Consider the following 115,343-nt stretch of genomic DNA (forward strand, 5'->3'; position numbering starts at 1 on the left):
CAGAACACTTGAATTCGTCAAAGTCGTACCAAGTGATCAATTCGAAGACGTTGACGTCTTGATCTCTACTTTGGATATCCTCCCACGAGATTATGAACTAGAAATGTACCCTAAGGAACTCAAGGTCATCCCTTGGAATATCACTAATACCCGTGCTGACTACATCTGGCTGTTAGTAAGGTTGAATCAAGTATATGTCGATAAACTAAAAGAACGTGAAGATCAAAATAAAAAAATAAAGCTGAAATCAGCTTTATTTTTTTTGGACTAAATTTATTTTAATGATTTTACTTACGACTACGAGTCTTCCGACTATGAGAACCAGATCTCTTGTTTCTCTGTGAATAATACAAGTACATCCACAAGGCCACCAGTATCAGTGCAACGATGCCGACAATGATGATGATCCATTGGTTAGTTCTACGACCTTCGTTTTCGTGTTCTTCACGATAGATCGCCTTGACTGCACTCTTCTTAACGCTGAATGTTCGTTCAAATTCCTTCTGATAGCCAGCTTTGCTCTTAATAGTGATCTTAGCCTTATATGTTCCAGCAGTCAGATTTTTAATCGGTATGAAATAATCAAACTGAGAATTAGGAGCAATCTGCAAGTTCTCCGCCTTATAATTCTTATTCTTACCACTGTGCGTGATAGTTGATTCAAGTGTTACTTCATTGATATTGATCGGTGCTGTATTGTCCAATGTGAAGGCAATCCCAGAATTACCAGAGACTGACTTGGGAAATGCGTTAGTCAGATGCATATCGGGCATCACCCCGTCATCTTTTGAGCGCAGAACCACGCCCTTAACGTATCTAACTTGATTCTTGATATTGATATTCTTGGACTTAGTCGGGCTAACATTGGCAGTAGTAGTAACACCACCCAAAATAATCCCAGTGAACTCAGTGCTAGGTGACTTCACTTTGAAACTAACATTCTTAGCCTGACCGACCTTCAAGTTAACTGTCGACTTACGCTTCCCATCGACCAATGACGTTAATGAGGGATTTTGATTCTTATAAGGGTTCTTATTGTATTTGTCATAACTAATAACACCTGAATTAGCCGTGTAAGCATTATTGACCGTGGTAGTCACCTTGATAGGCTTACTACCAGTATTGATAATCATGACTTTTAAGGTCTGTTCCTTATTAGGTTCTACTTGTAGATCAAAGAATGACGCATTCTTATCTATCTGATTATCAGGTAATACTGCCTGAACAGAATATGACTTATCAGCTGCTTTAACTTCCGTAGAAACGGTAAAACCAACTATCAGAGCAATCATAGTGGATAAAAACATTATTATTTTTTTCATTTTTAACTCCTATTTTGGTGCCATAGTCCCCAGAAGATCAATACCATTACTGATACTAATACTAATACAATTAAAACATAAGTGATCGTCTTATCGTAGACTAAGTTCTTACAACGCTTATTGATGTCATTAGCTTGTTCTTGGGTTATGGTATAGGTTTTTTTGAAGTTCCAGACTGCTTTGCCACTTCTAGCCGCACCCGTGACCTTGTACTTCCCCGCCGTGATCGGTGTCTGATTTTGGCTGAAGTCGATCGGTATCTTGGAATTAGGTGCTACCGTAGGGTAGGTTAAATCTGCGATCATAGGCTTTGGACCTAGGTCGAACTTATCTAGCCAGCTTTGACGCTTAACTTTCATATGGACGATGACTTTTTTCATTGTCCCCGGTTGATTATTCTCCAGATTGACATAGACGTGTGGTTGTTTCTTTTCAACTGCCAAGGATAGACTGTGCATTTTCAGGATACCGCCGATCGCCTTGTTGTCTTCAGTGATCCAGACTGGGACTGAGGCGGTACCGGTTCCTGGACGTTGGCTATCGTAGATCTTGAATCCACCCATCATCAGCCCTTTGATTTTTTCCTTAGGCATTTTGATCGTGAACGTTACATCTTTAGTCTGTTTAGTTTTTAATTCCACGTATTTCTTCTTGGTCATATCTCCAAAGGCGTATTTAAGTCCATACTGACCCTTTTTTACGACGTCAGTATACGAAATAACCCCGTCAGATGATGTCGTCGCATTAGTGGGAACAACAGCAAGACGCATATTTTTAGGGCCAAAGTTACTGATAGATATTTTGATCTTCCTAGTACCGCCACTCTCGCCGATAATCTGGAATCTGTCGGTGACATCAGAATCACCCACTAGAGGCGTAACTGTAACTCCATAAATATCTGCGTAAACTGGCTTACTCGATGTAAAAAAACTAATAAATAATACACCGACAAAAATAGTCCAATAAATAAATTTATTCTTCATAAAGATACCCCATAAAATATTATCTATACCTATGATAATACTAAAAAAGCCGTTCCAAGTCTTGGAACAGCTTAATTTATTTTTTTATTAAATAATATTAACGGCGACGGCGTCTTGTTGGTTTGTTAGAACCGCCATTGTTGTTATTATTATTTCTTTTACCTAGATAAATACCTAATCCAAGGATTATTGCTAAGGCAAGGACACCTAATAAGATGTATAGCCATAGGTAATTTGGCTTGATACCTGCAAGTTTATTATACTTTGCGGCATCTGAGTTAGTGATCGTGAAGTCCTTGTTGACTACCCAACTCTTGATACCACCTTGCTTGTATGTCAGTTTAAGATGATAATTACCTGATTGGAGTGCTTTCTTACCCCATGAAATAGAATAGTCATAGTTAGATGTTGGCGCAATATTCTGATCGGACTTTGTTGTGGTGATCTTGAATTTGTCGTCACCCTTTTTAGTAACCACCGCTTTGGATTCCAAGGAACCAACGTATGAGTTCGTAGAATTGTGGATATTAGCTTTCACACCATTTTGATCAGTTGAAACTATCGCTGGCTTAACTGAAATTGCAGAAAACTTAGATTCTTCACGAGTATAGTTAGTATTCTTTAATTCGATCGGAATAGAATAACTAAACTTGTTCTTGATCAATGTACCGTTAGAAGATACCGTTCCTTTGGCCTTTTCTTTGTAAGGCGAAACATTGAATCCACCCATCAAGATACCCTTGAATGCCTTATCAGGCATCGTAACGGTTGCCGTGACAGTAGCTGTAGCCTTACCAGGAATAGTGATCGTCCCTTTATTAGGGTCGATAAAACTACCAGTTTTCAATGTGAGGGCAGGGTCAGTAACTTTGACCTTATCAAATCCCAAGGCACCACCGTCAGTAGTATAGGCTGTATTAGCCCGATACAAGAAAGTTCTCTTATTGCTCTCCTGATTGACGATCTTCAACTTCATTTCGATTTTTTGACCAGGATCACCAGTTACCACATATGATCCACTACTAATATCAACATTGTCATTAGATTCTTCCGTCTGCAAAGCATAGCCACCAGAAGTAGCAGCTCCTACCTCTAAACTGGAAATACTCAAGAAACCGACAATACCAAAAAGAGTAGCAATCAAGACTACAAATTTATGCATAATTTTTTTCATAAAAATTCCTCCATAAAAACACCCTTAGTATCAAGTATTATTATAAAGTAAAAACCACTACTATAGTAGTGGTTTTTAATCTATATTTTAACTACTTTTAACTACCCTTATCCAGCAGTTGGAGCTTTTGTTTGTAGTGTCCATGTAATTGCTGCCTTGTAAGCTTTTACACTATTTGTTGTCTTACCATCTGCATCTGTTCCAGCTGCTTCTGCAGGTGTTTTCAATGATGCACTAGTTGATGTATTGAATAGACCTGTGATTTTGCTACCTGCCGTATAATCAGTAGGTGCTGCACTGATAACAGTTTGTTGGGAACTAGCAGCACCCTTTAAAGCACTTTCTAATGTGGCACTCTCACTTTCGAATTTAGATACGTTAGTATTACCAGCACCACCTGATAGTTCAACTGGGTTCAATGTCAAATCAAAAGCTTTTGTTGGGACATTACCATCTGCATCTGAGAATTCTCCCAAAGCTGCACTTAATGTAAATCCACCAGCTTCGCTACGTGAATCAATAACTGATAATTCACCGTTTGCATTACCATCTTCTGCACCTGTAACTTTATCTTCTGCAGTATTGTCTTTTAAGTCAACTGTCTTACCAGCCATAACATTACCGAATCCGAAGTCTGGAACTGCATCAAGTACTAGAATACCTGATAGAACTTTAACGTTAACATTTGATTTAGCTGTTGCTTGACCATCTTCTGCACCCTCTGTTGAGTCCAAAGCGATAGCGATTGTTGATGATTCGTTAAGTGATCCTACTTCTGTTTTTGGATCCACATGGCTAACTGTACCTGTTGATTCATCATATGCACCTGATGTTGTAGCAGCGAATGCTGTTGTTGCTGGTGCAACTAATCCTAATACCATACCTGCTGAAGCTAAGCTACCTACTAAAACGTTTTTTGATAATTTCATGTTTATATCCTCCCTGATATAGAAAAATTATTTTTTTAAGTTCTTCTTGATTACAGCTACTATGTTATCAGATTTTACGTCCTGTACACTTCACATTTCGTAAAGTGATTTTTCAGAATCTGAACTTTTTTGTAAGCCCTAATCAGTAATAAAATGACGAATCTTCTTCATATAAAAAGCGAACAGACCAATCAGAATTGAAAAGCCGACTATAACTAATCCATACTCATGCGCATCTCCCGTTTGCGGATAAGATGATAAGTTATTAACATTGACCGACGGCGTGTAGTCAACATCTTTGGTAGTAGTTCCAGTGTTCTGACCCGTATTATCATCTGAGATAAGTACGTGTGCACGACTGTCACCACCGCCTTCTAAGCCATCGTTATCTGTATTAGCGACAACGGCTTCGGATCTAGCTACACCTCCGGAGCTATTGGTAGACTCCGCGATAACGTGGTTAACGCCAAAGCCACCAATAACTCCAAGTACAATTACGGCAATTGCAAAATAACCGACTATTCGCTTTTTTAATGAAAGACTTTTTCTAGTCCTTTGTTTTCTTTTCATATCAAAAACCTCTCATTAAAATAAGTCTATTATCTCCTTACCGATTACTAGTTTATCATCTATTTTTCTCCTACAAGTTCGGATTTGTTAAGAATTTCTTACGAGAAGTGAACTTATGGACGTAGTAGATAATACTCGATCGGATCCTCACTCTGACTGACGATGCTGAAATCTTGGTCAACCTCATAAATATATTTGAAATTTTGTTTGACAAGCAATTTTTGTGGGGCGATGTTGTTTTTTTCGGCTGCAGCCCACAGTTCTGTCAGCTTCAATTCCTCGAAACTATACTTGATCATTAGCGCAACTGCTTCACTGGCGATGTGTTCTCGACGATACTTTTCTTCTACTATAAAGCCCAATTCTCTAGTCAGTTCTAATCCTGAATTCATCCCTCGTTCATTCAGCTCAATTATCCCTACCATTAAGGAGCTATCTTTTAGCGCTATACAATAAGAAGTTTCTAGATCTAAGTATCTTTTGAAGATCTGTTTTGCATCATTGATATCCTCAGTATATTCAATCCCTGATAATGCATGGTTACGCTTATTCTTAACCAAACTATAAAAAGATGTGAAATCGCCTTCTTGAAAATTACGTATGATTATCTTGTCACCGATTAAATGCATTTGTATTATTCCTCAACTGATTGATTTTTGTTACCAACAGTATATCAAAAAAAATAAGTTAGCTGGATTCAGCTAACTTATTCTCTAATGTTCAAGATGTCACTCACATCAGCTCGGTCGGTCTTGATACAGTTCAACTTGCTGTCATCAGGGTAGCCCATGGCGATACCGATAACTAATTCTTGCTCATCAGGTATCAAGAGTTCCTTCTTCAGGATACTAGGATAGGCGACCAAACTATAGGCGGGGATAGTCCCGATGCCCCAGCTAGTAGCGGATAGCATCAAAGTCTGTCCGAATGCTCCCATATCGAAGAGCGTAAATTCGCTGGCCTTGGCACTCGTCGTCAGATAGGCGATCGTTGGTGAGTGATACAAGTCGATCCTGGCCTCTTGAAATTCTGGGTCACGTGGACCTTGTTCACCAACTGCTAATTTGACTGAGTCCCCCCAGTGAGCGATATTATCCAATGACAATTGCGGACGATCGGCTCGATGTGGTGTCGTCAGGTCTGGTTCGCTAGGTAAATTATTCAGCTGTGCGTTCTTATAAGCCGCCTTGATACGATTCAAGGTCTCACTCTTTGCAACATAAATATGCCACGGTTGTGAGTTCTGCCATGATGGCGCATGACTAGCGTCTTTGATTATTTCTTCTATTAAACTATCCGATACTTCTTCATCACTAAATGAACGAATCGATCTTCTTTTGTAAATTAAGTTTTTTCCCAAAACAATACCCTCAATCTTATTCTTAGGACTTCAATCTATTTTAAACTATAATAATCTTATTAACACGTAAACTATCAGAAAGGTGTGAATTTTTATGGACTTAGATTTCAAAGGCAATACAGTAACTACTATCGGTACCCCACTAGTTGTAGGTGACACATTCCCAGACTTCACAGCACTAGACAAGGACGGTAACAAGGTCACTCTGGATAGTCTACTCGACAAGCCACTATTGATCAGTGTTGTTCCTGATATTAACACTAGTGTTTGTAGCATTCAAACCAAGCACTTCAATACTGAAGTAGGCGGACATGGCGAGATCAACTTCGTAACCATCTCCAAGAACACGGTTGAAGAGCAATCGCACTGGTGTGCAGCTGAAGGAGTTGAGAACATGAAGATGCTCTCAGATGTTGACCAGGACTTCGGTAAGAAATCAAATCTATTAATTCCTGATTTAGGTATTTTAGCACGTTCTGTCTGGGTTGTGGATACTAATAAACAAATCATCTACTCAGAAATTCTCAAGGTTCAAACCAACGAGCCTAATTACGATAAGGTCTTGGACCAAGTAGATCAAATGCATTAATCAAAAAAATCGACTCCACAGTCGATTTTTTGTTTGCCTACCGTCTGCGATGCTTAACAAAAGTCGCAAAGTGTAAGATGGAACCTAATAATATGAAGAAAATAATCGTAAAGCTGATGTAGTCAGTCCAAAAATTAACTGGCATGAATTGTTTGAGCGGTAATTGGATCCCCATAGTAATCAGTGCCATGACGGCAATCATGAAGAATAGCTGAATATATCTTTTCACTGTTGAATCGTCCTTTCGTTTCCGTTGAGATATCTTGTGACCGTACTTGGCGCACAGAGCTAGCTTATTAGCTGGTATTTCCTTCATCCCAAATGTTCCCGGCAAGACTATCTCGCCAGTCTTTATCACTCCTGCGGCAGCCATCACCCGATCGATCGTCTTGAAAGTGTCATCAGTCACACCGGTGACGAAATTCTCTAGCGTGCTGACGTAACAAGATGTGATGCTCAAATAATGCTTGTCCTTGAATGGACCGGGTATCGTGTCACCGTTTTGCTTGAAATAAACCAATTTAGGTCGCATGCAATCGAAGAAGTCTTTCAGGATTCCTGACAATTCCCGCCAGTAAGTCGGGGCGGCAAAGACCCAGACATCACTCTCGGCGAGTTTTTCAGCGAAGAAATCTAGGACTTGATTTTTTTCGTGGTATTTATGTGGCGTGATATCATAATCTTCCAAAAAAATAGTCTCCGTCTCGACTCCGGGATCGACATTGTCTAGCACGGCATCTAACAGCTTGGCATTGATCCCGTGCTCTTGATGTGAGGCTAGAATTCCTAGTATTTTCAATTTGGTACCCCCTAAATGAAACCAATATCATAGATAAATTCGTATTATTAGCAAAATATAATTAATATTGGTATGGTTACAATAACGGTAACATATCAAAAGGAGGAATAATATAAATGAAAGTCCTAATAATTGGTGCTCACGGAAAAGTCGGACACCTTTTGATCGGTGAATTGCAATCAAACAATATTGATTTTGTCGCTGGTCTACGTAGTAAAGAACAAATCGAAGCATTCGAGGCTAACAACATCCCTACTCAGTTCATCGACTTAACAGCTTCACTTGAGGATATCCACAAGTCGATCAAAGATTCCGGTGCTGATGTCATCGTCTTCTCAGCTGGTGCTGGAAGTGCTGGCTATGACGTGACCTTACAGATCGACCTTGACGGTGCGATCAAGACGATGATGACAGCTGAGGCTCTAGGCATCAAGCGCTACATCATGGTCAGTTCCGTCTTCAGTGACAATCGCGATAAGTGGGGTGCGTCTGGCATCAAGCCATACATGATCGCCAAACACTACGCTGACGAGCACCTTCGTGGCACTGACCTCGACTATACGATCATTCATCCCGGTGCGCTGACTGATGATGAGACGACTGGTAAGGTCAAACTACTAGACGCTAACGAATCAGGCAGTGTTCCAAGGATCGATGTCGCTAAAGCCTTAACTACTATTATCAAGAATCCCAATACGATTGGCAAAGAATACAGCTTCGCTAGTGGTGATGACGACATTGAGGATGTCTTCAACTAAACTCTTGAATCAAAAAATCGAGACAAAATTGTCTCGATTTTTTTAATTGTCATTGAAATTGCCCATGATCGTATCAGTAGGTTGAACATTGATAAAGGCATTCTCATCGATATTCTTGATTATCCTTCTAGCGAAGAATAACTCGTACTTGGTCAGGACCATCGTTAAGGAACCAATCGGATTGCCTGAATAAGCACCGACCAAACTGTGATCCAAAGTGATACCACGATTGATCGACTTCAATAATTCTTGTGACATCTCATCGATCTTGTGCGAGTAGACTATTACTGTGATCTTTTGTTGTTGCAAGTACATCTTATCGACGATCATATTGCAGACGTAGATCGATAAGATACTGTACAGTGCTAACTCCCAGCCGAAGACGATCCCGGCGATCGTGATGATAACGGCATTGACGGCGAAGCTGACTTGTCCGACCGTCCGACCGGTACTCTTCTGAACGATCAGCGCAATAATATCAGTTCCACCCGTTGAGAATCCGGCTCTGAAGCAGACACCACTACCGACACCTGTCATGACCCCACCAAATACAGCCGACAACATTGGGTCATTAGTGATTGGGTGTAGTGGGATGAACAAGATGAATACTGAAGCTGAAATGATGGCGATCATTGATAAGACGGTGAACCTCTTGCCTAATTTAAACCACGACAATAAAACTAGTGGGATGTTCAACAGTGTATACCACAAATAAACTTGCGTGTTAACGTGAGAGAATTGATCGATGATATTAACGATCAATTGAGAAGCACCCATTACCCCCGCAGTATACAGTTTGGCTGGTTGTAGTAATAGCTGAACACCTATCGCGGCGGTGACCCCATAGAGTACCGCCGCGAAAATACTTTTGTAATACTTATTGATGAATTCCATGGAATCACCCCTATTTTCTTAATCTTCTTAAATTTGATTATATCTCACAAAATCATAAAAACCTACCTTTATTAATAAGCTATAATGAAACTATGACTTATCGTATAGGAGGTTCATTTATGAAAAGACTAGGCTTCATTGGAACAGGTGTTATGGGAACTGGCATCATTAACAACTTGTTAAAGGCAAATTATCAAATAAATGTTTACACTCGGACTGAATCAAAATCCGAACCATTACTAAAAAAAGGTGCTAAATGGTTCGCAAGTCCTCAAGCAGTCGCTGAAAATTCTGACATCATCTTCTCGATGGTGGGATTCCCACAGGACGTCCAGGACGTCTACTTCAAGGACGATGGTATCTTCTCTGGTCTGAGCGCTGACAAGATAGTCGTTGATATGACCACTAGCACTCCCACTCTGGCAAAAGAGATCGGTGCGGCAGCTGAAAAAATCAACGTCAAAGCACTGGATGCACCGGTGTCTGGTGGCGATGTCGGGGCTCGTGACGGCAAACTAACTATCATGGTCGGTGGCTCCAAAGAAGCCTTCGAAGAATTAGTTCCTATCTTTGAGATCATCGGACAGACTCATCATTACTTCGGATCATACGGTGCTGGTCAGCACGCTAAGATGGCCAACCAGATCATGATTGCTGGAACGATGACTGGGATGACAGAAATGTACGTCTACGCTAAAGCGGCTGGTCTAGATATGGATGCTATCACTGCAACCGTCGGTGGCGGCAGTGCCAACAACTGGAGCCTCGATAATTATGGACCTCGGATCCTCAAAGGTGACTTCCAGCCGGGGTTTTATTCCAAGCACTTCCTCAAGGATCTACGTATCGCCTTAGACGAAAGCGAAAAGATGAATCTAGACTTACCTGCGACTAAGCAAGCTAAAGCTCTGTACGAAAAATTAGTCGATGAAAAAGGTCTCGGTAATGATGGAACACAGGCCTTGATCAAATTGTGGTGGTAAATCATTAGTATATAAAAAAAAGCTGAGAAAATTTTTCTCAGTTTTTTTAATTGACAATAACTTTTGTTCCTAAAGAAATATTTTGATTGAACCACTCGGCGTCAGGAATCGACATCCTGATACAACCGTGTGAACTAGGCTTCTTACCTAGATAATCTTCTGTACCTTCCTTATAAGAACCGTCTTTTGCCGTCGGTACAGTGTGGAAGAGATACTCGCCGTGATTTTTGAAGGAAGTCCAGTAATTAGCGCCTTCTTTTAGTTCGTCATTGAAAAATGATGCGCCGCGCTCCGATTGAATCTCAAACTCGCCTTTTGGCGTAGTATTCTTGGCTCCAGTTGAGCAATAAAAAGTATAGAGCACTTCATCACTTTTGGCATTATTGTGCTTTAAATAGATTCGTTGTTTGGCAGTTGAGACCTGTACCTCAAGCTCACTAGCTTCATACTGAGATAAATCAGGATAGTCACCCTTTTGTGAAGACTTTTGCCATTGTCCCTTCGTCAGTGGACGAAGTTTAGGGTTCTCCTCTGCCTGTTTTTGAACTTTCTGAGCTTTTTTGGTCTCTTTGGCCTTCTTAGTTTTGGCTTTTTGTTGTGCCTCGACTTTGTTATCAGCACTGACTTGGTCCATGGATGCTACCCCGATGCCCACTCCTGCACTGAGCATGACTATTAAGCCGGCAATCATTAAAGCGATTTTTTTCATATTTTCCCCCTTGGATAAAACTACGTAAAAACTCCCCATTATTACTTTTCGATTAAGGATTAAATGCTCTTTTTAAATAGTAATTAACGCATATCTTCTATTCTTACAATTATTCGCCCAATTATCAAGGCAAAAAAATACTCTGTGATTATTAATGCTAACAATTACAGAGTACCTATTCTTAATCTTCTTCGACAAATTTAGCCCAGTCATTATCTTGATTTCGTTGTGGTAAGCAATTCAAGACTATCAAGATGATCTGACCGATAACTGGTAGGATGTAACTCAACATCCACCAGGCACGCAGGTTGCAGTCGTGCAGTCTCCTGATCGATGCGTTCCAAATCGAAATAATATAATAACCGAGTGTCATGACCATGGCGATCGCCCAGACGGCACTCCAGTAAAAATCATTGACGGGCATCTTAGTCACCAAAAAGCCAAATAGACTAACTAAGATGGCGGCGATAATCGTCATCCCTAAGAAGCCCCACCAGAAGTCGGCGCGACTCATACGCTTGGCACCGACAAACATGTCTTGGAAGTACAACTTGGTAGAATTGATGATGTTAGGCTTATTGCTCTCATTCCAAATATCTGTGTTTTTCATTGTTTACCTTCTTATAAATGAATCCCGATTATAAATCCTAATATACCAATAATATACGTTAAAGCAAAATATAAAAAGCATCTGAAAAATCTTCCTTGGAACCACAACTGGGTCAGCTCCATATTGAACGTACCATAAGTCGTGAATCCACCACAAAATCCTGTCCCCAAGAATAATAATAAATTACCGGCATTGACGTGGGCGGTGAATATTCCCAAAGCCATGGCGCCAAAAATATTTATCAACAAAGTTATAATTGGAAAATCTATCCTGATTTTTTGTGACAACAATGTCAATTCGTTCCTAAAAAAGGCTCCGATGCCAGCACCGAATCCGACTATAAAAACCGTCATTCCTTCCTTCTCCTTCCAGCATAATCCATAAAGGCACGGGACGCTGCCCAGTAATTACCCATCAGTGCACAGATGAACCCGCCAACGATCGTGAATGTTAAATAAGTTAGCAACAATACCCAGTTTCCAGTTTGGTACAAGCGATATGTATCAGCGGTAAATGTGGAAAAGGTTGTGTATGAACCTAATAAGCCGGTACTCAGAGCTAAGATGACTCGTGGTGATAGATCGTACCGGTCTTGGACATAGTGAATCAAAAATGGCAGGATGAAAGCTCCACTCAGATTAGCGATCAGTGTTCCATATGGAAAACCATTGCTAGAGTGGAACAGTAAACTCTCACCATAACGAAGATTACTACCGATGAATGCCCCGATAAAAATAATCAAAAAGATTTTTAGTTTTTGCATGATTCCACCTCAATTCTTATAGATTAGCACAAAAGTAAAAAAACGGTAGAAAAAAAACCAGAGCAAAACTAAAAAAAGACACACTCGAAAGAGTGTGCCAAGAGTTTAAAATATCTCACTAATACAAATCGACTTAGAACTGAAAGTTACGAAAACTGACGTTCACAACTATTAGGACATCTCTATATTCTAAGTGAATTCAACTTTGAGTTTCTTCCCCAGTGCAAAAGCAATCTTGCTCATGGTGTCAAAACTGGTATTATGGCCGTGCTCAATTCTTGCAATCGTTGATTGCGGCACACCTGCCCGCTCTGATAGTTCCCGTTGGGTCAGGCCAGCGCGTTCACGCGCATTCATCAATGCCACTGCGCTCTCAAGTTTGGCAGATTCGGCATCAAAACCTGCCTTGAATTCAGGATTTTTAAGTTGTTCAGCGAGATAATCGTCAAAAAGAATGTTCTTTGCCATGTTACTTACCTCCCAAATTATCGTAGTATTCTGTCCTGAGTTCTTTGGCATGATTAAGTTCAGACGCCGGCGTCTTCTGGGTCTTCTTCGTGAAGCCATGCGTAATCACATAATGCGGACCTTCAACGTGGAAGTATAATCCACGCTGGATATTCGATCCTGTTGTCCGAAGCTCAAAGATACCATTCGAAATCTTTCTGATCCACATTTGACGCGCCGCCACCTGCAAACCGAGCTTCTGTGTCTTGGCAATTATGGTGACCAGTTTCTGTTTTTCCACCGGTTTTAAGTTATCTAAGAATTCTTGAAATTCATTGTGCCCACTTGGACGCGTGTAAAACTCGAACTTAGGATTTTCCATGATTTCAGTATACACCCTAAGAAATCGAATATCAATATATGCTATCAAAGCTGAAAACTATTTTAGTCTAATTAGCTTAACTCATTCCATTCCGTTATCAGAATTAATTTGATAATAGCGTAAAAAAAGACACACTCTTTCGAGTGTGCCCAGAGTCTAAAATATCTCACCAATGCGATTCGACTTAGACCCATATTTATTTATTTTTTGTCCACATCGTGTCCACCGAATTCGTTTCGTAATGCGGCTACGACCTTACCAGACATCGTATCGTTCTCAAGTGAGCGATAGCGCATCATCAATGAAGCAGCGATAACTGGTGTAGGAACTTGGAGTTTCAAGGCCTCATCAAGTGTCCACTTACCTTCACCTGATGAATGCATTACACCCTTGATCTCGTCTAGCTCTGGATCTTTAGAGAAGGCTGTTTCGACTAACTCCATCAACCAACCTCTGATAACAGAACCGTGTGACCAAACCTTGGCAACTGCCTCATTGTCATAGTCGAATGGACTGTGTGACAAGACGTCGAATCCTTCGGCGATGGCTTGCATCTCTCCGTATTCGATACCGTTGTGGACCATCTTCAAGTAATGACCACTACCGGCCTTACCTGTGTATAAGTATCCGTCTTCTTCAGCGATGCCTTTGAAGATAGGCTCGATATACTTGAATGCTTCTTTGTCGTCGCCACCGATCATGAAGTTACCATCATGGTTAGCTCCACTCATACCACCTGATGTACCGACATCAAAGAATTTGATGTCTTTGTTTTCAAGGATCTCGTTATGTTTGAGTGAGTCTTCATAAAAGGAATTTCCACCATCGATCACGATGTCGTCTTTGTCCAGCAATTCACTTAAACTGTCGATCGTTGAGTTTGCAGGCTTACCTGCAGGTAACATGACCCATACGATCCGTGGAGTTTCTAAGTTCTTCACTGCATCTTCTAGGCTGTCTACTACGGTAGCACCAAGTTCTGATGCTTCCTTCTTAGCGTCTTCGTTCAAGTCAAATGCTACTACTTCATTATTATTTCTAATTAAATTCTCGGTCAAATTGATACCCATCTTACCGAGTCCGATCATTGCTAATTTCAAAGCAAGTCCTCCTAGCTGTTTTTACCACTAAATATTATACGGTAATGTTTCGACATTTAAAATACGTTTACATTGTAAAAGCGCATTCATTTTGTGAATGCGCTTTTTATTTAACAAATCTGTTCCACCAGTGATTTTTACCGCTGTCGTCATGGACTTGTTCATTTACTTTTTCTTTGATCAGGTTATCTTGATCTTGTTCACTTTCTTCTCTGAAACGGTCAAATTGACTTTGAAGACTGTCTTTTTCTTCTTTAGCATCGGCTAATTGTTGTTGCAATTCACTAATAGTTGTTGCTTGCTCTTTGGCTGAAGCTTTCAGTTCTTCGATCGTCTTCTCTAGTTCAGTAACTTTGGCTGTTTCGTCAGTTCCTTCTTCATCCTTTACAGCGACTGGAAAAATCTGCTTAGCAGCTGAATCTAATGTCATCTTAGGTCTGTGACCTAGTTCGACCATTTGCTTGAAATCTTCTAAGTTCTTATTTGTGTACAAGCGATTGTTTTGGCTGTTACGTTCGAAGTACTCTGCATTGCCTGTGGTATGTTCGACAATCAATGAATACTTACGCAGTGTAGCAACACTGATCCCCAAACCTTCTGCTGCCTTAGCAGGAGTTAAAAATTTACTGCTCTTTACTCTACTCAAGAATATTTCCCCCGATTTGTTTCTATTGTTCTAATTATAAAAATAAAGTTCCATACTTTCAACCACCAAATATTAGTTGGTGTACTGATATAGTTAGTAATTACTATATTTTGCATTATTTATTGTTATACTAAGGACAGAATACAACGTTTTAGGTGTATAATCTTTCTTACTAAAGAAAAGGGGAAATGATATATTGTCAAGTTCCACTATAACTACTAATTTAATAATAATTTTAGTAACATTCATCTTCGCCTTCTTCTTCGTTGCTGCCGAGTTTGCCTTAGTCCAAACCCGTCCGAGCCAACTGGAAGACGCAATCGCTAATGGGGACGGAAACAAGAAAAAACTACAACGTGCTTTGTCCATGGTCAACAACCTGAACGAATACTTGTCAACTACACAGGTAGGTACTAGTATCGCTGGTATCATCTTAGGTTGGATCGGTGAAAGTACGATCGAATATTTGTTAGTCGACTTCTTCGGAATCATTCACCTATCTAATGGTAATGGCGGATTGCATGCCGTCGGTTCTATCGTCGGTGTGTTACTCCTTACTTATTTAGAAGTTGTTTTGACAGAGATCGTACCTAAGAACGTCTCGATCGACATGCCATTACGGATGTTGATGCTGACGGTCACACCAATGCGTATCTTCCATATAGCCGTCTATCCATTCGTCTGGTTACTGAATATCTCGGCTTCTGGTATCGTCAGATTGATGGGGCTCAAGCCCGCTGACTCCGAGAATGAAGTCTTCTCTCAATCTGAGATTCTCCGTTTGTCGAAGTCATCTGTCAAGGGTGGTGACATGGAGCCCAACGACGTCGTCTTCATGCAGCGTGCCTTTGAACTAAACGACAAAGTCGCTAAGGACATCATGGTCGATCGTACTAGCTTGTATGTGGTCGACATTACTGACAAGGTCAAAGATGTCCTCAAAGATTACTTACAACAAGGCTTCTCAAGATTCCCAGTAGTAGCTGACAACGATAAAGATAAGGTCTTGGGATATGTCTATGCCTACGATATCGTGCGCCAAAATCAAGTTGACGGTGACATCAGTGTCAGTCGGATATTGAGATCTGTCAATACCGTTCCCGAAACCATGCCGATCCAAGATATCCTATCTAAGATGATCAATAAACAGACGCCGATCGTCGTAGTCGTCGATGAATACGGTGGTACTAGTGGTATCGTCACCGATAAAGATATTTACGAAGAATTATTCGGAACTGTCAAAGACGAGATCGATGATGTTTCGGATGAGTACATCCTAAAGAATGACGACGGTAGCTACAATGTTTCTGGTAAAACTACCCTGTACGATTTCGAACGTTACTTCAGAACTGATATTCCTGAATTTCAAAAGTCCGATATCATCACCGTGGGTGGTTACTTGATCGAGAAATATCCAAATATTGATAAGAACTTTGAATTTACGATGAACAACTTCAAGTTCAAGGTTGCTGAATTCGACCACGGATTCGTTAACTGGTTCAAGGTCTCAGTCGATAAGACTGCTGTTACTAAACAAGACAACTTAGCCTCATTGACTGATGTTGATGACTTAAAAGAATAACAAAAAAGAGCTGGCAAAAAATTGTCAGCTCTTTTAATTTCTAATTGTTAACAACCACCGGATATGCTAGGGGTTGTATTATTGACTGCATCCCAATCAACGATATTCACAGCACCGTCTACTAGTTCACGGGCATTCTTGAATACGATCATCCTAGTCTTAGGATTCAATTCTAGTTGCATGTCTTTTTGGATGTAATCATCAGCGATCTTCTTGAAGTAGATCGGTCCTAGATCACTATCCAGAGCAATCTCATAATCTGACTTGGGTGCATCGGCATCGATAGCGATGAATCTAAACTTCGTTACTAATGCACAGTTGCCCTCATCAGAATAAGGTCCTAATCCATTATCGAGATCTAGCAATAATACCTTGCCAGCGTCAACATATGGTTGTAATTTTGCTTTTACTTCATCAGTCATTTTTATTTTAGTCACAATAACACACCCTCACTTTAAGAATTAGCCTTAACGATATCGTAATCAATGATATTGACACCATTATCGATTATTTCCTTGGAGTTCTTCAAGATCAGTAATTGTGTCTTGGGATTGACCTCAAGCTTTAGTCCATCGTCAATGAAGTCTTCAGCACTTTGCTTGTAGTAAATCTTACCCAGATCACTATCGAGTGTAATTGTATAATCAGACATATCTTCATCGGCGCTTACGACAATGATTCTAAACTTAGTTATCAAAGCGCAGTCACCTTCACCGGAGAAGCGTCCTAGGCCGTCATCAAGATCTAAGATGATGTTCTTTCCCGCATCAACGTATGATTGTAATTTGTTCTTTGCTTCACTTGTAAGTTCAATTTTCATGTGCGCACCTCTACTACCTGTATTTGTATTTCATGGTACCGACCCAATCGATCACACTCAAAATAAATAACATGAAGACGATCGATATATAACTTAGGAATATACCATTGAGAATATTATACAAAACATTCCGAACATTGTATTCTATGTTGCTTGCGATCATGTCTTGTAGAGGATAATAGGTGACAGCCAACAATAACCCTAGTAGGATCGATGAGATGATCCCGACTGTTCCTATGTGATGGAAGAATAGCATGCTGGACTTAACTTTTGACCACAATCTCAACGCTAATAAAACAAAAACCAAGCCTGCGATGATTATGGTCATTTTAATGACTTTTTGTAGAGTCTGTAATTCCGTCAGCATCTGTTCGATCGGACCGATATCATCATTGATGATCTGATCCATGATGCCTTTGTTGCTCTTGACCGCAGTGTCGATCTCAGAATCAATACTCAGACCATTGGCCTTTGATTCCTTCTTGAGGTTGTCACCGATAGTCTCCAAAATAACATCGCCGATAGTTAATTTGGTATCATCATCATATACATCATCAACGGCTGTATTAATAACCTTTTTGATGTTTTTCTTGCTCATGTCAGTTGCCGATAAGTTGCCCACAGCTGAGTAACTATTGACTAAGCGACCGAGCTTTTGATTGGTATAACCTTGTATCAAAGAAACGTTAGTATCGCTACTAACGACTTTTTTGACATAATCTCGGTTGAATACCGTCGACATAGTTATACCCAAAAAAACAATTATCACCAAACAGATCGATAATAGTATTAAGATAAATCCATGACGATTATATGATAATGATTTGCTCATGATTGATTACTTCTCCATAGCTAGTTTTGCAATGTCTTGCGGTGTGTTCACGATCCATTCAGAATGAGCCTTGCTCAACTCATCTGCTGTCCCAAAGCCGTAAGTTACTCCGATCGCCTTGAGACTGTTCTTGTGCGCCCCCACTATATCACTGCTACGGTCCCCAACCATAACTAAGTTATCAGAATTCAAATCTACTGATGTTTTCTTGATACCATATGCTATCACGTCTTCTTTAAGAGTGCGAGTTTGTTCATCCTCACTAGCACCAAAAACGTGTCTAACGTATGGTTTCAAGTCTAACTGATCAATGATTTGTTTGGCAAATGATTCCGGTTTGGAAGTGGCGATGAATACTTCTTTATCGGCCTTTTTCAAGTCCTTCATCATGTCTACGATACCATCGTAAACTTCATATTGTTGCCAACCATCAACTGCATAGTAATCCTTGAAAGTCTGGAATAATTCTTGTGCTTTAGGGTCATCTAGTGCAAGATGATCATACTTCTCAAATGATGCTCCTAATGTTGGCCCAATGAATTTACGCAATGTAGCGTCATCGTGAGGTACATAGCCATAAACTGTCTTATACATGTGCTTCAAACTCTTCATAATTCCTTGTTCGGAATTAATAATAGTCCCGTCTAAATCGAAAAATAAATTGTTCAAATTAATTTCATCCTTTTGTGTTAATGTTAATTTAAGTACGTAGGAATAATTATAACATCTATCAAATATTGTCGCAGGTGTGTGAAATGGTAAAAGTAAAAAGACCCGAAACATTCACAAATATCAATACTGGATTAAGCGATGAACAAGTACAAGCAAAAGTCACCGCTGGCTTGACTAATGTCCAAATCAAAAAACTTTCCCGCCCAATCCCCAAGATCTTGGCAGACAATTTATTCACTCTGTTCAACTTCATCAACTTAGTTATCGGGATCTTGATTTTTTTGACGGGTTCATATCGGAATCTATTCTTCCTCGGACCAGTCATCGCCAATATCATCATCGGAAGCTATCAAGAGATCCGTTCCAAGCTGACGGTCGATAAGATCAGTCTGGTCAACGAACAGGACTTCCCCGCCATCCGCCAAGGTAAGCAGCTCGACATCGCTATCGATGACTTAGTTGAAGATGACATCGTACTAGTCAAACGTGGCAATACGATCCCTGCAGACGGTATCGTGCGCTTTTCAAACGGTCTCCAAACTAACGAATCAAGTATCACTGGTGAGGCGGATACGATCGTCAAGACTATCGATGATGAAGTATACTCCGGTAGTTTCGTTGTCGCTGGGCAAGCCAAGATCCAGCTGACCCAAGTCGGTATGAATAGTTTCATATCGAAGCTATCCAAAGCCGTTGGTAAGGAAAAACGCAAGGTCAGTGTCCTAATGAAGATCATCAACAATATCATTAAGATTCTAACATATACTATCATTCCAGTTGGACTAATGTTGTTCTTCCGCTCTTATCTCAAGACGGGCGATTACTCGGCCTCAGTCTTGCGTACTTCGGCTTCTGTCATCGGGATGATCCCAGAGGGACTGGTGGTACTGACCTCGATCGCCTTAGCCACTGGTGCCTACAATCTATCTAAGAAAAACATCCTCGTTCGTTCACTCAGTGCCATCGAGACTCTAGCGAGAGTCGATACTCTGTGCCTAGATAAGACAGGGACGATCACGACTGGTAAGCTGACTGTCAAAGATACGCTTGCCTATAACGGATACAGTTCGAATCAAGTGCAGGCGATAGCGACAAGGATCGTAGAGGCCACTCAAGAGACCAATGCCACAGCACAGGCCATCAATAAACTAAAATCTCCAGCTACTGATGATCCAGTAGCCGAAGTCATCCCTTTCTCATCAGAGACCAAGTATTCCGGCTTCGTCAACGCAAGTGGCGTCAGATACATCATGGGCGCTCCTGAATTCATTATCAAAGACGCTGATACAAAGATAAACGATATCGTAAATACGGCAGCAGAGCAAGGATTTAGAGTCATAGCAATCCTCAAAGAAGTCAATGAAACACAAACCCTGATCGGACTACTCAAAATATCCGACGAAGTGCGCAAACAGGCTCCTAGTACCTTTTCCTACCTCAAAAATCAAGGTATCAACTTGAAGATCATCTCTGGTGATAATCCTGTCACTGTCGCTAACGTAGCCGCACAGGCTGGTATCGACACTGATAACAGCTATGTCGATATGAGTCAGGTCGACGAGACAAGCGATTACACAAAATTAGTAATGAAGTATCGTGTCTTCGGTCGTGTCCGTCCTAACCAAAAGGCTGACCTGATCAAAGCGATACAAAATAACAATCTGACAGTCGGAATGACTGGTGACGGTGTCAATGACGTTTTGGCCATGCGCCAATCAGATTGTAGTATCGCCATTGCTGGTGAGAGTGATGCCGCTGAGGCTACTGCCGACTTCGTCTTATTGAATCGTAACTTTGATTCGATGATCTTCATGCTCAATGAAGGACGTCGAGTGATCAACAACGTTGAGCGTGTTGCCTCACTGTATCTTATCAAGACGATCTATTCGGTCGTCTTATCGATCATGTTCATCATCCTCGGTACCGGCTATCCATTCGAGCCATCACAACTGACACCTGTCAACGCTCTAACTGTTGGTATTCCTACTTTTATATTAGCATTGGAACCTAACTACACCCCACCAGCAGGACGCTTCATGCGCAATGTTATGGAGATTGCCTTGCCATCGGCTATCGTCAATATACTAATGATCAGCATAATTTACTTCTTAGGTAATCACACCAAGCTTGAGTATCACACCACATCGACCCTATCCGTCTTCGCCATCGGTATCATCGGATACTGTGCGTTGATATCCATCAGTAATCCACTGATAGTCCGCAAGAAGGTCATGATCGGTATCTCATTCGCCCTATTCCTTCTAGCATTCATGTTCACTGACAAGGCGTTCGGATTACAGAGCATCTTGATCTGGCGATACAGCTTCATGTATCTAGCCGTCTTCTTGACCTCCTGGCCCCTCTTCATGTTCATGCGTGAAGTCCTCGGTCGCCGCGTCTTCAGTAAGATAAATTGGAAATAATCATTACATAATAAAAGGAGCTTCTTAATAGCAAATGTTATTAAGGGGCTCCTTTTGAGTTGACGATAATATTTAACCAATAGTGCCTTCCATTTCGTAACCGATCAAACGGTTCAACTCCACAGCATATTCCATTGGTAATTCCTTTGTAAATGGTTCCACAAATCCCATGATGATCATCTCCGTCGCCTTTGCTTCACTCAAGCCACGAGACATCAAGTAATACAGTTGTTCCTCTGAAACCTTAGAAACTTTCGCCTCATGTTCCATCGAAACATTACCATTGAGGATCTCGTTATATGGCACTGTATCAGAACTAGATTCTTCATCCATGATGATAGTGTCACACTCAACGTGTGCCTTCGAGCCATCAGAATTACGCTCGAATCTGACTGTACCACGATAATCGACCGCACCACCGTCCTTCGAGATCGACTTGGAAACAATCGACGAAGAAGTATTCTTAGCGTTGTGAATCATCCGAGCACCGGCATCCTGATCGACACCCTTACCAGCAACGGCGATCGACAACATCGTACCCTTAGCACCCTCACCATCGAGGTAGACGCTAGGGTATTTCATCGTGATCTTGGAGCCCAAGTTACCATCGACCCATTCGACGGTCGCATTCTCCATCGCTTGAGCACGCTTAGTTTCCAGACTGTAAACATTGTTCGACCAGTTTTGGATCGTCGTGTAACGGACATAGGCATCTTTTTGGGAATAAACCTCAACTACTGCCGCATGCAAACTATCACTGGAATAGTTAGGAGCAGTACAGCCCTCGACGTATTGGATACTTGCGCCTTCGTCTACGATGATCAAAGTACGTTCGAACTGTCCACTGTTTTCAGAATTCAATCTAAAGTATGACTGAATCGGGATATCCAACTTAACACCCTTAGGCACATAGATGAACGAACCACCAGACCAAACGGCGCTGTTCAAAGCCGCAAACTTGTTGTCATTCGGGTGAACTAGCTTACCGAACCACTTCTTGAACAAGTCTGGATATTCACGCAGAGCGGTGTCGGTATCCGTAAAAATGATACCAAACTTGGCAAACTCGTCACGCATGTTGTGATAAACAACTTCTGACTCGTACTGAGCTGAAGATCCAGCTAAGTATTGACGTTCAGCCTGAGGAACACCGAGACGATCGAAGGTATTCTTCAATTCTTCGGGGACATCGTCCCAATCACGATACTTCTTATCAGTAGCCTTCTGGTAGTAGCGCATATTCTTCAAGTCCAGATCAGATAGGTCGGGACCGAAAGGTGGCATGGGCATTTTTTTATAGATTTCATAACTTTTAAGACGAAAATCAAGCATCCACTGTGGTTCGTTCTTTTCCTTGGAAATAGCACGAACAACGTCTTCTGTTAAGCCTCTACCAGTTGAGAAAACTGGTTCGACATCATCATGGAAGCCAAAATCATAGTCATCATTCAAACCAAGATCTTGAACCGATGAGATTGCCTCTTCATTATTCTTAGTATTTTCTGTTTCTGGCATATTTTTCACTTCCTAATGATTATTTATTCAAAGCCTTATGCAAGGCCTTCCATGCTAGAGTCGCACATTTGATACGAGCTGGAAATTTAGATACGCCTTGTAAGGTAGCGGCATCTTCCAAAATATCAGTATCGACGTCATCACCGATGATCATATCTGAGAACGTCTGTACCATTGTTTCTGCTTGATCGGTCGTCTTACCAATAACTGCATCAGTCATCATGCTGGCGGAGGCTTGACTGATAGTACAGCCATAACCACTGAAGGCAGCGTCTGTGATCTTGCCATCTTCGACCTTCAAGTCCAGCTTCAAAACATCCCCACAAGTAGGGTTTTTCAGTTCAATATCATTGGTCTTATCGGATAATTCTCCATGATGATGAGGATTATCTGAATGATCCAAAATAACTTGTCTGTATAAATTATCCATCCTAGATAGTGCCATCTTTAAAGAACTCCTTTGTTGCAATGATTGCATTAACTAACTTATCAGCGTCTTCTAATGAATTATAGAAATAAAAACTAGCTCGTGCGGTTGCGGAAAGTCCTAAGTAAGTCATCAATGGTTGTGCACAATGGTGACCAGCACGAACTGCGACACCTTCCATATCTAAGCCAGTTGCCAAATCATGCGGGTGCAATCCCTCAAGATTGAACGAAATAACTGCCGTATGCTTCTTAGGATCCAATGGTCCATATACTTCTAATTCATCGATTGCTAGTAGCTTTGGTAACACGTAGCTAACGATCTCTTGTTCATAATCGGCGATCTTTTGCATGCCGATACCGTTCAAATAATCGATCGCATAGCCTAGTGAGATGGCTCCGGCAATATTAGGTGTCCCTGCTTCAAATTTCCATGGTAAGTCATTCCAGGTCGTCTCATACTTTTTGACGAATTCGATCATCTCGCCACCGTATTCAACTGGTGTCATTGCGTTGAGTAATTCTTCCTTACCGTAGAGCACGCCAATACCTGTTTCCGCAAGCATCTTGTGTCCCGAAAAGGCGAAGAAGTCACAGTCCAAGTCTTGAACGTCGATTGGCATGTGTGGTGTTGACTGTGCGCCATCAACTACCATGACTGCACCGTGTTCGTGGGCTAGTTGTGCCAGTTTCTTGACCGGTGTGATAACACCTAAGACATTAGAGACGTGAGCGACTGAAACAATCTTGGTCTTATCCGTGATAAGTTCCTCAGCTTGTTTCATATCCAACTCGCCGTCTTCAGTTAAGTTAATATATTTTAATTTTGCATTTTTTTTGATTGCTAATTGTTGCCAAGGAATCAAGTTACTGTGGTGTTCAAGGATCGAGATGACGATCTCATCACCTTCATGAACATTCTCTCCGTAGCTTTGGGCGATCATGTTCAGAGAATCAGTCGTCCCCTTGGTATAAATAATTTCTTTCGTAGACTTAGCGTTGATGAATGCTCGAATCTTCTCACGAGCAGCCTCAAACATCTCTGTGGAACGTTCAGCCAATGTATGCACACCACGATGAACGTTGGCATTATCATTGTAGTAGAACTTTTCCATCTGTTCGATGACTTGTTTGGGTTTTTGGGTAGTCGCCGCATTATCTAGATAGATCAAATCTTCATCGTTAACTTTTTGGTGGAGGATAGGAAAATTATTGTTGTCCATTGACTAACTTCCTTTCGATCATTTGTGTCAAACGATCACGTACTTCTTCTTCAGGTATCTCAGTAATGACACTACTCAAGAAGCCTCTAATAACTAGTCTTTGCGCCGTCTTCTCATCAATTCCACGGCTCATCAAGTAATACATTTGTTCCGCATTGACACGACCAACACTAGCCGCGTGTCCAGCTGTAACATCATTCTCATCGATCAGAAGGATCGGATTGGCATCACCACGAGCGTGTCTCGATAACATCAACACACGGCTCTCTTGCTGAGCGTCAGAACCACGAGCTCCTTTGACGATGTGTCCTACTCCATTGAAGGTCAGTGTAGAAGATTCTAGGATGACCCCGTGTTGTAAGATATGTCCGATCGTGTGACGACCGTAGTTGGTGACCTTGGTATCGATACCTTGGACTTGCTCGCCAGTCGTGATCGCTACGACCTTAGCTTCAGTATGTGAGCCGTCGCCGATCAAGTCAGTTCCGAAGTCACCGATGATATTACCGTCATTCATGAAGCCGATCGCCCAGTCGATACGAGCATTATTAGCGGTAATTCCCCGTCTACTTAGGTAACTAGTCGTCTGTGAGCTAAGTTGATCTAGGGCTGAATAGTGCACGCGTGAATCATCCCCAGCGATGACTTCCACAACGATATTAGCTTTATTTTCTTCTGCGTCCCCTTGCGAGATGAAGTTCTCAAGATACGTCACTTCTGCATCCGCTTCCGCCACTAACAAAACGTGTTGGTTGAAGTCGCGTTTGACGTTGTTGTCTTGAATAAACGAAGCTTGGATGGCCTTAGTTACCTTGACACCCTTAGGGATATAAATAAAAATCCCACCGTTCATCATGGCCGCATGAATCGCTGTTAATTTGTTTTCGTCAGGTTTGACGACTTTGGTCATATAATACTTCTGAACTAATTCTGGATAGTCTCTGAGTGCGGTAAAAATATCCGTTAGGATCACACCTTGATCCACTAATTCTGGTTGTAGATGGACTGCCAGAGTCTCACTACCCGATTGAACGATGTAGTTGTCGATCTCAGTGCTGTCATATTCAGTAATGCTATTATTTACGTCGAAGTCACTCGGACGATCTAGGCGCCAGCTACGATAGTTGATCTTCTCATAGCGTGGTAATGACAAGTCCGCTGACTTCTCTAAACTGTCAGTTCTAATTTTCGTGAACCAATCTGGTTCGTTATTTTTTTGAGAGAATTGAACGACATCGTCAGTATATTGGTCTGTTAAACTTGGTCGCATGTTCATTCCCCCTATATTTCATCTGTTAATTTAACATCTAGATTTAAATCATCACGAATACCAGCGTAACCTTCGTCTTCTAGCTTCTTAGCTAAGTCAGGGCCGCCACTTTGAACGATACGTCCGTCCATCATGATGTGTACTTGATCGGGAACGATGTAATTCAATAGACGTTGATAGTGAGTAATGATCAATGAACCGAAGTTGTCACCGCGCATGGAGTTAACTCCGCGTGAAACAACTTTCAAGGCATCGATATCTAGTCCCGAATCAATTTCGTCCAATAGTGCAAATTTAGGTTCGATCATCAATAATTGTAAAATCTCATTACGTTTTTTTTCACCACCGGAGAAGCCTTCATTCAAATATCTACCTGACATTTCATCAGTCATATCCAAAATATCTTGTTTCTCATCTAGTTTTTTGATGAATTCTCTGACTGGAATCTGGTCATCTTCACCACGTCGTGCATTGATAGCAGCACGCATGAATTCAATATTTGTGACACCGGGAATCTCGGCTGGATATTGCATAGCTAGGAACAAACCAGCACGGGCACGCTCGTCAACTGGTAGCTCCAAAATACTCTTACCGTCTAATAGAACATCACCCTGTGTAACTTTATAGGCAGAATTACCCATAATGGCTTGTGATAATGTTGATTTACCAGTTCCATTGGGACCCATGATAGCATGGATCTCACCAGTACTCATTGATAGGTTGACACCCTTCAAAATCTCTTGGCCTTTACCGTTTTCTTCATCTGTTACTGAAACATGTAGATCTTTGACTTCTAGTGTGGACATAATCTAACCTCCATTGTGATATCCTTATTATAGTATTTTATAGTCAGTTATTTAATACCTTTTAGATATAAAACTAACTTTGGATAGTAATATTCCTGAATTCGCTTACTATGTTGGTATATAAGGATTTTTAGCTTATTTCTTTTTATCTTTTTTTGCCTGATTTATAAAGCCTTATAAATATAAGCATTATGTTAAGTGTATCACTAAAGATACAAAAAAAAGCTAGGAATTATCCTAGCTTTTGGAATATTTATATAAATAAATAATTCCCATTGTATATATATAATTAAATCAATGATACGTCAGATGCTTTTACCCACTTGTTTGTGGCTACACGATACATCTTTTGTCCATCGATACGAGCGGCCTTGTCGATCTTCCAAGCGCTGTATGCGGAAAGTGCCTGATCATCGATCAATGCGCCTCTAGAATCGTAAATCTTAGTTAGCTCGCTGTCTGTCTGTGCAATCTTTGAAACTGGGATATAGACATAGACGTCACTAGCTTTGACATACTTGTTAGTAGCTACACGATAGTATTTTTCACCGTTGACATATAGCTTCTTATCAGTGATCCAGTCTGAACCAGCTGATAAGACGGTGTCATCGATCAAAGTACCCTTGCTAGTGTACATGTCAGTATATCCTGAATCAGGATATGTACCGACAGTACCCATGAAGTCAGACTTATTAGGAGTTACTTCGATCGACTTATTAGGATTGTCCTTATTGATAGTCATCTGCATGTCATCAGCGTTGATGAAGCTGTAACCATCCGGAGCTGTCAAGGTCACATCTTGACCATCAGCACCCTCACCAGTTGTGATACCGATAGTTCTACCAGTATCTTGGTCGAGGAATGTAATGACATAGCCAACGTTTGCCTTAGTTACGTATACGTTACGTGTGTAATTGTTATCTTTCAAAGTAAATCCACGATCAACCGCATTGGCGAGTTCATATCCATCTGGTGCTGTCAATGGAACGTAGTCACCATATGTACCAGTTGAAGTTACCGTGCCGACGTTTTTGTTATTGTTGTCTTTGTCGAGGAAGTTGACTGTGTATGATAGCGTGCTTGGTACTACTTCAACGTTCTTTGAGATAGGATTGTTTACAAAATCAGTTACCTCCTTCAAATCGTAAGTTGCATCTGAACTATTCTTTAACGTATAGCCTTCAGGTGCTGTGATTTTGATTGTTTTAGTATCTGCATCGGTAGAATCGTAAGTTCCCGTTTGAGTACCTACGGCATTACCAGCGGCATTTTTGAATGTGATGGTATAAGGAATGGCATTTGCTACATCAATATCAGCAGGATTAACTACTGTGACAGTCATTTCCTTGCTTTCCCATGTCATAGCTTTGCCAGTAGAAGTATCTTTGATTTCATTTCCATTAGCATCAATAGCTGTTGCAGTGTAAGTAACTTTCTTTTCGCCTGTTGCAGTATCTGATTCTTCTGAATTAGGAGTTGATGGAGTTCCTTCACCGCCTACCTCTGGTTCTTCTGTCCCACCAGTCGATGGTGTTTCTGGTTCTTCTGGATCAGTATTGATGGTACCCTTAGTTACAGTCACCTTATACTTCTGACCTAATGAATTAGTCAAGATATAAGGAGACTCAGCAGTAGCAAACGTGTCACCTTGAGCAATCTCTCGACCGTCTAACTCAGTAAAATCAGGTTCTGCGAAGACGTTCACGGTTCTATTAACAGCAGCACCTGTCGCATAATTATCCTTAGGAGTATAGCCGATAGTGTATGAACCAGCCTTTGTCATGTCAGTTGTTGGAACATCTGATGATAAACTGGCAGTATTCTTAACACCCTTGGCGTCTGTACCATTAGTGGTCTTAGCCGAGACATCCTTATCATTGATAGCTGTGAAGAAGTCGGCTTCTTTAGGAGCGGTTGCAGTCGTGAAATTCATAACTTGTGAGCTATTCGCAAACGTTACTGTGGGTTTAGCATAATCATACTGAACGTTAACGATCTTAGTCGTACTGTCATTAGTGAATGACACTTTAGTAGCGAATCCGAACTTATTGCTCTCAAGAACTGTCATCGGAACTTGTGTACTGTCAGTGCTAGAAGTTACGATGTTCAACTCATTAGCCAAGTCCGTGTTGTAATCTGCACCGGTCTTGTTGAAGATCGGGTTGACCGACATAGTCGTCCCGCTCTTCAAGTCAGAGAAGTTCACAGCGGTACCCTTAGCTACCTTGGTTGATGTTGTTGCTTCTGTCAAAGCGGATTTTACGTTAATTGCAGTCGCATCTTTTGCTTGAACTATTGAAGGACTAGCAGCTAGTATCGTACTTGATAAGATGATACTAGTGAGTGCTAGTGTTTTTATTTTACCCATAAAATGTTTCCCCCTGTTTCATTGATAATTTCATTTAAATAACTACATCTACATAATATCAACTTTGAACAAAAAAAGCTCCGATTTACGCAAAAATCAAGCTTTTTTTTTGTTCTTTATAATTTTTTAAATATTTCTAATAATAATCATTATTCAACACTCGAAGTTAGGGTCCAAGCAATCTTTCCTGTATAGGTACCTTCAGTTGTACTTGGTTGAACTTTTAATAAAATACCACTGTTATTGCCCCATGTCTTGGCGATATCCTTAGTTCTGCGTTCCTTAGTGATTGTAGTGTCTTCATCGATAAAGGTTGGAGAACTCATATCTGAGACCTTGTCATTAGTGACGTAGATCAGATTACCGTTCAGCTCCTGACCTGCAGAATTGACCATTTCAGAAGCCGTGGCTGTCAATTTCCAAGCTGAGTTGATACTGTCAACTGACAAGCCCCAATCACCACTACGGCGAACGATACGGTTTTCTTCATTATCTCGATTGATAGTTTGGAACTTATAGTCTTTTTCATTATTCAATGTGGCAGAACTATTGATGATATTCAAATTATAAGTTAAGGTATTCGACTTACGAGTTCCGTCATCAGCGTAGACCGTGACTGTATGCTTGCCTTCCGTCAAAGTATTAGCAGGGATAGTGTGCAAGAAGTCCTTATCAGTCAACGCTGCTTCAGTTGCCTTTCCACCGTCAAGTGACCAGTAGAGAGTTGCTCCAGGTTTAGTGATGTCATCGTCCCTGGCAGTACCATTCATATTAGCGTACTTGGCAGTACCAGCCATCTTAGTATCATCACTCAAGAGACCAGTGATATCTAGATTTTCTGATGAGAGAACTATCTTCTTGTAGTCTTCAACTGTGATATTAAAAGTTACGACATTAGATTTTCTACTATTAGCATCTTTAGCATAGATTTTGACCGTATGCTCACCTAGACCAAGTTCCGAAGCCTTATATGCCCATTTATAATCCGCTGTTGATTTATTTGCAATAGTTGATGACGTTGTGCTCATTACATCCCCATCATCCACCTGTGTATAGAATGTCAGATCATTCCCATCAAAAGTGGATTTTTTTTCGTAGCTGGCGGTCAAATCCAGTGCACCAGATTCGTTTAATTTTATGTGTGGCTCAGTAGTACTTGTTGGCGAAAGCTCTAAAACTTCATTGCTGATACGGAATTTTGGACTCATAACATCCTCAACATAGTAATCACTAGTATATGACGTATGCTCTGGATCAACTTCTACAGTCACTAGAGTGCCACTGTCCTCTATATCAGCCTTTCCGAATAATTGAATTTTAATTTTGGCATTAGTTTTAGATACACTTTCCAATTCAACGGTTAAGTGATTGTCACTCGTTATATCACTAGCTGGGATCGGGATGATTCGTTGACCGTCCCCTTCGCCGTAAACAATCTGACCAACATTGCCGTCAGCGTTGCTCTTAAAATCTACATGACTTGGTAAATTCATTTCGGTTGTGATATCACCTGTGCCGATAGTTCCTGACTTATAGTTCAAATCGTAGTCAAATCTCAAACTGTCGCCGTCACTGACGGTTGAGTTGGCGGTTTCAAATTCATTCAAGTCAAGGATATTGCGACCTTGAGTTTCATCGTACAAGCTCGTTGGTGCTTCCACTTCAGCCATTCCTGGCATAGTTTGCATGACGATGGCGTTAGTTGCTGAAGGGGTTTTCTCTTCATTGCCTGTGGCACTAGTGAATCCCCACATTGCCTTACCAGTACCGTTAGGGTCAATTTTGCTTATGTCAATCTTCTGATTTCTTCTTTGATCCCACTGATTATACGCTTTAATGGTTCCATCATAATCCTTATCATTAAAAATATAATTAATTGACGCTATCGTGCTGCCTTCTTTTGGTGGAGTATATTGAAAAGTAAAATGATGCCATGCGTTTTCTGTATTACCATGCCCTTTCTCATAACCAGCCATGATTATATTCGAAATTATAGGGTTATCGGGTGCCAGGTCACTAAAACGATTATGCACAAGCTTATACACTCTTCGAGATGAGAAGAGGGGATAGGAAACAGGCTCAACTTGATATGAACTACTATCACCTGGATAATTCCATGAAATATGTTGCCCCGCTGTCTTTTGACCAGAAACATTCTCGCTTATAGAATCTAATCCATTACTGATATTCGAAAACTCTATTTGCTCATTTTTGTACGTATCAAATTCTATTGCAAAACTATTCTGAATCGCTGATGCGGCAAAACCAGCAGTGTCATTGGGTGATGATGTAGGATTAGATCCCCCCCAAACACCCAAACTTTGACCCACTGAAGCGGAAGTACTATTACTACCAAACATAGGTACATTAGTAGTAGTAGAAATAGCCTCATTTTTTCTTTGGTCATTTTGAAGCACAAAAGCCATCCCATCACTCACCATAGAACTTTCCGATTCTTCCTTATCTGAGAGTTCACTTGTATTGCCTCCAAAATACATCCAAGCGGACAACGTTTGTGATTTCGTAAGATCAAATTGATTATAAGCATTGCCTTGGTCATCTAGACGTTTCCCCCAGATCGATCCTACTTGATTTTGTTTACCACTAGTCATTTGAATTATTTGACTAGGGTAGCTTGTTAATATGCTTTGTGAATTACTCATGGGTGAGGTGAAAGTTTTGTTTGATGAATCCTTTGTATAGGTTGTCGGCGATTCCATAAGCTTACTCAAATTAGTTATACCCTTTGGTGCAGCATTATATACTTGCTGAGTTGTAGGTACAGCAGCCTTAACAAACGTTCCAGCACGAAAGACTGAAGCGAACATCAACAACAATGTAAAAATCACGAAATAGACATATTTATTTCTCTTCATTGTAAATACCCCTTAAACACAATATTTATCTCTATTAGTTTTTATTTAAAATATTTTTAATTAATAATATCTTAAAATACCAGTTATAATACATTACGTATATAATTTTACATTAAAAAAAGTATTTTAAACTTCAATAAAAATAATTTTTTTTGTTCTAAAATGGCAAAATGACGATTTGTCAACCTAAATTACATGAACTTTGTTAAATTTTTATCAAAAAAAACGTTACGACAATAGAACTGGTCGTAACGCTTTTATACTTTCATCAACTCAATTATTCATCAACACTAGCGGTCAAGGTCCAAGAGATCGTTCCGGTATATCCACCCTCGGTCGTACTTGGTTGAACTTTTAACAAGATACCGTCATCATTCCCCCAAGCGCCAGCTATATCTTTGACTTCCGGCGTCTCGCTGGCGGTATCATCTTCATCTACTAAGACTGGGTTCTGTAATGAGTTCATTGTGTCACCACTTACAAAGATCAAGTTACCGACTAATGGTAAGTTAGTAGTTTTGTTGATCAGCCCGTCTGACTTCGCTGTCAGGCTCCAAGTTGAATTGAGACTTTCAACGGCTAGTTTCCAAGTTCCCGCTCTGTGAACTATCCGATTCATCTCCGAATCTTGATTGATAGTCTGGAATTCATACTCAGAATCATTTTCCAAAGTAGCTGAGCCATTGATCACCTTCACATTATAGGTCAGGGTATTTGACTTACGAACACCATCATCAGCGTATACTGTAACGACATGGTCACCTTCAGCCAGTGTCCCAGCAGGGATAGTATGCGTGAAGTCCTTAGTTGACAGCTTTTCTTGTATTTCCTCATCACCGTCAATCGACCAATGAAGATCTGCACTAGAGATGTCACTAGCAACACCATCGTCATCGTAATAGCTTGCGATCCCAGCCATGTTAGTATCATCACTCAACAATGACGTAATGACGGTATTATCAGACGAAAGAACGATTTTTTTGTAATCTTCAACGGTGATATTGAAGGTCAAAGTATTAGATTTTTTACCGCTCGAATCCTCGGCATAGATTTCTATGATATGTTTTCCGAGTCCTAACGTTGATGCATTGTATTCCAAACCATAATCATATGATTTTTCTGTGGCGCTCGTAGGTGAAGTTGCACTCATAACATCCCCACCATCCACCTGCGTGTAGAACGTCAGATCATTACCATCAAATTTAGAGCCTCTCTTATAACTAGCGGTTAAGGCTATTTTTCCATCAGTCTCATTTAACTTCGGATAGAGATCATGATTACTAGTTGATGCTAGCTGTAAAACTTCATTATTGATTTTGAAAGCCGGGCTCATAACATCTCCAACATAGTAATCACTAGTATAGGACGTGTGAGCTTCATCTACGTCTTGTTCCACCAAAGTATCGCTAATAGCTATATCGGCTTTGCCAAATAATTGGACTTTTATCTTGTCATTATATTTAGAAATACTATCTATTGTTAAGCTTAATTTGTTATCACTAGTTATTTCGCTAGCAGGGATCGGGACGGTTTTTTGGTCATCTCCCTCCCCATAAATGATTTTACCAATATTACCATCTTTATTTTTCTTGAAGTCGACATATTCAGGTAAATTAATATTCGCTGTAACATCACCAGTATCAATAGTTCCCGATGTATAATTCAAATCATAATCAAACCTTAAACTATCACCATCACTGACCGTTGAATTTGCCTTGGGATTTAAGACTATATCCAGAATATTACGATCTTGTGTTTCATCATACAAACTTGTAGAGGCATCAACTGTAGCCATCCCTGGCACGGTTTGCAGGATGATAGCATTGGTTGCTGGTGGAGCATCAGATTCGTCACCTGTAGAACTAGTGAATCCCCAAATAGCCTTGCCAGTACCTTTAGGATCGATCTTACTGATATCTAACGGCTGATTGACCCTATCGTCTAAATGATTCTCTGGTCTCACTGACCCATCGTAGTCTTTATCATCAAAAACATAATTTATTGTTGCTTGAGTACTGCCTGCTACTGGCGGCGTATATTCCAGCGTGAAATGATGCCATGCATGAGCTACGTCTACCATTGATTCATCGTATCCCGACATCGTGAGATTATTTATTATAGGATTCTCAATTGGTTTAGTGGGATTATCGATCATATACTGTTGTTTTACATTATGATGAAGCTGATAGAGATTGGTTATATTATTGTGAAAAGTGGCATATGCACTACTCTCTCCAGGATAATTGTATGCTATGTGTTCGCCATAGACGCTGTCAAAAACTCCCATTAATGTATCTAATCCATCATTGAACGAAATCTGATCGTTCACATTATTATTATTTGTATCAAATTCCATCGCAAAACTATGTTGAATTGCAGTTTTAGCAAAAAGTTCTACAGTCCACGGAGGAACAAGTACCGACCACCCCTGTCCACCCCATACTCCTAGCGTTTGACCTACTGAGGCGGTATTATCGGGAGTACCACCGATAGATTCATTAGTTGTAGAAATAGCATTTTCTTTTCTATCGTCATTCTGCAATACGAACGCCATCCCGTCGCTAACCATCATCTGCGTTGCATCCGTATCATTGTTCCTTATAGTATTACTACCGCCGAAATACAACCATGCAGATATAGTCTGCGGCTTGGTCAAGTCAAAGATGTTATAGTCATTACCATTATCATCTTTATACTTTCCCCAGATAGACCCCACCTGTCTTTTTCCCCCACTAGTCATTTGGATGATTTGACTAGGATATTGAGTCAATATACTTTGGGAATTTTTTAATATTGTATCGAGTCTGACACCATTCGAATCCGTTGTGTATTCAGTAGGGCTCACCATGATCTTACTTAAGTTAGATATCCCTATAGGCGGATCTTGATAGACTTCCTCAGTCGTAGGAACGGTCTCAGCTTTAATAAGCGTACCGGTGCTAATCACAGAAACAAAAAATAATAGCATCATAAAAAAAATCAAATAAACATGTTTACTCTTTTTTTTCATGTGATCACCTCCCTGAAAATAACACTTTAAAATCACACCAAAAGAGTATATTTTTAATTTTATTCTACATCATTCATTACGTTGTTTTATTTCATAATAAGGTCTATTTTTTCTTAAAAACTGGAAAGTTGTTATTTTGTCAACTAAAAAGCAAAAAAATACTTTTGATTTTTATCAAATAAGTCGAAAAAGGCACTATGACATGAAAGTCATAGTGCCCTTTGTATTATACTTTTTTGTCTGCTCCGACACTGGCGGTCAGAGTCCAAGAGATGGTGCCGGTATATCCACCCTCACTCGTACTTGGCTGAACTTTTAATAAAATACCATTGTTCTCACCCCAAGTGCCAGCTATATCCTTGATTCTCGATTCCATACTGATGGTTTCATCTTCATCTACCAAGACTGGGTTTTGTAAGGAATTAGTCGTGCTACCAGCTACATAGATCAGTTCACCAATCAACGGAAGATGAGTGGAGTTGTTGATCAGTCCGTCTGACTTCGCTGTCAATCTCCATGCGGAATGGCGACTTTTGACTGCCAATTTCCAAGTCCCAGCTCTGTGAACGATGCGGTTGATTGCTGAGATTCGATTGATAGTTTGGAATCCATAGTCTGGGTCATTTTCCAACGTCACAGAGCCATTTGTTACTGTCACCCGATAGGTCAGCGGATTTGACTTGCGAATCCTATCATCGGCATACACGGTGACAGTATGTTGACCTTTATCAAGTATCCCCGCTCTGATCGTGTGAACAAACTGCATCTCATTCAGTGGCTCACTAGTTTCAGAGCCACCATCGATCGACCAGTGCAGTTTGATATCCGAAGTCGCAGTACTGCCGTCGCTATAACTAGCTACACCTGCCATCTTAGTATCCTCACTTAACAATGAAGTGATATCAGTATTGTCCGACGTGAGCGACAATTCTTTGTGGTCCTTTACTATGATATGAAATGTCAGCGGATTTGACTTCTCACTATTAGAATCCATAGCATATATCTTCACCGTGTGTTCTCCCAATCCCAAGACCGAAGCGTCATATAACCAATGATAAATTTTGTGCGTATCGCCACTAACAGTCGATGAAGTCACATGTGTGACTGGTTTATCGTCTATTTGAGTGTAAAATGTCAGTCCTTGGTTATCAAAAATCGAACCTTTCTTATAACTAGTAGTTAGGTTGATTTGACCGGATTTGTTTAAGTTTACAGTCTGATCAATTTTGTCGGTAGACGACAATAGTAACGAGTCATTGCTGAGATAAAAATCAGGAGTCATCACGTCAGACACATAGTGTGAACTAGTATATGAGGTATGTGCGGGCTTGACTAAGTAAGTTACTAATTTATCACTGGCATACTCGATTGTAGCCTTGCCGTACACCTGAATCTTCACCACACTGTCATAGGAGTTTAGACCATCTAGTGTCACATGGAGTTGATCGCCACGCAGATTACTGGTAGGAATGGCGACTGTCTTCTGATTAGCACCCTCGCCATAAATTATCCGCCCAGCATTACCATCATGACTACTAAAATCGACATTACTTGGTAGTTCGATCACACTATGAATCTTACCAGTACCGCCAATCCCTGAACGATAATTCAATGAATAATCATATCTCAAATCATCACCAACAATGGCATCAGAACGTTTTTGAGAATTAGTCCCTAAACTAAATATCGGACGACCTTGCGTCTCATTATATATACTGGTATGTGTTTCAACATCGGCTACTGATGAAGCCGATTCCAGGACGACAGCATTTACAGCAGACTTATTTTTATCATCCTTATCGGTACTACTGGTAAATCCCCAACGAGCTTTTTTATTATTGGGATAGTCGAGATTAGTCAAGTCGATCATGATATTCTTCTTCGACACCCTCCAATTATTCGGAGTTCCATCGTACTTTTTGTCGTCAAAGAAATAACTCATCTCGGCTGTATTGGCATTACCAACCGGTGGTGTGTACTGGAAAGTAAAGTGATGCCATGCGTGTGCTACGTTTTCTTCCCAACTATGGCGAAAACCTGCCATTACTTGATTATTAATGACGTCTCTGTGAACAATTTCATAGAAATAATAAGTCTCATTTACATCTCTAAAATAAGTTCCAACCTGTTTAGCAGGATCCGCAGCTACTAACTTATTACAGGCTGGATAGCCCCAAGCGATGTGCTGACCTGATGCAGAACTGAAGCCTTTATATTTAAAAGCATCAAAACTATCGTCAGCACTCACGGTAAACAGGCCCGGTTTATCAACATTAGCGACCGTGTCGAATTCCACCGCAAGGCTATTTTGAATTGCACCTTTCGCAAAATCTTCAACGTTATTTGGTGTATATCCTCCTGAAATACCCGCCCAGACGCCCAAACTCTGACCACCAACCGCCGCTGCAAATTTTTTTTGCATTATATTCTTTCTACGAGTATATGTAGAAATAGCCTGCGTGCCTCGAGGATCATTTTGCAATACGAATGCCATCCCTGAACCAACAGTATTAGCGTCTATATTTTTGCTGCCGGAACCAAAATAAAGCCATGCAGAAATCGTCTGTGGCTTCGTCAAATCAAAATAGTTATAGTCGTTTTTGGCAGTCTTCGGGTTCATCATCCTACCCCAAATAGAAGACACCTCATTAGCCCCCCCATCGGTCATCTGAATGATGTTGGTCTTACCATCGATTCCGCCATATTGATACGAGACACTGTTGGCTACTGATTCCGAAAAATAATTAGTATTATTGTAACTAATACTACGTTCAAAGTAATCGCCAAAATCCATCCCGTGTGGCGCACCAGTGTATACTTCACTCTTACTGGGAGCTGCAGCTCGAACACTCGTGACAGTCCCGACATGTAAAAAAGAAGCGATGACTAACAGAAACAAACTAAATACAAAGGACCTGTTATTTCCTATCCTCATGCTCTCCCCCATATTCATAAAAGTAAAATCTATTTCTATTTAATTATATAACATTATAATGATTTAAAATTGATTTTTAAGATAAAAATATAATAATATCAACTTAAAATTTATTAAATAATGACAATTAGTGCTTGATTGTGGCTGTGAATACTTGATGGAAATATACACATCCTATCAATACAAAAAAACCACTAACCAGTTCCATTTAAAACACGTCATTAATGCCCTGCAAAAACTGTGATCAACCATCTAAAAGGCAAAAAAAAGAAGCTATTGTATAAGCTTCTTTATGATTATTTTAATTATTGACTGACACTTGACGTAAGAGTCCAAGCAATCTTTCCTGTATAACTACCTGCGCTAGAACTTGGTTGTACTCGTAGTAGAATACCACTATCCGAGTTCCATTTACCCGCAATATCGGTAACTTTAGATTCCTTGCTTACCGTAGTATCCTTATCTATCAAAACCGAACTAGACATGGAGTTCATCTGACCGTCTGACACATAGACCAAATCTCCTATCAAAGGTAGGTTAGTCACACTATTGATCAAGCCGCTTGACTTAGCTGTCAAACTCCAAGCCGCATTAGTGCTATCGACAGCTAATTTCCAACTTCCCGATCGATGTACGATCCGATTGGTTTCTTCATCTTTGTTGATGTTTTGAAATTTATAATCAGTTCCGTTATCTAGTGTTGCTGAACTGTTTATTACCTTCACATGATAAGTCAACGTATTCGATTTACGAGTGCCATCATCAGCGTAAACCGTCACAGTATGATCACCTTCAGTAAGTTTGGCATCTTCAGCTTTTATGGAGTGGGTGAAGTTAACACTCGATACACTTTCACTAGTTTCAGCTCCGTCATCAATCACCCAGTGCATCGTTACACCAGAAACTGTCACAATGCTTTTATCATCATAACTTAGATTACCAGACATATTAGTATCTTCATTTAACAACGATGTAATAGAAGTGTTGGCAGATGAAAGAACTAATTTCTTGTAATCAATTACAGTGATCGTATATTTCAAAGGTTCAGATTTCCTACCCTTGGTATCTGTCGCGTAGATTTCTACTGTATGTTCACCCAAGCCTAACGCAGACCCGTCATATCCCCAACTGTAATCACTATTTGGTTTTCCAGAAACCGTAGGCGAGTTTGCTTCTTTCGTGTCACCGCCATCTACCTTCGTATAAAATGTCAGATCACTTCCATCAAAAGTAGATCCTTTTGCATAACTAGCAATCAAATTAAGCTGGCCTGTTTGATTCAAACTTACCGTTGAACGATCGGTGGTGGCATCAGCCAACTTTAGTTGCAATGATTCATTACTAATGTTGAATTCTGGACTCATAACGTCGGCTGTATAGTGAGAACTAGTGTAAGAAGTATGAGCCTGGTTCACTTTGACCGTGGAGAGTGTGTCAGAGTCGTCAATAGTAGCCGTACCGTATAATTGAATCTTAGCTGTATCATTATCGTCAGTTAGACTATTCAAGGTCAAATTAAGCTTATTATCACTAATGTCACTAGCGGGAATTGCGACCGTCGTCTCATTTGCTCCCTCACCATAAACGATCCTTCCAACATTGCCATCTGAATTTTTACTGAAATCAACATGATCTGGTAGATTGATGACAGTACTGATCTGACCGGTACCACTCAAACCTGATAAATAATTCAAGGAGTAGTCAAATCTCAAACTATCCTTATTGCTAACAGTAGAATTGGCATCCGGATTTGAATCCAAATCAAGAATCTGACGATTTTGAGTCTCATCGTACAGGCTAGTAGGTGCATCCACATCGGCTAGTGCTGGCATCGACTGCATGACGATGGCATTTACAGCTGAATTAGCTGCCGTACTACCAGTACTACTGGTGAATCCCCAACGAGCTTTTTTGGTAGATGGATAACCCAACTGGGTTAGGTCAATTGCAATGTCTTTTTTTGAGTCCCAAAGATGACTTGGTCTGACTGTTCCATCGTAGTCTTTATCATCAAAAATATAACTCATTTTAGCAGTATTACTGCCATCTGTTGGTGGAGTGTACTTAAATGTAAAATGATGCCATGAATGCGCTACATCAGTGGTTGATTTATCGTCATAACCAGCCATTACTAAGTTTTTTATAACATTCTTATGAGTCATCTGATAGTAGTAAAAAGTGCCATTTACAGCATAAAAATACGTCCCTATTGGGTTGGCAGAATTAGCCGTTGATGGAGTAGTATCTCCAGGGTAACCCCAAGCGATATGCTGCCCTAGCGCTACTGTAACATCATTGTATTCGTAACCATCGAACGAATCATTGACCGGATTATTTAATAAACTATTTCCCGGAACGCTAGTATTGGGAACAGTGTCAAATTCAACCGCAATACTTTTTTGAATAGCTCCAGCTGCAAGGTCTTTAACGTTACCCGGTGTGTATGCACCCGAGATACCAGCCCAAACACCTAAACTCTGTCCAGTTGCAGCACCAGAATCTTTGGATTGAAGTAATCCTGCTGGATGAGTGTAATACGAAATGGCTTGTGTTCCTCGAGGGTCATTTTGCAACACGAATGCCATACCTTCCCCAATGGTATTTTTTTCCGCGTTATCTGTACCCGGACCAAAATAAAGCCATGCAGAAATAGTCTGTGGCTTAGTTAAGTCAAAGTAGTTATAATCATCATCGCCTGTTGTAGGATCAGTTAGCCGACCCCAGACAGACGAAACTTCATTTGCTCTGCCATCAGTCATCTGTATGATAGGCGTCTTGCCATCTGTACCGCCGGACTGATATGAGACACTATTTTTTACCGAAGTAATAAAGTAACTTTTATTATTATAACTGGCGTCATTCTGAAAGTAATCACCGAGATCTATACCACGTGGTGCGCCAGTATAAACTTGACTCGTAGTAGGTGCAGCTGCGTGAACGTTTGCTGGAGATTCAGTAAACAAAGCAAATATTAGTGCAAAAATAAAAGCCCCAAGAATAAATATACTATAATAACTTCTCCTCATGATATTTCCCCTCACCAAAAACAAAAGAATAATTATTGATAATTATATACCTATATAATTATTAATTAATTCATTTTTTGAAAAGAGAATTAACAGAAACTAAGCGGGAGTAAATGCTAAGCACATCATAATTTCTTAAAAGACAAAAAAATCCATGAATCAGATTACTCCAATTCATGAATTTTTATTTTTATTATTTGATCAAAGTATATGAATCTCTCACATCAAACAGTGAGCTAGTGGATTCGTCCATCTCAGTCATTTTGATCGAGTCGCCTAACAAACCAGTAACAGAAACGATCTTCAACTTATCAAATCGACATTCTTCTGGAATAACAATTGAATCCGTAACTACGATTTCTTTTAGTTCAGAGTTTTGTAAGTCCTTTGCGGCTGTCTTAGAAAAGATCGGGTGTGTGGCAGCGGCGTAAACAGCAGTTGCTCCAGCTTCTTTCAAAGCTTCGGCACTATTTATCATTCTTGTACCAGTATCAATCAAGTCGTCTACAATGACACATTCTTTGCCTTCAACATCACCGATAATATCAGGGATGACTGCGTCTTCTTCAGTTGCTCTCTGGTCTACGATAGCGATTTGTGAGCCGAATTCTTCAGCTAAGGAACGAGCACGCTTAGTTGAATTGTGATCAGGTGCAACGAATACGACATTGTCGTGATCTTCCATCTTATCCATGAAGTATCTGGCGAAGATAGGCATTGCCCGCAAGTGATCTACGGGAATATCGAAGAAACCTTGAATTTGATCGGCATGCATATCGAGTGCAATAACACGATCTACCTTACCCATCTCTAACATATTCGCAAACAACTTAGCAGAAATAGGTTCACGAGCACGTGATTTTCTGTCTGAACGTGTATAAGCAAAGTAAGGTAGTACACAGATGATCTGCTTGGTACTTGCACGTCTTAGGGCATCAACCGCAATCATCAATTCCATAAAATTATCGTTAACTGGATCTGACACTGAATGGATGATATAAACATCTTTTCCACGAATACTTTCGTTGATTTGAATGTTTATTTCTCCATCCGCAAAGTGAGAAACAGCTGCGTCCAACAAGGGAACTCCCATGTATTCAGAAATCCTCTTGGCTAATGGCTTATTACCATTTAAAGAAAGTAATGCAATTTTATCTAATGATGTATTAGACATATCTGGTTTGTCCTCCAAAAAATTATATTAATACTGGTCGATCAATGGGTCTACTCTCGTCAGCGATCACAAGTCCCATGTCATTATCCGTCATAACACGTGACCTGTTGCGTACGGCTGATTGCGAAACGATCGTAAACTTATAGTTCAATTTTACACTTAATTGAAGATAATTATCCAGTATATACGAGTCAATTTTACCATTTAGATACAAACGATACTGCGGATATTTCTCCATGACGCTTTTGACAGTTTTTAAATTAGCCTCATTCTTAAGCTGAGCAATGGTTAGAGCGATTCCGACCCGCTCCGCAAAATTACCTAAAAACTTATTTTTTTCGTCTGGTTTTAATTGTGGCTTGCCAAATATATTTTTCTTAATGTAATCTTCGACATTAGTCATTGAATTCTACCTTTCGAGCTTATATTTATTCATTACTCCATATGATAACGGTATAATAGGAATAAAGAAAGGATGTGTTATCTATGGACGAAATGGTATTCTTCAATCCCGGTGATGCGATCGCCAACTCAAAGGACTTCGGCGAGGCAGTTCGTGGTGCTCAAATCTACAAATCAAAAGATCCTTATGAATCATCCTTGATAATTGCTGAAGATGTCTCTGACAAGAAGAGCTTTGCAGTATACTTTGCCAAAGATGAGAAGTCAGACTACAAGCATTCGGACAAGAGTATTATCCCCTATCACCTCAAGAAAAAAATCTAGACTTTCAATAACGTAATAAATAATAATGCTGCTATCGTTTGAACGCTTCCGACAGCCAGACCGTAGGCCAAGAACTTAGGACCTTCCTTCAGGAACTTCGCTAAGTCTAGACGTAATCCAATCGCTGCCAAAGCAATTGTTTCGAACCAAGTACTAATAAAATGAGCACTGTCACCGAAGACGACTGGAACTGAGACGGTGCTGTTAATAATACAAATAATCAAGAATGCCAATACGTACCACGGAATAGGCATTCTTTTTTTAGTACTTTGACCAAACTTTTTATTAGTAGCTGAATGGCTAACTTTTTTCTCAAAGAAAAATACCACGGCTACCAACATGATAATACGAGTTATCTTGAACAACATGGCATATTGAACCGTCTGTGGACTGATCAAGCTAGCACCAGCAACTACTTGTCCAACTGATTGCAAAGTTCCACCTAATAGCGCACTCTTACTCAATAAGTCATCCCCGAAGACGGCTAATCCCAAGAATGGCAGTGTCAGCATCATGACCGTTCCTAATAAATTAACTAAAGTAATGATCTGACCTTTTTCCTCATCGTCAGCACCGATAGCTGGAGCGATCGCACCGATGGCAGAAGAACCGCAGACGGCATTTCCCCCAGCCATCATCAATGACATTGTCTCGCTAAAACCTAGCTTGCGTCCGATAGTATAAGCTGAAATAATAACAGTAGTCATCATAAACACAATAAATATCAAACCTTGAATCCCCATTTCAGCGATCGTCTGAAAAGTAACGGTAAAACCTAACAGCACCACTGAATACTCCAATAACTTACTCTCAGAAAACTTCGTCCCAATAGCCAACTCTGGCTGCTTGAAAAAAGTATTTCCCAAAGCTATTCCTAACAAAATCGCGATCGTGGCTCCACCTAAACTTGGTAACCAAATCGCGCCGACCTTGGCGATGATCGCTACAATGATTGATAATCCCAAACCTGGCAAGGTTGCAATGATCTTTTGCATTCCTGTAGCCTTACTAGTTTCTAAATCCATGAATGAACCTCCTAAACATTATCTACATATTATATCTGGAGATTTACAATTAACTTATTCAATAATTCAATAGTTTCTATTAATAATTATAATAGGAGTTGATCACAATACTAAAATTACTGGAAACCTTCAAAACAGTTTATGAGACTAAGAGTTTTTCTAGGGCCTCTAAAATCCTATTCATCTCACAACCAACCGTCTCCTCCCAAATCATGCAGTTGGAGCGCGAGTTACATACGATCTTGTTCATCCGCAATGGGAGACAAAAAATAATCCCTACTCCACAAGCTGATCTACTATACAAAAAAGCTGGTGAATTACTCACCAGCTGGGAAGATATTCGTCAAGAATTACGACGTGATTCTGACAAAAAAATAAAATGTAATATTGGTGCTTCACACACCTTTGCGATTTACCTACTGCCGACTATCTTGCCAAAACTATATCGCAAGTTTCCCAATATCCACTTCTCGATCAGAATGATGAATTCCATGGAAGTCCTGAATAACTTAGAAACTAACAGTCTAGACTTTGGCTTCATCGAAAAACCATTAGCAGCCAGTAACATCAATCGGACGGCCCTGTGTGAAGATCAATTAGTGCTAGTCGATAATGGCGATCCTTGGTTGATTCGTGAACCTGCCTCTGGTGTCTACTACTACACCAAGCAATATCTCGAAGAGAACAATATCACCGAATCCAAACTAGAAGTACGTAACAATGAGATGATCGTTCGATTGTTGAATCAGGATTTCGGGAAGTCGATCATCTCACAACGTGCCGCTGAAAATCTGGATTACCAAATGTTAAACGGTAAGTACAAACGAAACTTTTATTTGATGCAACCGGACAACCATCACTTCGACGACATCGACAAGTGTATTGATTATACTATCAAGACTTGTAAAGTTCTCTTCGACTGATCAATTGATATTTTCTTGATCATCCCGATCTGATTGCGAATCTCTGATTGTTCGATATACGCGCCAGTTAGCGACGCCGACATCTCGAACATTCTCCATTGCAAATTTTTTAGTAATACTGTCTTTTCTAGAGACGTAGTGATACAGAGGCAAATTATCCAAGTAAAACTTCTGAGCAACCGTCGCATATTCAACATTGAAGACTTGGTCTTCCATCAGATCCAGATCAGTCTGGAACTTGAGATCGTTATCTTTGATCAATCGACGGCGATAGACTTTGTTCCACGTGTAACCCATGACCGTGCCGTTGATCTTGACTATCTGTCTGATAGCTTCGTCCCTATCCACAAATGAAAATTGACGCTTGTTACTCTTGGACTTACTCTTGCCATTTCCTGTATCATTAAAAAAACCACAAGTAGCTAAATCAACATCGTGGTTTTCAAAAACTTCTAAAAAGAAATTCACATATTCTGGTTCTAACCAATCATCGCCATCGATAAACGTGACGAGATTGCCAGAAATGTGACTTAGGCCAGTGTTTCTAGCTGCTGAAACACCTTGATTCTCATCGTGAGGATAGACTGTGATCCAGTCGTACTCATCAGCATAGCTTGTAATAATATCCATTGTATTATCGGTTGAATGATCATCAACGATCGTCAAATCAAAGTTGTCATTAGTCTGGTCGATCAATGAATCCAGAGCCGATACTACGTAGTCGGCAACATTATATGTTGTCATAATTATTGAAAGTTTATTTTCTACCATTAAATCACCTTAATAGTATTTTACTTCGAATGACCTCAAATACGCAATCAATCAGGGGAGGAAAAACATGAAACGAATTTTAAATCTTGACGGAGCCATAAACTTACGCGAATTGGGCGGATATAAAACCACTGATAATAAACAAATTAAATATAATAAACTCCTGCGTTCAGGGGATATAAGTAATTTAACTCCAGAAGCTTTAAATTACCTTAAAAAATATGGCTTAAAGTACGTCGTCGATTTTCGAGGCGACCATGAGCAACAAGTCTGGTCCGATCAAAGCACTGACTTTTATCAGATCTATTCAGATCCCGTTTACCCACTAAAAGGCAATGGTGACAAGCTCGCCAGTGCTCTTGGCAACACTCATTCATACTTAGGGACGATCTACCAGAGTGTTCTCCTAGACAGATACGGTCAACGCGCCTATGCCTTATTATTTGAATTGCTACTAGAAAATGATCAAGAGCATAAATCACTGCTCTTTCACTGTGCTGCCGGTAAGGATAGAACTGGTATGGCAGCGATCTTAGTACTCAAGGCTCTCGGTGTAGATAATGAAACTATCGCACGCGACTACCTGCTTACTAATTTGATGTATTCTGATTCAGCGACCATCGAAAAAACTCTGAACGACAAAGATGGAAATCAAAATATCAACAAGATGAATATGACTAAAGCTGACTTGGAGAGCATCACCTCAGTCTTTGATGCCATCGAGCATTATTATGGTAGCTTCCAAAACTACCTAACTCAAGCATTACAGTTTGATAAGGATAAACAAGCTAGATTGAAAGAGATCTACTTAGAAAATACATCGAATTAAAACACTTATGATCAATTAGAGTCTAGGACAATTCCTAGATTTTTTTGTATAATTAGGTTTCAACATGTGAAAGTTTCGTGAACTTTCATACCAACATCTTTATACGTGATTATTAATCTTGTATACTAAAGTTTGTTAACATAATGGAGGAATAAGTATGTTTTGTCCAAATTGCGGCTACAAAGTTGACCCATCGCAGAAATTCTGTGACAACTGTGGCTATGATTTAACTTCAATCAAAAATAAACGTAAAGAAGAAACTCAAAAAACAGCCGAAAAAAACGATGATACGATCAAATCATTGGCTGATATTGAAGCCGAACTAGATGATTCTGAGCCTAAAAAATCAGCACCCGCTTCAAAACCAAGTGCTCACTACGAGCAAGCACCAGCTCAACGACGAGAGTACAGCTCTGTCAAACCTGCCTCTGAGGTTGAACACAAGCCAGTTCAAAAAGCTACTCCACATTACGACTCTGTCAGGACCTTTGACAGCACTAAAAAAGTTCCTGATGAAGCTCTCGACGACCGGACGGTCGCTTACGACAAGGATGCCTTCCGCCAAGCTACTGCCAAGAAGACGACACCACTGTCATCGAACCCTAATCACGCATCTACTGCGCAGCAACAAGCTATGAATACTACTCAGGACTTCAAAAATCGTCTCTTCAAAAACGGCGAGGATCCCTTCAAACCTACTAAGAGTGAATTAAAGAAGATGAAGGAACAGAAAAAACGTGAACAAGCTGAGAATGATACGAATGATGGCCTGATCCACAATATGGGTAAGTTCGTTAAGAACAACGCCTATCTAGCCATCTTCGCCGTTATCATCGTTGCTATCTTATTAGTCGTTAAGCGTAATTATGGCTTCATCGCACTGGCAGCTGTCCTATTACTATGGTTCCTAGCTTCCCAACTCAGTCACGGTGACGAAATGAGTGCCAACAAAAAGTTCAAGCACGAGAATGATAACAAAAAACAACCTGACCAATATCAAGAGTCTTATCAAGAACCACGCAAGGCTCCAAAGCAAAAAGTCACTGACAATCGTCGTGGTAAGAATACCCGTCAAAAAGTTATTATCGGATCTTCTATCATTGGTTTTGCGGCCTCTATTGGTGGTCCCTTCATCAATGGCATCTCACTGTCGAGCACGATTGCTTCAGCTGCCAACTATTCTGCTAATATCGGCTATCAATACAGTACGTTGATCGTTAACTCTTCATCAGCTATTCGCTTGATCTGTTTCCTATCTCCTGTGATTGCTCTGATCGCCGCATGCTTCAGGAATCGAGGAAGTATCAGATTGGTCCGTATCTTTACGGTCCTACCTACTATCATTTACACATTAGTATTTGCCATCTTCTATTCTGGTGCTGTCAATTCAGCCGTTATCACCGGTCAAACAGCCGTAGGTGGTGCACAATTTGGTGCCAGTTTTTATATTTTGTTACTGACATCGATCGTATCGCTAGTTATGGCTTACTCACTACATCCCAGAGTTAGAGTCTAATAGACATTGTGTATAGACATTGAGTCGTCCGTATTTTGGACGACTTTTTTGTTTGCAATTAGTATTCACCCTGCTATAATTCGGGTCAAGAAGATCAAATATGTTTAAACACATTCGGTCTTCGAAAACTCTAATCTTTTTGAGAGATTGAGTTTGCACCCTCCAATTCTCCACCGGTTAAAAGTACCGAAGTTGCGGATGGTGTATTTGAGTACCACCAATGAATGGGATGAGACAAGAGGGGATTCCTCTCTTGTTTTTGAAATTTAAATGAACATATACGGGGATGAACAAGAATCAATACCATACAACTAGGGCTTTTTTCTTCTCAATTATCCGTAGAGCTGGCGGACTAGTTGAGAAGATAGACCTTCAAAAATTAGCTGTCCATAACAGTCAGCTTAGTCATTAATAAACCTCCCAAGATACACAATATAGTCAAAATATTCCTAAATAAGGTGACTTTTATGTTTTACGATGCCTCTTTGATAATTTTGAGTTCCTTCTTGATAATAATTACGCTTAGTTTGACCTATTTAGGAATTAAACATACACTTCGTAAGCATTGATATTTGCTTACAAGCATAAAACCCACTCGCTAAACTTGGTTTAGGAGCGGGTTTTTTTGATAACTTAAATACTATTCTCAAAAGTCCAGTTCAAGGTCGAACTATAATTTCCCGGAGAAATAACACTGTCAGAGATGTGCAGTAACAAGCCATTGTCCTTGTTCCAGCCGATAGATTGCAGTGGCTCATCTACATTGGTACTAGTGACTAAAACCTTACTGTCGCCGATCTCGGTATATTGGTCATTATCGTAAAGTCGCAACTGTCCTGGGAACAAGTCTCCGTTTTCGTTAGTAAACTGTGTACTTTGGCTAACGTAGACTTTTAGCGGTGCTTTGATACGTCTCTTATCTTCAACGTTGACGATATCGTGCGGTTGATTAGTATTGTTCGTCCGTGACAGAGTTTTTTCTTTAGAGTACGAAGCTACTGCCCCAAAGCTGATATCAAAAATATCTTTTTTGAGGATATTTTGAACGTAGTTCAAAGTTTTTTCTTCGCCGTCTTTGTGATAATCATGATCTTCTTCTTCAGAATAAATATACGGTTTAACCGACATGCTATTCTCTTCCGTCACCTTGTCGATGCGAGTTTTGACCTCGATCTTCTTGGTTTCCTCCGGACAACACTCTATCCCGTGAATATTCAGTGATGAGCTACCGGCGACGTCTTTGACGACATCATAACGGGTCTTATCTACTTCTTGATCATTGATCTTGACACTTTCAACGTGTGTACAATCATACATTGGCAAGACATAAGTGCCGTTTTTGAGGCTACCACTGTCACTGTGATTGATCACTTCGTCTCGATACGAAATAATGTCACCGTTAGCCACATCGTTCAAGACGGAATCAGTATTATCTCGATCAAAGGTTTCGTTGACGAGCTTATTATTCAGACTTAGTTCAGGCTTATCCGCCGGTGTGACTTTTAGCTTGGCCTTATTGGAAGTAAAAGTATGTTCGCCGTCTTCTAATTTGACTTTGATGACGACCCAATAGAGGTCGTTATTATTCTTCAAACGTGGCTGACTGACCTTGTAAGTCAATGACTTACCACTAGAGATTTGTTCTTGCTTGCCAGTTTTGGCAGACTGACGGTACCATTTTGCCGAATAATTATTTTGTACGCCATCCACAAGATTGTCTAGATCGGACACACGCCCTAAGAGTTCAAACTTAGTCGAGTCACCAGACTTCACCGTCCTATCATCCAGACCTCCACCGATTTGAATATCGACACTATCCTTGACGACTGACTTGTCAGCGTTGGTGATTGTCGCAGTTACTTTGACCTTACCTGATTTACCATCAACATTGGCGACCACTTCCCCAGTATCTTTGATCGTTGCTAAGTCGGTATTATCAATGCTCCAGACCACATCTTCGGTATAATCGATTGGCGTGACTTTTTCTCTCACCTTAGTCGCATTCAGTGCAACATCACTGTATGAATTATATAAATAGTAATCGTCAGCGTTTATTTTTATTTTTTCAGCATTTTTATCTTTTTCACTTACATGGATCGCAGATATATTCGACCAAATTTTGGCGACCACAAATCCATAACCACCTAGACCTCGCCAAGTGACGCTTTGTTGGTAGTGGGTAGTCCCTGGACCTTTGTTAACGAAGGTCATATCCTCTAAGTTACCGCCATTTTCCTTAGGCACATAGTACCAATTCTTCCCCCTGTCAGTAGACATGTACCATTGATAGGTCGGCGACGCTAAGGGATTAAGAGTTGTATTCCAAGTTGAACGACCAGAGTGGGTGTTCAATGTCATCTTATGTCCTTCGGTAGTATAGGTCTCACGGATCGGTTGCACTGTATAACCACTAGTCAACCAAATACCTAGGAATTTCAAAACATCATCGGTAGGTCTCCCAAGTGCTAGGATACTCTCACTAGTGTTATTCTTCGCAGCGTGGACCAGATGGACTCGCTCGTCTATTATGCCTCCAGTAAGGATGAATCCCACAAACATTACTGTTACGTATATCGCTCTCCTCATAAATTTTATATCCCTCATCATAATCTTTATTTATTCGATAAAAAAATAATTTTAAAATTTGTAGTAAACAAAAAGTAGCCCGCCGATAAACTCGACGTGCTACTTTTTTATTATTTTTTGTGTTTAATTATCTTCAACTAAAAACTGCATACGATCTGCAATGTTTGTAAATATACCATCAACTCCCCAAGAAAGCAACTCCTGAGCTCGATTGATGTCATCTACCGTCCAAACGTTGATCTGATAGCCATACGCTTTGATTTTTTCGACCTTAGCCTTCGTCAAACCACGACTATCAGGGTGAATATATTTTGCATGACATGCTTGCATGTATAGGTTCCAGTCATCTTCCATGCCATAAACATCGAATAAGACGGCATAATCCAAATTTGGACGTAATTCATGCATTTTTAGTAGCATGATCGGGTTGAAACTAGAGACGATCAGCTGGACATCAGGATCCAAACGATCGGTTGCTTCGGCGAATTGTTCCACTAAGCTGTTTGCCAAGTGATCGGCATTATCCCCAACAACGCCCTTTAATTCAACATTAGCGTTCAACTTGTGAATATTTAAGAAGTCAATTAGCTGATCCAAGTTAGGTATCTTCTCACCACGGAACTTTTCAGCAAACCAAGACCCAGCATCAGCTTTTTCAACATCTGAACTGTTTAGAGTCTCGATCGAGCCAGTTTCGTTAGTAGTCCGATCCAACTTATCATCATGGATCACAAAGACCTTTTCGTCTTTGGTGATACTCAAGTCAGTCTCGATCCATTCAATACCACAATCGATAACTGTGTTAAAGCCAGCCATAGTATTTTCGGGTGCTAAAGTTGGTATTCCTCTATGCGCAAATACTTTTTTTGACATATCCAATCCTCCAAGGGAAATAGTAATATCACTATATTATAACAATCAGCGAGAAAAGGAGCGAAACAAGTCGCACTTATTTCAGGTGCTTGTTTCTCTCCTTTTTGAGTTCTAATTAGAATTATGCTTGATAACGTGATTCACCGTCAAGATATGTCTCTACAAGGCTCATATCGTCGTTTAGAACGACAAAGTCTGCGTCACGTCCTGGTAAGATCGATCCACATTTGTCTTCGATATGGCAACTTCTAGCTGGTACATAACTACCCATTGTAACGGCATCTTCTTCAGTTGCGACATTCCAGTCAACAACGTTCTTAACGCCATCCTTGAGTAATAAGATACTACCAGCCAAGCTATGTGGTTCTTGTTGTAGTCTAACTTGTCCATCGCCAACTGTAACAGGGAATTCACCCAATACGTAGTCACCATCTGGCATTAAGCCAGCACTCATACAATCTGTGATCAAAGCAACGTGTTCTGGAGTCTTCTTGTCAACCAATGTTCTTGCAGCGTATGGGTTAACGTGATGACCGTCACAGATCAACTCATCGTCAACGTAATTCATAGCCATAGCAGCACCGACCATACCGGGTTCACGGTGGTTCAAACCACTCATTCCGTTATATGTGTGTGTAAAACTTGTGGCACCAGCTTCAACACAAGCCTTAGCTTGTTCGAATGAAGCATCACTGTGTCCTAAGGCAACAGTAACGCCAGTTGCAGCGACAGCTTTTGTGAATTCAACTGAGCCTTTACGTTCTGGAGCAAGGGAGATCTTCTTGATCATACCCTTTGCTGATTCTTGCCATTCTGTAAATTCTTCGATACTTGGATCTCTGAAGTACTTAGGATTTTGAGCACCTTTGTGTTTTTCAGTGTAGAAAGGTCCTTCAAAATGGATACCTTGAATTTTAGCACCTGTACCCTTGCCTTTGTTATCGCCGATAGTCTTACAAATATCGTTCAATTGTTCATGAGATGCTGTAAGGGTTGTTGGTAACCATGAAGTAACACCGGCCTTGAGCAATCCTTCTGACATTTCATTTAATTCTTTCCAGCTATTATTCATAACGTCATCGCCAACTAGTCCGTGGATATGTGTATCAACTAGTCCAGGTGCGATGTACTTATCAGAATAATCAACGATCTTACCTTCTGGTTTGTTGTCTTCTGAGAAGAAATCACCGAACTTACCATCAGTAACTTCTAGATAACCACCATCTTCAGTAGTGTTCTGTAAAAAGAATTTCTTAGCATGAATATAATATGTCATTTTCAATCCTCCAAAAGTATATCAAAACAAGTTCTATTGCATGGTTCATTATACCAGTTATTAGTGGTCTATACCACCACAAAATAACATTTCCTAACAAAAACATCTTCCCTCATTTAGAGAGAAGATGCAATGTGTAAATTATTCATAATCGTGAATAGTTACACCCTTTACAACACGGTTAACTGTACCGCTGGCTGAAGGTGTATCTGGTGTATTACCAACTTTGATCGAGTTCAACAAGGCGAATGTTTGTGCAAACATAACGTCAGGTAAAGCTTGATATAGTTCAGGTAAATCAGCTACTCCTGACTCGATCAAGAAATTATCACCAGAGAAGTCATTGTCTGTAGAAGTACCAACACCAACAACTTTCTTGCAAATCTCGTCTGCCTTGATTTCTTCAAGGATATCTACGTCATACTGGCGACCGTACTTGTCATTGCTCAAGAAGTCAAAGACAACAGTCTTATCATTAACGTATGACTTAGGTCCGTGGCGGAATCCCATTGAAGAATCAAAGATAGTCGTCAATTGACCAGCAGTCAATTCAAGCACTTTTAGCTGTGCCTCACGAGTCAAGCCAGACAGGGAACCAGATCCCAGATAAACAATGCGATCATAGTCTAGGTCTACGATAGCTTGAATCTCTGCTTCACGGCTCACTACTTCTTGTCCCATCTTGATGATGGCATCGATCCAAGGTGCTTTATCTTCTTGGCTTTGGTCAAAAATCAAAGCAGCTGTCAATGTCATGCAAGAGAAACTACCTGTCATGGCGAATCCCTTATCATTAGAACCGGCAGGTTGTAATAACAATAAGTTTTTGTCTTCGGTTTCAGCTTTTTGTGCCAAATGACCATCTGGTGCACAAGTGATGGTGATCTGATACAGATTCTTGATGATCTTCTCAGCTAATTCAACCGTTGCGACACTCTCTGGTGAATTACCACTTCTGGCGAATGAAACCAGAATAGTTGGATCGTCGCTTCTTAAATTATCTAGTGGTGCTGAAACAATGTCAGTTGTTGGAATACTTTCAAAAATAAAGTGAGAAGTATCGCCAACCTTATTTAGATATGGTCTTAATGTATCTCCCACATAAGCTGATGTACCTGCACCTGTGAAGATCACACGAATTTTATTGTCAGGGAAGTTTGAAATTATTTCGTCCAAAAAGTTATTAACTTTGTCTTGATTACCTACGAAATTATCGTAGGCCTCTTTCCACAAATCAGGTTGTTGTTGAATTTCACGGGTAGTGATTTGTGCACCCATCTCTTCTAGTTCTTTATCAGTTTTGCTAAACAATGGTATAGGTTCCCTTCTCTATCTATTTATTCCAAACATTCTACATGCACCACGGCTAATCCTGGAACTGGGAAATCAGCGTGATAAATTTCATTTTTCTTGATTACATCAACGATTTGGTTTTTGACCTCATCGTCATCACGATATGTGATCGATAACTTACTGATGTCTCGGTCTACTTTGAAGCTGATACCGTCAGTTTCGTCCATCGACCAATTACTAATAAGCATCTTGTTACCACTAAAAATCGCTTTGCAATTATACATATCGACTAGGTGTGACATCTCCACACAGCGCTTCAAGTCACGTTCGCGATAGTCGATATATTCCGCTTCCCAACCATACTTAGGATGTTCAGTCAGCGGCATGATATAGAAGTCATCACTGACAACTGTGGCTGGACCAAGTTTTTCGCCGTAGCGGTCATATGCATTCGACTCCACCTGCATGTCAGATAAATAATTAATCTTCACATAAGCTCCGATATGTGTTTGCAAGCTGATGCGTGATTTGGCAACTCCCGCCAAAACTACATCGTCGAATTGCTCATAAACTTGGTGACCAGTTCTTGGTTGAATGACTTCGATCGAATCAGCGTTGATCAGTTTGAGAAGGTGTCTGGAATCCAAGACGATAACTGCGTCCCCATCTAATAAGACGTAATTATTCTGGATGACATCTTCGATCTGCTCATCGCTCAAGGTATTCAAGAAGTTACCTGTCAGAGCAACTGTCAAACCTTTGAACTGCTGACCAGTATAGTTCACTGGCTTAGTCGCAAAGCCAAAGACTGACAATAACTCCAGCCATTGTGTCTGTGAGGCCATCAAACTATGCAAGGTCCCATCAGTCACTTTGTACTTGGCAACTTCCTGATTCATTGGTACGACGATTCCCTCTCTATCTTCCAATGAAATTCCATGTTCATATAAGTAATCAGCGAATTCCTTACTCTGATCGAGCATCTTGTCATATTGATAAGTATTATCGATACCGATACCCATCATACTGAACAGATTCATCAATAAGCCGTCAGCTCTGATTGAGCTTGTCGTCTCTAGTTGGAATTGTGAGAAGCGATTAGACTTGGCATATTGTGAATAGAGGAAGTTTTCTAATTCTGGATAGACCTTGTATTTATTCCCAATCAAGGCTCTAGTTGCTACCGTATATTTTTCGAAGTCACGAGCATACTTGAGTGAACTGGCCTCGTTATAGGCAGGTAAATGTGGTCTCGAAACAGCTGGGGTGTCGGTTCCACTCAAAGTATCTAGTAACACTCGCCAATCACGGTTTTCCATTGCATGGATCTCAGGCCACGAACTCATGAGACCAAGTGTCGTTTTAGGAGAGACTTGATGCACTTTGGTCTCGATCAGATGTGCAGCCTGCAAGATTTCATCCCGTGCCACCTCTAAATAGGCATCGCGATATTTATTCTTACCACCATTCAGTAATTGTCCAACGAATTCTTCACGTGATAAGTTGGTGCCCGCAATCGTATTGTATTTGTGCATGTGGTCATCACAGAAGCAACCTAGTTCAAACGGTGCATTCTTGTAATGTCTGAAGTCGTCTTCGATCCATAATTCATGCGGTTTGATACTAGCGTAAACCGCATAAACATCTGAAACATACTCCATCCAACCGTGGTAGCCCGGACAGGCCATTGAGGTACTCTTGACGCCTTGATAGCTGACCATCGGTCTAATATCAAGTTCAGGTCGAATACTCAAACCACGATCAGAATGATTCATAGTCGTCCAAGGATTCAGACTGATCGTCACGTCCATATCTCTCAATGGTTGTGCGATCTCGTCTATTTCAGCAATCAATTCTTTGGCTCTTCCAAGGGTAATATGTGAATCTGACAGTTCTTCTTGATTGATGAAAAAAGCTACATCGTCGATATGAGCATTTTTTACAAAATTGATCATGTCTCGCTTCTTGTCATCATCATAGATACTTTTGTCGATGGCTAATCTCAATGTGTAACGATAATTATTCTTCTTCATCATCATCGTCCGAGTCTTGATTTAAGAAAGCATTGACGTCAACGATTCCGTCTTTTCCTTCTTTCATCAAGGCATCAACATCAAGTTCTTTTGAGACAAACATCTGATTAGCGTAATTGATTACCATCGGTAGGTTCAAACCTGATACGACGTGCATGTCAGGATATTCTTGTGTTAGGTTGACTACAACATTTCCGGGAGTCCCACCTAGTAAATCAACGATTACATAGACAGGCTCCTGACCGTAATATTTTTTAATTTCCGTTTCTACTTTTGCTTTAAGAGTATCTGGACCATCGGACTTTTGAAGTCCAAAGGCTGCTGCATTAGGTAAGTCCCCAATAATCAATTCTGCCGACTTCTTTGTTTCAATTGCCATACTTCCATGACTAATCAAGATTAATGCCATAATATATTCTCCTTTTAAACTATTGAGCTGCTGATTGCTAACAATAAACTGCTAATTATCCAATCTTACCAAGAACACCGATAACTGATAGTAGAACTGAGAAGATGATAACAATGAAGATAACCTTCGTTGAAGTCATATTCTTACGTCCTAGTAACCAGTAAACAAGTGCAACAACTGAAGCAGGTACTAACTTAGGCATGATCATGTTCAAACTGTTTTGGAAGTTAACATCAACCTTTCCTAAGTGAGCAACGAATGGAACTTCGATATTGATCATACTTGCGATCAAAGCACCAACAACAAAGACACCAAGTAGTGTAGCTGCGTTAGTTAAAGCATTCAATTGACCTTGCATCTCAGTAACCAGTTTTGTACCAGCCTTATATGAGAAGCGAAGTTGTTTCCACCGGAAAACCATGATAGCGATGTTAACTGCCATCCAAATGAATAATCCCACTGCATTACCTTGAACAGCTAAGTTGGCTGCGATAGCACCCATGATAGCAGGGATCAAAGCTGCAAACAGTGCATCACCGATAGCGGCGAATGGTCCCATAAGTCCTGACTTGATACCAGCAACGGTGTCGAGTGATTCAACACCTTCTTCTTTTTCGATAGCTAGATCGATACCCATGATGATCGTGTCGAAGAAGTTAGATGTATTGAAGAATTGGTTATGAGTCTTCATTGCTTCTTTAAGTTCTGGAGTACCATCACCGTAGATCTTTCTCAATTGTGGCAAAATCGTGTATAAGTAACTTGAACCTTGCATTCTTTCGTAGTTCCAACCTAGTTGGAAGCCGAACAAGTTACGACGGTTAATCTGATTAAAATCTTTCTTTGTTAATTCGTAATTATTCTTCTTCATCACCATCAACCTCTCCTTCAATTTCGTCTCCATCGTCTTCTTCATCACCATTTGCTACACCAGTGGCTAATTTAGGAGCAGATTGTGATTCAATATCTCTCTTGTACTCAAGAAATGCTAGAGCACCACCGATCAAGGCGATAGCAAGCATTGGAAGTGCGTTGAATACAGTTGTGAATGTCTTGTCTAATCCGGCAACAGCGCCACCAAGTGCAACTTGTCCAGAGAACAATGTTGACATAAGTGCCGTGATAACGAATCCGAGAATTAGATAAGCGATATGCTTCTTAACTGGTAAGTAATGAAGCAAGATAGCAAAACCGACGGCTGGAAGTGTAGCACCGGCTGTTGTCAGTCCGGTACTCAACCATTCCAAGTTGGAATTCATATAATCAACCATTGTCTTGATTGCGCCTTGACCCAAAGCAAGAGCTAGGAATACTGGAATACCACGTGATAGAGCCCATGGGAAGATACCGTATAAGTAGTTTCTTTCGATACCTTTGTAATCGAACTTGTCGATCATCTTATCAACTCTGTGTTGGAAATAAGTATTAGCGAAACGACCTAGGATATCGAATGATGTTAGAAGCGCAGCAACTGGAACACCGATAGCGGCAACAGCAGTAGCAGGTTTCATTCCTGTAGCGATCGCAAATGCAGTAGCTAGAACAGTACCTGAGTTGGCATCGATCTTAGATGCACCACCGAAAGTACCGATACCTAGAACTGTAAGTTGTAAACTGGCACCAATAAACAAACCAGTTGTTACGTCACCCATGACTAGTCCAGAAATGAATCCGGCCCATACAGGTTGACTCAATGAAGTTTGAACTGTTAATTCATCAATGATATTCCACATTGAATATAGCGTTAAAAGAGTTATCTGTAGTATTGTAAAACTCATATTTACTTCCCCCTAATTATTAATTAAAGCTTGTAATCCTTCAAAATATCCTCAAAATTCTTGATGTTGTCACTTGGAACCATTTGTGCCGTAATTTTGACACCTTTGTCCAAAATTTTGTGGAATGAATCGTAGTCTTCTTTTGTAAGATTGATAGATTGTGTTAGATGTTGTGTATCGTCTTTTTGTGACATGTTACCAACATTGATCGTGTCAAGTTCCACACCGTTGTTCAACAATTCTTCTAAAATTTCAGGTCTCTTTACAACAATGAATACACGTTGTGAATCATATTTACCGGCTTTGATATTTGCTGAAGCCTTTGCTGTACCTAGGATACTCAAGTTAACACCTGATGGTTTGGCTAATTTCAAAGCCGTCTTTTGAATATCGTTCTTTATAATATCGTTATCAATTACCATGATTCTTGATGCTTGTAGACTTGTCGTCCATAGATTGGCTACTTGGCCATGAATTAATCTTTCATCTATTCTTACTGCAACAATTGACATAAATATTCCTCCAATTTTGGTGATAAAAATCACTCTTTAAGATTTGTTACTAATATCGTGACGAATGTGATAAGCAAACTGATCACTTCTCGCAACGCTCAGTGTATATTCGATTACCTGATTGTGTGGATTGTAAGTCGATCGCTTGAGATTCAAGCACGGCGTACCTTCTTTGATATCCAGGTAATAGCTATCACGTTTGCTGGTGATTCCCGCCAAAAAGTACTCATCGGCGTAATACACTTGCTCGTTGAACTCTGTCGCAAAGATTTCATACAAGGATCTATTCTCCAGCAGATCTTCAGTCAATAGATTGAAATGATCAGCTGGTAAGTATGTTCTCTCCAACATTACCGGAATCCCGTCGGCGAATCGTAATCGCTTGATCTTGATTACTTGATCGCCGACCGAAACGTCCAATTTACGTGAAAAATATGAATTGGCCTCCTTCCTTTCAAAGCTGAGAATTTTCGTCTGTGGTTTCTTGCCAATGGACATCATCTGCTTGTTAAAACTATAACTACTGTTGAGATCACTGTTCAGATCTACACGGTTCACGAAGGTACCTTTGCCGTGAACTCTGCGGATAAGGCCAGTGACTTCCAATTCGTTTAGAGCGGCGCGCACCGTCGTTCTAGATAATTGGTATTTCTCAGCGATCTGTCGTTCCGATGGTAACTTGGCGTTAGCTGGTAACGACTGAATGTAGTTGGTTAATAAGTTGATTAGCTGTTCTTGAAGAGTGATTTTCATATTACTCGGTCCCTTTCTGGTATCAACCACAAGCCCATTGTATACGCTTGCAAAATTTGTTTCAACAAATTGACTATACCATTTTTAGGCTGGTATATCGCAAATTTGTTGATATATAAACATTTGTTAATATTATAAAAAAAGTGGTACTTTTTTTATAAAAAGTACCACAGCCAAAATATTAAAAGAAATTATCTAAAAAACGTAACTGGTTGGTACCAGTTATTATCTATACAGATGCTTGACACGATAATTGAATTCATCTGCCCGTGCCCAACTGATCGTATACTCGATCGCACGTCCCGTATCATCGATCGTTACTCGCTCTAGTCTCAGGCAAGGTGCACCGGTTCGTTCATTCAACAGAACGGAGATTTTATCATTCAAGATCGAAGCTCGACAAGACTCATCGGCCTCTTTGATGTGCACATCGTAGACATCTTCAAAGGTCCGATACATTGAATTTTCTTCCAATTGACGTCTCGTGAGGTCATGAAAGATACCAGCTGGCAAAAAACTCTTTCCAAACATCATCGGTTTGTTGTCAGCCATTCTGATCCGGTCGACCTCAAAGACATTCAGATCTTCTCGTAGACCGAGACGACGGATCAGTTCGTCATCGGCTGAGATCTTTTTGAATTTGATAATTCGGTCGCTCGGCATCCTACCTTGTATTTGCATCGTCTTAGAAAAACTAAACAAATCGGCTAGATTAGTCAGACTTTCAGTCCGAGAGGTCACAAAAGTACCTTTACCATGTACTCGTGTGATCAATCCGGATAATTCCAACTTATCCAGTGCATTTCTAACTGTCGTCCGACTAACGTTGAATTGTAACATCAGATTTCGTTCAGATGGCAGACGGTCATTTGGTCGCATCTCGGTAAGAATTTGATTAGATAAAAAATCAATTAGATGTTGTGACAGAGACTCTTTTTTATCCATATATATCTTCTCCTATAAACTGGTAAATACCACTTAATTAAGTTTACATTGAAAACGTTTCCTAAGCAAACAAATCAACCCTTTTATCTCTGAAAAAAGTACTTATTGCCTAAAAGTCAAATGAACACTTATTGGGACAAATAAAAAAACATCATGCAACAACATGATGCTTTAGTAGTGGATAGCGACGAGGCATGAATAGACTGCGAATGACTGGTACGAACCTGACCAGCCAACTCATCCCGACGGCGAAGATGATTCGATATGACATCCCTACTAAAACCGGGATACCATGCGGCACCTTGCCTGACAGTGAGTTGATGATGCCACTGTATATCCGTAAGCAATCTAAGTCTAGTAGATGGAAGCATAGGACCGTCAACGACTGAGCACCAATGAATAAGAGCACTTGCTTAGTAGTCAGCCAGCCGTGGTCTTGCAGATAGCGACTGAGTATGATCGAAAACTTGATCACACAGAGACTGGCAGAAACGGCTCCTATGACTGCCAGCAATTCATTCGGTGCCTTGGCAGAATCCATATAAAAAGTCCCTAATGTTGCGACGAATAACCAGACTAAAACTAGGATCAAGTAATGCCAATTGACCAATTCTGATAAGAGGTTTTTTTGGTGCATTAGATAGCCAAAAAACATGAAGATCTGGGCTATCAGTGCTGAATTGATCGACAGCGGTAGTGAATAAAAGTGTGCGACTACAAATCCTATCATCGTCAGGCCTGAAAACTGGAGACTCTGATAGAACAAGATATTTTTGCGATAAGGAATCCTCATCATCAGATTGAAGATCTGATTAGCGACGAACATCGCCAACAAAAACCAAATCGCATTGACCGCTGGAAAATCCTGATAATTCATTCCCGCACCGTACAGCATGGCGATCAGTAGCGAACGAAAAGTATGCAAGTTGACTGTCAAAATCCCAGTACCAACACCATATTGCAGACTGAACAAAATCACCAGCTTGATGACGTTGACTGATAAATACGGTATCAGCAAAAACTTAATATCATTTATGAGTAATTTTTTGTATCCCTTTTGATGGTACAAATATCCACTTAAAATAAAGAAGACTGGCAGATTGTACAGATAAATAACATTGTACAAGTAAGTTCCATTCAACCCCGCCATCGTGTGACCAATAATCACTGATAGGATCGCGATACATCTAGCTATATCGATCCAATCGATTCTCTTTGTTTGCATATCATTCACCTAACACATATTCAATATTGCCTGTATCCTCGTACTTCAAGTCTAATCCTTTGCGAATGAAGTCCGTTACCCGTTGCAATTCGGATTGACCGACTACTTCCATATCCTCGTAATTGATCTCGTGACCAGTTCCTTGAAGATGAGTTTGGGCGACCTCCTTTGTGGACTTCTTATAATCCTTAGTAATCCTGATCAAGTCATCGAAGGTCAAGTCAGTCTGAGTCTCATTGGCGATCGAATCAATGAAGGACTGATTCAATAAGGTAGATACAGAGTCACTCTTGTGCATCAAGGCTGTCAAAACTTCACGTTGACGTGTTTGACGTCCGTAATCTCCATTTGGGTCTTGATAACGCATCCGTGAATATTGCAGTGCCTCTTTACCATCCATATGTGTTTTGACACCTTTTTGAAAGTCATAACCTTCATAACTAAAGCTCATCGTAGGAACGACATCTACTCCGCCAACTTGATTGACGACTTTTTCCAGACCACCCATATTTACTAACGCATAAAAATCAATCGGGATGTTGAGTAGTTTTTGGACGGTCGCGATACTAGTCTTGGCTTTTCCATAGGCATAGGCAGCATTGATCTTAGCCGGTGATTCACTGGCAAAGCCCGGAATATTGACGGCAGTATCACGGGGAATGCTGGTGATGGTCGTCTTATTGGTCTGAGGATTGAGTGTGATGACCATCATCGTGTCGGTTCTCCCACGATACGAACGTCCAAAGGCTCCGGTATCTGTTCCTAAAAGTAAAATCGAGATCGGCTTGTCGTGCTTCAATAAACTAGCTGTGTCACGTTCTTTGACAACGCCACTGTCACTAAAGGCCCCATCGATCGAACTCTTTATGTCCCGAAAGCGTGTTGCTCCATAACCGAGACCTCCTATGACCACTAAGGCGATCACTGACCAAAAAGTTTTTCTCAATACATGTGCATTCGTTTTTTTAACTTCATGTTCCATAATCTCTATCCCCTATCTCTTACGAAATAAGTTTTTCGCTTCATCGATAATTTTTACTTTAAACAAGATCAACAACCCTGCATAGACGGCGATACCTACGACTACTTCTAGCGACAACATCTTCCACGACACAGGCAAGATTCGGTCTAATTCAAAAACAACACTAAACATCACTGACCCCGCCAGCAGATACTTGGTGATGTCACCAAAGAGGACGTGATAGTCGACTTGTCGTCTGACGGCGAATAACTGATAGAGCGTAATCGCCAGTTCAGAGAGGACTGTGGAGATGGCGGCTCCGACGGCCCCGAATCTCATGATCAGAGGGATGTTACAAATGATATTGACTAGCGCTCCGACCAAGATCGATTCAGTGTAGGCGTGAACTTGCTTAGTCGGTATCAAATACTGGATGCCCAGCACATTGCTCCACGCTATCAAGATGATGACTACTGCTTCAACGATCATTATCGGAATCACTGCCGAAAAACGTCTCGTGAAAAACAACTTCACGAACTTGTCAGTAATCGCAATCAGTCCTAAGGCTAGAGGGATCGCAATGGCACTGACGAATAGAAAACCACGATACAAGTATTCGCGGGTCTTTTGTTTTTGACCGTTAGCATAAGCGCTAGCTACGTGTGGCAACATGACCGTACCAGTCGCTGTAACTATTGCTAGAGCCATCTTGACCATCTTATCCGACTGGTCAAAGTAACCTGAAGCCTGAACGGAAACCATTATCCCCAACATCGTCTTATTCAAGACGCCGTAGATTTGCATTGCTACTTGCGGCAAAAACAAAAACATCGATGGTCTCAAGTGTCGCCAAATGTGCAACTGCCGCCAATTGGGAGCACTGATGTATTTTTTTAAGCTGGGAAAAAGGGTCAGATTACCGACCAACAAAGATAAAGACAGAATGAGGATGTAGATACCTAAATCTGACAGTGACTTCACGAACGTGAAGATGCAAACCAGTGTCATGATCTTTACTACAAAATTACGTATTACCGTCACGTAGAAGTTTTCTAATCCCATAAAGAACCAAGAGATATCGAATGCTGTCGCGATCAAAGCTAAGGATTGAGCCAGATAATAAGTACGATACTGAGAACTCTTCCAGATGAAGCATAAAAAGACACCGTAAGCTAAGGCAACTGTAACGATCCTCATAATGAAGATTTCATAAAACGTCTGTGTCAGTTGGGTTCGATTTCTTTTTACGAAGGCGACTTGCCGATTACCGTACAGATCAACGCCGATCCCGCCGAACACGATGAAGTATTGAATAATGGAATTGGTATAGGAATTGATACCAACTCCTGTCGGTCCCAAAACTCGAGCCAAATACGGAGTGGTGATCAGAGGAACTATCAAGATGAAGAGCTGATACAGAGCGTTGTATAAGTAATTCTTGACGACCTTCATAATTACGACCTAGCCGAATTCTCGTCTCACTGCTTGGAGTGCCGCCATGATCACCTGATCCATATTGTAATAACGGTATTGACCTAAGCGACCACCAAAAATAACATATGGATATTGGTCTCTAGCTAGCTGGATATACTTGTAGTATCGCAAGTTGTTTTCTTGATTATTGATTGGATAATACGGTTCGTCACCACGATGCCAATCTTGCGGATACTCTTTGGTGATGACCGTCTTGTGCGTGTTCCCTGCACCAAACTCAAAGTGCTTGTGCTCGATGATCCTAGTGTAAGGTTTATCGCTAGCTGTATAATTGACGACCGCATTGCCTTGGAAGTCATCTTCATCCTTGATCTCAGTCTCAAATTTCAAACCACGATACGACAATTCTCCGAATCGATAATCCAAGAACTGGTCGATCATCCCAGTATAAATGACCTTGGTATTGAACTGAAAACACTCCGCTTGGTCTTCGAAGAAATCCGTATTCGTCTTGACCGTGATCAAATCACTGTCTAGTAATTGCTCGATGATCTGCGTATATCCACCCACTGGTATACCTTGGTACGGGTCATCAAAATAATTGTTGTCGTAAGTGAATCTAACTGGCAAGCGACGGATGATGAAGGCCGGTAGATCTTCAGCACTCTGTCCCCATTGTTTTTCGGTATATTCCTTGATCAACTTCTGATAAATATCGACCCCTACCAACGACAGAGCTTGTTGCTCCAAAGTCTTCGGTGGAGAATGCAAATCCAAACCTTTTTTTTGCTCAGCAATCTTGGCTCTTGCCTGAGCTGGGGTTATTACGCCCCATAATTCATTGAACGTATTCATATTGAACGGTAAATTATAAATTTTGTCGTGATAATTGGCGATGGGGCTGTTGATATAATTGTTGAAAACCGCAAATTGATTGATGTAATCCCAAATATTCTTCATCCGTGTGTGGAAAATATGTGCTCCGTACTTATGGACTTGGATACCTTCGATCTTCTCAGTATAAATATTTCCACCGACATGATCACGCTTCTCAAGAACTGTCACTTGGTGCCCGCGTTTGGCAGCTTCGTATGCAAAAACTGAACCAAATAATCCCGATCCTACAATTAAATATCGCATTGAACTCACCTTCCAGTCATTATTCGTACAAATAACTATAAAAAGTCTTCTCCTGATCTACGGTGCGGCTACGGTATTCAATTTTGTTCGATAACTTGAAGATACCCGTATGTTGCGTGATTTTTTGAAAGATCTTCTCATCGAATTTTTGATTCATGATCTTAGCTAACTTCTCACAGTCAACATTATTGGTCGGCACTCGTCTGACCTTATCCTGAAACTGTCCGATATTGTTTTTGTAGGCAATGTCCAGAAGATAGTCGGTCAAGAAATAGTCCGGCGTCTCGATGTCATTCATCAAGTAATACGACAAACAATCATTGATAAACTTGAAGATCATTTGACCAGAGCGACCGCCTAAGCAGTAAATAACCCAGCGCCCTTTGGGGACGAACTTACTACCAAAATCAGCGATGCCTTTGATAGTGATCAGATCGTGGTCAGCAAAAGTCAGATGATTCAAAAAATTTTTATTCGCTACATACATCGTGCTGTCCAACCAGACACCACCGTATTCAAAGAGTACCTTGGTCCTAATGTAGTCAGAAAAAGTAGTATATGCTATTTGTCCAGTGCTCAATTTTGTTTTGATAGTTTCTGGAACATCAATGAAATCATCGATGTTTTCTTCATTCAAAACGATGACTCTTTTATTCAATCGTTCTCGCATCAAAGTCAGATTGCGTGTGATGAAAGGTGGAATATCTGACACTTGCCACCACATCACCCAAACGATTTTGTTGGTTAAAGCTGGATCAACTTTGATCAACTCGTCATTCCAAAAAGTCGTTGGAACATCCTTGATCGTTTCTTGAATATTCTTCTCAACAAAATAATGATATGGATTATAGACGAACCTCGGTAAAATCGTTTTTTTACCGGCGGTTATTTTTTTTAGTGCTGCTTCTGATTTATAAATTGCTGTTAAATATGAATCCAAAAATAATTGTGACATCAAGCTCACCTGCCCATGCTTATTTTTTAGAGACATATGTTATCTTAGGACGGAAAAAAATTCCCGACCAAATTCCATGCATTATGACTTTTATTTTTTTTGATCTTGCTGAAATATTTCGTTTAAAAGTAACTTCTAATAATTCCCAAAAAATTCCTCCGTATGCCTTTAATTTATTCTTGCCACGTTGTTCATGTGCCAAAAAAAATCTATTCCGAAAAGCATAGAAGTATCGACCGATCCTATCGCTGTCATCAGTGACGATATCCACGCCAGTATTTTGCGCCGTCTTGTGCAAGACCAAACTCTGAGAAATGAAGTACGACTGATACTGACTACTGATGCGGCTGGTGTATTCCACATCGTCCCCCCATAAGAAAAAATTCTTGTAGGGCAGACCGACTTGTCCCCGATCACCTCGCGGCGCAATAGTAACGAAACAAACGATGCTGACTGGATGACTGGGTAAAACTTAACTCCGCCTGACATCTGGTTCCACCTCAAGTTATCCACTACCGGGATGTTCATCCGCGCTGGTTGACCATCGACCCAACGGACGTTACTGGCTAAGAATCCAAACCCTGATAACCCGTGGCTGGCAACTAATAGTTGTTCCAAAGCCGTAGATTGCGGGATGGTATCATCGTCCATCAACCAGAGCAATTCATCCGTAGTCGTTTGCATAAATACTTTGATACCTTCATAAAAACCACCAGCACCACCGATATTTTGGGGAAGGTGCTCCACGATCAACCAATTTTTATCCAAACCATCCAGATATTCCCTGGTCCCATCAACACTGTGATTATCCACAACGATCAGATGATCGATCGGGCTAGTTTGCTCTCCCAATGCTGTCAAACATTCCTGTAATAATTCACGGCGATTGTAAGTGACGACTAAGGCTGTAACATGCATGCCACTCATCCCCTCTCAGAAATGAACTAGATCCATCTTTAAGATTGCCAAACAACGAATGATAGGAAATAAATAAAAATTAGAACCGATCAACCAGCGTATCGGTAGATTGATATCTTTCAAGTTGAAGTAATATTCTTCTTTGACCTTACGATAAAAACTATCGAGATTTTTTCTGGTACCAGATGTCAATGGCGACAACGTCATGATTTTCATTTGCGTGGCGATCAAACGGCTGAGACGTCCGACCATCAACTGAAACTGATTGTCATTCATCCCATCCAAGTGTTCCTTGATATAATCGTTGACGTGTTCAACTACCAAGTCATGTTGCTGTTGATGCTTACGCATATTGTTCAGACTGATCGACTGATTAGGCTGATTGACGCGATAATTGTATAGCGGCAGATTAACAAACTTAAAAGTCTTCACGAATGGAATCGGATAGAGGATGTATTCGATATCAACGTAATAAATATGTGTATCCAGATGAATCTCGTTTTCTTGCAACAATTCCGTGCGCAGAGTGTAGGTGTGCATCGATGGCAGACGGTCGATCACCTGTGTCTTCAAATAATATCGTTGCTTCCAATTCAAAGTCTCAGGCTTGATATATTGCAGTCGTTTAGATTTATTCACATCGTTGAACGCCCAAAATGGCGTCAAAATCAGATCCGTATTCTCTCGCTTGAGCAGTTCAACGAAAGTATCCAAGTTCCTCGAATCCAACCAGTCGTCAGCATCAACGACCTTGAAGTAGCGACCAGTGGCAGATTTTATGCCGGTATTGATGGCGGATCCGTATCCACCATTGGCTTGAGTGATGACTCTGATGTCATCGGGGAACTCATTTTCAAAGTCGGTGGCTATCTCAGCAGTCTTGTCGGTTGAACCGTCGTCAACGACGATGATGTCTAAGCGCTGGAGATGTGAACAATTGACTAGATAACTCAAAGTGTGTTCTAAAAATTTTTCAGCATTATAACTCGGCACGATCACAGATAATAACTTGTCCAATTTCATCACCTCATTTCTTCAAAGACTTTTGTTAGATTATTAAAATAATTACACTCATAAAACTTCTCGATCGATTTTTTTATATCCGTTGTCTGAAAATTTTGAGACTGTTGATACATCGTTAGCATGGCTTCTTTCAACCCCCTAACGTCGCCGCTGCGATACAACAGACCATTGCACGTGACCACTTCATCTTCAGGACCGGTGGCAATGTCAGAACTTATCACCGGCAAGCCTCGTGAGAGTGATTCGAGGATCGACATTGGCAGACCTTCGTAGGTCGAGGTCAAAACAAAGGCCGTTCCCGTCGTTATTTGCGCCCACGGATCGTTGCTCCAGCCTTTGAAATACACATTTTCTAATCCCTGCTTGATCACTAAGAGTTGCAAGTCTAGCACCTCCGTCCCACTGCCCCACAGCTCCAGCTTAGCCTGTGGAAGTTCTTGACTCAGCATTGCAAAAGCCTCGATCAGTTCGTGGAGATTTTTTTGGCGTCTAGATTCAAGACGGCCCACATAGACAAACTTCGGTTCTGAGGAAGACTGGATAACTGCTGAACTTTCAGCGACAGGATTGAAGACTGTAAATATTCGGTTGGCTGGAATCCCCAGTGTCATGAGTTGTCTTCTGATCCCAGTCGAGATAGCCAAGTGATAATCAGCTTCTTTGAAGACAGTCGACTGTTCAGTGAATTTGTGTTCCAAAGAAAAATGTATCCACGAAACGATGCGATAGTGCTTATGAAAAATACTTCTGACTAGCTTGGCCAGCTTGATATAGTTTGGCGAGAGCACGACGATGTATTGGGTTCTAGTAAAGATAAGATAGCTAACTAGATTGATGATTCCGACATAGCGCATCCAGTGATTATTGAATATCCTGCAACCGTAATAATAATTTTTTTCATGACCGAAGACATTGCTATCACGATATGCGAAGGGCAAAACAAACTTGACCTGCGGTGTATCTCGCTCAGAAAAATACCGATCCCACTTACGCAGCACTGTCTCTGTACCACCGATATAAGGTGGAAAAAAGTACGGTACGATCACAGCCAATGACTTCATCTGACCACTCCACTCAAGTAGATATTTTCAGTTCGATTGACCATGGTCATGACGTCATATTTAGCTGAGAAGAGTTTGAAACTAGCGGCTGCATACTTATCTTCATCCGCTATCACCGTTTGGAAACTGGCGACCAAGCGTTGTTCGTCATTCAAAATATCATCCGTCAACAAGATACCGTTGCCGTCAACTAATTCACGGTGACCGATAACATCTGTGATGATCAGCGGCATTTTTTCAGAGATGGCTTCCAAGACTGAGAATGGTTGACCTTCGTAACGAGAAGTCGAGACATAAATATCCGACTTGATTAAATATTCATACGGATCCCTGCGATAGCCCACGAATTTCACCCTGTCTTCCAATCCTTCTCTAATGACCCTCGCTTGCATCTCATTCAGTAACTTACCGTCGCCGACCCACGTGAAAACGGTATTGGGAATGGCCTTGGTTACGACTTGGGCGATCTGAATGAACAGTTCTGGGTTCTTTTGATAGTCGCACCTAGCCACATTGACGAAGTTGATCTGCTGATGGGTCGCCTTTTGGATCGTTGGTGTAGGTACACCGTTATTGATGACGACCGACTTATCTTGCTTAACCAGCTTGTGGGTCAAAGCGTATTGTTCTTCTTGGTCAGAAACGTGGATCACCTTAGTGAAGAATCTGCTCATGAACTTCTCTGCCAGCTTCAAGACCCAATCCTTGAAGAAGCCGCGAGCAACTTCCGAGTAGTAAGCGTGTGGAGTATAGATCACTGACGGTCCATGGCGATAACGTAATTTGTAAAGCACCATCGTGATCCCTGCGATCGTACTGTGTGCATGAACGATTTGGATTTTTTTAGCCCTGATCAGTTGGTGCAGACAGGGGATGACCGACATAAACTTGAAGATATGTTTGGGAAAATCAGACATTCTATTATCAACTAAGTATTTTCTAGGGATATCTGAATCCCGTCGATTACTAACGAGCGTGATCATGTCGATATCTTGAACATTTTCAAATTGGTTCAAATAGTCTATTTGTCGCTTAACTCCGCCGCCATAGGCCTCACATATTTCTAAGACTTTCATAATCTCACCCCATTAATATGCTCCATTTGGTTTGAAGAATACCCTCACCGTGCGCATCAAAAGGTACAAGTCGAATCCCATACTGGAATGGTTGATATACTCCAGATCTAATCTGATCATCTCGTCAAAGCCGACGTCACTACGACCGCTGATCTGCCACAATCCCGTACAGCCCGGCTTCACGTCTAGACGCTGTAAGTCATAGCTGCTGTATGATTTGACCTCCTCTGGCAGTGGTGGCCTGGGACCAACTAAGCTCATTTCCCCTAAAAAAACATTTAGTAGCTGTGGTAATTCATCGATGCTATATCTTCGAATGAAGTGACCGACACGTGTAATACGTGGGTCTGATTTCATCTTGAACATTGCCCCGGACACTTCGTTTTTTTCTTGTAAATTCTTTAATTTCTCGTCAGCATCGACACACATCGAGCGAAACTTGAACATCAAAAACTCTTTTTGTAGCTTACCCAACCGCACCTGCTCATAAAACACTGGTCCGTGTGGATCTTCTAACTTGATCGCCAATCCGACGACCAAAAAAACCGGCGATAAGACTACCATGCCTGTAAAACTGGCTACAACATCAAAGCCTCGTTTCATCACTCGATAAAAATAGCGATGCTGTAAATAAGTTATATCAATTGAAACTTTTGGATATTCCATTAACAAGACCTCAGAAACTTTCCTCCATCAATTCCGATCTTGTAATTGTTATTTTTTATTTTCCGTATAATATCCGCCATAATAGATTCCATAATAACTACTGGAGTTGCGTTCGGTCACGCGATTCATGACCGTTCCTAAGATATTGGCGTGGACCATTTCCAACATCTCTTTAGCATGCTGGACTCCAGACTTCTGAGCGATCCCTTGTGGAACTACCAAGATGACTCCATCGACTTGCGTGGCTAGCACCTGCGTATCAGTCACTGTGTTCACCGGTGGTGCGTCAAAGATCAAGAGGTCGAATTGTTCCGACAGGATCTTGATAAATTCTTGCATCTTGCTACTGCCCAATATCTCAGCTGGATTCGGTGGTATCGGTCCACTGGTGATGACGTATAGATTATTGATCGCGGTAGTTCTTATGACCTCCTCCGGTGTGGCGTTTCCCAGCAAGTAATTAGATAGACCTTCACGATTGTCTAGCGAAAAAGTCTGATGAATCGTCGGGCGTCTGAGATCAGCGTCGATCAGTAATGTCTTGGAACCTTGATTAGCACAAGTGACTGCCAAGTTATTACTCACCGTGGACTTGCCTTCAGAGGGTGCCGACGAAGTAAAAACTAGTGACTTGATTTTTTTGTCGATCGACGAGAACTGAATATTCGTACGGATCGTACGAAACTGCTCTGCGATCATGCCCGTGGGATCAGTGTAGGTCACTAACCCAATGCCAAATTTTTGGCTATTATTATCAAGCTTATTCTTTGCTCTGAACACGGCTTACACCCTCCTGTGTTTGATCAGTACCGCGCTGTCAGTATCACGACTAACACTCTGAATGCCCTTGGCTTTGAACAATTTGTCATTGATCTCATCGACTTGACCGAGATTGGTCAAACCAAGATCATTCGCCAAGAAGTCGCTGCTGGTAACTGTCTTGTCCGTCATCTCTCTAATGAAGGCAACGATGATCCCTAAGACTAGACCTAGCACTAAGCCTAGCAACAAGTTCAAGAGTTTCTTAGGACTCACTGGCTTAGATTCAGGTGTCGCTACGGATACGACTGAGACATTATCGATACTCATGATCTTGCTGATCTTAGTCTTAAAAACCTGCGCCGTGGTATTGGCGATAGTCGCGGCAGTATTAGGATTCGATGACTTGGCAGTCAGCGTGAAGACTTGCGAGTTTTGCTGATTACTGATCGAGATAGATTTTTGTAACTGTTCTACGCCGCCGGGATAGCCCGGATAACCATTTAACTTTTGATCCACCGGATTCAAGACCGTTGGGCTAGTGATGATATCCTTGTAGGTACTGATCATCTGCACGTCAGCCTGAACTTGCTGGAACTGGGCGTCTTGCATATCCCCCGACAACTTACGATTAACTAATATTTCTGTGCTAGCTTCGTATTTGGGAGTCATGACGAAGAAGGTGACTAAGGCAGATGCCAAAATCGTAATAACCGTTGTGATGACAATTAGCTTGAAGTGCTTGCGCAATATACCGAATATTTCTAGTAAATCAACTATGTTAGCACTGTTTTGACCTGATTTCACGATTGCCCTCCCAGATACTTTTTTAACTATAAAATTTATTTTTTAATACAAATCTTGTAGCTAGGTTATATGATAAAACATGTTTAAACAGATGATATAATGAATAGAATTGAAATTACAAAACGTCTATCGAGCAAAAAAAATACACCTAGGCAAACGCCTAGATGCTGTTGAAAGTATAGGGAACTATCTCGCCAAGATTGTTGGCTAACTTGTAATAAAAAATAACTGAACCGACGATCAGCAAGGCGACGGAAAATCCCAAGTACCAGATCCGCTGATGAGTGAATCTCTGTGACAGTAATCGGATCATGTTGGGAATGAAGATGACTGAATAGATCGCAAAATAATTGGCCATCCGGATGATCAGCTGTGATCTCATCCCAACGATATATAAGACGGCTCCGATCGCTGTCATGAAAGTAGCAAAGCCTAAGGTTTGATCGGTTAATATTTCTGTGGAAAATACCGCTACTACGATCAGTAGTAACAAAAAAATCCCCAAAACTAACGTCCCACCGCCAGATTCCAAGACCGTGTCCGTGTACATGATATAGTGATCGAAGATATCCGAGAAACTCGCTAAAACATTGCTCAAAAAGAAGTTGGACAGCGCCGCCATAAGAATAGTTATGCTCAAGAGCAACTTGGACTTCTTGATATACCAGATCACATATCCGATGACGGCAAAAATAGCCGTACTGTGAATCCCGACTGCAAAGGTGAATAATAATATCGACCAAAAAATTCTTTTTTTTGACAACAACGCCATCGCGAAGCAAGCTATCGACACTGCCAACATTTGTCGCTGAATATTGAAGCTCTCGAAATAAAAATAAAACGTCAGATAAATAAATACTGCCGTGAATAAATTACCATCGTCATTGAGTAGCTCGATCGACTTGAGAATCAAAAAAACTGTCAAAAACGACAGTATCAACAAGAATACTTGATAGTTGTCTTTAAAAACCGCAAATACGGATCGGCTCAATAACGAATAGAGCATGGCTCCATTGCCATTGAAGCCGTTGTTTTGATTCAGATAATAACAGACATACTGATAAGTATCCGTTCCGACATAGTACGTCCGCAATCCCATCAAGAATGATAGATGGCACCAGATCAACCAAAAATAAATTCGTTGATTCTTGAGATGCGTGTCTACCAAAAAGCTATAAACAAAAAAAATTAATATGTTGACCGAGTAAAAAATCATTATTCTTACCCCACAATTATCTTTGTGAGTAAGAATAACTCATTTGTTTAAACATTTCTATCCTGAGGTATCAGTCAAAAAAAATAAGCCATGACTAGGTCACGACTCATATTGAATTCATACTTATTATTCAGCTGTCTTAACTAAGCACTCCGTTACGATCATCTCGTAAATCAGATAATTCATCGATTATCTTCTGGTACCTATCTTCTGGGATACGTCTATCGCCAGATTCGTATTTTAAAAATCTATCCAATGGGATATTCAGTGCTTCGGAAGCTTCTTTTTGTGACAAGTTTAATTCTCTTTCTAACTTGATTATCTCAAGCGATAGATCAAACTGCTTAGATGCAATTGCATTCCTCAAGTATTCATTGTCTGCAATTATAGAGGAAGTTGAAAATCCATTTGTTCTCAATTGAAACATCCTTTCGGTCGCATAATAAAATCAACGTTCCAATATGGATTCTAACATTTTTTAATGTAAAGTTCATTTACAAACCATTTTTTGATCTAATTATAAGCACGTTTCGTGAGATGGGCATAGTGTTTGTACAGGCCAGAATATCGACCACGATAATCCGGTTTCCACGGCTTGTCACGACCGCAAAAGTGTAAGACGACCGTGTGCTCGATCACCCAATCTAGGGTCCATTCACCTGCACTCAAAGCCAAGTACCAAGCACTCATCCGAGCATCGTAGTTGTAGAGTTCATCGGGTATTTTTTTGAATTGATGACCGTACAATCCGTTCAAAACATCCTGATCGGGCAAGACCAAAGTCAGCTTGTTCTCTTCGATATAGTCAAAAATATCTTGAGCCTTGACCTGCTCGCGGATCTTGGGCAGATTCATCAAGAGAATGCCGGAATTGTAGTAACTCTCAGCGTCGTAGTTACCTAGTCGTAATTTATTGATCGAATCTGTGACATCATTCGCAAAAGCCGAGTGGCTGGCAGCCGCATACAGATTATCCTCAAAATCCAAATTGTATAGCGGTAATAAATTATTGATAACTAAAATATCTATATCTAAATAAAGAATCCGGTCTAAATCAGCAGGTAAATAATCATGGGCTAAGAGCCGATAATAGATCGTAGCCGGATAGCGATCCGTAACTGGCGCATCCTTGAACAATTCCGTACCGATGATGATCGGATGGTATTCGATGTTGTTTTTTTGACAAAACTCAACGATCTGGTCGGTCTGCTTGAGTGGTTCTTTTTGAATCACGTAGATCGATAATGGAACTTTAGGTGTATTAACTTGAATGGAAAATAGTGTCGTTAATAATTGATCAACCACATTATCATCGATTGCAAATAGTAAGTTCATGTTGATCCCCCTCGCTTGGTATCTAATGTTATTGTATCATTGTGACATATCAAAATATTAGGGGAAATCATGATTAAATCTATCAATTACGACACGAACTTTTTATCACAAAAATCCACTCCGGCGACTCCAAACGATGCCCAGACTGTCACTGACTTGCTCGACACTTTGAACGACCATAAAGACCACTGCGTCGGTATGGCCGCCAACATGATCGGCGTCAACAAGCGTATCCTAGTCTTTCAATTGGGGATGATGCCGATACCGATGATCAATCCAGTCATTATTCAAAAAAGCGGCAAGTACACTGCCCAAGAAGGCTGCCTGTCCTTAACTGGTGAACGTTCAGCTACACGTTATCAAAATATCAAAGTTAAATACTTCGATCGAAACTTTACTGAACATACACAAGACTTCGAAGGTTTCGTAGCCGAAATCATCCAACACGAGATGGATCACTTCGAAGGTATCCTGATCTAACTCTTGTCCAGATTCAGCTCTGACTCAGTAGGTTCAGTGATAGCTCTGACGACCGTCTCGACCGCATCGAACAGCGGACTGTCCGCACTGATGCCTGTTTCAGAGAAGCGCTCTTGCCACCAGTCGATCCTTATCTGTTGCACCTTCGCAACTATCGTCTTTCCCGTCTCCGTCAATAATAAGTTTTTAGTTTTACCAACACCGTCGACTTTGCTCAAGTAATCGAGTTTTTGCATTTTATTGATTTCACGAGTTGCCAGACCCTTATCGACTACTAGCAACCTTGCTACTTGATTCTGACTTATTTGTGGATAATCGCCGATCGATAACAAAATACAGGCGGCGGTCGGATTGAGCTTTAAATCATCAAATTTTCCTTTTGTATCCTTATAGTACTGTCTATGTAAGATAGAAATATCTTGCGCAAGGTATCCAATATTCTTCATAATTATCTCCAAGTCTTACGTGTTGACAAATCAACACAAACGATTTATGTTATTAACAATAACATCACTACAAGTGAATCTCAAGGAGGATATTCTCAATGTCAACGAAGAAGAATGGTTCTGAAGCTTTATTTAATTCAATGATCAATCAAGGAGTCAAGTATGTGTTTGGACTTCCCGGTGCTAAGGTGGACAAGCTGTTTGATTTGATGGAGTACAGCGACAATCCCAAAGCTCCTAAGCTGATCATCACACACCACGAACAAAACGCTGCCTTCATTGCATCTGGTATCGGCCGTTTGACTGGTAAGCCCGGTGTAGTCGCTACAACATCTGGACCCGGCGTCTCTAACTTAGCCACTGGTTTGATCACAGCTACCTCTGAAGGTGATCCAGTCGTTGCCCTTGGTGGACAAGTTCCTCGTAACGACGTTGCCAGACTAACTCACCAGAGTATTCCTAGTAAGGAACTACTCAGCTCAGCTACTAAGGACAGTGTCGAAGTTCAAGATTCTAATAACCTATCTGAAACTTTCGCTAATGCTTACCAAACTGCTATGGCTCCCAAGTCCGGTGCGACTTTTATTTCATTACCAAAGGACGTGCTTGACGACGAAGTCACTGTACCAGAGATCAAGAAACTAGCACCGATCCAACAAGGTAGTGCAAGTAGCGAGATCGTCGATCAAATCATCGAGAAGATCAAGACGGCTAAGTTGCCAGTCATTCTAGCCGGAATGCGCTCATCGAGTGAAGAAGTAACTGATTCCATTCACCATCTATTACACAAGTTCTCAATTCCCGTCGTCGAAACCTTCCAAGGTGCTGGAGTTATTTCTCGTGACCTTGAGAAGAACTATTACGGACGTGTCGGCCTCTTCAGAAACCAAATCGGTGATGCCATCCTCAAAGAGAGTGACTTAGTGCTTGCCGTTGGTTATGATCCTGTCGAATACGAAGCTAGAATCTGGAATGTCGATCGTCAAGGTGAAGTTATCAACCTAGATAGCATTGCTCCAGAAATCTCCAACGAATATCAACCAGACTTGATCGTTCAAGCTGACATCGCTAAGACTATGAGAGACATTGCTCACAAATTGCCAGCCGACATCTCACTCAGTGCCGACTTGAAGGACCACCTCCATGACATGCAAGTCAACTTCTTGTCACAAGACAAGGTGCCTGCAAGTGATCCTAAAAAAGGCGTTCATCCCCTAGCCATCATCAATGCCTTACAAAATCAAGTAGACGATGACACGACTGTTACCGTCGACGTTGGTAGTCTATACATCTGGATGGCACGTCACTTCAGAAGCTACAAACCACGTCATCTTCTATTCAGTAATGGTATGCAGACACTTGGAGTCGCACTACCTTGGGCTATCGCTGCCGCCTTGGAACGTCCCGAAAAACCAGTCGTATCAGTAGCTGGTGATGGAGGCTTCCTCTTCTCAGGACAAGAATTAGAGACGGCCGTACGTCTCAACTTAAACATCGTTCAATTAGTTTGGAATGACGGTTACTACGATATGGTCAAATTCCAAGAAGTAGCTAAGTATGGACGTTATTCTGGTGTTACCTTAGGTAATGTAGACTTCGCCAAGTACGCTGAGAGCTTTGGAGCCACTGGTATGCACGCCGAAACCGCCGAAGAACTAAAAACTGCTCTAAAGAAAGCCTTCGAAACTCCAGGACCAGTAGTGATCGACATCCCTGTCGATTACACTGACAACAAGAAGTTTGCTTCTGCATTATTGGAAGACGTCTTAAGCTAGTCAGATCTAATCAGCTAAATTCAGGAAGGATGGCATTCATGTCAAACACAAATGTACTTTATCAACACGGAACCTTAGCCCTACTAGTCCCCGGATTACTAGATGGCACACTGACTATGAAGGAATTACTCAGTCATGGCGATACTGGTATCGGTACTGGTGAAGGCCTTGATGGTGAGCTGATCATCCTAGATGGCACACCGTATCAAGTCGATAGCGATGGTAATGTCAATATCGTTGACGGAACCTTCACGCTCCCCTTCGCCAACAGCCACTTCGGTGATTATGCCGAAATGCTACAAGTAGAAGATATCAAGCGTGATGAATTGCAACAACAGATTTCAAGTGCCGCAAAGAGCAACAATACTTTTTACTCTGTTAAAATAACCGGTACCTTTAAGAATATGAAGACACGAGCCGTCCAAAAATCGGCTCAACCATACAAGTCACTAGCTGAAACCGCTGAAAAACAAAGTATCTTCACCAAAGATTCAGTCGCAGGTACCTTGCTCAGCTACTATTCACCAGACATCTTCGATGGTGTGGCGGTAGCTGGATTCCACAGTCACTTCATGTCCGACGAACACGACTTCGGTGGTCATATCTTAGAATTCGAATCTGTCACCGGCACCGTCAGCGTTCAACAATTCGATAGCTTAGAACAACATCTACCAACTGATAACAAATCCTACATGGAACATGACTTCTCAAAAGATAATATCCTCGAAGCCATTCATGATTCTGAATAGAGACCACAAAAAAACTTGAGCCTAGGCTCAAGTTTTTTATTTTGCATTCAATGCTGCTACGATCTCTGCTTCGAACTTTTCAGGTTTAGTAGTCGGTGCATAGCGTTCGACCAGCTGACCATCACGTCCGATCAAGAACTTGGTGAAGTTCCACTTGATCCGACCGTGACCAGAAGTTTCTTTTAAGTAAGTGAACAGCGGATCTTCCTCATCGCCATTGACCTTAACTTGCTTCGTCATTGGGAATGTTACACCGTAGTGCATTTGACAATATTCACTCGTTTCATCATCTGAACTTAATTCTTGATGGAATTGGTTAGATGGCAATCCTAAAACTTCCAATCCTTGCTTATGGTACTTCTTATACAGTGCTTCAATGCCCTCAAGTTGTGGAGCCAACCCACATTTACTAGCTGTATTGACGATCAAGACTACTTTACCCTTATAATCATTAAAATTTATCTTTGAGCCGTTCATTTCTATCTCTGAAAAATCATAAATGTCTGCCACTTTGCATCATTCCTTCCATATTAATGCCATTATACGTTTAATATGGAGAGAATATAACTATTTTGATTTATTATTATTCCGAAATCGTCTCTACCCAGTTATTCAATAAATATATACTGATGGCGGATTCAACGATCGCGATTCCTAAGAACGCCAAAACGGTAGTGATGAAACTAACAGAGAAGTTGGCACTAGTGTCCGTTATTCTTCTCATCATAGCTCCGAAAACGTATATAAATAATGAAATCTCAGCAATATTAAAAACAATAACAATTGAACGTCTAGTAGAAGGTATGAACTTCGATATTGTGCGTATTACCAAGTGCGACAAAGTAACTGTCGTCCAAACAAGAATGATAAGTGATGCAAACAGTGCGAATAGTGCTAAGGCCATTTTTATTACATCGCTAGATGATATCATGCCATTGAGCATCTGCATATAACCTGACCAATCAAAGGTAGCTGTCAACAAGTAGATTACCACTTCGACCACCACAAGATATAGATAGGAGACTATCGACGATAATAAATTAGCGCTATAAAACTTCGTATCACTGATCGGCATCATCCGATAACTGTCGTAATTGTACTCACGTTCTTGGATCGTACACATCATGACGAAAGAAATCAAAAATGCCAGCATGGACCAATTAACTGCGATACTTAGAGGAGCTCCCATCGTAAACTGACCTTGGACCGCCGTCCAGATGATACTTACGATAATAGCTAAAACATTGATCATCAGAATATTATTCATATTGCGGAATTTTTCACCGAACATTATTTTAAAAACATTGCCAAAACTAGTCATTTTGTTGACCCCCTTCGTCGTACAGGCTCTCGTAGAATTCCTCGATACTCATATTGGTCTCTTCACGAATCTCATCAGCCTGTTTGTGGCAATTGATAGTCTGGTCTTTGACAATGATGACCTCATCTAAGATCGAAGATATCTCAGATACATAATGATCACTGATGATCATCGTTGAATTCTCTGGCTTCCATTTGATAATACTGTTGATGATCTTCTTACGGCTCATGCTGTCGATCCCACCAAATGGTTCATCCAACAAATACAAATCTGCTTGGCGTGAAAGAGTTAAGGCTATAATCAGTTTTTCTTTCATACCTTTTGACAGTGACGATAGTTTTAAGTTCTTATCTATCTCCATGAATTCGATCATGGCATGCGACCTTGCGATATTGAAATCTGGATAGATATTTTGATAAATATCAAATATCTTTCCTACCTTTATCTGCTTAGGGAAACCACTCAGACGTTCCGTAAAGCTGATATGACTCTTACGTTCGGCTATCTTACTAGCACCAGCTACTTCGATCTCACCATTACCATGAGCTACGCCAATTATCAAACGCATCAAAGTCGTCTTACCGGCACCGTTCTCGCCTAGTAAGCCAATGATTTTGCCGCTATCGACAGTCAAATCAACGTCACGTAAGATTTTTTTTAATCCATGGGTATAATTCAATCCTTTAATTTTTAACAACTCACTCATGTTGTTCACCTCTATTTATCATGTAAGTTTTCATTTCTGACAATATCTCATCATCACTCAAGTTCAAGTCATGTAATTGTTGATAGGATAGATCCAATTGCTCATTGATCAATTGTTCTTTTAATCCCTCAATACTATCAGTATCGGTCGTAACGAAATTACCCTTACCACGTTGAGATTCAATGATCCCTTCTGACAGCATCTCAGCCAATGCCCGCTGAACAGTATTGACATTGACCGTTACGTCGAGTGCTAATTGCCGGACTGATGGTAACTTCTCACCCGGTTGAATCGTACCCGTGACTATCTGATGATAAAGGTGATTTTTGATTTGATAATAAATTGGTACCTTATCGTCAAATTGCATTTCCACCCCTCCTCTACTGTACTAGTTTACTATTACAGTGTAACTCTTCGATTCTTAAAGTGCAAATTTAAATAATTAGTTTGAATAATTATATTTTTTATATTGTGCTATTATTGATAATAATAAGTATACTTTTTGAGTATTTATCGTTATTTATGAGGGATAGGAGTGTTAATAATGAAAGAAAAAAGGGTCTTTGATCTACCTCCAAACTACAAAACCGATAAGAAGTGGCTTACTGTACCGTTAGTAACTGCCTCCGTCATCGCTGGGTTATCATTATCAACCCCTGTCCACGCTGATGTTACTGACAACGCGACCTCAAATAGTGAGCCAGCACTGGAAAATAGCAATCAAAAGGCCACTACCGATACAGTGGACAATACGCCAAGCGATACGACTAGTTCAAATGATGATACTTCTAGTAGTGATAGATCTGTTAATGACCAAACTGAGGATAGTAAATCTAATAATGACGACACCTTGAAATCCTCGACCGTTGATAGTTCAGAAAATTTGACCAAAGCTGTGACTCAATCTAATGCACTAGATCCGTCTGACAGCTCGGAGAATTCAGATGACCCAAATGGTTCAGACACAACCAGTGGCACCCAGACTAGCACTGATAATCAAGGTAACAACACTAGTACCGATGCGACAACTGAACCTGCGACGACTGACCAAACTACTGTCCCAGAACCTACTACAATTTCTGCTATACCAACACTTGCTAACTTCTACATCGACGCAACAGGAAAATACGTCCTATACAATGCTAAGGCCAAGGCTCAATTTGCCCCTTACATCACTGAGCGCTTAATTCCAGGCGACCAACTCTATGGTTTTTATTTAGTATTGCCATTATCTATCACTGGTAACTTAGCTGAATTCCAGACTGGTGCCAACAACTACGTCACTGACTTAAACAATCAAACTGATCCTGATATTAACATCAGTAGCTTGACCGTCTACCAATTAAATAACACATCCGATGGCAGACAGGTATTTTATTTCAAACCTAATGATGGTGCATCAGTTATTAAATCTGTAGACAAAAAAACCGTCCCATATAAAAATAGAACGAAGATGAAACTTCCAATCACTACTGGAGCTGACATTGACACTACCCCAAAAACCGTCTCGTTCAACGCTGGCAATAAAGATGAACTCAAAGATTTCGGTGTGCTCTATGCTGGTGTGGGAGATAACACTTACTCCAAGGGGGGCTATTCAACAATTGCATCCAGTGATTTAGGGAGTAATATACCCGATAAAAACATCTTAGGTATTGCACTGACATCTGGTAGCGGCGTATCAATGAAGAGAACGTTAACTTACACTCACGTAAATGTCACTGATACATACAATGTTAAGTCTGCATCAGATCCAACGGGCGCAAATCTTCAAACTATCACAAAGAGCGGTCAAGATGGAACTACCTATTCACGTGCAGACTTACTGGCAGATTTACAAACAGCATATCCTGACAGTCAATTCAATATCGACTCTGGAACTATGACTGACGAAATCAAGCTGATGCCTACTTCACTGGAATCTTCTACTACGGCTGGAATAGCTGGTAATACTTACACGATTTACGTAGATGACAGTAAACTACAAACCACAGGACCTATTTCACTAACAGTTGGACAAACTTTTGACCCCACGGCTAATCTTACGTTGACCGATTCTGGAGATTCTAACATTACTGGAAATTCAGCCTATACAGATGGCAAGCTGACTTACAACCTTACTGACAGCAGTGGTGCAAGTGTTACAGATATGACGGCAGCTGGTACATACACCGTCACTTATTCTTACGTGGATTCATTAGGTAATACTGTCACTACTACTAATACGATTACGGTACTCGCAAATAATAGCGCCCTAACGACTAAAGACCTGACGATCAACACTAACGATCCTTGGAACTACAAGGATAACGTCACAGGGGTTGTCGATAATGATGGAAACGATGTATCAGTTGATGGCGCTGATATAGCAGCAACGTACTTAGACGCCAACAATCAGCCATTAGACACGATCGATACTTCCGTTACCGGAGTCTATACTATCAACTACACCTATACCGATCCTTTAGGCATAGCTCACAATAACATTGCTTCTGCCAAATTAACGATCGTAGCTAAGCATAGCTCCGGTGGTTCCGGATCTAACTCTGGCAATGGTTCTAGTGACAATAATTCTTCTGGTGATAACCATACCGGAGATGATGGTTCCTCGAATAACAATGATCCTGATGGCAATACTTCTGGCGACAATGGAACTGGTAGCAATGATGATCCCTCAGATAATAATTCTAATGGAAATGATAACAATAATTCTGACAACGATTCCGACAACACATCAAATAACGATAATTTACTAAGCGACAATACTTCTACTTCTGGTAACAACCCTGACAGTGCACCTGATGGTTCAGTTCTCAATACTGACAACTCAGTTGGTCTAATTAAGAACTATCCTTCAGACTCATCCAAAGGCAAATTGCCGCAGACAGGCGAACAGACTACTTGGTATGCTCAACTGGGGATGTTGTTACTGACAGTTGCGGGTGTCTTAGGATTCAAGCGCAAAAAAAATGAATAATCAAAAAATGACGATCCTTTGAGGAATCGTCATTTTTTTAGCTTATTATCTCATCAGTCTATTAGCTACGCGTAGTCAATGATTATCTTAAAAATAAAAATTGGCACCCTTTTTTATTAACCAACTGGCACTTGGTTTAATACTTAAAAATACTAGAATAGTGACTGTGCTAAGGATTACGGCTCCCAAACTTTGGCCAAGGCGGCACCAGCGGCTGTGATCTGCTCATCGGTCGTCTGACGAAAGCTGAGTATCACGCTCTGATAAGTCGGCTTCAGGTCATGCCAGCACCGATCAGGATTGACTATGCCCACTCCCACATTAGCGGCTTGCTCGATCAGTTCATTCACGGAGTGTGAGCTCTTCAACTGAAACGGCACGAATGTCCCTGCTTGACTGCCAATGCTCCACATCCAGTCGCCAAAATACTCATTCATCGTCTGAATCAATAACTCTCGACGATTCTTAAAAACGATCGTCAGCTGACGGCTGAAACGCTCGAATGAATCATTGGCAATCAAGTAACTGAGGATATGCTGCTGCCACTCAGAATTACGATTAGGTAATGAACCATATCGTTGTTGGAACTTATCCACTGTTTCAGGTGGGATGACTAAGATACCCATGCACAAGGCTGAGCCTAAGGTATCATCGAAATTTGTGTAATAAAAACTATCTTGACCCTGCAAGTAATGTTGGATGGCTGGGGCTGGATGTCCATCATAGATCAGTGCTCCGTCAGTATCTAGCTCGATCAGGTAACTGTCACGTGTTCGTATCTCCTTGGCAAGTGACTGTCGTTGCTCGTCAGATAATCCTTTGCCATCTGGAAAATTATGCGTAGGAGCTAGGATGTATGCTTGTGCCTCCGGTAAGTCAGTCAATGAACGAAAGTTCACAGTCGTAAGATCCAGCCGTTGCCAGACATCTCGGGCATTCGGTGCGATCGGTTCTGCCACCGCTAGTGGTCGTAGACTGTCAGGTAATAAATTGGCGATAATCCCTGCCGCTTCATTGAAGCCACTAGTAACGATGATTTGTTCCGGTTCAGCTTGAATCCCTTTTAGTCGGGCCAATAGTTGTGACAGTTGCTGACGATATTGAACATCTCCATGTGCAGGCTGAATATGGGTCACGCCTGCTCGCATGACCGCCTGTTCTGCCTCTAACCACGCTTGTTTAGGGAACAATTGTAGATGGTCGTAGTCTTCAGTGAAATCGAGTGAAAATCGTGGTGCTTGAATGGGACGCAGTTCACTCTGTTGTGAAATCAAGATGGGGAGTTGTCGCGCCACGTGATATCCTGAACCGGGACGACTGACCAAGTATCCTTCTGCCACCAAGTCCTGATAGGCGTGATCGACAGTATTGCGACTGACTGCCAAACTCTTAGCCATGAATCTTGTGCTAGCCACAGCTTGGTTCGGTTGGCGAATGCCGGTCTCGATCTCAGCCCTAAGTTGCCGATACAACTGATGATAGATTTGTTCCTGACTTGAACGATCGATTCTTATCAATGATGACACCTCATATCTTCTTAATTAGCTAAATTGTACCAGAAAGGAATTTACATAATGAAAGTTTTATTGATCAATGCTCATCCAGACTACCAAAATCCACAACGAACGGTGAATCAACTGATGAATCACAGTATTCACGAAATCAAAAAATCAAATGACATTGAATTAGAACAGTTAGATGTTTATGATACCCAAAACTCCATCCCTCCTATCACTGCTGAAGTAATGAATCATGCCGAAATAGTTCAAGATGCTCAGGCTAAGCTGATTGCTCAATGGAAGCGTGCCGACTTGATCATCATCATGATGCCAGTTCACAATTTCAATATCGTGACTAAACTAAAGGATTACATCGACAATATCTTCATCGCTAGACAGACTTTTAAGTACACCGAAAATGGTTCAGTCGGCTTACTCGATGGACAACAAAAAGTCCTCTACGTTCAATCCAGTGGTAGCGACTACGAACACGACTTGCGTTACGTGAACGCTGACTTCGCCCCACATTATCTGCGAACGATTTTGAACTTCATGGGCATCAGTCAAATGACCCTGATTCGAGCACAGGGATTGGACCTAGCCAATGCGGATAAAACTGCCATCATCGAACAAACTAAGCAAAAAATAACTACCTATCTACAAAAAGAGCTCCCACAAAAGTAGGAGTTCTTTTTAGACGGCGTCGTTCATCTCACGACGTTTATTTTGTTGTTCCCACAAGTTGATCACTAAAGAGATTATCATCATGATCAAACTTACTAACATAATATTACCCAAACCATTGTGGAGTATCACTCGCATCTGCGGAATTGCGTGTGCCGGCAACGATGTGACACTGCTGGCATCACTCAGTTTATTCATCATCTTCATCGAGATGTTGCCTTGACTGTCGGCAACACCTTTTCTCAAAGCATTATTCATGATCAAACCAAAAATCGAAGCCATGAAAGTTTGGCTCAGCATTCTGATCAAGAAACTAAATGATGTGGCGACGGGGACGTCTTTTTTGATGGCATCTTGTTGTACTTTAACTTGTAATTCATTAAAGCACATCCCGTTACCGAAACCTTCAAAGGCGGCGGCTACTAGCAAGACCCAATACGGCGTCTTGATGCCGAATAATAACATCAGGATAAAAGATATCGTCAAAGTAACTATCCCTAAGGAAATGACCCATTGGGGTGACAAGTATCTCCGAAAGACTTCGACTGAACCTGAACCCATGAAGTTAGTGATCGAACCGGGAATCTGGGTCGCCCCACCAATCAAGGCGGTAGTACCTAACAATCCTTGAGCCCACATGGGACTATAAATCAAGAAGCCTACGAAAGCTCCCCAGATCAAGGCGAACAATACGAAGTCAACGACTAGTTCTCGATTTTTGAACAAACGATTGGGGATGATCGGATCCTCAACCGTCTGTTCGTAGCGTAACATGAAGCCTAGACAAATCGCTGCAAAGACTATCAATCCTAAGACTACTACCCAGCTAGAACTACCGATCAACTCGATCCCAGTCAATAGGCTGACTAGTCCAAAGACCATCAGTGTGATACCGACGTAATCGACTGGCTTAGTCTCAGGGTTCTTATCCGCAAGTTGATAGAAGATCTGAACTAAAATTGCTGAAATAATACCGATCGGCACGTTGATGTAGAAGACCCAGTGCCAACTGAATGTATCGACTAAGTAACCACCTACTAGTGGTCCGGCGATAGTTGCCATACTATAACTAGCAGAGACGAAACCTAGGACTCGCATACGTTTACGGGGATTTTTGAACAGGCGAGCATAAATAATATAAGGCAGAGAAACCACCCCACCATTACCGATCCCAGCAATAGCTCGGGAAATGATCAGAAAGGTCATATTTGGAGATAGGCCCTCTAATAATGACCCGACCACGAAGAAGACAGCTGCCAATTGGTAGCTTTTTTTGTTACCGATATGTTCCCCCAGCTTGCTCCAAAGAGGTGTACTGACGGCGGTACCTAATAGAAAGATGGCAACGATCCACCCCATCATTTCAATTCCGTGTAAATCAGAAATAATTGCAGGTAAAGCTGTATTAATAATTGTATTATCTATACCACTCATGGCATTTGATAGTAACAATGCAAAGGTGACAATAATGACATTCCGTTTTGACAAGTGAACCACTTCTTTCTGAAAATAAACATCATGTCTTTTATTCTACACTTAACTCTTAGAACTACTAATATTCATTTAAAAATTTTTAAATAAAAAAGCCTGAGACAGAAGTCTCAGACTGGAATAAAATATCTAATACGTTAATACCATAGATTAGTCGATCACAACGATTGCTTTGATAGCTTCACGATTTTGCATTGCTTGGTAAGCATCGTCGATATCATCAAGTTTGAAACTCTTAGTGAAGACTTTTCCGGGATGGATCTCTCCGTCCAATACGGCCTTCAACAATAGTTCCTTATCATAAGTAGTGACTGAAGCAGGACCACCGGCAAGAACTAAGTTCTTAAAGAATGACTCTGAGAGATCAAGTTTTGGTGTATGTGGAACACCTACACGACCTACAGTAGCACCGGGACGAATGATCTTGATGGCTGTATCAGTTGATAGTTCAGTACCAACGCACTCTAGTACGGCATCGGCACCTTCACCATTAGTCAAGTCCATAACTTTTTGAACACCTTCATCACCACGTTCAGCGACCACATCAGTTGCACCGAATTCGATGGCTAATTTTTGACGATCTTCGTGACGGCTCATGATGATGATACGTTTGGCACCACGCATCTTAGCTGCAATTACAGCTGATAGACCAACGGCACCATCTCCGACAACAGCGACAGTATCACCTGATTTGACATTTGCCACACGGGCAGCGTGATATCCAGTTGCCATAACGTCAGATAGTGCAAGCAATGAAGCCAGCATTCCTTCGCTATAATCCTCTGGTTTACCAGGTATCTTGATCAATGACCATTCGGCGTGTTGATAACGTGCATATTCTGATTGCATGCCATTACTGAAGTTGTCAGTATGGTTCAAGCAACCACCTTCAAAACCGGCACGACAAGCGGCACAGTGACCACAGCCATGTGTGAATGGTGCGATAACAAAATCGCCCGGTTTCACAGTTGTGATATCCTTACCAACTGACTCAACGATCGCGATAGCCTCGTGACCATCATTAGTAGAGTTGGCAGGTTTTTCGTCGAAGCCACGATAAGCCCACAAGTCTGATCCGCAGACACAAGTACGAACGATATGAAGGATCACATCATCATCGGCTTGAATCTTAGGCATGTCAGCTTCTTGTACTTCCACCTTACCGGGTTTGATAAATACAGTAGTTTTCATATATAATTTCCTCCAAATAATTTAGCGATAACGGCTAATACTTCTCTAGTATAGTGCTTAAAGTTCACTTTAAGGCAAGAAGAAATTATAAATATTTTAGCGTCGATTTCTTTTTTTGACTTGATTGATGAGGTTCTTCATCTCATTTTTACTACCAAAAAGTCGTTTGACTTTTTCATTCTCTAATTGACGAGAGTTCAAACCCTCATATGAGGTTTCATTTTGTAACTTCTGATAGCTCTTGAGACGCTCGACATCTAATTCTCCATCCTTTATCGCACGTTTGACAGCACAGCCCGGCTCGGAGGTATGAGTACAATTTCGAAAGCGACACTGCTGTGATAACTCATCAATATCTTCAAAAGTTCTTGAGAGGTCTTGTGTGTGAACTTGTAATTCTCGCATTCCCGGAGTATCAATCACAACTCCTCCTTGTGGCAATAATAATAATTGTCGATGCGTCGTGGTGTGACGACCTTTATCATCATCCTCACGAATCGAGTTAGTTGCCAAGACCTCCTCTCCCATCAGTTGATTGATCAAGGTAGACTTGCCAACACCTGAAGAACCGACAAAGGCAACCGTCTTGCCTGCTGTTAAGTATTGACTGAGTTCATCCAAGCCTGATTGTTCGGTCGCGGAACAAATAATTATTTCAACACCAAAGCAGACTTCTTCCAGCTGTGCCAGTTTATCTGCCAAGTCATCACAGAGATCTGCCTTCGTCAACACTACTACGGGTACAGATTGGCTATCCCAAGCAATTGTTAGGTATCGCTCCAATCGTCGTGGACTGAAGTTTTCATTCAGTGACATGCAAATAAAAATCGTATCAATGTTAGTGGCGATGATCTGTTGACCATTGCCCGTAGTCCCTCGAGCTAGAACACTCTTTCTAGGTAAAATATCATGGATGATGACTTGATCTGAATCTGATACCATCACCCAGTCACCGACGGCTGGAAAATCCACCGAATCAGTCGAATTATACGCAAATTTCCCTGAAACTTTTGCCGTATTGCTCCCATCATCCGTCATCAATTGATAGATATCGCGGTGTTGAGCCGTAACACGTGCAATCCTTAAAGATGTGAATTTTTGAGCTGCCTGCTCAAAATTTGTAGTTAAACCATATTTTTTTAAATTAATTTTCAATGTAATAAATCCCTTCGCAAAGTTTTGCACCCTGCCTTCGGGGACGAAGAAACGCATTGTAATATAAAAAAAGGAAGCCGCTGAGTGGCCTCCTTAAATAAGCGAACAGAGTTAGTCTCTTCGTTCACGCATAAGGCCATTAGGGTACACAAAATAAACAGAATGATTTCATTTTTTCTGTTATTTGATCCTAATTGATTCTGCCTTAGGCAATGAACAACATACACTTTCCTCCATTTATATATTGATGATAATTTACAATATATTTATCATCATGTCAAATTTATACATAAGTTAATGACTTAGTTCAGCTATCAGTGTTTCTTATAAAGAATAAATCCTGTCAAACTGCTAACAGCTGCAAGGATCATCCCCCAAATGGTCATGGTAGTCGAGCCTTGCTCACCTGTCTGTGGGAAGCGATTGGCAGTATCGACCGTTGAAGTAGTTGCTTGACTATCAGTTGATTTTGTTGAAGTTAAATTAGTTGCTTGAACACTCGCCGAATCAGTTGCCGAACTAACGACCGCCGGTTTTGTAGGATGGTTATTGATTGTTTTATTAGTCATTTGCACAGGAGTTGCAATCATTGGATGATTATTTTCCGCAACACTTTCGGTCACAGTTCCACTTGATTGTAAGCTGGCATCACCCGTGACGGTAGATGAAGTATTACTATCATCATTCGTTGAGGCGTTGGTTGAAGCACCTGTATCATCGTCTGTGGAAGTATCAGTCGTGCTATCTTCACCGTCATCTGTTGGTGTATCAGTGGATGTATCATCGTCATTAGTAGCTGTATCGGTAGAAGTATCTGCATCACTCGAACCAGCAGAATCGCCCGTATTACCAGTGTCAGAACCTGATCCAGATGACGAACTTGTCGGAGCTTTAACTGTAACAGTAGCCGTTTTAGTGATATATTCACCATCATTTAACTTGTACGAGTATGTGACGGTATAAGTTCCAGCCTTGGACGTGTCGATATTGTTGGTTTCCGTGATTTCGTCAGTAACATCACTCGTCTTGTCGAGTGGTGAGGTGGCAGAGACCAGATTGTCGTTGGCATTCCACGTATCACCAACGGTCAGTGTCGAATCAGAAGTATCAAGGACTTGTCTAATCTCAACTGGCATGTAGGCTCCGGCCACATTGTTGTTGTACAAATAATAGTCATTCTGTGAACCGCTGGCATCAATAGCAACAGAATAACCTTCCGAATTGATCAATTCCTTGATAGCGCTCAAGTCCAGCTGCATTCTTGAGCCACTGTACAGAGTAGTGGCGTTGTAGTCTGTTTCATCGTTAAAATTCTTATACTTCAGCAAGCCTGAATCGGCTGGCACACCTAAGCTACTCAAAATCGAAGTATTGAGATTGCTATAACTTCCGTCAGCGTTAGTAGTTACTCCCGCAAATCCAGTATAAGTAACAGGGATCTCTTGACCAAAAACAGCCTGAACTGTATTGGTGGTACCTTTAGATGTACTGCCGTAATTGTACGTGCGCAACTTAACCGTATTACTGTAATCGGTAGTTCCAACAGTGTCCAAACCTGAGACGGTGACTGGCGTCGTTATCTCTAAACTAGAATCAGCCGCCATAGTCCCCTTGGCTTGAATGGCCAACAAATCTGCCCAAGTATAACTGTCCAAATACGTATTCAAAGTGACATACTTACCGCTGGTCCCACTGTATGTAACTGTCAAACCCAAACTAGTAGGATCGACATTGAAAGTTGACTCATCACTGACATTTACCGTGACAGTGTCCATTGAAGTCGCATAAGCTTTTGGCATCAAATAAATATCGTTGACCTTAACGCTTGAGTCAGAATCATTAGTCAAAGTGCTTTTGATAGCCAAATCATCAGCCACATCTACGTTGATCAAATCCTTGTTGGAGCCGGTACTACTACCGACCGAACCTGTCTCGCCATTGGCTTTGAATTGAGAATACGCTGAAACACCATTAGCAGTCGGTTCAGCAGTTGTATTAGTGGAATCTTTGATGATCGCTGCAGTAGAGCTATTCGTGTCAGTTGTAGTAGCGTCATCTGTGTTACTGTCCTCTGTCCCCGACGAATCAGAAGTAGCACTCGTGGCGTCGATTGCTGTTGCAGTGATTCCTGTGATATCGGAATCACTATTTGTCGTATCTGTTGATGCTTTGGAAGTATCTGCAGTATCAATTGCTGTATTCACAGTATTTTCGGCGGTCTCAGTATTAGCACTCGTGGTATCCGTCGATATTTTGGTAGCATCAGATGAGTCAGCTGTCTCACTTGATGCAGGCGTCGATGAGTTACTTGCAGTTGTTTGTGAGGTAGTTGAAGCTGATGATGTTGCATCTGCACTAGCTGTACTATCTGCTTTGACGATCGTAGGCCCTGATACTACCATCAATGACAAGACCGCTGTGCTGATCAATGAAATCCGCTTTGTATTTTTCGAAATTTTAATTATCTTTAAATTTCTCATAACAATTCACTCCAGTCGAATAATTACATAATAATTATCCCCCCGGTTAACAATAGAAATACAATACAGCTTTTTCGATAAAAATATTCGTCAATATTAATAAATATTATTTTCAAAACATGATGGAAAAAATAAAATCTAATCAAAAAAAATAAAAATTAAGACCGTCTCAGACATCGTCATTAATTTTTATTTTTTTAGTATTATCTTGTGAAGTAACCTATCGATCCTTGGTTATTGTATTTCATAACTGTTTGAACTTGACCATCGATTCGTTGATTTACCATTGCCACTGAGCAGATGACCGATTGTCCGTTTTGTAAATAGTAGGCTTGATCAGTCGTATCCCAATGAAAATCATCAACCGGGTAATCAGAAGTATCTCCTCCAACTGTCAAACTGATATTTGCATTGTCAATCACCACAGAAGTCGGCACACCCATTGGCTCACCTTCACTGCTGACGAGGCTCCAATTACCGTCAAACAAGTCAAGTTTGTCTATTCCCGTGCTCAGCACTCCTTCTTGCAATGAAGTATCGGCTGACTTTTTCTTAGCTGGTTGGTAGTTGGAATCTTCGTCTGTTTCTTTAGATTCATCGTCTTTCTTATCTGAATCAAAATTTTCAAAACTATATTCCCACTTCTTAGAATCTCCATTCATACCGGCGGTACCAGTGAAGGCATCATCCTTGATCGAGCTGATCTTGATCTTCTCGATGGTGCTACCGAAGACTGAACTAGTCAGAATGAGATATTTATTATCTCTACTTATGGTGTAGCCTAGCTTAGTAGATCCATCATTCTCTGTATAAGTACCATCTTTAGAAAATGATAAATTGACCGAATACTTGTCCTCGCCTTCATTATCATAGCCCTCTGGGGAGGCTGTCACATGCCAGGTTTCGATGGCTGTGAGTTTTTTGACGATAGCATTATTATTGATATCACGCTTAGACTTACCACCGAGATTGAGCTTAACGGGCAAGGTCTTGCCATCCCCATTCACTCGTATCCAATCATCAGCTCCAGTCTGATAATTAATCTCTCCAGAACTAGCCTTGATCGAATAATAATATTTACCCGGGAAAAGTCCCTTCTGTATCTCATTCAATTGATACTTCTTATCGTCATTCTTGAATTTAAAGGTTGCTTGATTCAATTTTGTCTTGCCAGACTTGAACTTGATCGGGTTCAGGTTCGTCGTCAAGAACTTCTTACTGAAGATTATTTTTCTAGATTGATCCGTTTGGAAAAAATATTGATGCTTGATGCCAGGAATCTTTTTTCCATCGATGATCGTCTGTGCCGCTTTTGTTGGTGACTGCAAAGAATGATTGTGCAAGTCTTTGACCACATATTCGGCTCCGATCTGTGCACCGGGAGCTTTTTGTGTTTCTCTATCAAATTGCCGTAAAAATAACTTCCCGTCTTCCTTGCGAATAGCCACGGCAATGTTGTTTTTCAAACTACGCTCACTTCTACCTAAATAGTGATTACCGACGAAGAATCCACCAATCAAAACTACGATGACGACGATTATCCCGGCAATAGTATTCGCATTTGATGATTTTTGATCTGCCATTTTATTTCCTCCTTAAAATTGAACGATAAGGGTAATTAAAGCGGCAATCGCCATTATCCATCCGTGAACTTTATTTATTTTGGTATAGTTGTATCCTCCAACGATAGCAGCAACAGAAAAAATCGATCCCACGATGGCACCAACCGAGTACCAATTGGCAAAAATAATGGCACCCCACTCGATGATAATGAAGATGACTGGATTCTTCTTGATAAAATCCGTCTCTCTAGAAGACTGGGTACTACTTTGATAATTATTATTTTTTTCAAACGTCTTAACTTTGTTATTATTCTCATCATTATAATTTTGCATGCCCATTCACCTACTCAGTCCAGTAATACCAGATGACACCATCATCGGTATCCTCGGCTTGATTCATACCTAGAATGATCCTAGCAATACTACCGATCAAAGCGACTGCTATCATGACGTAACCACGGGTAGGTTTGATGCGACTATAACAATATGCGAAGTAAGTCATGACAATTGATAATATGGGGAAAAAGAGTATCCCGACGATTGTTAATACCCAGATGACAATTTCAAAAGTACGTCCGTATTTGATCGCAAGGTTCACGCCCCAATTGATGATGTTAGCGAAGAAACCGCCATTGTTGGATTGTGTCTGTTGGGCATTTTGTTGATAGTTCGGTTGATAATTCTGCTGATTTTGTTGGTAGTTTTGTTGCTGGTTTTGCTGGTAATTTTGTTGTTGGTTCTGGTAGTTATTTTGTGGGCCCGCTTGTTGATTTGCTTGATAATTCGGTTGGGGGTTTTGTTGATAACCCTGTTGCGGGTTCGCTTGAGTGTTCTGTTGATAATTTTGTTGCTGATTTGCTTGTGGATTTGACTGATAGTTTTGTTGAGAACCAGTCTGTTGATTTGCTTGTGGATTCTTTTGAGGATCAGGCTGTTGATTTGTCTGTGGATTCTTTTGTGGATCTGGCTGTTTATTATCCCCATTGTTATTTGAATGATTAAAATTTTGCATAGTTGTCCCCTCCTACAATGTATAAACCAAAACATTTTTACAGTTGCGACGATGCCACTTAGTCAGAGTAAAAGCCGGATTCATGATCAGCATCTCGACTTCCTCACCACTAACTGTCAGATACATCCGATCCCAGTCTTGTAATAAGCGTCGCTCGAGATCGATATTAGAAATATCTTCATTCTTGATGAAGTGATTGTCGTCATTGAACTTGACAAGACCATCACAGCCCATGAGTAAAATCCCCGTCGATTCAAAAGACATGATATAGTTCTGACTCTTCATCCCCGCCAATCCACTGACCGTCAAGAGGTCTGACCAGTTGACCGGCGTGGCTGTAAAGATAAAATTATTTGGATCAGCCGAATAGCCTAATTCAACCTTCTTGTTGACCACAGTATTCTCATTTGACAGTGGACCCACTGGCAAATCCTTTGAGAGAATACTGGCGATATTGTCCGTCAGTGACTTGCGTTCTACCATCTGACCTAGCTCATCTTGTAATTGACTTGAATCATTTTGAATCGCGGTTGAATTATCAGTCTCTGTGATCTGTGCTTCATCCACCGGTGCCTCTGCTGGTTCCGATGGCTGGACTGGCGTATCTGGTGATCCTGACTGTTCGACTGGTGATGCTTCCGGTTGTTGCAAGTTGGACTCTGGTTCAACCGCCTGCATTGGTATATTATCTTGAGGAATAGGCTGTTGAACTGGCTGTGATACTGGTTGAATTGGTTGTTGCATCTGTTGCTGCATTGGCGGCGTCATCGATGGCTGTTGTTGCGGTTGTGATTGTTGCGGGTTCTGGTTTTGACCACATTTAATACAGAAATTGGCGGCATCTGGTAATTGATATCCACAATTAAAGCAATACTTAGACATATCGCTCATCTCCCTAGTCTATTGTTTTTGTCATCTTGGATCATTTTGCGTAACCAACGCTGTGAATAATCGTATTTCTTGGTCAAAGCCGCCAAATTACTACCGTCGTACTCAGTGATAACCTTCTTAGCGACCTTGTTGCGATCATATAATCTCATTGGAAATGAAATCTGCCGACCACGGTATAATTCAAAAATCTGATACGTAATTTCTGGACCGACCAATTCATACAGCTGAGCGTACGATTCCTGAAGTAAGTCGGATTCGATATTTTCCATTAAGATCCCCCCTTTTTACAAGTGTTTTTCCAATTTAAGATTAACAAACTCATAAGGACAATAAAAATGCATTAGTCCTTACTCGCTCAAGGGATTATCGCTTGTATTATTCCTTGAATCGTGCCAATATCCGTCGGATGCTTCGCTCAGAATATTCATGCACACTCGCCATTTCACGAACACTCTTACCACTCTTATATTCTGAATAAATCTCATTTGCTTCACTAGTCTTGTTCAATAGTCGTTTGGGAAAGGTAATCTGGACGCCTTTGAATTGACGATAAAGTATGAATGTGGCATCTAGGCCGATCAGCTTGGCGATCTCTTGATAGGTTGGATGCAGCTCTTCGATTTTCATCTCTTACCTCCTTGCTTCTTTAATATCTTAAATATACAATCACAGGTAGAACTATTATGTCTACTTATACATTTGTCCTGGCTTTTTTCAAAAAAAATAACGTGGAAAAGGACTTTGAAGAATGACTTCTTCTTTGTCCTCAACACACGTTCTTGAGGTGAATATTATGAATGCAGCATATCGACAACTCTATATCTTCCAGCAATTATTGAACGGTCAAACGATCGTAAAATCTGACTTAGTCAATCAATTCAATGTGGACGCCCGTGTCATCCAACGTGACATCAGCCAGATACGGCAGTTCATCGCTGATCAAAACTTACATTATCAGTTAGAATATCATCGAAAAAACAACGGTTATCTTTTAAAATCAAGCCAAGATAGTATCTCCAAACAGGCTATCTTGATTCTAATAAAGATATTGCTGGCTAGTCGTTCCTTGAATAAAGAAGAGTTGCGACAAACGATCGATGGATTATTAAAGCTGATCCAACCAGTTGATCGCAATGAGATCGAGCCGATAATCAAAAACGAAACCTTCTACTATATACCATTGCATCACAAAAAAGAGCTGTTACAGATCATCTGGCAACTGAGCCAATTCATCTTGCAAAAACAAACGATAACTATCAGTTACCAAAAGCAAGATCGCAGTATCGTTAACCGGACGATCGTACCAGAGGCATTGATTTTTTCCGAATATTATTTTTATGTCATTTCATACAATCAAAAATACAATAAAAATTTGTTCTACCGAGTTGATCGCATTCAAGACTGGAAAATATCAAGTGAGAAGATCGAACGGAGTTACGCTCAAAGGTACGAAGATGGCAAACTGCGCCAAAATATCCACTATATGTACCCTGGTGCTAAAAAAACGATTCAATTCGAGTATTGGGGAATAGTTGAGGCCGCCTTGGATAGATTTCCCAACTCCAAAGTAATAGAACGCCGTCCCGCAAGGAATAGCGTTCTGATTGAAGCAGAAGTCTTCGATCGTGGTGCTAAGATGTGGCTACTCAGCCAAGGTCAGATGGTCAAAGTATTGTCGCCACAAAGTTTCGTTGCAGACGTTACGGATGAATTAAAAGCGATGTTGAAACGTTACGAGTAAAATATCTCAACACTACTCATGAGCTTTTGCAATGTGACCACGTCCCACGGCAAGTATTCCGCGATCGTCAGTCCGACGATTTCATTTTTGGCCGACAGTTCTTTAAACAATCCCATCATGTCTGTTGGATCAACCTTCCCTGATACCGCCGAGTATTCAGTTACGCCCGGTTCTGAAAAATACTGTGATTGGAATAGTTTAGGACTCAAGACGTCCAAATCAAAATGTATCGCTAATTTTGTAAAATGATACTTATCGATCCATTCTTGGATAGATTTAAAATCCAATGAGCCAGTATCGTGAAGACGATATTCTAATCCTAACTCCGCCATCAATGGTATTTCATCAGCAGTTGGTCGTTGTAAGCCAACATACAAAATATCAGCGGGGTCGAGCGGCGCTCTAACTAATTCGGATAATTTCGCATCTCCATGTCCTAATAGGTTGCCTAAGACCATCGCATGTTCATTGGGGAAGATTTTTGGATTAGAAATATCAGGATGTGCATCGATCCAAATAACGCCTAGATCATCTTGATATTTTTCATGTAAGTAATCAAACGGTGCTTGCGATACTAAGCAATTCCCACCGAGCGTGATGATTTTATCGGGTGACTCCCGATCAAGTACTCGTTGCGTTGCCGCCACGTTTTGTTCTACTACTGGCTGCGCAGTTACGCCGTTAGTTTTTTGTAGTTTTTTGCCTGTGGGAGCTGGAACTTCAATATTTATCGTTTTTTGATTCTTATTGCTAGGCGCTAACCATTCTAACAGTTGAGCGCCCACATAATAGACTGGCTGATTCCCAGCCTGCCAGTCAGGTATGACCAATCTAATCGTTTTATCCATTATCATCCATTCCTCCTTGGTATTATCTGAAATTATCCATATAATAAAGTCTATACATACTATATGGTCAACCGTTTAGGAGGAAATAATGGCAAATTTTTCAATCGGAGAGCTATCAAACTTAACTGGTGTTTCCATTCAAACATTACGTTTTTATGACCGTATCAACCTTTTCAAACCGATCTATATCGATCCTAATAACAATTATCGTTACTACGACATCAAGCAGATTTTTAAATTAAACACTATCAAATATCTACGCTTCATTGATTTTTCTATCAAGCAGATTCAACAGCTGATGAACAGTTCCACCCCTGAACAAATAATTTTTTTGGAGCAACAAGAATCTGAGCTAGACCGCAAAATCCAAGAATTGCAACAAATCAAGCAGTTGGTCAAGGGTCAGCAACAACAACTAGAACTTAAACAATTCCTAGCTGATAATAAATTGGGGACGATATATCAGCGCCCGATCGATGATACTTATATCGCCAAAATCGATTGTAAGAAACCACTCACGCCACTAGCTTATCCGGATGTTTCCTTCAGTCAGTTAGCAAAGATTGTCAGAGACAATGGCACGATCGCCAATCTTCAATACGGCTGTGCCTATCCATTCAAGGATTATCAGTCCACCCAGTCAGTCCAATATCAGTTCATCTTCACGCAAGTTTTTGATGATAACTTAGAATTACCGCAGAGCAACAAGCAACTCATCCCTGCTGGTAATTATCTCTGTATCGCTTTTAAATGGTCGCGAAAAGATTACTTAGTCTACTTGCAAAAATTAATAAACGCATATCAAAACTTAAATGGTAATAAAAATAATTTGATTTATGAAATATCCTTAGCCAATGGATATGACTATCAGACTGCAGATGATTTTATAACCGAACTGCGCATACTATTGTCCACAAAAAAATCTGAGTGAATTAATCACTCAGATTTTTTATATACTTATAAAAATAATTTTAAATTAGCTAATAACTGATAAATAGTAATCGTTTCAACATTAAATTGATTGGCGACAGAACTGATTTTAGGTTCGTTACCTGAATTAGAACCGATATCTGGGAGGGACAAACGACCAGTCCCATCTTGTGTAACAATAATTTGATTATTTATTTTTGCAGTAGCAATCAGCCATGGATCTGCCTTATACGGTGTTTGCCACTTTGCAATTCCAGCTTGCCCCCATCGCTTGGATTCAGATAACCAGTCCATAATTTCAGTGTACACTTTAATTGTATCTTGCGTTGGCTCTATTTTTTCAGTTTTAAAATTATCAGTAGTCCATTGGAGCAATTCAGAAGGATATTTTATTTCGTTATATACAAAGCTCTCCATCTTCACATCCTTATGATTAGCCAAAAATGACCACACAGAAGGGAATACATCAGGCTGATACCACTTAGAGTTGGCATCAATAAGTGAATTTGAATCTAGTAAATATTGCATACTTAACCCCCCTGACCGATGATACGGTCAACGGTATCGGAATATGTTTTTAGTGTTACTCCAATCATTGATGCTGCAGTTGCCATAGGGATATTCCCCATAAATTCGTTATTAATGACTGCGTTAGCGTATCGCTTATCCAATTTGGATATTACGCTATTATAATAATTTCCACCAGATGACTGGTTCTTCAACTTCAGATTCTCAACTTGTTTTTCTTTAGCCCATTTAATCTCTTCTGGTCCAAAAATTTGTAATTCATTAGTTCTGATAGCCGTGGCTAGAACGCTAGTGTGAAACTTCTTAGATAATTTTTCTATGTTTTCGTGGGCAGAAAGACTATCGTTCAATTCATTCATCACTAACTTCTTAGGCATCAAAAAATTAATCGTAACTGCATTGATCCAACGTTCATCTTTTATATTCACATCCGGAGTAACATTTAATATTTCGCTTTTCCCTAGCAAAACATGTATGAATTCATGTACCAAAGAAAAAATCTTGGCCTTCTTGGCATCCACACTATTGATAAAAATCAACGGTGCTACATCATCGATCAATACGAACGCTCTAAACTCATCTACATCTAACGGTCGATGTGTATTACTTCCAACAATTCCGTTCTGCATGACCATAACTCCTAATGAACTGATGCGTTCACGAATAAAATTGAAAAACTGACCGTCATCCATCGTAACTTCAAAAATATCCGTGGCATCTAACATATCCATGACAATAGCGGCAGCATTAACATCACTCATTTGCGTATTTAATTTATATAGTAATTCAAATTGTTTCTTAGAATTTTGCTCTATTAAGTATTGTCTCATCCACGCTTGTCTTGACTCCATATCATTGATCGTGTCGATCAAACGGCGACTAGGATGGACATCTGCATTATCAATGGTTCTATATTTTACAAAAGAATGTTTTTCTTCTGGTATGGTCTTCTTAAAAAAATAATTAAATGGAATACGAGTATCCTGACTAAAATCTTGTAATTGTTTAAAGGTCGGGTAGTCATGATCTGTTTTGGGATTTTTCCATTTTTCTACTGCATATTTCTTTTGTAATTCCAAATCACTTTTCTCTCCGTTATTGATTGCCCATTGAATTACAGCCTTTTCCACAGGCACTCTCATTTTAAGTGTCATTCCTACCTCACCTCCATATCTTAAATGAATTCTATCATAATTAAGCTAGTAATTAACTCAAAAAAGACTCTGACAAATTTTGTCAGAGTCTTTTAATTTTTCAAAGCAATAGATAATACAAAATGAACTTCTCGTGCAAGCCACTCTTTTCTTTCGACACTCAAACTGCGCCGATTGCGAACCAAGAGGTCTTCATACATCACACGCTGAAACATTGACATGATGATAGAAACCAAATCTGCCAATTCCATGTCATCATCGCGCAGATCATCCTTGAAGACTTCCATAAGTCGAACCACTTTATCGCTGATTCCGACTATCTGCTTGATCAACCATTCAGACTGCTCATCCGATAGTAAGTTACGTTCGCGAATGGTAATAATGAATGCTTGATAACCTTCTTCATTTTTGAGAGAGCCCCACATGTTCTCGAACACTTTTATGAGTCGCTCTTCAGCGTTATCACGTGTCCAAGGCACCTCATTACTAGTGGATTCGAACACTTGCATTCGCTTTGTGACATTCTCATGAACGATCGTGTCTAGTATCTCCCGCTTACCCTTTGGGAAATAATAATACAACAATCCTTCGGCAATATCGGCTTCTCGATTTATTTGTCTAGTTGTAGTTGCTTCAAATCCTTTTTCAGCGAAATTATCACGAGCAATATGGATAATCTTAGCTTTTTGCTCTTCACTTTTTTTCATCAACTGTCCTCTGTTCAATCATAATTTGCTCTTACAATTATAACACCAACAATCATCCTAGCCTCTCCAGCCAACGATATCGTCCGGCTGAAATGTATAAGTCAATGGTTGATGATAACATCTCTCATACGCATCTTTCTTCTGTTGATAATCTTGTTGCATCATCTGAAAACTATTCTTACGAACGCTCTGCTCTGAATCGTGGAAAATCGGTGGTAGGACGTGCACGACATAGCGCACGTGGTCGAATTCATCATTATCAACTTTGGAGATTTTTTTCATTTCCACGAAACAAGAGATGATCGGAACATTAAACCGTGCCGCATAGTAATAGGCTCCACGCTTGACCGGACGTGGCTTACGATAATTGAACCACATTTCTTGTTCTGGATAAATCAAAACCAACTGTCCAGCATCTAATGCCTGCTCCAACATATCAGTAAAAGTATGTCCCATGTAATCAGTATTGGCGCTGATGGGAATCGTATCATAGTTGCGCATCAAATAGCCAATTGCTCCACTCATCGCTAGATTAGTGTCTTCACTGACAATATATAGCCGCTGATGACGTTTGCGAGCGTGGACCATCGTCCGAATGGCGGTATTTTCCAACGGATTGAAGTGATTGCTAGTAATAATGGCGCCACCAGTGACTGGTGCTAGATTCTCCAATCCTTCGATCTTAGTGTGACGATTGAGCATCCAAGTTGCACTCTCAGCCACACTTCTGGCTACTATATTATTAAGATAATACTTCCACGTGCCGTAATTACTCATATACTTAGCAATAACCTGCTCACGTGTCTTATTGTCGAATACCGGATCATCTACTTCGACCTTATCGTTGAATCTCGACTCTTGAGTAGCCTTTTGAATATTAGCTACAACATCCTTCTTGCTATCTCCAATAATCATAATTATCATCTCTTCGACTTTTTAGTACGAGCTCACTAGTAGCTCCAGTTGAAACAATACTTCGTGCCCCTGAGAAAATACCTTCTAAGTTATTCTCATCAACCGTCTTATCATCGTCAGTAAAGGTCTCAGCCGCCTGTTTGATCTCCGGATAGTAGTTAGATAGTTTGGCATAATCCCAGAAATATTGCTCATTAGGAAGATCGGCATAGTGCCATGGCTTCTTGAACAACACATAATGAATGATCTGTGGATCATACGTCATATTCTCATCGTGCATCGAATTCCATTTTCTAGGTAAGAACATCACGTGCTGACACAACATCAGATTCAAATAGTCTTGGTCTGGAGCCATCACATCGAAGTGATAGGCGTTGAACAATGATAAGAAGGTATCACTGAATTTGTGCTCACGCAATGCTGCTAGATCCAACAACATCATTCCAGAGTTGAAATAATGTTCGATCGGTAGATGTAATGCCTCTTGTACATAGTCAGCTGTAGCTGGATAGCTGGCGGCGAATGTTTCTGGTACAGCAGCGACCCAATTACCTTGTAGATCCAGATTGAATAATTCGCTCAAGTCGGTATTGATGATCGTATCGGCGTCAAAGTATATACCACGGTCATATTCAGGGAAGAGGTCAGCGATGAACAATCTGAAATAAATCGTCCATGTGAAGTAATCACTTCGTAACTTACGTTGTTTGCCGGCCATTTTGTTTTGTAAGTCATCCATTGCCACAAACTGGATATGAACATTGTCAGTCGCTAAGTCTGCCAAATTAGCTTGATTAGTCTGATTCAATTCTTGATAAAGAATGGTTACTTGATAGTCGTATTCTGGTGAAGAATTGGCAGATAGTGATAGCAATGATACTGACAGGAATGGGGCATATTTATCATCGATCGAGTAGAAGACGGGGATTGTTTTATTTAGCATTTTGAATGCTCCTTTGATTATAAATTAGCTTCTAGATTTTGATATTCATCTAATAAGTCATCGTATGCATATAACTTCAGCTTGTTGTGCATTTGTTCAACTTGCCAAGGTTTGACGGTCAACGTATGTACCCAAGGGAAGAAACGAAAACTAGTAGTGAAGTGTTGAAAAACAGTCGTAGACTTCAAACGGCGTTGTTCGTTAAAACGTCTCGGTACCGTCCGCTTGCATTGGACTAATTTGTTCAATGACGATTGATCAGGCATGAACATCTTGGTCGTTTGACAACGATCACGACATTTCTGGAACAACTGCGTCTGCCGAATCGTCTTTAGGTTCAACAATAAAACTCCGGAATTGAGATAATCTCTGCGTGGCCAGCGACGATAAAAGAGCCATTGACCATAGTGATCCAATACTCCCGCTAACTCATATCCTTGGATATTCTGATGATAAAACTCAGTAAAGTCCTTGCGACAAATAACATCTGTATCTAAGTACAGCAATCTGTCTGGTAATTCTGGTACTTGATCCGCGTACAATCTCAACATACAACTCGGTGTAAAGATGGTCTCAAAATTAGCCGTGGGTGGCGTTGACTCAACTTGTTCAGTAATATCGAGTTTTAGTACTTGATTATCAGTTCTTGATCGTTTAACTAGCTGATCTAAGTAACTTATCGTATGATCACTGATCGGCTGCGATTCATTCGTTATCTTAGCGGTCAAAACATAGACATGCAGTGGTTCGTTGGTATGCTCTAACAGTGACAGTAGTGAGATCAACAATCCCTGTTTAACATTATTATCTCCGCAATATAAGATATTCATCTTAATCACCCCTTTGATTGATAATGAACATATTGAACTGTGTTGTTTCTAGCTCGTTCCTCCATACAATGACGTACTTGATCTTCCAGTTGCCGCTGCTGTTGTTTTTTTGGTAAGCAATAGTTGGTAACAAATGGTCCATCAATATAAACTGTGATGCCCGGTCGAAAGCTCCACCACCGTGGATGATAAGTCGTCGTAGCCACAAAAACTGGCACTCCTTGACTGACGGGAAAATGAAAAGCTCCTGAAACAAATGGCCTGATCTCCGTTGCGTAGGGCCATAAGTGTGCCTCTGGATAAATAAGTAAGTGTTGATGTGACTGTATCCGTTGATTGATTACTTGCTCAAAGGTTCGCAATTGATGCCTTCTTTCAGGTGTAGGTACTACTCCCATATACGGTAGTAGTCGTCCCAAGATGGGAATACCCAAATTAGCCTGACTAGCGATCGCATTGAACCGATGACTCCCCATCAAGAATAACGGTACGAAGACATCCCCTTGTTGCTGGGTATGATTGCCATACATTACATAACCAGCATGACGATACGGCTTCAGCTTGTCTCGACCAACGAACTTGATCATTCGCCAATAACGACAATAGAGATAACTGAGAGTCGCAGCGGTCACAGCCAAGCAATTATGGATCAAATGATCATTTAATCGGTCACGATCCCATCGATAATCGGTGGGAAGTTGATAATCTTGATCGTGACTAGAAACCACATCATCGGTTAACTCTTGGTAAATGTACACTTTCGCTTTCATATTTATTCCACTTTCTTTTTTAAGCGGGCGCTCAATTTATATTTTTATCCTAACATATTTTTATTCATTTGCAAGCACAACAGACGATTTTTATATTGAAAGTCGTCTCTTGGTAGTGGTAATGCAACAAAAAAAGCCCTCACCTAAGTGAGAGCTACAATACAATACTTATTCGTTGGCGTGTACGTCAAAAGCACTTAACAAACTTTCTGCCACACCGGGAGCGTCAGGATCATGACGTCCATGACCTTGATCAAGCTTGGCGATCTCTGCCATTTCATTTTCTGTCAATTCGAAGTCGAAGATATCCAAGTTTGACTTGATACGTGCGGCGTGAACTGACTTAGGTAATACAATCACACTGAGTTGATTCTCATAGCGCAAAATAACTTGACCGACATTCTTATCATACTTATCAGCTATTTTAGTCAACACTGGCGATTGCAACAAGTCTTGATTACCTTGACCTAATGGACCCCATGCTTCGATCCTAACGTCATCCTTAGCCAGCAACTTTCTGAGTTCAGCTTGTTGTGACAATGGATTGAATTCTACTTGATCGACAGCTGGGACAGTCTTGAAGTCTGGAACGAATTTGTTCCACAATTTAGGCGTCATATTCGATACACCGATCGACTTGATCTTTCCAGCTTCTTTAGCAGTTTCGAGTGCCTTCCATGCTCCTGCGACGTCACCATATGGTTGATGTAACAAGTACAAGTCCATATAATCCAAGCCTAATTTTTGTAATGACGTATCGATCGCCTTTGTAGCAGCTTCTTCACCATAATCTTGTAACCACAGCTTACTAGTGACCCAGATTTGATCACGGTCAATTCCACTCTCACGAATGGCCTTGCCCACTTCTGCCTCATTGAAGTATGCGACTGCCGTATCAATATGACGATAACCTGCCGCTAACGCTTCCTTGACAGCTTGATATGTAGAACCGTCACTAGGGATTCTGAAAGTACCGAAACCAATAGCTGGAATTGCATTGCCATCATTTAATTTGATTGTTTGTACATCACTCATATAATTCACCTAAACTTTCTTGATTTACTGTGGTTATATTAACCCCGTTCAGATGAATTGAAAATTACTGATTCGACATACTAGTATGCTCAATACGTATACTAAAATTATTCTAAGATATCTTGATATAGTTTCAAACCTAGATCATTCATGGCTGAGATTTGTTCATCACTTTCGCCATTTTGAGATAGGACTACGACAACGAATGCCCCTTTGTTATTCTTGATGATTGCTGCATCGTTCTCGACCCCGTAATCCGCAAATTCACCTGTCTTATTGTAGATCGTAGCATCACTTGGTAATAACTTAGGCAGTTTATTATGATTTTGATTCTTCCGAAGTATCTCCAACATCTCACTGTCATATGATCTTGATACTAGCTTGTGATTGTAGAGCTTTTTGAGCGTTACTCCCATGTCACGGGCTGAAGTCGTGTTGTCCTGACCATCTTCGATAGCATCAGTGTCCATCATCATCCGACGTAGCTTAGTATCAGTAGCACCCAGGCTTCTGATCTTGTTATTGACCAGATCGAATCCGCCTAACTTATCAATGATAATATTTGCGGCAGTATTATCACTATCGTCGATCATATGCTCGATGATTTCACGATAAGTTAGTTCAGTGCCAGAGCTCATATTCTGGAGGACACCGGTTCCACCGACTTTTTCATCGTCAGTCAGAGTGTGAGTATCATTGAGGTCGAAGACCTTCTCCTTAGCCATGGCATATGCGGTGACCATGATGAAGATCTTGATACTACTTGCGGAACTTTGTGATCTGTTACGGAGTTCGACACTCTTACCACTTGCGACTGGTGAGACATAAACCGAAGTATCGGCATCGATCGAATCGACCATCGCTTCTGCGTCACTTTGGATCTTTGATTTATTGAACTTCACACTGTTTTCATAGTCTCTGTCATTCTTAGCTGGCTTGGAGCTAGAACTACTTGAGCTGGAATCAGACTTCTTCTTGGCTGGCTTACTTACTTGTGTTTCTGATCCCGAATCCTTATTAGAACTAGAGTAGATATAATAACCACCTGCTCCTACTATCAAGAGTAGAATTGCGATGATCACCCACTTGTTGCCAGGCTTAGGATTCTGGGGTGCTTGTCCCGTATAGCCAGTTTTGACTTCCACTGGTTGCTTTTGTGGTTGTTGCGGTGTTGGTGCGGCCTTAGCCGTATTTTGAGTGGCATCGAAGTCATAGCCACAATTCTCACAGAATCGGCTACCTTCGTCATTCATAGTTTGACAGCGTGGACATGATTTTAGACGTGCTGACAAATCCGTACCACAGTTCTCACAAAACGTTGAATCATCTGAATTTTGCGTTCCACATTTTGGACAAATCTTCATTATTATCCCCCTATTAGTTACGTATTCAATCCCTGATATTTCTATTTTGAAGCAATTATATTCAGTGCAGCACTGCCTCTTTAAGGAGATGTGCTGGACAAGTCACACTTGTTCCAATGTAAGTCCCTTACTTACTCTAGCAAGAACAATTATGTAATTAAAGAATATCACTATATTTTATTACCAACAATAAAATTATTGATTAATCAGGCTTTGTAGAAAGTTAGGCTAAATCAAAAGAGCAAACTTCAAAAATCAATATTTCGAAGTTTGCCTGTGCTTGTTAATAATCAGTGTTATTGCTGACGATCATCATGAACAAAGGATATATTGCGACAATTGGAAATAACGCTAGCCAAGCGAAGTTTTTATTCTTCCTCAAGTAATTCAGTCTCCGCATCATGGATCCGACACCCAAGATCATTACTAAATTATTAAAGATTAAATACTGTATGGATTCGTGACCAATTATCAAAGTGACGATAGCTGAAAAAATACACATTAAAAAATAATTTAACCAGAAGACTGACCTTTTGCTATCTTTTTTAGTCGTTTTGAAGTCAAACATATTTACAAAGATGTAGATGATGGTGCCGCCTAGTCCTCTTTTTGGTTCGAGATGGGATCGGGTATCGGAAGTTTGATCATTGTCTACTTGTTGTGCGCCACAATTAGGACAGGATTGAACTTCATCTTCCATTTGAAAGCCACAATTCTTACAGAGTTTCATAATCTTTCCTCCTCCAAATTAATCCGCTAATCTTCTAAACAATTTTGTAGTCCACTGAATTTTTGATTTATATATTCACCTCAATGTAAGTATACAATAAAAGCGCTTGCATAATTCCTTAAATAATACATATAAAAAGACACAATCCGCAGATTGCATCTAAAATATCACTGTCTAATAAACCAACCAGTCATGTCGCCGTCATCTTGTTCCAACATAACTCGTTCTTGACCCTCATAATTTTTTTTGACTAATTTCACTGTGAATCCATTCGGCATATTCTCATCATCAGAACTATAAAAGACCATCGCCTTGGCGGCATCAGAATACTTTGCGGAACCGATATTCATATTGTTCTGAATATTATGTGCCCGCTGAATCGAGACACTCGTTGCTGTGACGGTGAGGTGTTCTGGTAGAGCACCTACAATATCATTGGCTCCATCAACCAAATACCAAGTACCGATAATGTCAGAAGAAGTCAGTTGAGTTGCATCTTTGTACTTCGGATCATTGTTCGTGCTGGCTGTATCTGGCTGTGTATCAGTATTTTCTTGAGTTGTATCCGCACTATCTTCTTTGGCAGGTTGAGATTTTTCTTTCGGCAGTTTCAATGTCTTAGTCCGTCCATCACCCAAGACAACTATCTTTTGTGACGTTTTTGCTTGATCAAGTATCACTTTGAAATTGTATTCTCCTGGGAATAATTTATGCTTTTTCAACTCAGAATAACTGACCTTTTTACCATTGACTGTGATGGTAGCAGCTTTTAATTTATTCGACATCAACAATTCACTATCTCTAGTCGTCATCCCATCTTTTTTGAAAATATACATCTTTCGCTTCGGTTGATAGTCAATGTGATAATTGTTCGAGGCGCCCGGAACCCGACCGCCATCCTTCAAGGTTTTGACTACTTCGTCCACATCTTCGGTCGCATTTTGATCCCAGTCTGACAAGACACTCTTGGCACCTACCTGGCTGAGCGATGACTCAGTCAGATCACTGTCAAACAATGCCAAAAAGCCATCAGCATCTTGCTTCTTGATTATTTGCTCCAAGTTATTTTTTGAGTTTTTACTAGTACCTTTGTTAGAGCCGGAGATATAGTAAAAACCTACGATCAGTGCTACTACAACAGCTAGAAGTATCAACCATGTACTAGGTTGGATTTTTTTCTTAGGCATGATTGAGCTGACTCCTATCAAGAAGCATCAAGTACCAAATATAAAAAACACCAAACGGTACAAAGAAAAGCCAAGCTAGATTCTTGTTCTTCCCTAAATAATTAAGTCTTCTCATTATTGGTGGTATCGCCATCAAAGCTATGACTATTGCAACAACAGATAACAATATAAATAGTAAAGTGGAGCCAGTTGCTGATAGTATAGGCATAAAGATTAGTGAAAGCGCTGTGTCTAATATCCATAACAATAATTGTGACCACCAAAAAATAGATTTTTGATTGTCCTGAATCGTTGGATTGAAATCAAATTTATGTTCTAAAATGTATCTTATACTTTGATTGAAATCTAAATGACTAGGCTGTCCGATGGTAAATCCACTCTCGAATGATTGTGGTTGTTGATAATTCCCCTGATTGTTATTCATGGTATTTGTATAATTTTGGTTTGTATAGTTTTGGTCTGTATAGTTTTGATTTGTATAATTTTGATTATTGTTTTGATTCGTATAGTTTTGATTCGTATAATTAGGCTGTTGTGGGGCTGGCTGTGGAGTGGGTTGCGGATTGGGATTTTGGTTAAATCTCCCTTGATTAACCGCCCCAGTATTGAACGAATTGTTCATATTATTGCTAGGCTGATTGTCATTAGTCTCTGCTGGATTCCCCGCCACTTGCGGTGTGCCACACTTAGGACAAAAATTTATTCCATCTTCCATTTGAAAACCACAATTACTACAAAATTTCATATTTTTCCCCTCCAATTTGTTGTTATGTTAAAAATACCAAAGTATAAGTGTCAGTTAAAATGCCTTATACACCCGCTACTTAAGGCATCGTGCACACTCTTAAAAAGGAAAAAACGACTAAAAAAAAACACGCCCATCAAGGACGTGTTTCAAATTTAAGCCAAAGTGATTTGGTGTCTACCATTACGCTTGGACTTGTACAAATTGTGATCTACTCGATTGTAGAGATCCATCGGTGCCTGATCGTCTGATGTCAGTGACGAAACGCCAACCGAGATCGAAATTTTGATAGTGTCAGAAATCAATTCGATCTGTAATTGATTCGTGGCTTCAAAAATCTTATTGACGATAGCTCCCGTCTCTAACAAGGTATAGCCTGGGAATAAAATATTGAATTCCTCACCACCAGTGCGATACAACTTCACCTTGGGGTCACTCTCCGCTAGCACTGCTTCAACCGTCTTCGTCACTTTCTTGAGCACCTTATCACCTGCTGAATGTCCATAAGTGTCATTTATCTGCTTAAAATGATCAATATCAAACATCATCATCGAAAGTGGTTGGTCATTTTTGGCACTGTCATCGAAGAGCCTCCGCACATCTGCCACATATGCCGAAAAGTTCAACGTCTTCGTGAGTGCATCATGATTGGCGAACTCTACTAACTGCAATCTGATTTCGTTGTCGCGAACTACTAGCGTCACGTAGCTATATAGTAATACTGCGAAGATAACCAGATATCCCCATTCCTGCAAGAACGTCGTCCAAGATAGTGAGAACTTCAGCTTCATCCACCACCAAAGCAAAGCTCCGAACGGCATTATCACTGCCAGATAAACCGCTCCAGCATAGCGATGATTCCGATACCTGACTCGAACAATATTCAGTACCCAGAAGAATATCATCAACGTGATCGCATGTGCCCAAGACTGCCAATAGCCTAGTGAGTTATTGAGGAACATATAGATGATCACGATCGGGAAGAAAAAGTAATACGGTATGTGGATATTGAGAAAATAGGCACAAAAAGTCACTGCGATCAGCTCAAAGTTCATGAAGACCCACGACAAGCTAGTCCCAGCCACCTGGGTATGAATGGTAAAAACAAATACCAGCATATAGATGACACCGTACCAAGTCCTGACTGTATCATCTGAAATTTTAATTTTTTTCTTGTGTAGAAACAAATTAAGCCAGCTAAACGTCACCCAGTATAGTGTTACAACTCCCAGAACAAAGAAGACACTCGTTATAAAAGGTGGCACTAACCAATGAGACCATGTCATTAATCAAACCTCTTTATTTACTGCCATAACGGCGTTTATAATACATTATTTATGGAATTGACAAATATTGTCATAATATATATATTACATTAATTAGTAACTATAATACATATTATTATCAAAATCCATGACATTATCAATAGAATATCCAAAAACACGATCGAACTAAACGTCCGATCGTGTCTATGATTACTTCAAGTCTAATACTAATTGTTTGATCTTATCACGCACATCCCGAAACACAGCTAGTCGTTCCTCTTCAGAACCAGTAGCAGCAGCCGGATCCGGCAAAGGCCAGTGGAGTTTTTGAACGCTAGCCGGTGTCATCGGACACTTGTCACGTGCATCGCCACACAGCGTTACCACTAAGTCGCACTGATTCAGATAGTCCACATCGATCAGCTTGGAATGTTGCTGAGAAATATCAATTCCCACTTCGGCCATGACCTTGACCGCCGACTCATTCAGTCCGTGAGTTTCAACTCCCGCACTAGCGACTTCCCATTGATCCAAGAATTCATGCCCAAAGCCTTCGGCCATTTGGCTGCGACAGGAGTTACCCGTACATAAGAAATAAATTTTTTTCATTTTATTCTCCTGATTGTTTGACGCAAGCAGTCTGACAAGTATCTGATTGACAATCCTCGTCGTGACAAATACAGTCTTCCGTATCATCTAGTAATTCGTCAGTGTTGGCCTTGAATTCTTCGACGAAGTTCGGTGCTAACGTATAATGTTGCCATTTACCGATTTTTTTTGCGGTAACGATCTTGGCAGTTTGTAATACCTTCATATGATGTGAAAGCGTCGGTTGAGTGAAGTCAAAATGTTCTAAGATTTCGCAGGCACACATCGTCCCACAAGAAAGTAGCTCAATTATCTTCAGTCGGTTTTCATCCGACATGGCTTTCAAAGTGCGGATGTAGTTTTCGTATTCCATAGTGAGCCTCCATTATCTACTTATCTTAACATCAAAATCCTCAGAGATGCCTCTTAATTGCCTATGCTTGGTCAAAATATCTCCGTTTGAAACTCAAGGCGACATTTACTAGCGCAATCATGACTGGTACTTCTACCAGTGGTCCGATAACTGCTGCGAATGCCTCGCCTGAATTGATCCCGAATACACCGACGGCAACTGCGATCGCTAGTTCAAAGTTGTTACTAGCAGCTGAAAACGACAGCGAAGCCGTGATCGGATAGCTCGCACCCATGTGTCTTGAAATCCAGAAGGATATCAAGAACATGATCATAAAGTAGAACAACAGTGGAATCGCGATGCGAATAACGTCCAATGGTAATTCGATCATCTTCTCACTCTTAACTGAAAACATGATCAAGATGGTAAATAATAGCGCTACAAAAGTCAACGGACTGATCTTTGGTACAAACTTCTCTTCAAACCACTGCTTGCCCTTGAGCTTGATCAAGCCAAAACGAGTGCTGATACCAGCAATAAACGGAATCCCTAAGTATGTGAAGACTGACTTACTGATCTCTCCCATCGTAATGGAGACCGCGTGGGTTTGTAATCCTAACCAACTAGGTAGGACTGTCACAAAAATATAAGCAAAGAACGAATAGAAGACAATCTGAAAGACTGAATTCAAAGCAACTAATCCCGCGGTGTACTCATTATCTCCACCAGCAAGTCCACTCCAAATGATTACCATGGCGATGCAACGTGCCAGACCGATCATGATGAGACCCACCATGTAACTCGGATAGTTGTGTAAAAAAACGACCGCTAAGATGAACATGATGACTGGACCGATGATCCAGTTTTGTAAGAGTGATAATGACAACACTCGCCAGTCCTTGAAGACACGTCCCATTTCTTCGTATTTCACCTTCGTCAATGCTGGATACATCATTAAGATGAGACCGATTGCGATTGGAATAGACGTCGTCCCCACTTCTAAGCTGTTGATGACCTTTGGTACTGATGGAAAGAAGTATCCGACCCCGATTCCCACAGCCATCGCAATAAAAATCCAGACCGTTAAGTATCTGTCTGACAATGACAATTTCTTCGTAACTTGTTCCATACCATTCATCCCCCATAAAAATAGTATTCTCAAATACGTATAGATAAGTATCTATATTTGAAGTATAGATGTATATCTATGTGTTGTCAATGTGAAAAATCGCACATTCGTTTAAACCCACAAAAAAAGAGTCAGTCTCGATTGAGATCTGGCTCACTATTTGTGTGTTATTTTAATAAATCATCTAATGACGTTGCTTGCTCCGGAGCTTTTTGCAGCTCAACTCGGTTTTGCTCACTTTGTACAAGCGCTTGTGATAATGATAGGTTTCCCGACAAGCTTTGAGCTTCATTCGAAACAATTGAACCATACTGACTACCAATGGTCCGTGCTAAATTAGCGATTTGCTCCCTAGCAACTTCTAAACGATCTGATACTGATTTATCGTCTGAAATCAGATTATTCTTGTAGACTGGGATGTATTGTTGAATCAAATTCGACATTTCAGGAATAACACTATTCATAATCATCTTAAAATCCAAGATTCTAACTGGCTTATCAATTAGTTTAGCCGCAATATCTTCAAAATATTTTTTCAGATCATTCTCGATCGCAATATTAGCCAATGACTGTTCGTTAGCTAGATTGGTCAAGATGCTATCAGTATCTGTAAAATACTTGTCTATCGCCGTTTGCCAAATTTGAAGATCCTCTTTACTCAAATCATGATCTTTTCGTAATTGCTTGCTGACTTTTGCAGGATTATTCCGATAGTTCCTAATCAACTCTTGATTATGTTCAACTACCATTTGACGTTCGATTTGCCGTGGATCGATATTTTTAAACCTATTCTGTTTGTTTTTGTGCATTACAAATAAGTAAACGGCAAGAGCAAGCAGTGCAATTATAACTATCCATTCAATCAACATCTTTTACTGCTCCTCTCCATTAGAAATTGACAGTAATTTTTCCTTTAGTTGTTGTTCTAGTTCATTCAGCCGTTGTGTTGACGCTTGACGCCTCTCACGACCTTCTTGCTGAATTTGTAGAGTTTCATCAATGGAAGCCATCAATTGATTTTGCGTATATTCCAAAGTCTCAATATCAATTACAGCGCGTTCATTTTCACGTGCCGTATCAACAGTCGTATTATGAAGTAAATCTGAACTTTCTTTTAGCAAGTCATTCGTCAAATCATTAACATCATGTTGCGTTTGCGCCATGTCACGTTGATGGATCGTTGCCAATACCGTTACGAAATTAGTACGCCAAGTTGGCAAGGTAATCATGATCGATGATTGAATTTTATCAACCAAGTTGACGTTGTTATCTTGAATCAGACGGATTGCCGGTGCTTGATTCAGTGAAACTTGTCGTACCGTACGGAAATCATAGATTTTACGTTCAACCGCATTTACATACTTCTGCACGACTTGGATTTTCTCACCGATCATCCCATCTTGTGTTTCTGCTAATTTTTGTCTTAATTCAGGAATTTCTTTAGTCACTAATTGTTCTTGATATACTTCAAGACCGGCGATAAAAATATTAAGTGCTTGGAAGAACAATAGATTTTGGTCATATAATTTCTTAAGCATTTCAGTATCTTTAATCAATTGACGTTGATCGATCGACATTTTTTCCTTTAACACGTCAATTCGTTGTGAGACGTCACGAAAACGTTCTACCTTATCCTTTTGAACTAGCTTGTTTTCAGCTGGTTTATGTCCAAAAAAGCCAAATAATCCTTTAGACTCCGGTACCTCTTCTACCTTAGGCTCATCTAATAACTCACGAACATTTGCTGTTTTTAATACGGCGACAATTGCCTGTAAGTCATCATTGACATTCTTCTGACTAGTTTCTTCATGAGCTGATTCCAGAACTTTTTTAGAAAAATTGTCGATATTGGATGTTACCTTAATCCCATATTTTAATAGCGTTTCACGTTTTTGATAATCTAGTTGTTTCGCCATAGCTACTGACTTCTCTTGATCAACGGGACTCAGCTTTTCAAAAATCTCTTTCTTAACCTCTGGCTCTTGGGCTACCTGAGGTGCGGCAGACAGCATATCATCTAAGCTAAATGGGACACTGGTGGCAGCAGTTGCTGGTTGACTCTCTGCTGTAGATGCAGGTGCTTCTGGCGTTACTGGTGCTACTGGTGTTACTGGTGTTACTGGTGGAACCGCAGCGGTTGGAGCTGCTTGAGCCGCTGGCTCGGGTGTTACTGGTGTTTGAACAGTTTTAGGCTGACTAACCGCCTTCATAAGTTCATCTTCATTCGGACTTAACAAGTCGTCAATATCCATTCTGACACTCCCTTTCAACTAATATGAAACCTTATTAATACCCTCTATGCTTCCCCCGAAACATAACTAGTTTTCTTTGCGAGTTTCACATTGCGTCTGTTCCACCCACTT

113 protein-coding genes (1 of these 113 cut by a window edge) are annotated in these 115,343 nt (G+C 40.7%); 17 read left to right on the forward strand and 96 right to left on the reverse strand.

Annotated elements, in window-relative coordinates; translation table 11 throughout:
* Window positions 1–271: the end of a helix-turn-helix domain-containing protein gene (locus AC27FM_RS07280; protein WP_487087069.1), read on the forward strand. It extends 1,268 nt beyond the left edge of the window; the window shows 271 of its 1,539 coding nt (coding positions 1,269–1,539); the start codon falls outside the window, past its left edge; the stop codon is at window positions 269–271.
* Window positions 272–287: 16 nt separating this feature from the next.
* Here the strand turns inward: AC27FM_RS07280 and AC27FM_RS07285 are convergent, their stop codons facing one another.
* The 7 genes from AC27FM_RS07285 to AC27FM_RS07315 all read right to left on the reverse strand — a co-directional run bounded on the left by AC27FM_RS07285 (window position 288) and on the right by AC27FM_RS07315 (window position 6,338).
* Window positions 288–1,322 carry a WxLIP family cell surface protein gene (locus AC27FM_RS07285; RefSeq protein WP_487087070.1) on the reverse strand — a complete coding sequence of 345 codons (1,035 nt, stop codon included), beginning with the start codon at window positions 1,320–1,322 and terminating at the stop codon, window positions 288–290.
* 2 nt (window positions 1,323–1,324) lie between these two features.
* Entirely contained in the window at window positions 1,325–2,305 is a 981-nt protein-coding gene (locus AC27FM_RS07290) for a WxL protein peptidoglycan domain-containing protein (RefSeq protein WP_487087071.1), read from the reverse strand.
* 97 nt (window positions 2,306–2,402) lie between these two features.
* A complete protein-coding gene (locus AC27FM_RS07295) occupies window positions 2,403–3,479 on the reverse strand; it encodes a DUF3324 domain-containing protein (protein ID WP_487087072.1) in 1,077 nt (358 codons plus the stop codon).
* Between the two features lie 107 nt (window positions 3,480–3,586).
* A complete protein-coding gene (locus tag AC27FM_RS07300) occupies window positions 3,587–4,408 on the reverse strand; it encodes a WxL domain-containing protein (RefSeq protein ID WP_487087073.1) in 822 nt (273 codons plus the stop codon).
* 138 nt (window positions 4,409–4,546) lie between these two features.
* A complete protein-coding gene (locus tag AC27FM_RS07305) occupies window positions 4,547–4,978 on the reverse strand; it encodes an LPXTG cell wall anchor domain-containing protein (protein WP_487087074.1) in 432 nt (143 codons plus the stop codon).
* A 113-nt stretch (window positions 4,979–5,091) separates the two neighbouring features.
* The gene (locus tag AC27FM_RS07310; RefSeq protein WP_487087075.1) at window positions 5,092–5,607 is read right to left on the reverse strand and encodes a GNAT family N-acetyltransferase; all 516 of its coding nucleotides are present in this window, start codon (window positions 5,605–5,607) and stop codon (window positions 5,092–5,094) included.
* A gap of 77 nt (window positions 5,608–5,684) precedes the next feature.
* Window positions 5,685–6,338, reverse strand: coding sequence for a nitroreductase (locus tag AC27FM_RS07315; protein WP_487087076.1), 654 nt, complete (start codon window positions 6,336–6,338; stop codon window positions 5,685–5,687).
* A 94-nt stretch (window positions 6,339–6,432) separates the two neighbouring features.
* Here AC27FM_RS07315 and tpx point away from each other — a divergent pair, with 94 nt between their 5' ends.
* Complete coding sequence (gene tpx, locus AC27FM_RS07320) at window positions 6,433–6,927, forward strand: thiol peroxidase (RefSeq protein ID WP_487087077.1); 495 nt, start codon at window positions 6,433–6,435, stop codon at window positions 6,925–6,927.
* A 37-nt stretch (window positions 6,928–6,964) separates the two neighbouring features.
* On the opposite strand, the gene AC27FM_RS07325 is transcribed toward tpx, so the two are convergent.
* Entirely contained in the window at window positions 6,965–7,726 is a 762-nt protein-coding gene (locus tag AC27FM_RS07325; protein ID WP_487087078.1) for a flavodoxin family protein, read from the reverse strand.
* Between the two features lie 116 nt (window positions 7,727–7,842).
* Between AC27FM_RS07325 and AC27FM_RS07330 the strand changes: the two genes are divergently transcribed.
* Entirely contained in the window at window positions 7,843–8,484 is a 642-nt protein-coding gene (locus tag AC27FM_RS07330; RefSeq protein WP_487087079.1) for an SDR family oxidoreductase, read from the forward strand.
* A 42-nt stretch (window positions 8,485–8,526) separates the two neighbouring features.
* Here the strand turns inward: AC27FM_RS07330 and AC27FM_RS07335 are convergent, their stop codons facing one another.
* Window positions 8,527–9,378 (reverse strand): YitT family protein, encoded by an 852-nt coding sequence (locus AC27FM_RS07335; RefSeq protein WP_487087080.1) that lies wholly within the window; start codon window positions 9,376–9,378, stop codon window positions 8,527–8,529.
* 119 nt (window positions 9,379–9,497) lie between these two features.
* Here AC27FM_RS07335 and AC27FM_RS07340 point away from each other — a divergent pair, with 119 nt between their 5' ends.
* Window positions 9,498–10,361 carry an NAD(P)-dependent oxidoreductase gene (locus AC27FM_RS07340; protein WP_487087081.1) on the forward strand — a complete coding sequence of 288 codons (864 nt, stop codon included), beginning with the start codon at window positions 9,498–9,500 and terminating at the stop codon, window positions 10,359–10,361.
* Between the two features lie 46 nt (window positions 10,362–10,407).
* Here AC27FM_RS07340 and AC27FM_RS07345 read toward each other — a convergent pair whose 3' ends face one another.
* The 8 genes from AC27FM_RS07345 to AC27FM_RS07380 form a co-directional block, all read right to left on the reverse strand.
* A complete protein-coding gene (locus AC27FM_RS07345; RefSeq protein WP_487087082.1) occupies window positions 10,408–11,070 on the reverse strand; it encodes a L,D-transpeptidase in 663 nt (220 codons plus the stop codon).
* A 181-nt stretch (window positions 11,071–11,251) separates the two neighbouring features.
* Window positions 11,252–11,680: a DUF805 domain-containing protein gene (locus tag AC27FM_RS07350; protein ID WP_487087083.1), complete on the reverse strand. Its 429-nt coding sequence runs from the start codon at window positions 11,678–11,680 to the stop codon at window positions 11,252–11,254.
* A gap of 11 nt (window positions 11,681–11,691) precedes the next feature.
* Window positions 11,692–12,033 carry a FluC/FEX family fluoride channel gene (locus AC27FM_RS07355; protein WP_487087084.1) on the reverse strand — a complete coding sequence of 114 codons (342 nt, stop codon included), beginning with the start codon at window positions 12,031–12,033 and terminating at the stop codon, window positions 11,692–11,694.
* Entirely contained in the window at window positions 12,030–12,443 is a 414-nt protein-coding gene (gene crcB, locus AC27FM_RS07360; protein WP_487087085.1) for a fluoride efflux transporter CrcB, read from the reverse strand. The genes AC27FM_RS07355 and crcB overlap by 4 nt, the downstream gene beginning before the upstream one ends.
* Window positions 12,444–12,632: 189 nt before the next feature.
* Entirely contained in the window at window positions 12,633–12,911 is a 279-nt protein-coding gene (locus tag AC27FM_RS07365) for a helix-turn-helix domain-containing protein (protein ID WP_487087086.1), read from the reverse strand.
* 1 nt (window position 12,912) lies between these two features.
* Window positions 12,913–13,272: a type II toxin-antitoxin system RelE/ParE family toxin gene (locus AC27FM_RS07370; RefSeq protein WP_487087087.1), complete on the reverse strand. Its 360-nt coding sequence runs from the start codon at window positions 13,270–13,272 to the stop codon at window positions 12,913–12,915.
* Window positions 13,273–13,472: 200 nt separating this feature from the next.
* A complete protein-coding gene (gnd, locus tag AC27FM_RS07375; protein WP_487087088.1) occupies window positions 13,473–14,372 on the reverse strand; it encodes a phosphogluconate dehydrogenase (NAD(+)-dependent, decarboxylating) in 900 nt (299 codons plus the stop codon).
* Between the two features lie 106 nt (window positions 14,373–14,478).
* Complete coding sequence (locus AC27FM_RS07380) at window positions 14,479–15,018, reverse strand: hypothetical protein (RefSeq protein WP_487087089.1); 540 nt, start codon at window positions 15,016–15,018, stop codon at window positions 14,479–14,481.
* Between the two features lie 196 nt (window positions 15,019–15,214).
* Between AC27FM_RS07380 and AC27FM_RS07385 the strand changes: the two genes are divergently transcribed.
* The gene (locus AC27FM_RS07385) at window positions 15,215–16,600 is read left to right on the forward strand and encodes a hemolysin family protein (RefSeq protein ID WP_487087090.1); all 1,386 of its coding nucleotides are present in this window, start codon (window positions 15,215–15,217) and stop codon (window positions 16,598–16,600) included.
* 47 nt (window positions 16,601–16,647) lie between these two features.
* Here AC27FM_RS07385 and AC27FM_RS07390 read toward each other — a convergent pair whose 3' ends face one another.
* The 4 genes from AC27FM_RS07390 to AC27FM_RS07405 are packed head-to-tail and all read right to left on the reverse strand — an operon-like array spanning window position 16,648 to window position 18,921.
* Window positions 16,648–17,037: an iron-sulfur cluster biosynthesis family protein gene (locus AC27FM_RS07390; RefSeq protein WP_487087091.1), complete on the reverse strand. Its 390-nt coding sequence runs from the start codon at window positions 17,035–17,037 to the stop codon at window positions 16,648–16,650.
* A gap of 17 nt (window positions 17,038–17,054) precedes the next feature.
* Window positions 17,055–17,420 carry an iron-sulfur cluster biosynthesis family protein gene (locus tag AC27FM_RS07395; RefSeq protein ID WP_487087092.1) on the reverse strand — a complete coding sequence of 122 codons (366 nt, stop codon included), beginning with the start codon at window positions 17,418–17,420 and terminating at the stop codon, window positions 17,055–17,057.
* A gap of 13 nt (window positions 17,421–17,433) precedes the next feature.
* On the reverse strand, window positions 17,434–18,252 hold the full coding sequence (locus tag AC27FM_RS07400) for a hypothetical protein (protein ID WP_487087093.1): 819 nt from the start codon (window positions 18,250–18,252) through the stop codon (window positions 17,434–17,436).
* 6 nt (window positions 18,253–18,258) lie between these two features.
* Window positions 18,259–18,921 (reverse strand): HAD hydrolase-like protein, encoded by a 663-nt coding sequence (locus tag AC27FM_RS07405; RefSeq protein ID WP_487087094.1) that lies wholly within the window; start codon window positions 18,919–18,921, stop codon window positions 18,259–18,261.
* An 86-nt stretch (window positions 18,922–19,007) separates the two neighbouring features.
* Between AC27FM_RS07405 and AC27FM_RS07410 the strand changes: the two genes are divergently transcribed.
* Window positions 19,008–21,347 (forward strand): HAD-IC family P-type ATPase, encoded by a 2,340-nt coding sequence (locus AC27FM_RS07410; RefSeq protein WP_487087095.1) that lies wholly within the window; start codon window positions 19,008–19,010, stop codon window positions 21,345–21,347.
* 72 nt (window positions 21,348–21,419) lie between these two features.
* On the opposite strand, the gene sufB is transcribed toward AC27FM_RS07410, so the two are convergent.
* From sufB to AC27FM_RS07470, 12 genes are all read right to left on the reverse strand, one after another.
* Window positions 21,420–22,862 (reverse strand): Fe-S cluster assembly protein SufB, encoded by a 1,443-nt coding sequence (sufB, locus tag AC27FM_RS07415; RefSeq protein WP_487087096.1) that lies wholly within the window; start codon window positions 22,860–22,862, stop codon window positions 21,420–21,422.
* A gap of 19 nt (window positions 22,863–22,881) precedes the next feature.
* On the reverse strand, window positions 22,882–23,307 hold the full coding sequence (gene sufU, locus AC27FM_RS07420; RefSeq protein ID WP_487087097.1) for a Fe-S cluster assembly sulfur transfer protein SufU: 426 nt from the start codon (window positions 23,305–23,307) through the stop codon (window positions 22,882–22,884).
* Window positions 23,294–24,511 (reverse strand): cysteine desulfurase, encoded by a 1,218-nt coding sequence (locus AC27FM_RS07425; protein ID WP_487087098.1) that lies wholly within the window; start codon window positions 24,509–24,511, stop codon window positions 23,294–23,296. The genes sufU and AC27FM_RS07425 overlap by 14 nt, the downstream gene beginning before the upstream one ends.
* Window positions 24,498–25,781, reverse strand: coding sequence for a Fe-S cluster assembly protein SufD (sufD, locus tag AC27FM_RS07430; protein ID WP_487087099.1), 1,284 nt, complete (start codon window positions 25,779–25,781; stop codon window positions 24,498–24,500). The genes AC27FM_RS07425 and sufD overlap by 14 nt, the downstream gene beginning before the upstream one ends.
* Window positions 25,782–25,792: 11 nt before the next feature.
* Entirely contained in the window at window positions 25,793–26,587 is a 795-nt protein-coding gene (gene sufC / locus AC27FM_RS07435; protein WP_487087100.1) for a Fe-S cluster assembly ATPase SufC, read from the reverse strand.
* A 289-nt stretch (window positions 26,588–26,876) separates the two neighbouring features.
* Window positions 26,877–28,955: an SLAP domain-containing protein gene (locus AC27FM_RS07440; protein WP_487087101.1), complete on the reverse strand. Its 2,079-nt coding sequence runs from the start codon at window positions 28,953–28,955 to the stop codon at window positions 26,877–26,879.
* Between the two features lie 149 nt (window positions 28,956–29,104).
* Window positions 29,105–31,831 carry a hypothetical protein gene (locus AC27FM_RS07445; RefSeq protein ID WP_487087102.1) on the reverse strand — a complete coding sequence of 909 codons (2,727 nt, stop codon included), beginning with the start codon at window positions 31,829–31,831 and terminating at the stop codon, window positions 29,105–29,107.
* A 277-nt stretch (window positions 31,832–32,108) separates the two neighbouring features.
* Window positions 32,109–34,841: an L-type lectin family protein gene (locus tag AC27FM_RS07450; RefSeq protein ID WP_487087103.1), complete on the reverse strand. Its 2,733-nt coding sequence runs from the start codon at window positions 34,839–34,841 to the stop codon at window positions 32,109–32,111.
* Between the two features lie 226 nt (window positions 34,842–35,067).
* A complete protein-coding gene (locus AC27FM_RS07455) occupies window positions 35,068–37,776 on the reverse strand; it encodes an L-type lectin family protein (protein WP_487087104.1) in 2,709 nt (902 codons plus the stop codon).
* Between the two features lie 305 nt (window positions 37,777–38,081).
* Window positions 38,082–40,802 carry an L-type lectin family protein gene (locus AC27FM_RS07460; RefSeq protein ID WP_487087105.1) on the reverse strand — a complete coding sequence of 907 codons (2,721 nt, stop codon included), beginning with the start codon at window positions 40,800–40,802 and terminating at the stop codon, window positions 38,082–38,084.
* A 193-nt stretch (window positions 40,803–40,995) separates the two neighbouring features.
* Complete coding sequence (locus AC27FM_RS07465; protein ID WP_487087106.1) at window positions 40,996–41,976, reverse strand: ribose-phosphate diphosphokinase; 981 nt, start codon at window positions 41,974–41,976, stop codon at window positions 40,996–40,998.
* 22 nt (window positions 41,977–41,998) lie between these two features.
* Window positions 41,999–42,379: a YueI family protein gene (locus AC27FM_RS07470; protein WP_487087107.1), complete on the reverse strand. Its 381-nt coding sequence runs from the start codon at window positions 42,377–42,379 to the stop codon at window positions 41,999–42,001.
* An 83-nt stretch (window positions 42,380–42,462) separates the two neighbouring features.
* On the opposite strand from AC27FM_RS07470, the gene AC27FM_RS07475 reads away from it, so the two are divergent.
* A complete protein-coding gene (locus tag AC27FM_RS07475; protein ID WP_487087108.1) occupies window positions 42,463–42,702 on the forward strand; it encodes a hypothetical protein in 240 nt (79 codons plus the stop codon).
* Here the strand turns inward: AC27FM_RS07475 and AC27FM_RS07480 are convergent.
* The gene (locus AC27FM_RS07480; protein WP_487087109.1) at window positions 42,699–43,727 is read right to left on the reverse strand and encodes a YeiH family protein; all 1,029 of its coding nucleotides are present in this window, start codon (window positions 43,725–43,727) and stop codon (window positions 42,699–42,701) included. The genes AC27FM_RS07475 and AC27FM_RS07480 overlap by 4 nt on opposite strands.
* Before the next feature lie 98 nt (window positions 43,728–43,825).
* Here AC27FM_RS07480 and AC27FM_RS07485 point away from each other — a divergent pair, with 98 nt between their 5' ends.
* Window positions 43,826–44,650, forward strand: coding sequence for a LysR substrate-binding domain-containing protein (locus AC27FM_RS07485; RefSeq protein WP_487087110.1), 825 nt, complete (start codon window positions 43,826–43,828; stop codon window positions 44,648–44,650).
* Here the strand turns inward: AC27FM_RS07485 and AC27FM_RS07490 are convergent, their stop codons facing one another.
* A complete protein-coding gene (locus tag AC27FM_RS07490; protein WP_487087111.1) occupies window positions 44,651–45,421 on the reverse strand; it encodes a glycosyltransferase family 2 protein in 771 nt (256 codons plus the stop codon).
* 67 nt (window positions 45,422–45,488) lie between these two features.
* Between AC27FM_RS07490 and AC27FM_RS07495 the strand changes: the two genes are divergently transcribed.
* Together AC27FM_RS07495 and AC27FM_RS07500 are read left to right on the forward strand one after the other, a co-directional pair.
* A complete protein-coding gene (locus tag AC27FM_RS07495; protein ID WP_487087112.1) occupies window positions 45,489–46,250 on the forward strand; it encodes a tyrosine-protein phosphatase in 762 nt (253 codons plus the stop codon).
* A 157-nt stretch (window positions 46,251–46,407) separates the two neighbouring features.
* Window positions 46,408–47,766: a zinc ribbon domain-containing protein gene (locus AC27FM_RS07500; RefSeq protein ID WP_487087113.1), complete on the forward strand. Its 1,359-nt coding sequence runs from the start codon at window positions 46,408–46,410 to the stop codon at window positions 47,764–47,766.
* 633 nt (window positions 47,767–48,399) lie between these two features.
* On the opposite strand, the gene AC27FM_RS07505 is transcribed toward AC27FM_RS07500, so the two are convergent.
* From AC27FM_RS07505 to AC27FM_RS07630, 26 genes are all read right to left on the reverse strand, one after another.
* Window positions 48,400–50,352, reverse strand: coding sequence for an Ig-like domain-containing protein (locus AC27FM_RS07505; RefSeq protein WP_487087114.1), 1,953 nt, complete (start codon window positions 50,350–50,352; stop codon window positions 48,400–48,402).
* A 123-nt stretch (window positions 50,353–50,475) separates the two neighbouring features.
* The gene (locus AC27FM_RS07510) at window positions 50,476–51,225 is read right to left on the reverse strand and encodes a glycerophosphodiester phosphodiesterase family protein (protein ID WP_487087115.1); all 750 of its coding nucleotides are present in this window, start codon (window positions 51,223–51,225) and stop codon (window positions 50,476–50,478) included.
* Window positions 51,226–51,346: 121 nt separating this feature from the next.
* A complete protein-coding gene (gene nagA / locus AC27FM_RS07515) occupies window positions 51,347–52,501 on the reverse strand; it encodes an N-acetylglucosamine-6-phosphate deacetylase (protein ID WP_487087116.1) in 1,155 nt (384 codons plus the stop codon).
* Between the two features lie 141 nt (window positions 52,502–52,642).
* Entirely contained in the window at window positions 52,643–53,812 is a 1,170-nt protein-coding gene (locus AC27FM_RS07520; RefSeq protein WP_487087117.1) for an SIS domain-containing protein, read from the reverse strand.
* A gap of 26 nt (window positions 53,813–53,838) precedes the next feature.
* Window positions 53,839–55,827 (reverse strand): hypothetical protein, encoded by a 1,989-nt coding sequence (locus tag AC27FM_RS07525; protein WP_487087118.1) that lies wholly within the window; start codon window positions 55,825–55,827, stop codon window positions 53,839–53,841.
* Window positions 55,814–56,236, reverse strand: a complete 423-nt coding sequence (locus tag AC27FM_RS07530; RefSeq protein ID WP_487087119.1) for a PTS sugar transporter subunit IIA — start codon at window positions 56,234–56,236, stop codon at window positions 55,814–55,816. The genes AC27FM_RS07525 and AC27FM_RS07530 overlap by 14 nt, the downstream gene beginning before the upstream one ends.
* Window positions 56,237–56,291: 55 nt before the next feature.
* Window positions 56,292–57,107 carry a PTS system mannose/fructose/sorbose family transporter subunit IID gene (locus AC27FM_RS07535; protein WP_487087120.1) on the reverse strand — a complete coding sequence of 272 codons (816 nt, stop codon included), beginning with the start codon at window positions 57,105–57,107 and terminating at the stop codon, window positions 56,292–56,294.
* Window positions 57,094–58,014 carry a PTS mannose/fructose/sorbose/N-acetylgalactosamine transporter subunit IIC gene (locus AC27FM_RS07540; RefSeq protein ID WP_487087121.1) on the reverse strand — a complete coding sequence of 307 codons (921 nt, stop codon included), beginning with the start codon at window positions 58,012–58,014 and terminating at the stop codon, window positions 57,094–57,096. The genes AC27FM_RS07535 and AC27FM_RS07540 overlap by 14 nt, the downstream gene beginning before the upstream one ends.
* Window positions 58,015–58,037: 23 nt before the next feature.
* Entirely contained in the window at window positions 58,038–58,526 is a 489-nt protein-coding gene (locus AC27FM_RS07545; RefSeq protein WP_487087122.1) for a PTS sugar transporter subunit IIB, read from the reverse strand.
* Window positions 58,527–58,562: 36 nt separating this feature from the next.
* On the reverse strand, window positions 58,563–59,279 hold the full coding sequence (locus tag AC27FM_RS07550; protein ID WP_487087123.1) for a GntR family transcriptional regulator: 717 nt from the start codon (window positions 59,277–59,279) through the stop codon (window positions 58,563–58,565).
* A gap of 225 nt (window positions 59,280–59,504) precedes the next feature.
* Entirely contained in the window at window positions 59,505–60,224 is a 720-nt protein-coding gene (locus AC27FM_RS07555; RefSeq protein WP_487087124.1) for a GntR family transcriptional regulator, read from the reverse strand.
* Between the two features lie 151 nt (window positions 60,225–60,375).
* Window positions 60,376–61,449 carry an acyltransferase family protein gene (locus tag AC27FM_RS07560; protein ID WP_487087125.1) on the reverse strand — a complete coding sequence of 358 codons (1,074 nt, stop codon included), beginning with the start codon at window positions 61,447–61,449 and terminating at the stop codon, window positions 60,376–60,378.
* Window position 61,450: 1 nt separating this feature from the next.
* The gene (locus tag AC27FM_RS07565; RefSeq protein ID WP_487087126.1) at window positions 61,451–62,431 is read right to left on the reverse strand and encodes an LCP family protein; all 981 of its coding nucleotides are present in this window, start codon (window positions 62,429–62,431) and stop codon (window positions 61,451–61,453) included.
* A 12-nt stretch (window positions 62,432–62,443) separates the two neighbouring features.
* Window positions 62,444–63,862: an oligosaccharide flippase family protein gene (locus AC27FM_RS07570; RefSeq protein WP_487087127.1), complete on the reverse strand. Its 1,419-nt coding sequence runs from the start codon at window positions 63,860–63,862 to the stop codon at window positions 62,444–62,446.
* Between the two features lie 9 nt (window positions 63,863–63,871).
* Window positions 63,872–64,984 (reverse strand): UDP-galactopyranose mutase, encoded by a 1,113-nt coding sequence (gene glf / locus AC27FM_RS07575; protein ID WP_487087128.1) that lies wholly within the window; start codon window positions 64,982–64,984, stop codon window positions 63,872–63,874.
* Between the two features lie 19 nt (window positions 64,985–65,003).
* On the reverse strand, window positions 65,004–65,939 hold the full coding sequence (locus AC27FM_RS07580; protein ID WP_487087129.1) for a capsular polysaccharide synthesis protein: 936 nt from the start codon (window positions 65,937–65,939) through the stop codon (window positions 65,004–65,006).
* 168 nt (window positions 65,940–66,107) lie between these two features.
* A complete protein-coding gene (locus tag AC27FM_RS07585; RefSeq protein ID WP_487087130.1) occupies window positions 66,108–66,866 on the reverse strand; it encodes a glycosyltransferase in 759 nt (252 codons plus the stop codon).
* A 6-nt stretch (window positions 66,867–66,872) separates the two neighbouring features.
* The gene (locus AC27FM_RS07590; protein ID WP_487087131.1) at window positions 66,873–67,874 is read right to left on the reverse strand and encodes a glycosyltransferase family 2 protein; all 1,002 of its coding nucleotides are present in this window, start codon (window positions 67,872–67,874) and stop codon (window positions 66,873–66,875) included.
* A gap of 5 nt (window positions 67,875–67,879) precedes the next feature.
* The gene (locus tag AC27FM_RS07595) at window positions 67,880–68,941 is read right to left on the reverse strand and encodes a glycosyltransferase (protein WP_487087132.1); all 1,062 of its coding nucleotides are present in this window, start codon (window positions 68,939–68,941) and stop codon (window positions 67,880–67,882) included.
* Window positions 68,938–70,017, reverse strand: a complete 1,080-nt coding sequence (locus AC27FM_RS07600) for a glycosyltransferase (protein WP_487087133.1) — start codon at window positions 70,015–70,017, stop codon at window positions 68,938–68,940. The genes AC27FM_RS07595 and AC27FM_RS07600 overlap by 4 nt, the downstream gene beginning before the upstream one ends.
* Window positions 70,018–70,029: 12 nt before the next feature.
* Window positions 70,030–70,683, reverse strand: a complete 654-nt coding sequence (locus tag AC27FM_RS07605) for a sugar transferase (RefSeq protein WP_487087134.1) — start codon at window positions 70,681–70,683, stop codon at window positions 70,030–70,032.
* 48 nt (window positions 70,684–70,731) lie between these two features.
* On the reverse strand, window positions 70,732–71,463 hold the full coding sequence (locus tag AC27FM_RS07610) for a CpsD/CapB family tyrosine-protein kinase (RefSeq protein ID WP_487087135.1): 732 nt from the start codon (window positions 71,461–71,463) through the stop codon (window positions 70,732–70,734).
* A 3-nt stretch (window positions 71,464–71,466) separates the two neighbouring features.
* Window positions 71,467–72,249, reverse strand: coding sequence for a YveK family protein (locus AC27FM_RS07615; protein WP_487087136.1), 783 nt, complete (start codon window positions 72,247–72,249; stop codon window positions 71,467–71,469).
* Between the two features lie 160 nt (window positions 72,250–72,409).
* Window positions 72,410–73,465, reverse strand: coding sequence for an EpsG family protein (locus tag AC27FM_RS07620; protein ID WP_487087137.1), 1,056 nt, complete (start codon window positions 73,463–73,465; stop codon window positions 72,410–72,412).
* A gap of 139 nt (window positions 73,466–73,604) precedes the next feature.
* Window positions 73,605–73,883 (reverse strand): helix-turn-helix domain-containing protein, encoded by a 279-nt coding sequence (locus AC27FM_RS07625; protein ID WP_487087138.1) that lies wholly within the window; start codon window positions 73,881–73,883, stop codon window positions 73,605–73,607.
* A gap of 95 nt (window positions 73,884–73,978) precedes the next feature.
* Window positions 73,979–74,800 (reverse strand): glycosyltransferase family 8 protein, encoded by an 822-nt coding sequence (locus AC27FM_RS07630; protein WP_487087139.1) that lies wholly within the window; start codon window positions 74,798–74,800, stop codon window positions 73,979–73,981.
* A 69-nt stretch (window positions 74,801–74,869) separates the two neighbouring features.
* Here AC27FM_RS07630 and AC27FM_RS07635 point away from each other — a divergent pair, with 69 nt between their 5' ends.
* A complete protein-coding gene (locus AC27FM_RS07635) occupies window positions 74,870–75,280 on the forward strand; it encodes a peptide deformylase (protein ID WP_487087140.1) in 411 nt (136 codons plus the stop codon).
* On the opposite strand, the gene AC27FM_RS07640 is transcribed toward AC27FM_RS07635, so the two are convergent.
* Window positions 75,277–75,726 carry a MarR family winged helix-turn-helix transcriptional regulator gene (locus tag AC27FM_RS07640; protein ID WP_487087141.1) on the reverse strand — a complete coding sequence of 150 codons (450 nt, stop codon included), beginning with the start codon at window positions 75,724–75,726 and terminating at the stop codon, window positions 75,277–75,279. The two genes, AC27FM_RS07635 and AC27FM_RS07640, sit on opposite strands and share 4 nt — an antisense overlap.
* A 98-nt stretch (window positions 75,727–75,824) precedes the next feature.
* Here AC27FM_RS07640 and alsS point away from each other — a divergent pair, with 98 nt between their 5' ends.
* Both alsS and budA read left to right on the forward strand, forming a co-directional pair.
* On the forward strand, window positions 75,825–77,501 hold the full coding sequence (gene alsS / locus AC27FM_RS07645) for an acetolactate synthase AlsS (protein WP_487087142.1): 1,677 nt from the start codon (window positions 75,825–75,827) through the stop codon (window positions 77,499–77,501).
* 38 nt (window positions 77,502–77,539) lie between these two features.
* Window positions 77,540–78,250 (forward strand): acetolactate decarboxylase, encoded by a 711-nt coding sequence (gene budA, locus AC27FM_RS07650; RefSeq protein ID WP_487087143.1) that lies wholly within the window; start codon window positions 77,540–77,542, stop codon window positions 78,248–78,250.
* Between the two features lie 36 nt (window positions 78,251–78,286).
* Here budA and AC27FM_RS07655 read toward each other — a convergent pair whose 3' ends face one another.
* The 4 genes from AC27FM_RS07655 to AC27FM_RS07670 form a co-directional block, all read right to left on the reverse strand.
* A complete protein-coding gene (locus tag AC27FM_RS07655) occupies window positions 78,287–78,760 on the reverse strand; it encodes a glutathione peroxidase (RefSeq protein ID WP_487087144.1) in 474 nt (157 codons plus the stop codon).
* 73 nt (window positions 78,761–78,833) lie between these two features.
* Window positions 78,834–79,571 carry a hypothetical protein gene (locus AC27FM_RS07660; protein ID WP_487087145.1) on the reverse strand — a complete coding sequence of 246 codons (738 nt, stop codon included), beginning with the start codon at window positions 79,569–79,571 and terminating at the stop codon, window positions 78,834–78,836.
* Complete coding sequence (locus AC27FM_RS07665) at window positions 79,564–80,277, reverse strand: ATP-binding cassette domain-containing protein (protein ID WP_487087146.1); 714 nt, start codon at window positions 80,275–80,277, stop codon at window positions 79,564–79,566. The genes AC27FM_RS07660 and AC27FM_RS07665 overlap by 8 nt, the downstream gene beginning before the upstream one ends.
* Window positions 80,270–80,644, reverse strand: coding sequence for a GntR family transcriptional regulator (locus AC27FM_RS07670; protein WP_487087147.1), 375 nt, complete (start codon window positions 80,642–80,644; stop codon window positions 80,270–80,272). The genes AC27FM_RS07665 and AC27FM_RS07670 overlap by 8 nt, the downstream gene beginning before the upstream one ends.
* Before the next feature lie 177 nt (window positions 80,645–80,821).
* Here AC27FM_RS07670 and AC27FM_RS07675 point away from each other — a divergent pair, with 177 nt between their 5' ends.
* Window positions 80,822–83,254, forward strand: coding sequence for an LPXTG cell wall anchor domain-containing protein (locus tag AC27FM_RS07675; protein WP_487087148.1), 2,433 nt, complete (start codon window positions 80,822–80,824; stop codon window positions 83,252–83,254).
* Window positions 83,255–83,430: 176 nt separating this feature from the next.
* On the opposite strand, the gene AC27FM_RS07680 is transcribed toward AC27FM_RS07675, so the two are convergent.
* Complete coding sequence (locus AC27FM_RS07680) at window positions 83,431–84,771, reverse strand: aminotransferase-like domain-containing protein (protein WP_487087149.1); 1,341 nt, start codon at window positions 84,769–84,771, stop codon at window positions 83,431–83,433.
* Between the two features lie 57 nt (window positions 84,772–84,828).
* Between AC27FM_RS07680 and AC27FM_RS07685 the strand changes: the two genes are divergently transcribed.
* Window positions 84,829–85,437, forward strand: a complete 609-nt coding sequence (locus AC27FM_RS07685; RefSeq protein WP_487087150.1) for an FMN-dependent NADH-azoreductase — start codon at window positions 84,829–84,831, stop codon at window positions 85,435–85,437.
* A gap of 9 nt (window positions 85,438–85,446) precedes the next feature.
* On the opposite strand, the gene AC27FM_RS07690 is transcribed toward AC27FM_RS07685, so the two are convergent.
* The 10 genes from AC27FM_RS07690 to AC27FM_RS07735 all read right to left on the reverse strand — a co-directional run bounded on the left by AC27FM_RS07690 (window position 85,447) and on the right by AC27FM_RS07735 (window position 95,846).
* Window positions 85,447–86,925 (reverse strand): MFS transporter, encoded by a 1,479-nt coding sequence (locus AC27FM_RS07690; RefSeq protein ID WP_487087151.1) that lies wholly within the window; start codon window positions 86,923–86,925, stop codon window positions 85,447–85,449.
* 153 nt (window positions 86,926–87,078) lie between these two features.
* Complete coding sequence (locus tag AC27FM_RS07695; RefSeq protein WP_487087152.1) at window positions 87,079–88,119, reverse strand: zinc-dependent alcohol dehydrogenase family protein; 1,041 nt, start codon at window positions 88,117–88,119, stop codon at window positions 87,079–87,081.
* A 96-nt stretch (window positions 88,120–88,215) separates the two neighbouring features.
* Window positions 88,216–89,274, reverse strand: coding sequence for a ribosome small subunit-dependent GTPase A (gene rsgA / locus AC27FM_RS07700; protein WP_487087153.1), 1,059 nt, complete (start codon window positions 89,272–89,274; stop codon window positions 88,216–88,218).
* 314 nt (window positions 89,275–89,588) lie between these two features.
* Window positions 89,589–91,754 carry a bacterial Ig-like domain-containing protein gene (locus AC27FM_RS07705; protein ID WP_487087154.1) on the reverse strand — a complete coding sequence of 722 codons (2,166 nt, stop codon included), beginning with the start codon at window positions 91,752–91,754 and terminating at the stop codon, window positions 89,589–89,591.
* Between the two features lie 203 nt (window positions 91,755–91,957).
* Window positions 91,958–93,337: a hypothetical protein gene (locus AC27FM_RS07710; protein ID WP_487087155.1), complete on the reverse strand. Its 1,380-nt coding sequence runs from the start codon at window positions 93,335–93,337 to the stop codon at window positions 91,958–91,960.
* 12 nt (window positions 93,338–93,349) lie between these two features.
* Window positions 93,350–93,649 (reverse strand): hypothetical protein, encoded by a 300-nt coding sequence (locus AC27FM_RS07715; protein ID WP_487087156.1) that lies wholly within the window; start codon window positions 93,647–93,649, stop codon window positions 93,350–93,352.
* A 10-nt stretch (window positions 93,650–93,659) separates the two neighbouring features.
* Window positions 93,660–94,328, reverse strand: a complete 669-nt coding sequence (locus AC27FM_RS07720; protein WP_487087157.1) for a hypothetical protein — start codon at window positions 94,326–94,328, stop codon at window positions 93,660–93,662.
* Window positions 94,329–94,340: 12 nt separating this feature from the next.
* Window positions 94,341–95,210: a zinc ribbon domain-containing protein gene (locus AC27FM_RS07725; protein ID WP_487087158.1), complete on the reverse strand. Its 870-nt coding sequence runs from the start codon at window positions 95,208–95,210 to the stop codon at window positions 94,341–94,343.
* Window positions 95,211–95,215: 5 nt separating this feature from the next.
* On the reverse strand, window positions 95,216–95,488 hold the full coding sequence (locus AC27FM_RS07730; RefSeq protein WP_487087159.1) for a Mor transcription activator family protein: 273 nt from the start codon (window positions 95,486–95,488) through the stop codon (window positions 95,216–95,218).
* A 106-nt stretch (window positions 95,489–95,594) separates the two neighbouring features.
* On the reverse strand, window positions 95,595–95,846 hold the full coding sequence (locus AC27FM_RS07735) for a Mor transcription activator family protein (protein WP_487087160.1): 252 nt from the start codon (window positions 95,844–95,846) through the stop codon (window positions 95,595–95,597).
* 166 nt (window positions 95,847–96,012) lie between these two features.
* Here AC27FM_RS07735 and AC27FM_RS07740 point away from each other — a divergent pair, with 166 nt between their 5' ends.
* Window positions 96,013–96,960, forward strand: a complete 948-nt coding sequence (locus AC27FM_RS07740; RefSeq protein WP_487087161.1) for a helix-turn-helix transcriptional regulator — start codon at window positions 96,013–96,015, stop codon at window positions 96,958–96,960.
* Here the strand turns inward: AC27FM_RS07740 and AC27FM_RS07745 are convergent.
* Window positions 96,951–97,808, reverse strand: coding sequence for an arginase family protein (locus AC27FM_RS07745; RefSeq protein ID WP_487087162.1), 858 nt, complete (start codon window positions 97,806–97,808; stop codon window positions 96,951–96,953). The genes AC27FM_RS07740 and AC27FM_RS07745 overlap by 10 nt on opposite strands.
* 88 nt (window positions 97,809–97,896) lie before the next feature.
* On the opposite strand from AC27FM_RS07745, the gene AC27FM_RS07750 reads away from it, so the two are divergent.
* Entirely contained in the window at window positions 97,897–98,739 is an 843-nt protein-coding gene (locus AC27FM_RS07750) for a MerR family transcriptional regulator (RefSeq protein WP_487087163.1), read from the forward strand.
* Between the two features lie 26 nt (window positions 98,740–98,765).
* On the opposite strand, the gene AC27FM_RS07755 is transcribed toward AC27FM_RS07750, so the two are convergent.
* From AC27FM_RS07755 to AC27FM_RS07840, 18 genes are all read right to left on the reverse strand, one after another.
* Entirely contained in the window at window positions 98,766–99,266 is a 501-nt protein-coding gene (locus tag AC27FM_RS07755) for a DUF4411 family protein (protein ID WP_487087164.1), read from the reverse strand.
* A 2-nt stretch (window positions 99,267–99,268) separates the two neighbouring features.
* A complete protein-coding gene (locus AC27FM_RS07760; RefSeq protein ID WP_487087165.1) occupies window positions 99,269–100,420 on the reverse strand; it encodes an ImmA/IrrE family metallo-endopeptidase in 1,152 nt (383 codons plus the stop codon).
* Window positions 100,421–100,512: 92 nt separating this feature from the next.
* Entirely contained in the window at window positions 100,513–101,127 is a 615-nt protein-coding gene (locus AC27FM_RS07765; RefSeq protein ID WP_487087166.1) for a TetR/AcrR family transcriptional regulator, read from the reverse strand.
* A 57-nt stretch (window positions 101,128–101,184) separates the two neighbouring features.
* Window positions 101,185–102,042, reverse strand: coding sequence for a lysophospholipid acyltransferase family protein (locus AC27FM_RS07770; protein ID WP_487087167.1), 858 nt, complete (start codon window positions 102,040–102,042; stop codon window positions 101,185–101,187).
* Entirely contained in the window at window positions 102,026–102,985 is a 960-nt protein-coding gene (locus tag AC27FM_RS07775; protein WP_487087168.1) for a glycosyltransferase family 8 protein, read from the reverse strand. Before AC27FM_RS07775 ends, AC27FM_RS07770 begins: the two co-directional genes overlap by 17 nt.
* Window positions 102,986–103,002: 17 nt before the next feature.
* Window positions 103,003–103,815: a glycosyltransferase gene (locus AC27FM_RS07780; protein ID WP_487087169.1), complete on the reverse strand. Its 813-nt coding sequence runs from the start codon at window positions 103,813–103,815 to the stop codon at window positions 103,003–103,005.
* Between the two features lie 5 nt (window positions 103,816–103,820).
* Complete coding sequence (locus AC27FM_RS07785; protein WP_487087170.1) at window positions 103,821–104,585, reverse strand: lysophospholipid acyltransferase family protein; 765 nt, start codon at window positions 104,583–104,585, stop codon at window positions 103,821–103,823.
* 168 nt (window positions 104,586–104,753) lie between these two features.
* Window positions 104,754–105,620: an aldo/keto reductase gene (locus AC27FM_RS07790; RefSeq protein WP_487087171.1), complete on the reverse strand. Its 867-nt coding sequence runs from the start codon at window positions 105,618–105,620 to the stop codon at window positions 104,754–104,756.
* A gap of 107 nt (window positions 105,621–105,727) precedes the next feature.
* Window positions 105,728–106,984, reverse strand: coding sequence for a serine hydrolase (locus AC27FM_RS07795; RefSeq protein WP_487087172.1), 1,257 nt, complete (start codon window positions 106,982–106,984; stop codon window positions 105,728–105,730).
* A 283-nt stretch (window positions 106,985–107,267) separates the two neighbouring features.
* Window positions 107,268–107,714 carry a zinc-ribbon domain-containing protein gene (locus AC27FM_RS07800; protein ID WP_487087173.1) on the reverse strand — a complete coding sequence of 149 codons (447 nt, stop codon included), beginning with the start codon at window positions 107,712–107,714 and terminating at the stop codon, window positions 107,268–107,270.
* A gap of 167 nt (window positions 107,715–107,881) precedes the next feature.
* Window positions 107,882–108,901, reverse strand: a complete 1,020-nt coding sequence (locus tag AC27FM_RS07805) for a zinc ribbon domain-containing protein (protein ID WP_487087174.1) — start codon at window positions 108,899–108,901, stop codon at window positions 107,882–107,884.
* The gene (locus tag AC27FM_RS07810) at window positions 108,894–109,646 is read right to left on the reverse strand and encodes a zinc-ribbon domain-containing protein (protein ID WP_487087175.1); all 753 of its coding nucleotides are present in this window, start codon (window positions 109,644–109,646) and stop codon (window positions 108,894–108,896) included. Before AC27FM_RS07810 ends, AC27FM_RS07805 begins: the two co-directional genes overlap by 8 nt.
* 155 nt (window positions 109,647–109,801) lie before the next feature.
* Complete coding sequence (locus tag AC27FM_RS07815; RefSeq protein ID WP_487087176.1) at window positions 109,802–110,932, reverse strand: GGDEF domain-containing protein; 1,131 nt, start codon at window positions 110,930–110,932, stop codon at window positions 109,802–109,804.
* 189 nt (window positions 110,933–111,121) lie between these two features.
* On the reverse strand, window positions 111,122–111,520 hold the full coding sequence (gene arsC, locus AC27FM_RS07820; protein ID WP_487087177.1) for an arsenate reductase (thioredoxin): 399 nt from the start codon (window positions 111,518–111,520) through the stop codon (window positions 111,122–111,124).
* Window position 111,521: 1 nt separating this feature from the next.
* Complete coding sequence (locus AC27FM_RS07825; protein ID WP_487087178.1) at window positions 111,522–111,872, reverse strand: ArsR/SmtB family transcription factor; 351 nt, start codon at window positions 111,870–111,872, stop codon at window positions 111,522–111,524.
* Between the two features lie 61 nt (window positions 111,873–111,933).
* Window positions 111,934–112,980, reverse strand: a complete 1,047-nt coding sequence (arsB, locus tag AC27FM_RS07830) for an ACR3 family arsenite efflux transporter (protein WP_487087179.1) — start codon at window positions 112,978–112,980, stop codon at window positions 111,934–111,936.
* 167 nt (window positions 112,981–113,147) lie between these two features.
* On the reverse strand, window positions 113,148–113,849 hold the full coding sequence (locus tag AC27FM_RS07835; protein WP_487087180.1) for a hypothetical protein: 702 nt from the start codon (window positions 113,847–113,849) through the stop codon (window positions 113,148–113,150).
* A gap of 3 nt (window positions 113,850–113,852) precedes the next feature.
* Window positions 113,853–115,232 (reverse strand): toxic anion resistance protein, encoded by a 1,380-nt coding sequence (locus AC27FM_RS07840; protein ID WP_487087181.1) that lies wholly within the window; start codon window positions 115,230–115,232, stop codon window positions 113,853–113,855.
* Window positions 115,233–115,343 lie beyond the last annotated feature (111 nt).

The sequence above is a fragment of the Companilactobacillus sp. y65-5 genome (assembly GCF_057541095.1).

Coding starts and splice junctions, on each gene's coding strand:
- AC27FM_RS07285 (WP_487087070.1), bottom strand. CDS start 1,322: ATGAAAAAAATAATAATGTTTTTATCCACTATGATTGCTCTGATAGTT.
- AC27FM_RS07290 (WP_487087071.1), bottom strand. CDS start 2,305: ATGAAGAATAAATTTATTTATTGGACTATTTTTGTCGGTGTATTATTT.
- AC27FM_RS07295 (WP_487087072.1), bottom strand. CDS start 3,479: ATGAAAAAAATTATGCATAAATTTGTAGTCTTGATTGCTACTCTTTTT.
- AC27FM_RS07300 (WP_487087073.1), bottom strand. CDS start 4,408: ATGAAATTATCAAAAAACGTTTTAGTAGGTAGCTTAGCTTCAGCAGGT.
- AC27FM_RS07305 (WP_487087074.1), bottom strand. CDS start 4,978: ATGAAAAGAAAACAAAGGACTAGAAAAAGTCTTTCATTAAAAAAGCGA.
- AC27FM_RS07310 (WP_487087075.1), bottom strand. CDS start 5,607: ATGCATTTAATCGGTGACAAGATAATCATACGTAATTTTCAAGAAGGC.
- tpx (WP_487087077.1), top strand. CDS start 6,433: ATGGACTTAGATTTCAAAGGCAATACAGTAACTACTATCGGTACCCCA.
- AC27FM_RS07330 (WP_487087079.1), top strand. CDS start 7,843: ATGAAAGTCCTAATAATTGGTGCTCACGGAAAAGTCGGACACCTTTTG.
- AC27FM_RS07335 (WP_487087080.1), bottom strand. CDS start 9,378: ATGGAATTCATCAATAAGTATTACAAAAGTATTTTCGCGGCGGTACTC.
- AC27FM_RS07340 (WP_487087081.1), top strand. CDS start 9,498: ATGAAAAGACTAGGCTTCATTGGAACAGGTGTTATGGGAACTGGCATC.
- AC27FM_RS07345 (WP_487087082.1), bottom strand. CDS start 11,070: ATGAAAAAAATCGCTTTAATGATTGCCGGCTTAATAGTCATGCTCAGT.
- AC27FM_RS07350 (WP_487087083.1), bottom strand. CDS start 11,680: ATGAAAAACACAGATATTTGGAATGAGAGCAATAAGCCTAACATCATC.
- AC27FM_RS07355 (WP_487087084.1), bottom strand. CDS start 12,033: ATGACGGTTTTTATAGTCGGATTCGGTGCTGGCATCGGAGCCTTTTTT.
- crcB (WP_487087085.1), bottom strand. CDS start 12,443: ATGCAAAAACTAAAAATCTTTTTGATTATTTTTATCGGGGCATTCATC.
- AC27FM_RS07365 (WP_487087086.1), bottom strand. CDS start 12,911: ATGGCAAAGAACATTCTTTTTGACGATTATCTCGCTGAACAACTTAAA.
- AC27FM_RS07370 (WP_487087087.1), bottom strand. CDS start 13,272: ATGGAAAATCCTAAGTTCGAGTTTTACACGCGTCCAAGTGGGCACAAT.
- AC27FM_RS07395 (WP_487087092.1), bottom strand. CDS start 17,420: ATGAAAATTGAACTTACAAGTGAAGCAAAGAACAAATTACAATCATAC.
- AC27FM_RS07400 (WP_487087093.1), bottom strand. CDS start 18,252: ATGAGCAAATCATTATCATATAATCGTCATGGATTTATCTTAATACTA.
- AC27FM_RS07410 (WP_487087095.1), top strand. CDS start 19,008: ATGGTAAAAGTAAAAAGACCCGAAACATTCACAAATATCAATACTGGA.
- sufB (WP_487087096.1), bottom strand. CDS start 22,862: ATGCCAGAAACAGAAAATACTAAGAATAATGAAGAGGCAATCTCATCG.
- sufU (WP_487087097.1), bottom strand. CDS start 23,307: ATGGCACTATCTAGGATGGATAATTTATACAGACAAGTTATTTTGGAT.
- AC27FM_RS07425 (WP_487087098.1), bottom strand. CDS start 24,511: ATGGACAACAATAATTTTCCTATCCTCCACCAAAAAGTTAACGATGAA.
- sufD (WP_487087099.1), bottom strand. CDS start 25,781: ATGCGACCAAGTTTAACAGACCAATATACTGACGATGTCGTTCAATTC.
- sufC (WP_487087100.1), bottom strand. CDS start 26,587: ATGTCCACACTAGAAGTCAAAGATCTACATGTTTCAGTAACAGATGAA.
- AC27FM_RS07440 (WP_487087101.1), bottom strand. CDS start 28,955: ATGGGTAAAATAAAAACACTAGCACTCACTAGTATCATCTTATCAAGT.
- AC27FM_RS07445 (WP_487087102.1), bottom strand. CDS start 31,831: ATGAAGAGAAATAAATATGTCTATTTCGTGATTTTTACATTGTTGTTG.
- AC27FM_RS07450 (WP_487087103.1), bottom strand. CDS start 34,841: ATGAAAAAAAAGAGTAAACATGTTTATTTGATTTTTTTTATGATGCTA.
- AC27FM_RS07455 (WP_487087104.1), bottom strand. CDS start 37,776: ATGAGGATAGGAAATAACAGGTCCTTTGTATTTAGTTTGTTTCTGTTA.
- AC27FM_RS07460 (WP_487087105.1), bottom strand. CDS start 40,802: ATGAGGAGAAGTTATTATAGTATATTTATTCTTGGGGCTTTTATTTTT.
- AC27FM_RS07465 (WP_487087106.1), bottom strand. CDS start 41,976: ATGTCTAATACATCATTAGATAAAATTGCATTACTTTCTTTAAATGGT.
- AC27FM_RS07470 (WP_487087107.1), bottom strand. CDS start 42,379: ATGACTAATGTCGAAGATTACATTAAGAAAAATATATTTGGCAAGCCA.
- AC27FM_RS07475 (WP_487087108.1), top strand. CDS start 42,463: ATGGACGAAATGGTATTCTTCAATCCCGGTGATGCGATCGCCAACTCA.
- AC27FM_RS07480 (WP_487087109.1), bottom strand. CDS start 43,727: ATGGATTTAGAAACTAGTAAGGCTACAGGAATGCAAAAGATCATTGCA.
- AC27FM_RS07490 (WP_487087111.1), bottom strand. CDS start 45,421: ATGGTAGAAAATAAACTTTCAATAATTATGACAACATATAATGTTGCC.
- AC27FM_RS07495 (WP_487087112.1), top strand. CDS start 45,489: ATGAAACGAATTTTAAATCTTGACGGAGCCATAAACTTACGCGAATTG.
- AC27FM_RS07500 (WP_487087113.1), top strand. CDS start 46,408: ATGTTTTGTCCAAATTGCGGCTACAAAGTTGACCCATCGCAGAAATTC.
- AC27FM_RS07505 (WP_487087114.1), bottom strand. CDS start 50,352: ATGAGGAGAGCGATATACGTAACAGTAATGTTTGTGGGATTCATCCTT.
- AC27FM_RS07510 (WP_487087115.1), bottom strand. CDS start 51,225: ATGTCAAAAAAAGTATTTGCGCATAGAGGAATACCAACTTTAGCACCC.
- nagA (WP_487087116.1), bottom strand. CDS start 52,501: ATGACATATTATATTCATGCTAAGAAATTCTTTTTACAGAACACTACT.
- AC27FM_RS07525 (WP_487087118.1), bottom strand. CDS start 55,827: ATGAAGAAGAATAATTATCGTTACACATTGAGATTAGCCATCGACAAA.
- AC27FM_RS07530 (WP_487087119.1), bottom strand. CDS start 56,236: ATGGCATTAATCTTGATTAGTCATGGAAGTATGGCAATTGAAACAAAG.
- AC27FM_RS07535 (WP_487087120.1), bottom strand. CDS start 57,107: ATGAAGAAGAATAATTACGAATTAACAAAGAAAGATTTTAATCAGATT.
- AC27FM_RS07540 (WP_487087121.1), bottom strand. CDS start 58,014: ATGAGTTTTACAATACTACAGATAACTCTTTTAACGCTATATTCAATG.
- AC27FM_RS07545 (WP_487087122.1), bottom strand. CDS start 58,526: ATGTCAATTGTTGCAGTAAGAATAGATGAAAGATTAATTCATGGCCAA.
- AC27FM_RS07550 (WP_487087123.1), bottom strand. CDS start 59,279: ATGAAAATCACTCTTCAAGAACAGCTAATCAACTTATTAACCAACTAC.
- AC27FM_RS07555 (WP_487087124.1), bottom strand. CDS start 60,224: ATGGATAAAAAAGAGTCTCTGTCACAACATCTAATTGATTTTTTATCT.
- AC27FM_RS07560 (WP_487087125.1), bottom strand. CDS start 61,449: ATGCAAACAAAGAGAATCGATTGGATCGATATAGCTAGATGTATCGCG.
- AC27FM_RS07565 (WP_487087126.1), bottom strand. CDS start 62,431: ATGGAACATGAAGTTAAAAAAACGAATGCACATGTATTGAGAAAAACT.
- AC27FM_RS07570 (WP_487087127.1), bottom strand. CDS start 63,862: ATGAAGGTCGTCAAGAATTACTTATACAACGCTCTGTATCAGCTCTTC.
- glf (WP_487087128.1), bottom strand. CDS start 64,984: ATGCGATATTTAATTGTAGGATCGGGATTATTTGGTTCAGTTTTTGCA.
- AC27FM_RS07580 (WP_487087129.1), bottom strand. CDS start 65,939: ATGTCACAATTATTTTTGGATTCATATTTAACAGCAATTTATAAATCA.
- AC27FM_RS07585 (WP_487087130.1), bottom strand. CDS start 66,866: ATGAGTGGCATGCATGTTACAGCCTTAGTCGTCACTTACAATCGCCGT.
- AC27FM_RS07595 (WP_487087132.1), bottom strand. CDS start 68,941: ATGAAGTCATTGGCTGTGATCGTACCGTACTTTTTTCCACCTTATATC.
- AC27FM_RS07600 (WP_487087133.1), bottom strand. CDS start 70,017: ATGAAAGTCTTAGAAATATGTGAGGCCTATGGCGGCGGAGTTAAGCGA.
- AC27FM_RS07605 (WP_487087134.1), bottom strand. CDS start 70,683: ATGGAATATCCAAAAGTTTCAATTGATATAACTTATTTACAGCATCGC.
- AC27FM_RS07620 (WP_487087137.1), bottom strand. CDS start 73,465: ATGATTTTTTACTCGGTCAACATATTAATTTTTTTTGTTTATAGCTTT.
- AC27FM_RS07630 (WP_487087139.1), bottom strand. CDS start 74,800: ATGAACTTACTATTTGCAATCGATGATAATGTGGTTGATCAATTATTA.
- AC27FM_RS07635 (WP_487087140.1), top strand. CDS start 74,870: ATGATTAAATCTATCAATTACGACACGAACTTTTTATCACAAAAATCC.
- AC27FM_RS07640 (WP_487087141.1), bottom strand. CDS start 75,726: ATGAAGAATATTGGATACCTTGCGCAAGATATTTCTATCTTACATAGA.
- alsS (WP_487087142.1), top strand. CDS start 75,825: ATGTCAACGAAGAAGAATGGTTCTGAAGCTTTATTTAATTCAATGATC.
- budA (WP_487087143.1), top strand. CDS start 77,540: ATGTCAAACACAAATGTACTTTATCAACACGGAACCTTAGCCCTACTA.
- AC27FM_RS07660 (WP_487087145.1), bottom strand. CDS start 79,571: ATGACTAGTTTTGGCAATGTTTTTAAAATAATGTTCGGTGAAAAATTC.
- AC27FM_RS07665 (WP_487087146.1), bottom strand. CDS start 80,277: ATGAGTGAGTTGTTAAAAATTAAAGGATTGAATTATACCCATGGATTA.
- AC27FM_RS07670 (WP_487087147.1), bottom strand. CDS start 80,644: ATGCAATTTGACGATAAGGTACCAATTTATTATCAAATCAAAAATCAC.
- AC27FM_RS07675 (WP_487087148.1), top strand. CDS start 80,822: ATGAAAGAAAAAAGGGTCTTTGATCTACCTCCAAACTACAAAACCGAT.
- AC27FM_RS07685 (WP_487087150.1), top strand. CDS start 84,829: ATGAAAGTTTTATTGATCAATGCTCATCCAGACTACCAAAATCCACAA.
- AC27FM_RS07695 (WP_487087152.1), bottom strand. CDS start 88,119: ATGAAAACTACTGTATTTATCAAACCCGGTAAGGTGGAAGTACAAGAA.
- AC27FM_RS07705 (WP_487087154.1), bottom strand. CDS start 91,754: ATGAGAAATTTAAAGATAATTAAAATTTCGAAAAATACAAAGCGGATT.
- AC27FM_RS07710 (WP_487087155.1), bottom strand. CDS start 93,337: ATGGCAGATCAAAAATCATCAAATGCGAATACTATTGCCGGGATAATC.
- AC27FM_RS07715 (WP_487087156.1), bottom strand. CDS start 93,649: ATGCAAAATTATAATGATGAGAATAATAACAAAGTTAAGACGTTTGAA.
- AC27FM_RS07720 (WP_487087157.1), bottom strand. CDS start 94,328: ATGCAAAATTTTAATCATTCAAATAACAATGGGGATAATAAACAGCCA.
- AC27FM_RS07725 (WP_487087158.1), bottom strand. CDS start 95,210: ATGTCTAAGTATTGCTTTAATTGTGGATATCAATTACCAGATGCCGCC.
- AC27FM_RS07730 (WP_487087159.1), bottom strand. CDS start 95,488: ATGGAAAATATCGAATCCGACTTACTTCAGGAATCGTACGCTCAGCTG.
- AC27FM_RS07735 (WP_487087160.1), bottom strand. CDS start 95,846: ATGAAAATCGAAGAGCTGCATCCAACCTATCAAGAGATCGCCAAGCTG.
- AC27FM_RS07740 (WP_487087161.1), top strand. CDS start 96,013: ATGAATGCAGCATATCGACAACTCTATATCTTCCAGCAATTATTGAAC.
- AC27FM_RS07745 (WP_487087162.1), bottom strand. CDS start 97,808: ATGGATAAAACGATTAGATTGGTCATACCTGACTGGCAGGCTGGGAAT.
- AC27FM_RS07750 (WP_487087163.1), top strand. CDS start 97,897: ATGGCAAATTTTTCAATCGGAGAGCTATCAAACTTAACTGGTGTTTCC.
- AC27FM_RS07755 (WP_487087164.1), bottom strand. CDS start 99,266: ATGCAATATTTACTAGATTCAAATTCACTTATTGATGCCAACTCTAAG.
- AC27FM_RS07760 (WP_487087165.1), bottom strand. CDS start 100,420: ATGACACTTAAAATGAGAGTGCCTGTGGAAAAGGCTGTAATTCAATGG.
- AC27FM_RS07765 (WP_487087166.1), bottom strand. CDS start 101,127: ATGAAAAAAAGTGAAGAGCAAAAAGCTAAGATTATCCATATTGCTCGT.
- AC27FM_RS07770 (WP_487087167.1), bottom strand. CDS start 102,042: ATGATTATTGGAGATAGCAAGAAGGATGTTGTAGCTAATATTCAAAAG.
- AC27FM_RS07775 (WP_487087168.1), bottom strand. CDS start 102,985: ATGCTAAATAAAACAATCCCCGTCTTCTACTCGATCGATGATAAATAT.
- AC27FM_RS07780 (WP_487087169.1), bottom strand. CDS start 103,815: ATGAATATCTTATATTGCGGAGATAATAATGTTAAACAGGGATTGTTG.
- AC27FM_RS07785 (WP_487087170.1), bottom strand. CDS start 104,585: ATGAAAGCGAAAGTGTACATTTACCAAGAGTTAACCGATGATGTGGTT.
- AC27FM_RS07790 (WP_487087171.1), bottom strand. CDS start 105,620: ATGAGTGATGTACAAACAATCAAATTAAATGATGGCAATGCAATTCCA.
- AC27FM_RS07795 (WP_487087172.1), bottom strand. CDS start 106,984: ATGAAGATTTGTCCAAAATGTGGAACGCAAAATTCAGATGATTCAACG.
- AC27FM_RS07800 (WP_487087173.1), bottom strand. CDS start 107,714: ATGAAACTCTGTAAGAATTGTGGCTTTCAAATGGAAGATGAAGTTCAA.
- AC27FM_RS07805 (WP_487087174.1), bottom strand. CDS start 108,901: ATGCCTAAGAAAAAAATCCAACCTAGTACATGGTTGATACTTCTAGCT.
- AC27FM_RS07810 (WP_487087175.1), bottom strand. CDS start 109,646: ATGAAATTTTGTAGTAATTGTGGTTTTCAAATGGAAGATGGAATAAAT.
- AC27FM_RS07815 (WP_487087176.1), bottom strand. CDS start 110,932: ATGACATGGTCTCATTGGTTAGTGCCACCTTTTATAACGAGTGTCTTC.
- arsC (WP_487087177.1), bottom strand. CDS start 111,520: ATGAAAAAAATTTATTTCTTATGTACGGGTAACTCCTGTCGCAGCCAA.
- AC27FM_RS07825 (WP_487087178.1), bottom strand. CDS start 111,872: ATGGAATACGAAAACTACATCCGCACTTTGAAAGCCATGTCGGATGAA.
- arsB (WP_487087179.1), bottom strand. CDS start 112,980: ATGGAACAAGTTACGAAGAAATTGTCATTGTCAGACAGATACTTAACG.
- AC27FM_RS07835 (WP_487087180.1), bottom strand. CDS start 113,849: ATGTTGATTGAATGGATAGTTATAATTGCACTGCTTGCTCTTGCCGTT.
- AC27FM_RS07840 (WP_487087181.1), bottom strand. CDS start 115,232: ATGGATATTGACGACTTGTTAAGTCCGAATGAAGATGAACTTATGAAG.